Here is a 94052-nt window from a genome sequence, read left to right as displayed (position 1 = left end):
TCGGAGAGTTGCCGCTGGGTGCTGACCTGGGGGTTGGAGCGGGGCGCGGCCTGCAGAGACGACCGACCCCGAATACGACTCGGCCCTGTGCGGTAGCTACCGCACAGGGCCGAGTCGCAGTTCGGATCAGGCCACGGCGACCAAGCGGGCCGCATTGGCCGACTCGTCGTCGGCGGCCTTATTGGCCGCCAGCTCGGCCTCGACCCGCTCGCGATAGCGGGTGACTTCGCGGTCGGTGGTCGCGGCGTCCCAACCGAGTCGGGCGCCGATGAGGTAGGCCACCGCGGGGGCCGCGGTCAGACCGCGGTCCGCGGTTTCGATGGAGATGCGGGTGCGGCGGGTCAGCACATCATCGAGATGCAGTGCGCCCTCGTGCGTTACCGCGTAGACGACCTCGGCACCGAGGTACTCGTCGGCACCCGGGAGCGGTTCGGCCAACTCCGGTTCGGCGGTGATCAGATCGAAAAGTTCGGAGACACCCGAACCGTAGCGGCCGAGCAGATGTTCGACGGTCGCGACGGGCAGGCCCGCGCGCTGCGCGACGCTGTGCACATCGGCGGCCAGTTCCTGATAGCCGACGGCGCCGAGCAGCGGCAGATGTTCGGTCACCGACGGGGCGGCGGCGCGGCCGAGGCCCTTGACGGCGGCATCAACCACATCGGCGGCCATCACCCGGTAGGTGGTGTACTTGCCGCCCGCGATCACGAACAGACCCGGAACCGGTTCCGCGACAGCGTGTTCGCGCGACAGCGATGCGGTATCGCTGGACGCACCCGACAGCAGCGGCCGCAGACCCGCGTAGGTGCCGACAATATCGTTGCGGGTCAACGGCTCTCGCAGCACCGCGTTCATATGGTCGAGGATGTACTGCACATCGGCGTCGCTGGCGACGGGATGGTTCTTGTCCAGCGCCCAGTCGGTGTCGGTGGTGCCGATGATCCAGTGCCGAGCCCACGGGATCACGAACAGCACACTCTTCTCGGTGCGCATGATCAGACCGGTATCCAGATCGAGCCGTTCACGCGGGACCAGAATGTGCACGCCCTTGGACATGCGCACGTGGAACGGGAATTTCACGCCGGTCATCTCGTTCATCTCATCGGTCCAGACACCGGTCGCGCTGATCACCCGGCGGGCGCGCACGGTGTATTCGCGACCGGTCTCCAGATCGGTGACGTGCGCGCCGATGACGCGCTCGCCGTCACGCAGCAGTCCGGTGACCTTGGTGCGGGTGAGTACCGTCGCGCCGTGCTGTGCTGCGGTGCGCGCGATGGTCATGGTGTGGCGGGCGTCGTCGACCTGCGCGTCGAAGTAGCGGATCGCGCCGATCATCGAGTCGTCACGCAGCGCCGGCGCCAATTCCATTGCACGCGTGTGCGATAGGTGCCGGTGCATGGGCAGCGCCCTGGCTCCGCCGATGGTGTCGTACAGCGCGACGCCAGCGCCGATGTAGGCGCGCTCCCATACCCGGTGCTGCAGCGGCAGCAGGAACGACACCGGCCGCACCAGATGCGGTGCGAGCCGGTGCAACAGCAGGCCGCGTTCCTTCAATGCCTCACGTACCAGCCAGAAGTCGAGCTGCTCCAGGTAGCGCAGGCCGCCGTGGATGAGCTTGCTCGAACGGCTCGAGGTGCCCGCGGCGAAGTCCCTGGCCTCGACCATGGTGACGGTCAGGCCGCGCGCTGCCGCGTCGAGGGCGGCACCGGCGCCGACCACGCCGCCACCGATGACCAGTACGTCGATTTCATTGTCGCCCAATGTTTTCAGCGCATCGGCGCGGTAGTTCGGGTCCAAACGTGCGGACACGGTACGTCTCCTTGTTTCGGTGCTACTCAGTCTTCGGGTTCGGGCCGAGCTGGTTTTCGAGGGTCATTCGTCCACGTCGATCCAGTCGAGGGTGCGCGCGACGGCCTTTTTCCAACGGGCATAACCGTGTTCGCGCTGCTGTTCGGTCCAGGTCGGGGTCCAGCGCTTGTCCTCGTGCCAGTTCTGCACGAGTTCATCGGTGTCGCTCCAGAATCCGACCGCCAGCCCCGCCGCGTAGGCGGCGCCGAGTGCGGTGGTCTCGGCGACCACCGGCCGCGAGACGGGCACATCGAGGAAGTCGGCCTGCAACTGCATGCACAGTTCGTTGGCGGTGACGCCGCCGTCCACGCGCAGGGTGTCCAGGCGCACACCGGAATCGGCCTCCATGGCCTCGACGACATCGCGGGTCTGGTAGCAGATCGATTCCAGCGTGGCCCGCGCGAGATGGGCATTGGTGCTGTAGCGGGACAGGCCGACGATGACGCCGCGCGCATCCGAACGCCAATACGGTGCGAACAGTCCGGAGAACGCGGGTACGAAGTACACCCCACCGTTGTCCTCGGCCTGCCTGGCCAGCGATTCGCTCTGGGCCGCACCGGAAATGACACCGAGCTGATCGCGCAGCCACTGCACGGCCGAACCGGTGACCGCGATCGAACCCTCCAGCGCGTACACCGGCTTGTCGTCGCCGAACTGGTAGGCGACGGTGGTGAGCAGGCCGTGCTGCGAGCGCACGATCTCGGTTCCGGTATTGAGCAGCAGGAAGTTTCCGGTGCCGTAGGTGTTCTTGGCCTCACCCGGACGGAAGCACACCTGACCGACGGTGGCGGCCTGCTGATCGCCGAGCACACCGGCCAGCGGCACTTCGCCGCCGAACGGGCCGTCGGCCCTGGTCTTGCCGAACAGTTCCGGATTCGACGAGGGTGCGATGGTCGGCAGCATCGCGCGCGGAATCCCGAACAGCGATAGCAGTTCGTCGTCCCAGTCGCAGGTTTCCAGATCCATCAGCATGGTGCGACTGGCATTGGTCGGATCGGTGACATGCACCCCGCCGTCGACGCCGCCGGTGAGATTCCACAGCAGCCAGGTGTCGGTGGTGCCGAAGATCGCCTCGCCCCGCTCGGCGTCGGCGGCGACGCCGGGAACGTTGTCCAGGATCCAGCGCAGTTTGCCGCCGGAGAAATAGGTGGCGGGCGGCAAACCCGCTTTGCGGCGGATGACTTCGCCATGACCCGCGCGTTCCAGGTCGGCGGCGATCTTATCGGTCCTGGTGTCCTGCCAGACGATGGCGTTGCAGTATGGGCGCCCGGTCCGGCGATTCCATACCACCGTGGTTTCGCGCTGGTTGGTGACACCGACCGCGGCGAGATCGCTCGCGACGAGATCGGCCTTGTTGAGCGTGGAGGCGATAACCGAGCGGGTGCGCTCCCAGATCTCGGTCGGATTGTGCTCGACCCACCCCGCGCGCGGCAGGATCTGCTCATGCTCGAGCTGGTGCCGGGCGATCTCGTTGCCGCCATGGTCGAACACCATGAACCGCGTGCTCGTTGTGCCCTGATCGATGGCGCCGACGTACTGGCTCATCGCTGTCCTTTCGAAAGACGCATGGGAAGAAGATTCAGAACAGGAATTGCGCGGCGAGTCCGGCCAGCGCGCCGCCAGCCAGCGGGCCGAGTACCGGCACCCAGGCATAGGACCAGTCGGAGTTGCTGCGACGGGGTTCGGTGGGGTGCTCGGGCAGCTGTTCGGCATATCCCGCACCCGCCGCGACCGGGATTCGCTCGGACTGCGCTGGCGCGGACTTGCCGATCGGCAGCAGCGCGTGCGCGATGCGTGGCCCGAGGTCACGGGCCGGGTTGATGGCGTAACCGGTCGGGCCGCCGAGCGAGGCACCGATGCCGACGACCAGCAGTGCCGCGGCGACCGGACCCAATCCGGTCGGGGTGTGGCCGAACGCCATGATCACCAGAACCAGGACGAATGTGCCGATCACCTCGGTGGCGAGGTTCCACCGCAGGGCACGGATCGCGGGCCCGGTGGCGAAGACCGCCAGCTTCTTGTCCGCATCGGTCTCGGCGTCGAAGTGCCGTTTATAGGCCAGATAGGCCAGATTCGCGCCGAGGAAGGCGCCGACCATTTGCCCGCCGAGATAGGCGATGGTGTTGACGACCGAAATATCGACACCGGGTGCGTACTGGTCCGCACCGCTGAAGAGAATGCCGATAGTGACCGCGGGATTGAGGTGACCGCCCGATTTGTAGGCGACGTACACCCCGGCCATGACGCCGAGACCCCATCCCATATTGATCAGCAACCAGCCGCCGTCGTATCCCTTGGATTTGGTCAGCAACACATTCGCGACCACGCCGACACCGAGTAGCAGCAGGATCCCTGTGCCGAGTGCCTCGCTGACGAATACCGAGCCGAAGTTCACCGTTGAGCCTCCGTCTGAAAATGCCAGCCGCGGTTGCGACTGCTGGCGCAGAGGTTACGACCGCATTGCGATACCGGACATAGCTCGCGTTCGACAATGCCGAACGGTTGTGGTGGCCGTCGCACTGCGCCGCCACTACTGTCCAGCGACCGTGGAGGTCACCATGACGCAGGTCACACCTCATGGCGCGGGTGTTGCTCGGAGGTCCCTACGCATTCGACATTGTCGAACTCGCAGGTTCCAGATAGGTTTCGGCGTATGCCCGGTCCGATCCAATCGATCGAACGAGCGGCGGCCGTCCTACAGCTGCTCGCTCGGGGTTCCGGCCGCCTCGGGGTCGGTGAGATCGCGGGTGCGCTCGATCTGGCCAAGCCGACCGCGCATGGCATTCTGCGTACGCTGCAGGGTGTCGGATTCGTCGAACAGGATCAGGCCAGCGGCAAATACCAGCTCGGTGCGGCCGTCTTGCATCTCGGGACCAGCTATCTCGATAACAACGAGCTGCGCTCGCGGGCGATCAACTGGGCCGATGCCTTGGCCGCGCGCACGGGTGAGTCGGTGCGAATCGGAGCGGCTGCCGAAGGAGATGTGGTGGTCGTGCACCATGTCTTCCGCCCGGACAATACTGAGCAGGCGCTCGAGGTCGGGGAACTACTGCCGATGCACGCGACCGCGCTCGGCAAGGTGCTGCTCGCTTATGACGCCGAGGTGGCCGCCGCCGTCCGCGCCGGTGAGTTGGCGCGGCTCACCCGGCGCACGATCGTCGACCGGGCGGCGCTCAACCGGGCGCTCGTGGCGGTTCGGCAGGCCGGATGGGCCGGAGAGACCGAGGAGTTCCGGTCCGGCGTCGCCGCTATCGCGGCGCCGATCCGCGCGCACGGCGGACTGGTGGTCGGTGCAATCGGGATCAGCGGGCGGGTCGACCGGCTCTGTGATTCGCAGCTGCGGCATCGGCCGACGCTGGTCGGCCTGGTGCGCGATGCCGCGTACGCGGTATCGCGGGATCTCGGTGCCGGGCACTGAGTTCGCTGAACTCGATCCGAATCACGCTCCACCGAACCGAATTTTCATCCGATAGGAAGCAGGCGATGTCGCAACGCTATGTGCTGGCGATCGACCAGGGCACCACCTCGACCAGGTGCATCCTGTTCGATCAGCGTGCCCGCCTGGCCGGTGTCGCCCAGCGCGAACACCAGCAGTATTACCCGCGTCCGGGCTGGGTCGAACAGGACGCGATGGAGATCTGGCGCAATGTCGAGCGGCTCGTCCCGCAGGCATTGCGGGATTCGGGTATCGCCGCCGAACAGGTTGTGGCCCTCGGCATCGCCAATCAGCGCGAAACCACGGTGGTCTGGGATCGGCGCACCGGCGTGCCGATCGGGCGAGCGATCGTCTGGCAGGACATGCGCAGCGATGACCTGGTGCGCGAATTCGACAGTAAGCCGGGTGCGGAACGGATCCGCGAATTATGCGGTCTGCCGCTTGCGGGCTATTTCGCCGCGCCGCGCCTGCGTTGGCTGCTGGATGCCATTCCGGGACTGCGGGATCGGGCCGAGCGCGGCGACGTGCTGTTCGGCACCATGGAGACCTGGCTGATCTGGAATCTGACCGGTGGTGCGGACGGCGGTGTGCATCGCACCGATGTCACCAATGCCAGCCGCACATTGCTGATGAATATCACCACGCTCGCCTGGGATCGGGAACTACTGGAATTCTTCGGAATTCCCGCCGCGATGCTGCCGACCATTCAGCCCTCGACCGCGTCCTACGGGACGACCAGTCGCGTGGTGCCCGGCATCCGGATCGCCGCCGCACTCGGCGACCAGCACGCCGCGCTGTTCGGCCAAACCTGTTTCGCCCGTGGGGAAACCAAATGCACCTATGGGACCGGGGGCTTTCTGATGATGAATACCGGGCGAGAACTGGTGCAGTCGTCACACGGTCTGCTCACCACGATCGGGTATCAGATCGAGCCCGAACCGGTGTACGCGCTGGAGGGGCCGATCGCGGTCGCCGGATCGCTGGTGCAGTGGGTGCGCGACAATATCGGCCTGGTGTCGAGTGCGCCCGAAATCGAAACCCTTGCTCGCACAGTCGAAGACAATGGCGGCTGTTATATCGTGCCCGCCTTCTCCGGTCTGTACGCGCCGCATTGGCGCAGCGATGCGCGGGGTTTGGTCATCGGCCTGACCTCCTATATCAACAAGGGCCACCTCGCCCGTGCCGTACTGGAGGCAACCGCCTGGCAGACCCGCGAAGTCGTCGACGCCATGAACGCCGACTCCGGTCTGCATGCCCGCACCTTGCGCGTCGACGGTGGCATGACCTCCGACAACCTGCTTATGCAGATAGTCGCCGATGTCCTCGATATTCCCGTCATGCGCCCCTTCGTCGCCGAAACCGTCTCCCTCGGAGCCGCTTACGCCGCCGGTCTCGCCGTCGGCTACTGGCCGGACCTGGAAGGTCTGCGCAGCAATTGGCGCCTGGCGGGCCAATGGGTCCCCCGAATGGACCCGATCCACCGCGCCGATGAATACGACAACTGGAAACGCGCAGTAGCCCTCACCTTCGGCTGGGCGCGGTCGAAACGGCAATAGGTACCCCGACCAGCGCCCCTGACGTGGTCGCATGCACCGTGACCGCGAGTTCGTCGGATAGCCCGGTCGGCGCGCCCCGACGCAGTCGGCGCAAACCTGAATCGCGCTTTAGACTTCGGCGGTGCGAACTTCGTTGCGACCGGCCGTCCTAGGTCTGATCAGTGCGATGCTCGTGATGGCCGTCGGGTCGACCCCGGCGGCCATCGCGCAAGCGGTCGACCCGGCGGTCTGCGGCACGCCGCTCTCGCCGGATGAGCTGGACACCATCGCCCGGCTCTCCGACACCGGCACGCTGGCCGGAGATGCGTTGCAGCGGTTGACGATCGCGGTGGCGCGCCATCATGAGATCACCGACATCCTGGTCGCGCATCGGGATCGGCGCGGGCTGTTCCCACTCGGACTCGACGGTGTCGAACAGTTGGCGGTAATGCCCATGCAGCGTGATCCCGCCGCATTTCGGGACCGGGAGTACGCGCATGCGATCAGCCTCGAGCTACTGGGGCGATTCCTGAAAAACCTGCATGCGGCCGTTACCGGCGCGCCCGTCGAGCCACACTGGGCGCGGTATTTCGAGCTGGCCCGGCGGTGTGAGGTGTCGCCCGCCCGCGTCGCGATGGCGGGCTATAACGCGCATTTGACCGTGGATCTCGCGTATTCGGTGGCGTCCGTGGGCAGTAAGCCGGACAACGCGCCCGACTACTTCAAGATTGTCGATGCCATCGCGTCATCCGGTCAGGTGATCGTCGATCGCACCAAGGAGGTCTACAACGGGGATCTCGGTCCGCTGTGGCGGTTCTATTTCCTCGGCGAGGGGCTGGACCTGCTGCTCGGTGCGGGGGTCGCGACCGGTCCGCTCCTGCGGGCCGCGGATCTCGGGTACAACGTGGCGATCTACGGCAATGGGCTGGCGCTGAAGGATCCCGGACTGCACGATGCGACCGTGGCGGAAGTCGGGCTGCTCAGTGCTTCCGTCGATGCTGCACTGGATGTGTTGACGCTGCTCAGAGGTTTGTGAGACACCTAGGCGGTACGGGTCTGGTGGCAGGGCAAGGAGTCGCGGTGGGCACATCACTCGTCAAGGGACAGAACGGCCCGTTGGCGGTGTCGAATGTCGTTGTCTCGGTGCGATCGGCGGCAGCGGTCGATGTTTCGGCGCTATTGGTCAACGATGCGGGCCGGGTGCGTACCGACGCCGACTTCGTCTTCTTCAATCAGCCGAATGCGCCCGGTGTGGAGTTGCGGTCGGGAATGCCTGCGGCGCTGGTCGTTTCCACGGCCGAAGTATCCGCGGAAATCGATCGAATTCGGGTGGTCATCACGCTGGATGATGCCACCGCAACCTTCGGGCAATTCACGCCACCGGTTGCCACCGTCGCCGACGGATCCGGAAACATCCTGTACGAGTACGTGATCGATGGACTCGGCACCGAATCGGTCGTCATCGCAGTGGAACTGTATCGGCGTAATTCCGACTGGAAGATCCGCGCGGTTGGGCAGGGCTATGCGGGTGGGTTCGCCGCCCTGGTCACCGACCACGGGGTGAGCGTCGACGATGAACCCGCACCGGTGTCCGTTGCGCCGGTGGGATTCCCGGCGCCCGCCGCAACGGCAGCGCCTGCGGCACCTGCCGCTGCCCCCGAAGTCCGCACCGTCCCCGGTGAAGCCGCACTCTCCTTCGAGAAGCGCGCCACCCTCGACCTGCGCAAACGCGAGGTCGCCAAGGTCCTGATCACCAAGAACGCCTTCGGGATTCGTGCCCGAGTCGTGCTGGTCATCGATAAAACCCTCAGCATGAGCAGGCAATACAGCAAAGGGGTCGTGCACCGCGTCGTCCAGCGGATGATCCCGGTGGCCACCCAACTCGACGAGGACGGCACCTTGGAGGTCTACCTCTACGCCCTGTCCTTCGCGAAACTGCCTGATATCACCGTCGAACACGGCGATGCATGGGCCCAGACCTTCCTGCACCTCACCGGCATCCACCAGGGCATCGACTACGCCAGAATCGGTGGCCGCAATGACGAACTGCCGATCATGCGCGACATCATCGCCTCATTGCGCCCCGGCGGCACCCCGACCCTGGTGCTGTTCTTCACCGACGGCGGGTTCGCCAAGAAGCGTGAAATCACCGCACTCATGCGCGATGCGTCTCGGCTGCCCGCCTTCTGGCAGTTCGTCGGCCTCGGCAAGGCCAACTACGGCCTGCTGCGGACCCTCGACGAAATGTCGGATCGTGTGGTCGACAATGCGGGTTTCTTCGCCCTCGACGACATCGACCAGGTGGACGACGCGCAGCTCTATGCCCGCCTGCTCGGCGAGTTCCCGGACTGGCTGCGCGCCGCGACCCGGGCGGGCATCCTCGGCTGAGTCATCGGCGAACCGAAAGACGCTCGCGCGTAACCGCCGACGCGAACTCAGCCGATAACCGCGTTCATGATGGTGCCCGCGCTGGTGGCGACCACGCCGCCGATCATGGCTCCGGCCACCATCTTCGGGGATTCCAGGCCGCCGCCGCTCCACTTCTCCCAGGCGAAACGGCCACCGGCGTAGATGATGGCGGTGATGCCAGCGAGCAGCACGAACCAGGTCAGATAGTGGACCATCTGGAGGAATTTGTCGGCTATCGGTGGGGCCTCGGGGGTGGGATTGCCGAGCTGCGCCCAAGTGTCGTAAACGCTGGCCAGGATCATTTCGGATTGCTCATTCTGGATGCGGGACAAGGATGTAATTCGCTCACCGAGGATGGTATCGGGTTCTCGGCGACCACGCAGTCACGTCTTTCCGACCTTGCCAGACCACACCACGATGATCGGCGGCGTCGTCGCCACCAGCGCGGGCACCATCATGAATTCGATTCTCGGCACCGGCTGATCGCGGCACGGCACTGGACCGCCGCTTGCCCGATATATGGCAAATATGTGGCTATACTCCGCCTGATCTCTCGAAGTTGTCCGACCTGATCGGGAAAGTAGGGAGAAGGCCATGACCCAGGTGTCGCGGCGATCTGTGCTGCTGGCCGGTGCCGTCGCGGGCACGGGCCTGGCCGCGTGCGGCAAATCGACGGAATCCGGGAGTGGCGGCGGTCCTCATGGTGAGCCGCCGCGCGATGCGCGTTCGATCGCGACTGACGCCTATATCTTCGGCTATCCGCTGGTGTTGACCGATGTCACGTTGCAGACGAATACCGCTGCCGTTCCCGCGAATAGAATCGCCGCCCTCGGCCCGATCGATTCGACGATGAACTCGGTGGTCATGCCGAATGTCGACACCCTTTATGCGTCAGCCTGGCTCGATCTGCGTGCCGAACCGGTGGTGCTGCAGGTTCCGGAGATGGACGGCGACCGGTACTGGCTGATGCAGATCATGGACGCCTGGACCAATACGACACACAATCCGAGCAGTGTGGCACCCCAGGTGAAGGAGGGGCATACCGCGCCGTACACCTACGTGATCACCGGCCCCGATTGGTCGGGCCCGCTCCCGGACAACCTGACTCCGCTGGCGATGCCCACCGCGACCGCATGGTTGATCGGTCGGGTCGAACTGCGCGATCAGGCCGATCTCGCCGCCGCCGAGGCATTGCAGCATCAGGTGTACATGGCGCCGCTGAGCGCCTGGCAGCGCGGTGAACGACCGACCCCGGAGATCGATCCGAATATGGTGGCCCCGATCTCGGCGCCGCAGCAGGTCGCGCGGATGGACGGACACACCTTCTTCACTCGGCTCTGCGACCTGATGCGCACCAATCCGCCAGCTGCCGCCGACGCCCCTGCCCTGCGGCGCTTTTCGACGATCGGTATCAGGCCCGGCGGCGCGCTGGATGGTGCTCCGGCCGCGGATCTCGATGCCGCCGTCGCGGCCGGCCAATTGCAGATTCCGGACTACGCCAATCCCGAGGCCAGACGCGAGAACGGTTGGGATATCGCGACCAATCTCGGTACCTATGGCACCGACTACGCGTTGCGCGCCTCCACCGCATGGACCGCGCTCGGTGCGAATCTGCCCAAGGATGTCGTCTATCCGGAGATCAGCGCGAATGCGGGGGAGCAGGGCACGCCGCGCCGGTACCGGCTGTACTTCCCAGCCGGGCAGTCGCCGCCCGTACGGGCCTTCTGGTCGCTGACCGCCTATACCGCTCAGCGCTTTCTGGTGCCGAATGCGGCGGGCATCTACTCGGTTGGGCACCAACGTCCCGTCGTACCGCTGCCGGACGGTGCGTTGGAACTCGCCATCCAGGCCGAGGATCCGAGAGGTGAAGTGCCCTATGGCAATTGGCTGCCGATTCCGGAGTCGGGAACGTTTCGGCTCGCGCTGCGCCTCTATGTTCCCGAGGGCGGTGCGCTCGACGGCAGCTGGACACCACCGAGTTTGACCCGAATCGGATGAGCGAGGAGAGCCATGGATAACTGCGGTGCCATCCTTGACCCGGCGCAGATCGCGCGTCGGACGGTCCTCGGGCTCGCCGCGGCCGGTATCGGACTGGCCGCCTGCGGGAAATCCTCGGACAAGTCCGAGTCGACCTCGGCCGCGTCCAGCGATGTCGAGGCCATCGCCAAGGACGCCTATGTCTTCGGCTATCCGCTGGTGTTGATGGACGTCACTCGGGCCGCGGCCGAAGCGATTGCCCCGGTCAATACCTTCCAGCACGCCACCGCGCTGCCGACACCGGAGCGCCGCGATGTGGTGCGAGTGAATCTGGACACCCTGTATTCGACAGCGTGGCTGGATGTTTCGGCGGAGCCGATGGTATTGCAGGTGCCCGCGATCGATCCGAGTCGCTACTGGATGATGCAGGTGCTCGATGCCTGGACGAATACCGTGCACGACCCGAGTAGTAGGCGGCCGCAGGCGAGCTCGGGTGGCCCGCCCTTCACCTACCTCGTCACCGGTCCGAAGTGGACGGGCACGGCGCCCGATGCCATGATCGAGCTGCCGGTGCCGACACCGACTGCGTGGCTGCTCGGGCGGATCCAGGTCAACGGTTCCGCCGACATCGCCGCCGTCACGGCGCTACAGCAACAGCTGAAACTGGTGCCGCTCAGCGCATGGGCCACAAGCAAGGACACGCCGTCGCACTCGACCCCGACGGGCTCCACAGCGGTTCCGCCGCCGAAGCAGGTGCACGATATGGACGCGGCGACCTTCTTCACCCGAATGTGCGCGGTCATGGCGGTGAATCCGCCACCTTCCGACGATGAACCGGCCATGAAACGCTTCGCCGCCATCGGCATTCGGCCGGGCGGCAGCGTCCAAGGCATCTCGAACGACCAGCTGACCGCGGCGGCCGATGCGGCGAAGAAGGAGATTCCGACCTACACCGACCCGACCATGGTGAACGAGAACGGATGGCGCCTCAATCCGGGAGTCGGCACCTACGGCACCGACTACCTGCTGCGGGCCAATGTCGCGTGGGTCGGCTTGGGAGCCAACCTGTCGCGGGACGCGCTCTATCCGGGCATGTTCGCCAAGGCCGACCGCAATGGCACGCCCACCAAATTTCGGCTGCACTTCCCACCGGGACAACTCCCACCGGTCGATGCGTTCTGGTCGCTGACCGCCTACGACGCCGACGGTTATCTGATACCGAATGCGGCGAATATCTACGCGATCGGACATCAGGTTCCGGTGGTGCCCAATCCGGACGGTTCGGTCGATCTCGCTGTGCAGCATGAGGATCCGGATATCAGCGTGCCCGCGGGCAATTGGCTGCCCATTCCGGCAGCGGGCCAGTTCTCGCTCGTCATGCGGCTCTATGCGCCGAAAGATGTTGCCATCAGTGGGCATTGGCAGCCGCCCGTGCTGACGGTCGCGGCGTAGGGGGCGAGACACCATGGGCCGCTTGATTTTTCCGATTTCGGTCGCCGCCGTTGCGGTGCTGGTATTTGCCGCGCCTAGTGCCGCGGCGGATGCGATCGGTGACGACACCCTGGGTGTGCCGTCGCGTACGGCATTCTCGTTCCGCTCGGTGGTTCCGGGTGTCGAGTGGGGCACTGCGAACGAATACGAATCGCGCGCGGGATTGTCGCTGGTCAAGCTCTATATGGTCGATTACGCGCTGCACCACGGTGATCGCAGTGCGGAGGATCTGGCGTTGGCCGAGCGGATGATCCGCTACTCCGACGATTCCGCCGCCGACGCGATGGGCGCCAAGTATCCGCAGGCGATCGACGCCATCGCCGCGGAGTACCACCTGACCGGCACCAAATCGGGTGCGGCCTGGGGCATGTCGTACACCAGCACCGCCGATGTGGCCAGCTTCCTGGCGGCCAAACAGCGCACCGAACCCAGCTCACCGATCTTCGACTGGATGGCCGCCGCGGGCGACCAGGCGGCCGACGGTACCTCCCAGGACTGGGGGACCGCGCGGCTGCCGGGGGTCCTGGGCAGCAAATGGGGCTGGTCCGATAGCGAGCCGCTCGAGGTGGCCTCGGCGTCGTTCGGCAACGGCTTCGCCGTCGCGGCGCATACCCGCGGCACACCCCAGGACCAGACGGCTGATCTCGAGGCTGTGGTGCCGCGGTTGCTGCAGGAGCTGGTCGCGCGCGTGTTCCGGTAGTCAGTCGTCGCCGTCCCAGGTCCAGTGCGGCACCGCGCGGATCGGGTGCAGTTCGTCATCGGACTTGGCGTGCGAATTCTGTTGTGCCACCTGCGCGCCGAATTCGGCATGTTCGCGCACTGCGTCGCGGAAGGCCGGATCATCGAGCAGGCCAGCCTCTTCGAACGCTTCCAGGTACAGCTGGGCGAACCGGTCGCGTTGTTCGTCGGTGATCGCGAGGCCGCGATGCACGGCGATGATGTAGTCGAAGCCGAGGTCGCGGGTGAAACGGTCCGGCCCACCGAAGGATTCGGCGGTGAACCAGGTGAGGTGGTCGACGTGGGTCGGGAGGCGTTCGGTGAACTGGGTTTTCAGCACTGGATCGGCCAGCACCTTGTCGTAGAAGGCTGCTTCGACGCGATGCAATGGCTCGTCGCCACCGGCGTGCTCGTACAGGCTGGGCATGGGAACCTCCGAACAGGGAGTCGAATCGGTCGAGTCCCATTACAGGCCGTCCTCGGTGGCGCGTCCACCGTTTCGCGATAAGCGATCAGGAGGAGAGTCATAGCTGATTGCTATTTATACATCCCGCGAACGGGCGGCAACCGCTGATTCAGTTAACGGGTTTTACTAAACACTGTTCACAAGGCCTGGTTGTGTGGTTTTATCTCCTCAGGAACCTGTTCCACACAACGTTGTGAGGTCTGCAGCCCATGTCAGACCGGTAGGAGATAGCCGTGACCGTGACCACGCCAGCGATTCCCACAGGATTCGACTTCACCGACCCCGATCTGCTCGCCACCCGCCTGCCCATCCGCGAATTCGCCGAGCTGCGCCGGACCGCGCCGGTCTGGTGGTGCGCGCAGTCCGGGCGGGCCAGCGGCTTCGATGACGGCGGCTACTGGGTCGTGTCCAAGCTCGACCACATCAAGGAGATCTCGAAGAATCCTGAGGTCTTCTCCTCGCACGAGAACACCGCGATCATCCGGTTCAACGAGGAAACCACCCGCGAGCAGATCGACATGCTCGGCAATATGCTGCTGCTGAACCAGGATCCGCCGCAGCACACCAAGACCCGCCGCATCATCTCCAAGGGCTTCACCCCGCGCGCGGTGGAGAGCCTGCGCGCGGCGCTCACCGAACGCGCGGCCCGAATTGTGCACGAGGCCAAGCAGACCGGCCGCGGCGACTTCGTCGAACAGGTCGCCTGTGAACTGCCGCTACAGGCCATCGCGGAGCTCATCGGCGTCCCACAGGACGATCGCAAGAAGCTGTTCGACTGGACCAACCAGATGATCTCCTATGACGATCCGGAATTCGACGGCAACCACCATGCCGCGACCGCCGAAGTCATGGGCTACGCCTGGAATATGGCCGAGGAACGGCGCAAATGCCCGGCCGATGACATCGTCACCCAGCTGATCAATGCCGATATCAATGGCGAGAATCTGGGTTCGGACGAATTCGCGTTCTTCGTGATCCTGCTGTCGGTCGCGGGCAACGAGACCACCCGCAACTCGATCACCCACGGCATGAAGGCCTTCGTCGACAACCCCGAGCAGTGGGAGCTCTACAAACAGCAGCGTCCGCGCACCGCACCCGACGAGATCGTGCGCTGGGCCACCCCGGTGACCGCATTCCAGCGCACCGCCACCCAGGACACCGAAATCGGTGGGCAGCAGATCAAGAAGGGGCAGCGGGTCGGCCTGTTCTACAGCTCGGCCAATTTCGACGAGGACGGTTTCGAGGATCCGTTCACCTTCAATGTGCTGCGCAACCCCAACCCGCACGTCGGATTCGGCGGCACCGGTACGCACTACTGCGTGGGCGCCAATCTGGCGCGGCTGCAGATCGATCTGATGTTCAACGCCATCGCCGATGTCATGCCGAACCTGCGGCAGGTCTCCGAACCGGTGCGGTTGCGCTCGGGTTGGTTGAACGGGATCAAGCGCTGGGAAGTCGAATACGCTTGAATCCCCTGATGAACAGCTCGAAGCCGCGGGGGCGGGCGCCGGTGGTATCGGATGCGGATATCCGTCGGGTGGCCCGCGCACTGCTGGTCGACCATGGTCCCGATGCGGTCACGCTGCGGGCCATCGCGCGCGAACTCGGCATTACCGCGCCCGCCCTGTACCGGTACTACAACTCCCGCGAGGACCTGCTGGAGAACCTGCGCCTGGAGTTCTGTGCCGACCTCGCGGCCGAGCTGTCCGAGCAGATCGCGACCCTGCCCGATGACGGTGCGGTGCAGTTCTTCGCCATCTGCAAGGGTTTCCGGCGCTGGGCGCTGGCGCACACCAGGGAATTCACCCTGGTATTCGCCTCGCCCGGCGCGGGCCGGGCGCGCATGCTGCGGCGGTTCAACGAACCGTTCGGGCGGATCTTCCTGGCCGCCACCGGGCGGCTGCTGGCCACCTACGATGTCGTGACGCCGCCGACCGATGTGATTCCGGCGGAGCTGCGTGATGATCTGGTGCTGTTCCAAACCGAGCTGCTGGCAGCGCTTTCGGAGTCCGGGCAGAAATTTCCCGCCGAAAAACTCGATCTCGGCGTGACATATCTGATGATCCAGATCTGGGCCCGGCTCTATGGGCATGTCACCCTGGAGGTCTTCGGGAATTATCCGATTCCGCTGTCGAATCCGGAGATTCTGTTCGATGCGATGCTGGCGGATCTGGGGCGGACCGCCGGATTGATCAGTGAGTGAGCCGGGACAGCCAGTCGGCGTAGCCGATGCCGATCGCCTCGCCGCGCTCGTCCAGGCAGAGGGCGCCGGACCGCAGCGCCCGCCCGATGCGGCCCGGGATGGGCACCGGCAGCGGTAACAGCTTGCGGCCGATGTGGTTTCGGTAGATATCCGCCAGCTCGGTAATGGTGTGCACGGACGGCCCGGCGATATCGGGAATTCGTCCGGCCGGTCCGTTGTCCACCGCATCGGCCAGCCGGGTCGCGACGGCGCTCACATCGATCGGCTGCACCTTCGCCGTCGTGTGCGGAGCGATCCGCCATCGTGCTGGCAGTGCGATGATTTCGGTGACGAGTTCGTGGAATTGGGTGGCGCGCAACAGCGTCCACGGAACCTCGCCCGTGGTGATCACCTGTTCCTGGGCCACCTTCGCCTGGTAGTAGGCGATGGGCACCTGATCGCAGCCGACAATGGAGATTTCGACGTGGTGGCCGATGCCCGCCTGCCGCTCGGCCTCGAGTAGCCGACGCACTCCGTCTACCATGACCGATCGGGTCCGGCGGCGGGCACTCACCGCGTCGACGACGGTATCGCAACCGTTCAATGCGGATTCCAGTCCGGATCCGGTGGCGAGATCGGCGGCTCGATGCTCGGTCACGCCAGTCGCCGGAGCGGTCCGGCTCACCACCCGAACCTCATGTCCGCGCGCACCCAGCTCCCGTACCACCGCGGTTCCCAGCACCCCGGTTCCGCCGACTACCGCAACCCGCATGATCCACTCCCTCCAAACGGCCCTGTTCGGTAAGTCGCACGCTACGGCGACACGGTACGCGGGCTCAACGTGCTTCATCGCATATGCCTGATTCGCCACACCGGTGTTCCGGTGCGCGGATGTGTGCGGTATCGGAGCCGGGGGCGGTCAGATTCGCGCGCCTTTGGCGCGGTTACAGGCGCGGCAGAGGATCTGCAGATTGGTCGCGCTGGTCGCGCCGCCGCGGCTGAGCGGGATGATGTGGTCGAATTCGAGATAGTGGCCGTCGCCGCATTCGACGCATTTGCCGCCGTCGCGCTGCCACACTTCGGCCTTGACCTCCTGGGGGATGCTGCGGGTGTCGCGCTGGCCCGGGGTGAGGATCAGGCGTTTGGCGACCCGCAGCGCGCCCTCCAGGGCGGCCGCGACGTAGTCCGGATCGTCGACATCGAAGGTGGCGCCGCCGCGCGCCGAGGTCGCCGCGATGACCACCGTGCGCTGTTCGACCCGCACCGAAACCACCCGGTTCCACGGCAATTCGGTACCGGTGTCGGTGCCGACGAAGCGCAGCTTCTTATTGCTGGCGATCAGCCTGCCGTCGGTGAGCTTCGGCCCCCTGGCGAGCTGGCGCACGTGTACCGCGGGCAGATCCAAGTGCACCCGCTCCTCCGGATCCAGGTGCAGGCCGGGGGTCCGGACCACCGGTAGATCTCCGCCGCGCAACCTGGACAGGGTGTGGCCGCGATACATTCGCCTGCGCAGATCCTCGACCAGCGGTCCGCTGAGCGCCAGTTCCTCGATTGCGTATTCGAATGCCTCGTATTCGGCCTGCTCGATCTCCCCATCCGCGAATGCGAAGGCGACAAGTCGCTCCACATAGGTGAGCGCGACATCCCGCAGCGCCGCCCGTCCCAGCCCCTCGTCGATCCGCTGATACCGCAGCGACGCCCACAGCTCTGCCCATTCCGCGCCACGCGGCCCGTATGCGGTGAGCACCCGCCAAGCCTGGGTGTGCCAGTGCGTCAGAAACTCCTCGATTTCACTCTCGCAGCGTTCACACGGCGCGATTCCGCCGAACAGCTTGCGCCGTCGGGGATTTCCACACCGTGCACAGTCGCGTGGGCCGGGTTGCGGCCGTGCGCGGATGGCGCTCGTCCATTCGGCTCCGTCCCACCAACGCATACGGGAGGGGTGCTCGGGATCGGAATGCCAGTCCGCGCGTTCGGGATTCGGCGGTGGCGGCAGCGGCGGATCGATCTCGTGGCGTCGGCGATCGAGGTCGACTGCTCTGCTTCGGCCGAGCTGGTCGTCCTGGTCCGAGGGTGCGGGGTGGTGGAGCTGCCGAGGGCGGGTGGCATCGGTCGGTCCGCCCACGGAAACACGTTGTCGCGCTGGCGAGGTGGATGATCGGTGATGCGGAAGGGCCGTCGGGGCCGAGCGTGGTCGGTCGGGGGCCGGCGCTGCGGGATCGTCGACGGTGACCCCGAATTCGGTGACGAGTCCGGAGAGTCCGCTGGCCCAGCCCTGTCCGATCGCGCGAAAGCGCCACTGGCCGTCGCGGCGGTAGAACTCGCCGAACATCATCGCGGCCACCGTATCGGTATCGGTGATATCGAACTGGGCGATCGGCCCATCGGCGGCTTCGATGGTGAGGGTCAAACCCGTGATATCGCCGAAGGTTCCGTCGTCGACCGATCCCGCGACGACGATCCGGGCCACATCCGCTTCGGTGCGCGGTAGTGAGACGCTCAGTCGCGCGGTACCCGGCGCGGGTTCCTGATCGAGCGTCACCGCCTGCGACATATGCCGGGGCGCATTGAAGAACACCAGATCCCGATCGGTGCGCACCGCCCCCGCCTCCGCCAGCAACAACGCATGCGCATCCACCGCATGCTCCGACCGCCATGAAATGACCACGGCTAGAAGGGAAGTCGGTACCGGCGCATTGGCCCCTTTGCTCAGTTTCATCGTGCTCGAACTATGCCACGAAGGTCCGACACGCCGAACCTGCCCATCCCTTGGTTCGGCGATGCGAGCGAATACGCGACTCGGGCGCACCACGGATATCGGCGGGTGTGTCCGCCAGCCGCAGTATCGCGCCGGGCCCGCGCGTACGGCACCCACTGCGCTGCGTCATCCCGACCTGCCCGCTGCCGCGCTGCGGCGACCGGCTCGGACCAGTCGCACACGGACCTGACAGCGACGCGTTCGGGCCGTGCCGCATCGTGTGCTGTGGGGCCGGTCGCACCTGCGGATCAGCAGGGCGGCCTGGGGCGCCGAGGTGGGTTGGGCTGTGCCGGGCTGGTGGTGCGTCGCGGGCTGGTGGTGCGTTGCGCCGGTCGTACGCTGCGGATCAGCTGGGTGGCGTGGGGCGCCGAGGTGGGCTGGGTTGGTGGTGCGTTGCGGGCTGGTGGTGTGTCGCGGCGGTCGTACGCTGCGGATCAGCTGGGTGGCGTGGGGCGCCGAGGTGGGCTGGGTTGGTGGTGCGTTGCGGGCTGGTGGTGTGTCGCGGCGGTCGTACGCTGCGGATCAGCTGGGTGGCGTGGGGCGCCGAGGTGGGCTGGGTTGGTGGTGCGTTGCGGGCTGGTGGTGCGTTGCGCCGGTCGCACGCTGCGGATCAGCCGGGTGTGCTGTGGGCCGGTGGAGACCGCGATGCGGCGGCGGCCCGGTCCGGGTGAGGCCGAGCATCGGGAGCGGATCGGCGGACCGCCGGTGTGTGGTGGGCTGGGCGGCGACACAGACCGGTCGGTTGGGGATTTGCGGTCGGAGCTGGTTCGGGTGCGGCAGAGTGGAGGTATGACTACCCCGAAGGGAGCGGGTCGGAAGGGTTCGATTCCGAAAGTGCCGGGTGGGCGGGTGCCCAGTCCCGGCGACATTCTGGCCGCCGCGCAGTCCGCGGTGGAGGCCGCGCAGTCGGCGGCGGTGCAGGCGTTGGATGCCGCGCAACTGACGGCCGGGCAGGCCCTCGACGCCGCGGTGCGACTGCCACCGGCCTCGGCCCAGCTGGCGGTGCGATTGCCGGATCTGATCGAGAACCTCTCGATCGCCATCGACCGGCTCAATTCCACCATCGACCGCCTCGACCGCACCCTGGCGCTGGCCGACCCGGCCTTGGCCGCCTACGACCGACTGCTGCCCCGCCTAGAGGCGATGATCGGCCTCGGCGAAGACGTCTTGGCCGCCCTCGCCAAGCTCCCCGGCGTCTCCCTCCTCGGCCGCTTCACCGGCAGAACCGCCGAGCCACCGCCCGCCCCCGACCCCCCGAAACGCCGTCGCCGCAGGTAGCCGCCGAACCGTTCTCGGGATTCTGCACGCCCGGAGCGGGCGCGATGCCCGAGCGGGCATGCGGATTCGAGACGCCCGAGCCAGCATAATCGCCGCACCCAACGCAATCGTCCGCGCCGACAACGCCGCCACTGCATCCGGATCCACTGACGGCGCAGGCTCCACAGGCGCGCCCGGGGGCCTGATTCGGCGCCGACTGTCCCGCCGGAGGGAACGGCCTGTCGGACTGCGGCCGCGCGATTGCTCAGCGGGTGGTTGCCCGGTAGGTGGCGGCGGCTTTGAGAAGGGTTTCGTGGTATTCGTCCTCCGGATCCGAATCGAGGACGATGGCGCCGCCCGCACCGATGCGCCAGTGTCCGTCATGGCGGACGGCGGTGCGGATGACGATATTGAGGTCGGCCGTGCCCGCCAGCCCGAGGAAACCGATAGTGCCCGAATAGATTCCGCGCGCTTCGGTCTCCAGTTCGTCGATGATCTCCATGGTCCGCAGCTTCGGTGCCCCGGTCATCGAGCCGCCGGGAAAACACGCACGCAGACAATCGATGACGTCGACATTCGGGCGCAGCGTGCCGCGCACGGTGGAAACCAATTGGTGCATGGTCGTATACGCCTCGGTGGCCATCAATTTCGGCACGTGCACACTGCCGATCTGGCAGACCCGGCCGAGGTCATTGCGCAGCAGATCGACGATCATCAGGTTCTCGGCCCTGGTCTTGGGGCTATCGGCCAGTTCGCGGCGCAGCCGTTCGTCCTCGGCGGGGGTGCGCCCGCGCGGCGCGGTGCCCTTGATCGGTTTGCTCTCCACCGTGCGGGCACGGTCGACCTTGAGGAAGCGTTCCGGTGAGGAGCAGGCGATTTCGAGATCGTCGAATCGCAGATACGCCGCGTACGGCGCGGGATTGCAGCGGCGCAGGGTGCGATAGAAATCGAGGCCGTCGGCTTCGGCCGCCACCATGGACGCTGCGTCGGCAATGGTGATTTCGTAGGACTCGCCCGCGTGCAGCCGCTCCTGACAGATGGCGATATCGGCGAGATACCGCTCCCGTCCACGGGTGAAAAGCGGTGCGACGGGGGCGGTATCGGAGAACACCTCGAGCGGCGGCGGATTCACCCACGTCGGCAGGGATTCCAGGATCTCGCGGGTATCGCGCAACCAATCCGCGCCCGCCCGAAGGGCTTCCGGCACCGGATCGGTGAGCGCGAGCAGATGGGTCCGCCCGGCGACATGGTCGACCACCACGATCCGGTCGGCGAAGATCCACTGCGCATCCGGGGTGGCAGCGCGATGCGCGGCATTCGCCCCGCAATCGGCCTTCACCTCATAACCCAGATACCCGACATACCCGCACGCGAAATCAAAAGGGAGATCTGGCAATTCGGTATGCCGCAGATGCAGCTGCCCGGCCAGATAGTCGAGAATTCCGCCGGGTACGGTCCGCCGATTTCCGTCCGAGGATTCGACCGTCACCATATTCTCGCCGACCCGATAGCGGATCACTTCCGCCAGTGGCCCGCTCGCATCACCGAGAAAGGAGAACCGATCCAGCCCCGGTTCGACATGCTCGCTGTCGAGCCAGAATGCGGTGGGGGAGTTGCCATATAGCCGAACGAATGCGGCCTCGGTATCGATCGCACGCTCGATCACCGAATGTCGCAGCTGCCAGGAGCGCCGCGATTCCCGGTACTCGTGTCTACCGCCCTGCAGCGGTTCGGCATGTTCGAACGGCGCAATAATGCTCGACCGAATGCGCTGGCCCGCAGTGAGTTTCGCGAAGTTGCCGAGTAATGCCGCACCGTACTCGCTGGCTATCGATTCGGGATGGAACTGCACCCCCCACTGCGGTCTGCTCCGATGCCGCACACCCATGATCACGCCATCGGCCGCGACGGCGGTGATCTCGAGACTGTCCGGCAGCGGTCGTTCGGCGGCCAGCGAGTGGTAGCGCACCGCGGTGAAACCCTCGGGGAGCCCGGCGAACAGGTCATTGCCGTCGTGCTCGATGTGATCGAGATATCCGTGTCGCGCGGCGGGCGCGGTGGTCACGATGCCGCCCTCCGCGACGACCAGCGCCTGATGTCCGAGACAGACGCCGAGCAATGGCAGCTCGGTCTCCCGGATCACCGCCGCCGATATGCCGATATCCCGCGTGACGTCCGGGCGGCCCGGACCGGGGGAGATGACGACATTGTCGAAGCGCTCCAGCCGCAGCTGTCCGATATCGCCGACCTCGTCATTGCGCACGACCGTGGGCTCTTCCCCGTTCACCTCGCTGATCAGCTGATACAGGTTGTAGGTGAACGAGTCGTAATTGTCGATCAAGAGCGTGCGCATCGTGTCCAGAACCCTACGCCGCCCCGGTCGAGGCAAACTGTTGTCATCTGCCTTCAGTTCGACGGACGGCGTGGTGCACAATGTGGGACATGTCTATTGCGCAACCGGTGGATGTGGATCGAGACATCGTCGACTTCGCCATCGTCGGTACCTGGATGGATCAGCAGGGTCTGCCCGGTGGCGAATTCGAGAATGTGACCGCACTCGGCGGTGGCACGCAGAACATCATGCTGCGCTTCGCTCGCGGCGGTCGGGACTATGTGCTGCGCCGCGGCCCGAAGCATCTGCGTGCCAAGAGCAATGACGTGATCCGCCGCGAGGCCAGACTGCTCGGCGCGCTCGACGGAACCGGCGTGCGCGCCCCGAAGGTGATCGCGGCCTGCCCGGACGAATCGGTGCTCGGCGCGGTCTTCTATCTGATGGAGCCCATTACCGGATTCAACCCGCAGAACGAATTGCCGCAACTGCATGCGGGCGATCCGGAGATCCGGCGGCAGATGGGCCTGTCCGCGGTGGAGGCCATCGCGCGTCTCGGCGCACTCGATTACCAGACGCTCGGCCTGAACGACTACGGCAAACCCGATGGCTTCCTGGAGCGTCAGGTGCCGCGCTGGCTCGGCGAACTCGAGTCGTATTCGGCCAACGCGGGGTATCCGGGTCCGGAGATTCCCGGCCTACAGCAGGTCGGGGACTGGCTGGATCGCAATCGCCCCGCGCAATGGACCCCCGGCATCCTGCACGGCGACTGTCACCTGGCCAACATGATGTTCTCCTATGACGGTCCGGAAGTGGCCGCGATGGTGGACTGGGAGATGTCGACCATCGGCGACCCGCTCCTCGACCTCGGCTGGCAGATCGCGACCCGCCCGGAACCCGGCACCACCGGCGCGGCGCTGATCGGCAAGCTCGGCGCCGTCGGCGGTCTGCCGACACCGGAGGAGATGATCGCGCACTACGGCAAGTTCTCCGACCGCGACCTGAGCAATGTCACCTGGTACACGGTGCTGGCCTGCTTCAAATTGGGAATCGTCTTGGAGGGCACGCATGCTCGCGCATTCGCGGGGAAGGCGCCCAAGCAGGTCGGTGACTTCCTGCATGCCATCACGCTGGAACTGTTCGAGCGAGCGCATCGTCTGATGGATTGAGTGGACCGGTTCAGGTCCGCTGTCGGAATCTTGTCGATGACTGGCTGGATTTGTGTCGCTGAAAATATCCAGCCAGCCTAAGGTTGCCGCATGCCAATCGTTCCCGATGTGAAGAACTGGACCTGGGTGCTCGAACGGCGCTGTCCCGAATGCGGATTCGACCCGGAGTCCATCACCTATGCGGCCGTGCCCGAGTTGGCCCGCGAATATGTGGGCCGCCTGTCGGCAACCCTCATGCGACCCGACGCCACCGCGCGCCCGGACGATGCGACCTGGTCGGCGCTCGAATACGCCGCCCACGTTCGCGACGTCTGCCGCATCTTCACCTATCGCACGGCCATTGCGGCGCGCACCGAAGCGGTGGATCCGCAGGTCCCGGGTTTCGATGCGAAGGGGCTCGATGCCGCCGAGACCGTCGACGGCATCCCGGTGTTCTCGAACTGGGATCAGGATGTGACGGCCATCGCGGATCGATATGACGAGCAGGATCCGAGCAGGGTTGCCACCGAGCTGACCGACGCGGCCGAGGCCGTCGCGCGCGCCTTCGCATCGGTATCCGCCGCCGACCTCGGCAACCAGGTGCGGCGCAGTGACGGTTCGGTCTTCACCGTCGAATCCCTGGCGTCCTACTTCGTGCACGACGTAATCCACCATGTGCACGACGTGCGGGGCTGAAATCGGGCAATATCGGAACTGAGCAGCGGCGGGATGGGGTAGAACTGGAACCTGTTCGACGGTCCTGCCAATCCCTGTCGACGAATTTCCGATCCGGTACTAGAACGCGTTACAGTTTTCTCGTACTGTGGGTGCAGTCACATAGAAGCCCGTGCATGCGAGAGGTCGACAGGAATGAAGACGAAAGGCGCGATCCTGTGGGGGATCGACCAGGAATGGTCGGTCGAGGAGATCGAGGTCGGCGATCCGGTAGCCGGTGAGGTCCAGATCCGGATGGAAACCGCCGGTATGTGCCACTCGGATCACCACATCGTGACCGGTGCGACACCGATGCCGGCATTCCCCGTTATGGGCGGCCACGAGGGCGCGGGCGTGATCACCAAGCTCGGGCCGAACTGCCCCGCCGATCTGCAGGTCGGCGATCACGTGATCCTGTCGTTCATTCCCGCGTGCGGACGCTGTCCGGCGTGTGTGAGCGGCAATATGGCGCTGTGCGACCTGGGCGCCGGACTGCTGATGGGCCAGGCCATCAGCGACGGCACCTACCGTATCCAGGCGCGTGGCGAGAACGTCATCCCGATGTGTCTGCTGGGCACCTTCGCGCCGTATATGACGGTGCACCACACCTCGGTGGTCAAGATCGACCCGAGCATTCCGTTCGAGGTCGCCTGCCTTGTCGGCTGCGGCGTCCCCACCGGCTTCGGCTCCTCCACCCACGTCGCCGACGTCAAGCCGGGCGAGACCGTGGTGATCGCGGGCATCGGCGGTGTCGGCATGAGCGCGCTGCAGGGCGCGGTGCTCTCCGGCGCGTCCAAGGTGGTCGCCATCGACCCGAACCCGTGGAAGCGCGAGCAGGCGGAGAAGTTCGGCGCGACACATACCTACGAGAGCATGGCCGCCGCGATCATGCCGCTGCTGGAGGCCACCGAGGGCCGGATGGCGCAGAAGGTCATTCTCACCATGGGCGAGATGCACGGCGAGTACATCGAAGAGGGGCTGATCCTCACCGCGAAGGCGGGCACCCTGGTCGTCACCTCCATGGGGCGCATGGACGAGAGCGACGTCAAGCTGAACAGCTTCCTGCTGTCCATGCTGCAGAAGACCGTCAAGGGCTGCATCTTCGGCGGCGGCAATGCCCGCCAGGACGCCCCGCACCTGCTTTCGCTGTACAAGTCGGGTCAGCTGAATCTCGACGATATGGTTACCCGCCAGTACTCCCTGGAGCAGATCAACCAGGGCTACCAGGACATGCTGGACGGCAAGAACATTCGCGGCATCATCAAGTACACCGACGCCGACTGGTAAACCGTCGGGTCACCGCTCGGCGAGCCTGGTCGCGATCTGCGTGATCGGCTACGGAACGGCTTGCCGAGCGGAATTTCAACGTCCCCTTGCCCGCCCGGTGCGCGCCGCAGTTGTCGGTGGGCGCTGCCGGGTCCGGCTACGCCGCGCTGCGGGTGGGCTCGGCCGAACCGACCGCCATCCGCTACGCCACCAACGCCCAGTATCTACTCAGTGGCTCTGTGTGGATCTCTGACGGCGGTGTCCGCAAATTTCGAGGGCGCGGTTGGCCGAGTTGCGTTGAAGGGAGCGGGGTCTGGATTTCCGGGGCGTGATCAGGACGAGGTCTGGTCGGTCTTCCGGTCGTGTGGGGGTGGCAGCCGGAACAGGCCCGTCAGCCTACGCAGAGCCGTGCTGTCTCCGGTTGCTGACGCGTCGCCGATCTCGATCGCATCGGCGAAGGTGAGGCCTTGGCCGGTCAGGCGGAGAAATGCGGCCCTGCTGATGGTGATGGTCGCGTCGGGGTGCTGGGCGGGTCCGTGTAGTGCCTCGATTGTTTTGTCGTGGATGCGGGCGTGGAAGACCTCGTCGTCGATATGGAACTCGTAGACGGCGTGCAATCCGGTGGCGGCGTCGGGGTCGAAGCAGGCCCGTAGGCCGAGCACCGCCCAGCCCGGGTGGAATGTCTCGGTCGCACGGGGTTCGCCCATTGCCCACTTCAGGCCCCACCGGGCGAGCGCGAGGATCGCTGGGCCGAGTTCCTCACCTGCTCGGGTGAGGGCATAGGCGGGCGTGCGGGCAGGCGGCGGGAGGGTGATCTTGTGAGCGAGTCCTTCGTGTTCCAGATGTTTCAGGCGGGCTGCGAGTAGGCCGGTACCGAGGCCGCGCAGGCTGGCCTGCAGGTCGCCGAACCGTTTCGGTCCGGTCAGCAGCTCGCGGATCAACAGCAGCGTCCAGCGCTCGCCCACGAGGTCGAGGGTGCGCGCGGTTGCGCAGTACTGGTTGTAGCTTCGCTGGTCCACTTCATCACTCTAGACTTCGCGCTTCCCGATTTTGAATGAGGAACGGTCTGGTCGCGGGTCGGTAGCAGGTAGCCGATCGCCAGCCTCGCCATGTCATCTCCCTGGTCGTCGTGAGATTCACGAGCTTAGCTATTGACTTCTTATTTTTGAAGTGCGAAGTTCATTTGGCAGTAGCGATGAAGGGAGTTCAGGATAATGAAGGTGCTGTACCGAGCGCAGGCGCACGTGGCCGGAGGCAGGAACGGCCACGCAAGCACGTCCGACGGACAGCTGGATCTGGACCTGCGCCAACCAAAGGAACTAGGCGGGGACGGTGCGGGCGTCAACCCTGAGCAACTCTTCGCGATCGGATACGCCGCCTGCTTCGGAACGACGCTCGCTCTGATCGGCCAGCGCAGCAAGCTCCGGGCCGATAACGCGGAAATCGACTCGTCGGTCTCGCTGATCCCGATCGACGGTGGCCGCTTCCAACTCGGTGTCGAGCTACAGATCTCGCTGCCGTCGGTCTCCGGCGACCAGGCCATCGAACTGGTGACCGCAGCCCATCAGGTCTGCCCCTACTCCAACGCCACGCGCGACAACATCGACGTGACACTGGTAGTCAACGGCAGCCGACTGTGACACCCGCTCCGCTCCCCGCGAGGGGAGCGGAGCTCGACCGCCGGTTGGGCGACGGACAAAGCTGCTCGGCGACGCTCACTCCACCGCCCGGCCGGGTTGCCTGCCAACCAAGTGCCTACCTCGCGAACGAGGCAGGTCCCCGAGAAACGCACGGAAGTCGGCAGCCCGGCCGCCAGCGCGGCGTCAGGCGGCGCAGCGTAGTAGCGCCTCGCGCAGGTTGCGGCTGCGGACGTCGTCGAGGACGGCGAGGCCGAGGCGGTTCATCGCGTAGCCGAAGCCGAATCCGGTTGTCGGATCGGCGAATCCGAAGGAGCCGCCGAGGCCGGTGGTGCCATAGGCGTGCTTGTCCGAGCCGAAGCGGAACGAGCCGCGGGACTTGCGGAAGCCCAGGTGGTAGCGGGATTTGGTGTGCAGCACCAGGTCATCGGCGGGGACATCGTCCGCGGCCGGGGCGGCGAGTTGATCGAGCACGCTGTCGTCGATCGGGAGCGCGCCGGTCCGACCGGCCGCCGCGCCGTACACCTTGGCCAGCGACCGGGCATTGCCGACGCCATTGGAACCCGGCATCTCGACTTCGAGGAGTTCGCGCCGGCTCGCGCGCGCCGGCGCGCCGATGCGCGGATTGGTCAGCGCCGCATGGGAAAGTCCGCGTTTGGCGAAGATCTCGGCACCGATCCGCATCGGAATATCGCGCTCATAGCGCAGGATATCCATGCCCTCGGTGGCGGACAGGGTGGCGATCCGGTCCATGCTCTGCGCGGCGGGCAGTCCGATGAAGAAATCCAGGTCGAGCGGCTGGGCGAACTCCTCGGCGAATATCCGCCCGAGCGTGCGATGTTCGGGATCCACGCGCCGCACCAACTCGCCCTGGTACAGGCCGAGGGTGATGGCGTGATAGCCGTGTCGCGTCCCCGGCCGCCACGCGGGCCGCTGGGCCGCGAGAATCGTTGCGAGACCATCGAGATCGGCGATCTGCGGCAGTCGCACCACGCTGTCGAGGCCCGACAGTCCGGCCTGATGATCGATCAGCTGACGCACCGTGACCGCGCCCTTGCCTGCCGCGGCGAACTCCGGCCAGTACTTCGCGACCGGCTCCTCGTAGTTCAGCAGCCCCTTCGATACCGCGCGGGCGACCACGAAGGCGGCCATGCCCTTGGTCGAGGAGAAGACCGGAACGATTGTGTCGCGCTCCCACGGCAGTGTCGCGCGTCGGTCCCGGTGACCTGCCCACAGATCCACCACGAGGCGGTCGCCCGCGTAAACGGCCACGGCGGCGCCGATTTCACCGTGCTGGGTGAAGTTGCGCCGGAAGGCGTCGGCGACAGGGCCGAATCCGGCCGCCACCTCGCCATGGACGGTGGGCTGTGTGCTCATGATCAGTTGATGGTACCGGCGGTACCGAGTTCACCGCGAGGAAGGTGCGAGGCCGCCCGGTCCCGGCGTCTCGTAGGCTCGATTCGTGGGTGCACTCGAGCAGATCAGGGATTGGCCGGTTCGGCATGTGGCGGCGGGCATCGTCACCCGCGACGGCACGCGGATGGCGGGCGATGTCGAGCGGGTCTTCCCGCTCGCCTCGGTGACCAAGCCGCTGGTCGCCTACGCGGTGCTGGTCGCGGTGGAGGAGGGGGCGATCGAACTCGATCAGCCCGCGGGTCCGCCCGGAGCTACCGTCCGGCATCTGCTGGCGCACACCTCCGGCATCGCCTTCGATACCACCGATATCCTCACCGCACCTGGCACACGGCGGATCTACTCCAGTGCGGGTTTCGAAGTGCTCGCGGCCTTCGTCGCGGAGCAGACGGGTATCGCCTTCCCGGAATACTTGCGGGAGGCGGTATTCGAGCCACTCGATATGAAAGCCTCGGTGTTGACCGGTCCGGCCGGGCATGCGGGCCGGTCCACCGCGGCAGATCTGGCCCGCTTCGCCGCGGAACTGCTGAATCCCCAGCTGATTTCGGCGCCGACACACGCCGCGGCCACCTCGGTCCAGTTTCCCGGGCTCAACGGTGTGCTGCCCGGTTACGGATCGCAGCGTCCCAATGACTGGGGGCTGGGATTCGAGATTCGCGACGGGAAATCCCCGCATTGGACCGGCGGAGCGAATTCCGCAGGTACCTATGGCCATTTCGGGCAGTCCGGAACATTTCTGTGGGTCGATCCCGAATTAGGGGTGGCGAGTATCGCTTTGAGCGACGAGAATTTCGGCGACTGGGCACGGGAGGCTTGGCCCGTCTTCTCCGATGCGGTGATCGCCGAGGTGATCCTCGCTCGGGACTCCGTTCCGAAGTAACGGATCGGACACGCCTCCGAAGTAACACGTGTAACTCGGGACACTCCAGTACACTCGGGCAACGCCAGATTCGACGGGTCGTTGGGGAAGACGTTCCTCGTCGAAGCTGGAGGTGTCAGTCGTGCGTGCATCGGGTCAGTTCGCGGACGCGACGGCGGGTGTGGTCTATATCCACTCATCGCCAGCCGCGCTGTGCCCGCATATCGAATGGGCACTCACCTCGGCACTGGGCTCACCCGCGAAACTGCGCTGGACCGCCCAGCCCGCCGACGGCCAGCTCCGTGCGACCACCGACTGGTTCGGCCCGGTGGGTACCGCATCGCGAATTGCCCAATCCTTGCGGTCCTGGAATGTGCTGCGCTTCGAGGTCACCGAGGACCCCAGCGACGGTGTGGACGGCGAACGCTACAGCTTCGTCCCGACGCTCGGGCTCTGGCACGGCTCCACCTCGGCCAACGGCGATGTGACCATCGGCGAAATGCGCCTGCGCGCCATGCTGCAAGCCAACAACGAACTCGGCAACTACACCGGCTACGACTTGGCAACCGAACTCGACCGCGCCCTCGGTACCGCCTGGGACGAAGATCTCGAAATCTACCGCTACGGAACCGAATCCGGTGCGGAGGTCACCTGGCTGCGCCGCGACGTCGGCTGATCGGCACAGCCCCGCTGATCGCCGAGATGCCCGCGCTCGCCGGAGCGCGGGCATTCTGCTTGTGCGGTGCTGGTACTCGGCCTCGATCAGGCGTCGAGGTCGGTGGCGACGAGTTTCGCCACGAGTTCGAGTGCCTGCGGGTCATCGCTGGTGACGACGACGTCGGTGCCATTGGCGGCGCCGAGGGTCATGATCATGAGCGCCGATCCGGCGTCGACGGGGTCGCCGCCGACGAGTGCCAGCGTCACTTCGGCTCCGGCATCGGTGACCGTGTCGGCGATGATATTGGCGGGGCGGGCGTGCAGTCCGATGGCGGAGGCGACGGTGACGGTGGTGCTGGCCATGAGGGCAGTTCTCCTTGGGGGCTGACGATTTTCGGATCAGGCGGTGGCGAGTACGGTGCGCGGCCTGATGAGCTCCTTGGCCGCGGTGACACAGAGGGCGGCGACGGCGGTACCCGCGGCGAGTGCGGCGAGGAACCAGACGATGTGGCCGACGGCGAAGAAGACGAAGATGCCGCCGTGCGGTGCGCTGAGCGTGGTTCCGGTCGCCATGATCAATGCGCCGGTGACCGCGCCACCGGCCATCATCGAGGGGATCACCCGCAGTGGATCGGCGGCCGCAAAGGGGATCGCGCCTTCGGAAATGAAGGAGGCGCCGAGAAGCCATGCGGCCTTGCCATTTTCGCGTTCGGCGGTGGTGAACAGGCGGGGGCGCAAGGTCGAGGCGAGCGCCATTGCCAGCGGCGGGACCATGCCCGCCGCCATGACGGCGGCCATAATGCGCAGTGAGGCCGGATCGGTGACGGACAGTCCGGCGACGGCGAAGGAATACGCCGCCTTGTTGACCGGGCCGCCGAGGTCGAAACACATCATCAGGCCCAGGATTACGCCGAGTGCGAGGGCGGAGGTGCCGGTCAGGCTATTGAGCCAGTTGGTGAGTCCACTGGTGATCGCGGCGAGCGGCTTGCCGAGCACGATGAACATCAGCGCGCCGACCGTGAGCGAGGCGAACAGCGGGATGACCACCACCGGCATGAGTCCGCGCGCCCAGGGTGGGGCAGGCAGTTTCGCCACCCATAGCGCGGCGAATCCGGCGATCAGACCGCCGACGAGGCCGCCGAGGAATCCGGCGCCGACGAAAACGGCCACCGCACCGGCGGTGAATCCCGGTGCGAGACCGGGACGGTCGGCGATGGCGAAGGCGATATAACCGGCGAGTGCCGGTACCAGGAAGCCGAATGCGAGCGAGCCGAGTTGGAACAGCACCGCGCCGAGATAGGTCGGCAGGCCGCCGTCGGGCAGTGCCGTCAGCGAGTTGTCGAGCACGATTTTCTTGGCGTGATCGGCGATTTCGTAGCCGCCGAACAGGAAGCCGAGCGCGATGAGCAGGCCGCCCGCGGCCACGAATGGGATCATATAGCTGACGCCAGTGAGCAGGATCTGGCGCAGCCGGGTGCCCCAGCCGAGTGCGGCCGGGGCCGAATCGGTCTCGGGGCGAGCCGATCCGGCGACGGTGGCCGCCTTCGGATCGAGCGCGGCGCGCAACGCATCGGCGACCATGATGTCCGGCTCATTGATCGCGCGTTTCACCCCGGACTCGACGACGGGTTTGCCCGCGAATCGTTCCCGGCCGCGCACCCCGACATCGGTGGCGAAGATGACCGCGCTCGCGGCGGCGATTACTTCCGGACGCAGCGGGGTGCTGCCGCTGGAACCCTGCGTTTCGACATGTACGGTGACGCCCGCGCGATCACCGGCCGCGACGAGGGAGTCGGCGGCCATGTAGGTGTGGGCGATGCCGGTGGGGCAGGCGGTGACGGCGACGATCGTTCGCTCGGCCACCGCGTTTATCTCGTCGGCCGAAGCGCTATGGGGCGCAGGTGTTGTCGCTTCGGGTGCTGATGTTTTGGGCGTCATCGCAGGTTTCTGCGCGAGTGCATCGGTAACCAGCGAAACCACCTCATCAGCGCTCGCGGCAGCGCGCAGTGAACCCACGAACTCCGGCCGGACAAGCGCGCGAGCCAGACTCGACAACAACTTCATATGCTCGGCCCCGGCGCCTTCCGGCGCGGCAATGAGAAATACCAGATCCGCAGGCCCGTCAGCGGCACCGAAATCCACTGCGGGCGCCAGCCGGGCGAACCCGAGCGAAGCACTGGTCACGGCCGCATTCCGGCAGTGCGGTATGGCGATCCCACCGGGAAGTCCGGTCGCGGACTGCGATTCGCGTGCCAACGCCGCATCACGCAATGCCGCGGCAGAGGTGGCGCGCCCATTGTCGGTGAGTCGCCGGGCAAGCGCCGCGATCACCGCTTCCTTGGCGGCACCGAGGTCGGTATCGAGGCTGATCAGCTCGGTGGTGATGATCGAATCGGGGGAAGTGGTCGGGTGGGCCATCGCGGTGTCCTTCAGCGACTGTGCAGGGCTTCCAACGTCGTGACGGCCACGGCGCGGGGGTCGGTGTGGTGTGGGCTGGGTAATCCGGTGCCGGGCAGCGCGGCGGCGGCGCTGCCATAGGCGACGGCGCGGCGCAGCCGATCCGGTGCGGCCAGGCCCGCGAGATCGGCGAGCAGATATCCGGCCAGTGCGGAGTCGCCGGCTCCGACGGTGCTGCGCGGGGTGATGGCGGGCGCGGCGGCATGCCAGGCACCGTCCGCGGTGACCAGCACGGCACCGGCCGCGCCGAGCGTCGCCAGCACGGCATCGACGCCGCGTTCGACCAGCGTGCGCGCCGCGCGCGCGGCGGCAACGGGATCCTCCAGTCCGGCCGGGTCGCTTCGGGTGAGCTGCGCCAGCTCGTCGCCATTCGGCTTGAGCAGTTGCGGTGCGGCCGATTCCAGTTCGGCGGCGAGGGCGAGCAGGGGAGCGTCGGAGGTGTCGACGGCGATGCGGGTGCCGCGCAGCCGGTGCAGCAGATACGCGTACCAATCCGTGGGTACCGCGGGTGGCAGAGAACCCGACAGCACGATCCAGCTGGCCCGCGCGGTGAGTTCGTCCAGTTGATCCGCCAGTGCGGCAAGACATTCGGCGGACAGCGCGGCGCCGGGCTCATTGATCTTCGTGGTGGTGCCGTCGTGTTCGGCGACGGTGAGATTGGTGCGCGCGGATGCAGTGCACGCCACCGCACGGTGATCGATGGCGGCATCGGTCAGCATGCGCAGCAAGGGATCACCGTCATTACCGGGCAGCACCGCGACGGTGTCGACCCCGGCGGCGGCGATCACCCTGGACACATTGACGCCCTTGCCGCCCGGCTGCGACAGCACGGTCTCGGCCCGGTGCACGGCGCCGCGCCGCAATGGCTCGGGCAGGCTGACGGTGCGGTCGATGCTCGGATTGGCGGTGAGGGTGACGATCACGCGGCCACCACCTCGATGCCGTATTCGGTGAGTTCATCGCGCACCGACGGGAGCAGTCCGGTATCGGTGACCAGCACATCGAAATCGTGGACCGAGCCGAAGCTGAGCAGATCCTCGCGGCCGACCTTGGTGGCATCGGCGACCACGACGACGCGGTGGGCGCTGGCGACCATGGCGCGCTTGACCGCCGCCTCGTCCGGATCGGGTGTGGACAGTCCGTGGCCGATGGTCAGCGCATTGGTGCCGATAAAGGCCACATCGACCCGGAGTTCGCCGAGCACGCGCAGCGCCTCGGCCCCGACCGCGGCCTGCGTGACCCCACGCACCCGGCCGCCGATCAGATGCAGCCGCACGCCGCCGTGCCCGCTCAGCCGCGCCGCGATGGGGACCGAATTCGTCACGGCGACGAGCTCTCGGTCGCTGGGCAGGGCGGCGGCTATGCGCGCGGTGGTGGTGCCCGCGTCGAAAAGCACGCTGCCGCCGGTCGGGGGCAGAAAGTCCAGGGCCGCCTTGGCGATGCGGTCCTTCTCCGCGGCGTGCGAGTGTTCGCGCTCGGTGGTGCCGAGTTCGATCGCGGTGAGCGCGGCGGCGGGCACCGCACCGCCGTGCACCCGGCGGATCAACCCCATGCGATCGAGCACGGCCAGATCACGGCGCACGGTCTCGGTGGTGACCCCGTACCGCTCTGCGAGATCGGTAACCGATACGCGCCCGCGTTGCCCGACCAGGGCGGCAATGGCCTGCTGGCGCTCCTCTGCGTACATCCGATCCTCCGATGACAATGTTTGTTTATGTTGTTTTATGCCCGTCTATGTTGCTTTGTCAAGAGATTTGAGTAGTCTGGATCACATCGAGCCGAGGTGAGTAATCGGTTTCACTCACTCGACATCGACGTGGAGGAGGAATCGAATGCCCGGATCACCGCAGGCCACAGCCATATCGCAGGAGTCGATGACGCTGCGCGGAACACCGGCGGTGCCCGGAACTGCCGCCGCGCCCACGGTGCGCCCGGCGCTACGGATCCGTCCGGACCTTCGGTTGGAACCCGTCGTCGAGTCCGATCGGGCATCCGAACGCGAAGCTTTCCTGACCGCGACGGCGGCCGTCGCGCATCGTTTGCGCGAGCGTGCCACCCGTGCGAGTGGGGCCGCGGCGGAGGTGCTGGCCGCGAATGCCGCGATGGCCGCAGATCGCGGCTGGCTCGGTGCAGCGGAGAAGTTGATCGCCGCGGGCAGTCCCGCCGCGACGGCGGCGAGCGCCGCCACCGATCAGTTCGCCGAGGTATTCGCCAAGCTCGGTGGGCTGATGGCCGAGCGCGTCACCGATCTGCGCGATGTCTGCGACCGCGTGGTTGCCGAGTTGGCCGGAGCACCCGAACCGGGCATTCCCACACCTGTGCGGCCGTCCATCCTGCTCGCCGACGACCTCGCCCCGGCCGATACCGCCGGGCTCGATCCGAATCTCATTGTCGGCCTCGCCACCTCGCGCGGCGGCCCGACCAGTCATACCGCGATCATCGCCCGTCAACTCGGCATCCCGTGCGTCGTCGCGATCGCCGGGCTCGACGATGTGCCCGCCGGGGTCGAGGTATTGATCGACGGTTCGGCCGGATGCGTCGTCATCGGCCCGGATCCGGAAACCGCCGACCGCGCCGTTGCCGAATATCGTGCGCAGGAGTCGCGCACCGCGGCTTGGACCGGGCCGGGTGCCACCTCGGATGGACACCGGGTCGAAGTCCTCGTCAACGTCCAGGACGCGGCCGGAGCCCGCGCGGCGCGATTGCAGCCTGCCGAGGGAATCGGGCTGTTCCGCACCGAATTGTGTTTCCTCGACCGCGAATCCGAGCCGAGCATCGTCGAGCAGGCGGATATCTATCGCGATGTATTCGACGCCTATGCCGGGTCGAAGGTGGTGATCCGCACCCTCGACGCCGGATCGGACAAGCCACTGCGCTTCGCCGAGCAACCCGACGAGGCGAATCCGGCATTGGGGGTGCGTGGCATCCGCATCGCCGCCCGCGACGCCGGAATCCTGGACCGGCAGCTCGACGCGATCGCCAGAGCCGCCGCGGATCGCATACCGGCACCGTGGGTGATGGCCCCGATGATTTCCACTGCGGCCGAAGCGAAGTCGTTCGCCGCCGAAGTGCGGGCGCGCGGACTGGTACCCGGTGTCATGATCGAGGTACCCGCGGCGGCCCTACTGGCCGAGGCCATTCTGGAACACGTCGATTTCCTCTCGATCGGCACCAATGACCTCGCGCAGTACACCATGGCCGCGGACCGCATGTCTGCCGAACTCGCGGCCCTCACCGATCCCTGGCAGCCCGCGGTGCTCGCGCTGGTCGCGCGTACCGCGGCCGCCGGTGCGAGCGCGGGTAAGCCGGTCGGCGTCTGCGGTGAGGCCGCCGCCGATCCACTATTGGCTTGTGTGCTGGCCGGATTCGGCATTCGCTCGCTATCCGCGGCCGGTGCCGCTGTCGCCGCGGTCGGCGCCGCGCTAGCCGCGGTCACCCTCGACGACTGCCGCCGTGCCGCCGCCGCGGTGTTGGCGACATCCGACCCGGAATCCGCCCGCGCCGCCGCCCGCGCGGCGCTCGAATCCGCCGGATGCTGATCCGCTCACCTTCGTCGAGCAGGACCTATTGCGCCTGACGCAAGGCCACCGCGTCCGGGAACGCGCTCGGCTGGCCGGTGCCGGTGGTGATCAGGCCGCGCAGGCTTTCGTTGATGTAGAAGCCATGATCCTGGATGCTGCGACCCGGGCGACGTAGACGATGTCGGGGCCGTCCAGCACCGATACCGAGCTGGATTCGTGGACGTCGGCACAGAGCTGTTCGAGGTGTGGCTGTGCCACCTCGGGCAGGGACATCGTCGGTACCGCCGGTCGTCATCGTCGTCCACCTCGACAGCGTGCTACAGCGCGGTGTCGTCCCCGAGTTCGGCGAGTACCTGCTGCCCGATCGCGAATGCGGCATTGGCGGCCGGCGCTCCCGCATAGGCGCCGGTGTGCAGCAGTACCTCGGCGATCTCGGCGGCGGTGAGACCGTTGGTGATCGCGGCGCGGACATGTATCGCAATCTCCTCGTGCCGCCCGAGGGCGGTGAGCACCGCCAGGGTGACGCAGCTGCGGGTGCGCCGGTCCAGGCCCTCGCGGGTCCAGATCGAACCCCACACCGCCTCGGTGAGGTAGTCCTGGAACGGCCTGCTGAATTCGGTGGTCCTGGCAATGGCGCGATCGACGTGAGCGTCGCCGAGCACTTCGCGCCGGACCGCCATGCCGCTCTCGGCTCTGTCGTTCATGACCTCTCCTTCGGTCAGTGGGAATCAGATCGTTGATCGCCTCCCGCACCTGCCCCGCTGCCCGCGCTATGAGTGATCTGAAACCGCAAGCGGGAGTGCTGATCTCGGGTGCTTGCGGTAAATATGCCGGGCCGCTTTCGATATCGAATCGGCCCGCATGGTCACAGCTGCGGTTGTGGCGGAAGCGGTTTGGTGGTCAGCTTCTCCGCCGAGCGCTTGTTCATGCCGAACATGCGCAGCACATGGCAGGTCATCTCGTCGGTCAGTGCGCCAGCGTCGGCCTCGGGCCGCGCGTCCAGCAGTTGCAGCAGTCCCAGCAGTGCTCCGCCCGCGGCCATGATCGCCATATCCGGATCCATCGGCTCGAACCGGCCCGCCTCCTGGGCGGCGATGATGTCGCGGCGGGCCCGCGGGGCCAAGCCCTCGTCATGCAGCAGCACCGACATGCCCGAATGCAGAATCACCCGAACGCCTTCGGGGATCTGGCGCTGTAGGCGACCGGTCATCCGGAAGCTCACCGCGAATACCTCGGCCGGATCGTCGTAGAGCGCCACGATATCGTCGCGCATCTCGCTGTAGACCTGCAGTACCGAGCGCACGGCCTCGTCGAACAACTCGTCTTTCGAGCTGAAGTGGTTGTAGAAGGAGCCGAATCCCACATCGGCGGCGTCGGTGATCTCCTGAATGCTCACCGCGGAACGCCCCTCCGACAAGAACTTTCGTGCCGCACCGAGCAGCGCGTTGCGGGTGCGCTCGCGGCGGCGATCGATGCGGTTGCGTGCTACGGGCTCGGCCATCGGCTCCCTCTTTCCGCTCACATTCGTTATCGGAATCGTATCTGAGGAAAGGATCAGAGGCGATTGCGAGTCAGTTTTCAGGCGGCGGTGTCGTGCTGCGGGAGTGCGTCGAGGGGTGGCAGTGGGCGCTGGCAGATCTCGTGGGCCTCATCGGCCGGTAGGCCGAGCATGCGCAGCAGATCCTCGGTGACCTGATCGGTGGCCGCGGCGTCGTCGCGGTCGGCTTGGTCGTGCAGTAGCTGGCCGAGGCAGATGGCGGCGCCCGCGACAATGGTCATCGCCAACTCCACATCTTGAACCTGGAATCGGCCAGTGCGGGTCGCGGCCTCGATATCGCGACTGGCCCGCGGGGCCAGGCCCCGGTCCGAGCGGATCAAGGCCAGTCCATTGCTGAGCAGCACCTTGCTGAGCGTGGGATTGCGGCGGTGCAGCCGACCGGTGAGTCGGAAGCTCTGCGCGAAGACCTGGGCGGGATCATCGAGGTTCTCGCACAACAGATCCAGCGCGGCGCCGTGCCGGTCCAGTGCCTCCTCGATCGCGGCCTGAAACAGCTCCTCCCGGCTCTGGAAGTGGTTGTAGAACGAGCCCATTCCGACATCGGCCGCCTGGGTGATCTCCAGGATCGGCGCGTTCAGTTTCCCGGCCGCGATGAACGACTGCGCGGCGGTGACCAGTGCGGCGCGGGTCCGCGCTTTGCGGCGCTCCAAGCGGTTGGGTTCTTCGCGAGTCTTATCGGCCATCTCTCTCCCCGAATCTGCGGATGACCAGCATAGCTCGTTCAGTCAGTTTTGACGAATTCTTCAGAATGCTTGACTGATGCAATGCTCTTGAGTGACGATATCGTCAGCAGAAGGGAGGGTCCGATGACCGACCAGCACGACCCGCATGCGGGTCTGCACAGCGCGCAGGGCGCTCGGCCCGGTGAGCATCCGGGGCGGGCGCGGAATCCGATCGTCAAAGTGCAGGATCTGGCCTGGTTGGAGTTCGCGAAGCCGGACCTCGACGGTGCCGAAATATTCGCTCGCGCATTCGGATTCACGACATCGCTGCGCACCGCCGAGGAGTTGCAGCTGCGCGGTACCGATGCGGGGGCGCCCTGCGTGCGCATTCGCCGGGGTGCCCGTTCGCGGTTCCTCGGCCCGGCGTTCCGGGCGGGCGATGCCGCCGATCTGGTGCGCTTGGCGGAGGCGGCCGGTGCGAAGGTGCTGCCGCTGACCGACAGTCTGGGCGGACTGGTGGTGGATCTGACCGACCCCAGCGGCCTGCGGGTCCGGGTTGTCGCCGAGACGCGGGTACTCGATGCCCTACCAGCCCAGGAGCCGCACACCTTCAACTTCGGGCACAAGCTGGAGCGGGTGAACGGCACGCAGCGGCCGCCGCGCGAGCCCGCCCTGGTGCAGCGGCTCGGACATGTCGTCGTGCAGACGACCACATATCGGGAAACGCTCGACTGGTATCTGCAGCACCTGGGTTTGCTAGTCAGCGACTTCCTGTACTACTCGGGGCAGCGCGAGCGTGGGCCGGTGATGAGCTTCATCCGCTGTGATCAGGGCACGGTGCCGACTGATCATCACACCCTGGCGCTGACACTCGGTCCGTCGAACCGATATGTCCACTCGGCCTACCAGGTGGCCGATCTGGATGCGCTCGCCGCCGGTGGCGAGTATCTGCGCGAGCGCGGATACCACCGGTCGTGGGGGATCGGCCGCCATATCCAGGGCAGCCAGATCTTCGACTACTGGCGCGATCCGGACGGGTTCATGGTCGAACATTTCAGTGACGGCGACATGTTCGACTGCACCCTCGAGCCGGGGTGGGCGCCGATGAGCGCGTCCGGACTCGCCCAGTGGGGGCCGCCGGTCACCAAGGACTTCCTCGGCATCACGCCCGGCCGGGAATCGGTGCGTGAACTGCGCGCGATCGTCGACGCGCTGCGCGAGGACAACGAATTCGATATCCGCCGCCTGCGCGGCCTGTTGAAAGTAGCCAATTCATGAGTGTTTCCGTACTTCGCACGGTCGACGCCTGGTGGGTGCAGACACCAGGTGGTGCCGCCCGCATCGACACCGCGGCGACCACGACCGGTGCGCTGCTGGCCGACCGACCGGCGATCGCCGCCGCCGACGCGAACTCCGATCTCGTTGCCGTCGAAAGCCTTTCGCTGATTTCGCCGGTCACCGCTCCGTGCCGGGTGGTGGCGCAGATGACGAATTTCGTCTCGCATGTGACCGACTCGGGCATGGACCCGAAGACCGTGCCGCTGGCCTTCTTCCGGAAGGCCTCCGGATCGATCAGCGGCCCGTACGACGACGTGGTACGGCCCGCACATGTGCGGCTGCTGGACTACGAGGTGGAGATCGGGCTCGTCTTCGGCCGTGAGATGCCGGTCGGCACCGAGATCACCCCCGACAACCTCGCCGACTACATTGCCGGACTCGTCGTCACCAACGATGTGTCCGCCCGTGATGTGCAGTTGCCGAAAACCCAGTTCTACGAGGCGAAGTCATATCCGACCTGCACCCCGGTCGGTCCGGCGCTGGTGCTGCTGGACGCCGATGAGCTGAAGCGGTTCACCGATCTGCGGCTGCGGCTGTGGGTCAACGGCCGAGTACGCCAGGATATGACGGTCGCGGACATGATCTACCGGCCGGTGCAAACCCTGCGGGAACTGACCCGATTCCAGCGCATGGACGCGGGCGATCTGCTGCTCACCGGAACCCCGGTCGGCACGGCGATCAGCGCACCGCCCAAGCCGGTGCAGTTCATCGCCAATCTGCTGCCAGCGGCGGTCAAATGGAAGCTGTTCTTCGAGGGACAGGCCAAGAATCCGAAGTATCTGCAGGAGGGTGACGTGGTGGAGGCCGCGATCGCCACCGATGACAGCGCGATCGATCTGGGCCGCCAGCGCACGGTCGTGCGGTACGCCCGATGACCGAGCAGGCGGTGACCGAAAACCCGCTGTGACCACGCTATGAGTCGCCCGGCGACCTGCCCGATATCGAATCCGTACCACTGGCCGAGCGCGGGCTGCCGGAATCGACCTACGCCCTGCTGACGCGGGCCGCGAGTCGGTGGCCGGACCGTATTGCGCTGACGGTGCTGCCCGAGGCCGCGCGATGGCGGGAACCGGTGCGGTGCACCTACTCTCAGCTGCTCGCCGCGGTCCACCGATATGCGAATCTGCTGCACGAACTCGGTGTTCGCCGCGGTTCCGCGGTCGCGCTGATCGCGCCCACCTGTGCCGAGTTGATCCCCGCGACGCTGGCTGCCCAATTGGCCGGTGTCGCCGCGCCGATCAATGGCGGCCTGTCCGGCAAGCACATCGCCGAACTGCTGCGCCGTTCCGGTGCGCGGATCCTGATTGCCGCGCAGGTCTAGGCCATGTCGCCCAACGGGTTCCGTGGCTTGGTTGTCTCGTTTCGGAAGGGTCACGGCCTGCATTCCGGCGGCGGTTCCGGTGTGAGCGTTCGACGTACCAGTGTCAGCCATCGCAATTGCTCCACCTCGGCCGTGGTGTCGGCGGGTGCGGTGGACAAGAGCAGGACCACGTCGTCGGTGGTGATGTCCGGGTAGAGCGAGCCGGTCCCGTGTGCGACGGCGACCAGGTGCTCGACGGCGGCGCGGCCGCGTGCCTGGATTTCCCGTAGGGAATCTTCGGCTACTCCGGCGACGGCGAATCGGATTAGACGTTCCTGTCGCATGTCGATCACTACGCGCCGCAGTAGCGCGACCAGCTCGTCGACGGCCGAGCTCGTGCCGTGCTCGACCCTGGCAAGTGCCGAATCCAGCGACCGGCCGATCGCCTCGGTCAGGCCGGTCACGATGCCCTCGATCAGATCCTGCTTGGCCGGGAAATGCCGGTACAGCGTGCCGACGGCGACACCCGCGGCGGCGGCGATCTCGTCCATGCCGACGTCGGGTCCTTGGGCGACGACGAGTTCACGTGCGGCGGCGACGATCGCCTCGCGGTTGCGCAGCGCGTCGGCGCGTCTGGGTCGGTCCGTCATCTCAGTGACACCTTTCTGGGCTTGCCTTGCCGACAACGTGAACGAATGGTTCACTTTAATGTGAACGCACCGTTCATGTTAGGAGTGATTCCGTGAGCAAGTGGTCCGAAGCCGATATGCCCGACCTGACCGGGCGAGTAGCGGTCGTCACCGGCGCCAACACTGGACTCGGGTTCGAAACGGCGCGTGCGCTGGCTGAGCGCTGCGCCACGGTCGTGCTCGCCTGCCGCAATCTCGGCAAGGCGACGGACGCTGCCGAGCGCATCGCAGTGCGGGTGCCCGGTGCGACGATCGACACGATCACTGTCGACCTGGCGTCCCTCGCGTCGGTCCGTGCCGCAGCCGAGGTCGTCCGCAGCCGCTACGACCGGGTCGATCTGCTGATCAACAACGCCGGCGTCACCGGACTGTCCGGCACCACCGAGGACGGGTTCGAAATCCAGTTCGGGATCAATCATCTCGGCCATTTCGCCTTGACCGGACTTATCCTGGATCGCCTCCTCGCATCCGAGACTGCGCGGGTGGTGACCGTCAGCAGCATCGGCCACCGCTTCGGTCGTATCGACCTCGACGATCCGGCAGCCTGCGTCGGAAACGCCTACGGGAAATCGAAATTGGCGAATCTGATGTTCACCTACGAGCTCGATCGCCACCTCGCCGGAACGTCGGCACATGCTCTGGCCGCACATCCCGGTGGCGCCAGCACGGAGGTATTCCGGTATTCCCCGGCGGCCTTCCGGCTGCCCAACCTGGCCATCGCCCACCTCCTCGGGCGCACCCCCGCCATGGGTGCGCTACCCACCCTCCGTGCCGCGACCGATCCCACGGCGAAGGGCAGCGAATACTATGGGCCCTCAGGTCTTTTCGAGATCCGAGGCTATCCTGATCGGGTGAAATCCAGCTCCCGCTCGATGGACCGCGAGAGACAGCGCCGCCTCTGGGAGGTCTCCGAGAAGCTGACCGGTGTCCACTACTCCGGCTGAGCGGATCAGCGAGAACCCGACCACCCCGCGCCTGCCGCCCCATTCCTTCTCCTGACCCGCTGATTCGTTCGACAGGTAGTCGCCTGTGGTTGCCGCCGCCGATGGTCGGTATCACGTGCTCGCGGTTGCGCAGTGAGAGCTACTGGAGGTGCGGTTACCGAAATCCGAAGGGCGTGCTGTGCCGCAGGTTCGCCACCGATAGTTGAACTTGACGTCAGAATTGAATACGGTGATGAGCCTATGGTGCCGTGGTACACGAGGTGACCTTCGAGATGGACACACGCAATCTGCTGGACGAATGGCTGCGGCTCGGCAGCCGTCAGGTCGCGACGAATGGGATCGAGTTGCGCGTCGTCGACCACGGCGACGGTCCTGCCGTGGTGTTCTGCCATGGCTTTCCCGAACTCGGATTCTCCTGGCGCCACCAGGTTTTCGCACTCGCCGAGGCCGGTTTCCGGACGCTGACCCCGGATATGCGCGGATACGGCGGCAGCTCGCGTCCGGACCGGATCGAGGACTACGACGTCGCCGCGCTGTGTACTGATCTCGTCGGTGTGCTCGACGATGCCGATATCGAGGACGCGATCTTCGTCGGCCATGACTGGGGTGCCTCGGTGGTCTGGCAACTGGCCGTTCGGCATCCGGATCGAGTGCGGGCCGTCGCGGGACTGAGTGTTCCGGCCACGCCGCGATCGGCGGCGCCACCACTGCCGATACTGCGGTCCCGGCTGGGCGAGGACTTCTATATGTGCTGGTTCCAGGAACCGGGCGTCGCCGATGCGGCGCTCGCATCGGACGTGCGCCGCACCCTGCTGCAGGACGACGTCGTCAGCGCCCGGGATCTGCTGAACGGCAACGGTTCGGAGATGCTCGCCCCGGCCTGGCTGAGCGAGGCCGAACTCGGGTACTACATCGAAACGTTCACCACCACCGGATTCACCGGCGGGCTCAACTACTACCGCAACCTCGACCGCAACTGGGAGCTGGCCGCGCATCTGGCCGATGCGAAGATCCACCAGCCGACGCTGTTCATTGCCGGATCGCAAGACGCGGTCATCCGGTTCACCCCGACCAGCAAGATGACCGCCGTGCTTTCCGACCTGCGAACCTCGATTGTCCTGGACGGGGCGGGACACTGGATTCAACAGGAACGCGCGGCCGAAGTCAGCGCGGCACTGATCGACTTCGCCCGCAGCATCGGCTGAATCGTCGAGGCCTACCGCACCTGGGCCTGGATCGCCTGCCGATAGCGCGCCGACAGCGGGGCTGGGAAGCCGAGGTCAGCTTCCATCACCCGGATCGCCAAAGGCGCGGCGAGGGCACGCAGGCGCGCGCATCCCGCTTCGCCGATCGCTTCGTACGGATGGACCGCGAGTTCGTCGGTCCGGCTCTCGATCGCGCTGCGCCGTTCGGCGCCGTACTCGCTCAGCACGAGATCATCGTCGGCCAGCCAACCCCGCACCCGCAGCCGTCGCACACTGGCGGCCCATTCCGCTTCGCTCCAGGATCGGCTCGCGCGCAACACTTCCGGCGATATCTCACCGGTCGCACTGTGCGTGATCAATGCTTCCGTGCCGTCGAGCCCCTCCGTCATCAGCAGGGCGACGTGTCCGTCGCCGCGGTATTCCCGCAGCAATGTCTGCGCATGCCACAGCATCAGATGTGGTTCATCGGGCCACGGCAGCGTCGCGTGCGCCGCGAACAGCGGACGGCCATGTGGGCGTGCACAAGCGCGTTCGGCCGCTTGCCGGGCGAGGTCGGCGGCTTCGCGCACCTCGGGGCCGGTGATGTCGTCGCCCCACGCCTGCCGAAGTGACCGGTCGACAGCACGCAGTCGGGCTCGCAAAATATCTGCGGGCGCGGAGATTTCCCATGCGGCGGGGATGACGGCGCGCACCGCGGCCGGATTGAAGTTGAAAAAGGTGGCAATGGTGACCGTGTCCGGCACCGGGCCGAAGGCCGCGGACCGGGATGCGAAGTACATCATGCGCGGATCGGTGATGCCCAGCTCGCGGTACTCATCCGGGCCATATGGAGTGAAGTAGATCATGCCGTGTACCGGCTCGAGAGCGCGGAACGTCAGGCGGGCGCTGTGTGGGGAGACCGTGGTCAAGGGATCGCTCCGGTATCTCGTTGTGTCCGAGTGGCTGCGTTTCGACGGCCGCACCGAAATCCATGCGGCCGTCGAGTCATCGAATCTGCTTGCGTTCCTGCGTTACTCGGATTGCGCGCCGTTCTCGAAGTAGCGGCGCGGATTGCGCACCAGGATCGCGTCGATATCGTCCTCGGTGAGCCCCCGTTCGAGTAGTGCCGGAAGCACATCCGCACTGATGTGGCGGTAGTTCCACTTGGGCGCCACCTGCGCCTTGGCATCGGGGTCGAACCAGTCGATGTGGCAGGCTGCGTCATGGGCGATAACGATCTTGTCCCGGTAGCCGCGCCGCACCAGTTCGACAATGGTGTCGATCCGATCCTCGAAAGGCAGCAGGACGTCGAGCCCGAATCGGTCCATGCCGAGCAGCGATCCCGCATCGGCGACTTCGGTGAGGTAGTCGACGTCGGTGGTGTCGCCGGAATGGCCGATCACCACCCGGCTCAGATCCGCGCCCTCCTCGGCCAGCACTCGCTGCGCCACCAGGCCGGACCGGGTGTGCGGGTTGGTGTGCACGGTGATCGGCGCACCCGTTTGTGCCGAGGCCTGTCCGACCGCGCGCATGACGCGTTCGACGCCGGGCGTCAGTCCGGGTTCCTCGATGGCGCACTTGAGGAATCCGGCGCGCACACCCGTATCCGCGATGCCCTCGGTGAGGTCCTTGACGAACATTTCCACCATCGGTTCCGGCCGGTCGAACAGCAATCCCGGTCCGGTGTAATGGAATTGGAAGGGGACGTCGTTGTAGGTGTAGATACCGGTGGCGACGATGATCCGCAGATCGGTGCGGGCCGCGATCTGCTGGATGCGCGGGATGTACCGTCCCAGCCCGAGTACGGTCGGGTCGAGGATGGTGTCGATGCCGAGCGACTTCAGCTCGTCGAGCTGTTTCACGGCGTCGTCGATGCGGGCGTCCTCGTCCCAGTCGGCATAGTTCTGCCGGAATTCCTCGCCGAGTATGAAGACGTGCTCGTGGACCAGGACGCGGCCGAGTTCGCTCGAGTCGGCGGTGCCGGTCGCGGTGGGTACTGCTGTCAACGGGATGCCTTGTCTGTGAACAGGTTCGGATCGATAGCGCGCTTGAGAATCTTGCCGGTGGCGCCCTTGGGCAGCTGGTCGGTGAAGGCGAACCGGTGTGGCACCTTGTAGGCCGACAGCCGCTCCTTGGCCCAGGACCGCAGTTGCTCGGGTTCGAGCTCGACGCCGGGTGTGGCGGCAACGACCGCACCGACCTCCTCGCCGTATCGGTCGTCCGCAATGCCGATCACCGCCACTTCGACAATGTCCGGATGCTGGTAGAGGACCTCCTCGACCTCGCGTGGGTACACGTTGTACCCGCCGCGAATGATGAGGTCCTTTGCGCGGTCGACGATGTAGACATAGCCGTCGGCGTCGACGCGGCCCAGATCGCCGGTCTTCAACCAGCCGTCGGACAATTCGGCGGCGGTGGCATCGGGCCGATTCCAGTACCCCTTCATGATGCTCGGGCCGTGCACGAAGATCTCGCCGACGGTATCGGCGGGCACCACCTTTCCATCGAGGTCGCGAACCTCGATCGAGGTCCCCGGCAGGGCGGCACCCACCGATCCCACCCGCTGTTCGCGATCGAGCGGATTGTAGGTGGCCGCGCCGGTGGATTCGGTGAGTCCGTAACCCTCGAGGATGGTGGCGCCGAAGCGGTCCGAGAAGGCCCGGATCACCTCACCGGGCAGTGACGCTCCACCGGAGGCCGCCAGCCGCAGGCTCGCGAAGTCCGCGGGGCCGTAGTCACCGGCGGCGTGCAGCATGGCATTCCACATGGTCGGAACTCCGGCGACATGGGTGAGCTGGCGATCGCGGATCATCTCGATCATGGCCCGTGGTTCGAACGGGGTCACCATGGCGAAGGATGCGCCCGCGTTGAGCGCGGTCACCAGGCATACCGCCTGTCCGAAGACATGGAACAGCGGCAGCCCGGTGCCGAAGCGATCCTCCGGGCCCAGCCGCAGCTGATCGGTGAAGATTCGGGCGGTCTCGTTGAGATTGGCGACGGTGAGCTCGACGCCCTTCGGTTTGCCGGTGGTGCCCGAGGTGTAGAGCAGCACCGCGGTGTCGTCGGCGCCGCGGTGCACCGGTTCGGTCACCGGACTGTTCGGCTCGGCGTGCGCGCCGGGCTCGAGCACCAGTAACGGGAGATTCCGTTCGGTGGCCGCCCGCTGGGCGGCATCGCGTGCGCTGTGCCATGCGATCGCCATCCGCGCGCCGGAATCATCCAGTACGTAACCGATTTCGGGCACGGTGGCCATGGTGTTCATGGTGATGGTGATGGCCCCGATGAGTTGCGCGCCCAGATAAGCGATGACGAATTCGGCCACGGTTGGCGCCACCAGCAGCACCCGGTCGCCGGTGGCGATACCGGCTTCGCGGAGCTGGCCGCCATAGGCCGCGCTGCGGCGGGCCAATTCGCCGTAGGAGATGTGGGCGTCCGCGGTCAGCAGCGCGGTGGCCTCGGGGCGTTCGGTGGCGTGTTGCCAGAAGCGGTCGGCGACATTGGTCACGGTGTCTCCCTGTCGGGTCGTTTCCGCTGATCCGATGCTGTCGGGGCAGCCGGATTCGCAGGCATGGCTTTCTCCCGATCCAGAGGTGGGAGAGGTCTGATGTGACGCAGGCCACGTCAGTGCGTCGGAACGCTACTTGAATTCGGCGTCATGTTCAATAGATGGTGCGTTGCTCCTGGTCGCCCTCCCGTGCCTGCCGTACGTCGTGGGGTTGGGGGAGCGGCGCACGCTGTTACGATCCACGACGTCAGCGAGTCCGACGACAGCGAGTGAGACGGTGAACGCCCAGGAAGCCATCGAGGACCAGTCCGGTCGGGTGCCCCCGCGTAGCAAGCGGGGGATGCGCACCCGGACCGCGCTGGTGACCGCGGCGCGTGAGGTGTTCGAACGGGACGGCTTCCTCGATGCCAGGATCAGTGACATCTCCAAGGAGGCCGGGGTTGCATCCGGATCGTTCTACACCTACTTCGACAGCAAGGAAGAGATCTTCGCCGCGGTCGTCGAGCAGGTGCGCGAGGAGATGTTGCACCCGCATATTCGGGAGCGGGTCGGCATCGATGATCCGCGCGAGCTGATCGCCGCCGCCAATCGCGAGTATCTGCAGTCGTATCGGCGCAATGCGCGGCTGATGGCCGTGCTCGAGCAGGTGTCGAAAATCGACGAGAAATTCCGGGTGCTGCGATTCGAGCGCGCGATGGCATTCGTCGAGCGCAATGCCGAGATGATCCGGAATCTGCAGGAGCGCGGCCTGGTTGATGCCGAGCTGGATGCCGCGATCACCTCGCAGGCGCTGTCGAGCATGGTGAGCCGCATGGCCTATTTCGTATTCGTCGAGGGGCAGAAGATCTCCTTCGAAAAGCTGGTGAAGACGCTGAATCAATTGTGGTTCAACGCCCTTCAGCTGAAGGAAGTTCGCTGAGCCGGCATCGGGCCGGCGCGAGCTGTATTCACTTCGATCATCTCTGTGACCCGGATCACGCGCAATGCGATCGCTCATGAACTTGACGTCGGATTCAAATTCGGTGACGCTGGGGCGGGCACCTCAGCATCAGGAAAGGCTTACGACATGGGTCGTTTCGACGGAAAAACGGCGATCGTCACCGGAGCCAGCCGCGGTATCGGGCTGGCCATCGCGCAGCGGCTGGTGGCCGACGGCGCGCGGGTCTGTGTGACCGCCCGCAAACAGGACGCGCTGGATGCGGTGGTCGCCGAACTCGGCGGACCGGAGCATGCCGTCGCCGTCGCGGGACGAGCCGATGACGTCGATCATCAGCGCGCGGCCATCGACCGCACGCTGGAGGCCTTCGGTTCGGTCGACTTCCTGGTCAACAATGCCGGTATCAATCCGGTGTACGGGCCGATGGTCGAACTCGACCTGGACGCCGCCCGCAAGGTGTTCGAGGTGAACTGCCTGGCCGCCATCTCCTGGGTGCAGCAGGCGCACAAGGCGTGGATGGGTGAGCACGGCGGCGCGGTGGTCAATGTCGCGTCCGTGGCCGGAATCAAGCCTGCGCCCGGCATCGGGTTCTATGGGGCCACCAAGGCGATGCTGGTGCACATCACCCAGGAGTTGGCGGTCGAACTCGGCCCGTCGATCCGGGTGAACGCGATCGCGCCCGCCGTGGTGAAGACCCGCTTCGCCACCGCGCTCTACGACGGCCGCGAGCAGGAGGTCGCCGCGGCGTATCCGCTCAAGCGCCTCGGCGAGCCCGAGGACATCGGCAGCGTCGCCGCCTTCCTGCTCTCCGCCGACGCGGCGTGGTTGACCGGACAGCTGATCGTCGTCGACGGTGGGGTCACCCTCACCGGAGGTGTGGCGTGAAGGCTTGGCAGGTAACGGAACTGGGCGAACCGGCGCAGGTGCTGCGGCCGGTCGAACTGGACGATCCGATGCCGGGGCCCGGCCAGGTGGTGGTGCGGACCCGCGCCGCCGCGGCGAACTTCCCGGATGTGCTGATGTGCCGGGGCGAGTACCAGGTCAAACCGGAACTGCCGTTCACTCCCGGAGTCGAACTGTGCGGGGAGGTGATCGCGATCGGTGCCGGTGTCGACGGCATCGCGGTCGGCGACCGGGTGCTCGGCGGTGCGGCGCTGCCGTGGGGCGGATTCGCGGAACTGGCGGTCATGGACGCCGTCGATGTCTTCCCCGCCCCCGCGTCGCTCGACGATGCCGAGGCCGCCGCATTCTTCATCGGCTACCAGACGGGCTGGTTCGGGCTGCATCGGCGCGCGGGCCTGCGGTCGGGGGAGACGCTGCTGGTGCACGCGGCGGCCGGTGGTGTCGGCAGCGCGGCGGTGCAATTGGGCAAGGCGGCCGGGGCGAAGGTGATCGGGGTGGTCGGCAGTGCGGCCAAGGCCGAAGTGGCGCGGGCACTGGGCGCCGATATCGTGGTGGATCGCAGCGCGCAGGACTTCGTGTCGATCGTCCGGGACGCCACCGACGGTCGCGGCGCGGATGTAGTGTACGACCCGGTCGGTGGTGAGGTGTATCAGCGGTCCACCAAATGCATCGCCTTCGAGGGCCGCATTCTCGTCGTCGGTTTCGCGGGCGGGCAGATCCAGTCCGCCGCGCTCAATCACGCCCTGGTGAAGAACTATTCGATCGTCGGTCTGCACTGGGGTCTGTACCGCGGTAAGGATCCACAGGCGGTGCGCGACTGCCACCGGGAGCTGACCGGGCTGGCCGATCAGGGTCTGGTGAAACCGCTGATCGGCGAGCGGCTGCCGCTCGATGATGTGGCCGCCGGACTGCAGCGCCTCGCCGACGGCAAGACCGTCGGCCGCATAGTTTTCGAACCGTAAACGGTGCCAACCGAATTCGATAAGGGAGAACCGTAATGAGCAGTGAGACAACCCGTACCGCCATTGTGACCGGCGCCGCGCGCGGCATCGGCGCGGCCGCCGCACGGCGGCTGGCGGCCGACGGATTCGCCGTCGCCGTCCTGGATCTCGAGGAAGAGGCGGGCAAAGCCGTTGTCGCCGAGATCGAATCGGCTGGCGGCCGGGCGCTCGCGGTGGGTGCGAACGTCGGCGACGAGCAGGCGGTCGCCGCGGCGGTGGAGCGGGTCGCCGCCGAACTGGGTGCGCCGACCGTCCTGGTGAACAATGCGGGCGTCATTCGCGACAACATGCTGTACAAGATGACCATCGACGATTGGGACACGGTCATGAACGTGCACCTGCGCGGGTCCTTCCTGATGAGCCGCGCGGTGCAGAAGTACATGACCGAGGCGCGCTGGGGTCGCATCGTCAATCTCTCCAGCACCTCCGCGCTCGGCAACCGCGGCCAGGCCAACTACTCCGCGGCCAAGGCCGGATTGCAGGGATTCACCAAGACTCTCGCGATCGAACTCGGCAAATTCGGGGTGACGGTCAACGCCATCGCGCCGGGCTTCATCGAGACCGAGATGACCGCCGCGACCGCCGAGCGCATGGGTGTTTCGTTCGAGGAGTTCAGCAAGACCCTGGTGGCGCGGATTCCGGTGGGACGTGTCGGCAAGCCGGAGGATATCGCGCATACGGTATCGTTCTTCGTCAGCGAGGGCGCGTCGTACGTCACCGGTCAGGTGCTCTACGTCGCCGGTGCGCCGACGGTCTGAGTGTGGGGGCGAATATGAAGGTATTCAATGGAATCGGTGAGCTGGAGCAGGCCGTCGGTACCCATCTCGGCTACAGCGAGTGGCATACCGTGACCCAGGAGCAGATCGATCTGTTCGCCGCGGCGACCGGTGACCACCAGTGGATCCATGTCGATCCGGAGCGGGCCGCGCAGGGCCCGTTCGGCACCACCATTGCACACGGGTACCTGACCCTGTCGCTATTGCCCCTGCTGGTCTCGCAGGTATATCGCGTCGACGGGCTGAAGATGGGTATCAACTACGGCTGCAACAAGGTTCGCTTCCCGTCGCCGGTGCCCTCCGGCAGTCGGGTGCGGGCGGGCGTGGAGCTGGCGGAGATCAAACCGACCAATGCGGGAGTCCAGGTGACGGCCCGGGTGACCATCGAACGCGAGGGTGGCGATAAGCCCGCCTGCATTGCCGAGGCGCTGTCGGTTCTCGTGCCCTGAAGAACTGAAAGAAGTGACCGCCGAGCACTGTGCGTCCGGCGGTCACTTCGTTCGAGCGAGTATGCGAACCAGACTGTCTCCCTGCCGATATGAGCAGGGAGACAGGCAAGTATCGGCTCAGAATCCGGCTTCGGTGGCGACCCGGTCGGCGGTGTCGACGAGTCCGTCGATCAGATCCGTAGTAGGGGTGCCGGCCATGGCACGGTTGCGCGGGTCGTCGAGGGCGCGGCGGAACACACCTTCGGCGATGATCGCGAGTTTCCACAGGCCGAGGGCATGCCAGAAGCCGAGTGCACGGCGGTCCCGTCCGGTGATCGCGAGATACTCCTCGACCAGTTCGGACCGTGACGGAAACCCTGGGAGCGTGCACATTTCGGTACCAGGGATGGCCGCTTCGCCGGGCATCGGCCAATAGGCGAGCAGACTGCCGATATCGGCGAGCGGATCGCCGAGGGTGCACAGCTCCCAGTCGAGTACGGCGGCGATCGCACCCGTATCCGGTGTGGTGATCACATTGCGGAGGTTGTAATCGCCGTGCACGAGCGCGAGTTCGCGCTGTTCGGGAACGGCGGTTCGGAGCCGTTCGGTGAGGCGGTCCACCAGCGACAGGTCCCGGGTTTTCGACTTCTCCCACTGTGCCGACCACCGTTTGAGCTGTCGCTCGGCATACGGTTTGTGACTGGCGAGGTCGATCAGCGCGGTGGCTTCCAGGTCGACGGCATGGATTCGGGCCAGCGTCTGCACCAGTGACAGCCCGGCGCTGCGGCGCAGGTCGGGGGTGAGTCGTTCGGCGGTCTCGACCCCGTCGATGACCAGCCCGTCGACGAATTCCATGAGCACGAGCCGGATATCGCCCTCGGGCCGGACATCGTGCACGCGCGGCACCGGGACATCGGTAGGTGCCAGGGCCGACATGACGCGGGCCTCCCGCGCCACATCGTGCGCGGACGCGAGCAGGTGGCCCAGTGGCGGACGGCGCAATACCCAGCGCCGCCCTTCGGCATCGGTGATCAGGAAGGTCAGATTGGACTGGCCGATGCCGACCCGTTCGGCCCGCACCGGCGTGGTACAGGCCGAACCGAGTCCGGACACCCAGTCCACGAACGCGGCCGCATCGATATCGAAACCGGTCGCGTCCGCGGTGGGCCGAATGAGTTCGCTACTTGTCTGCATTCGTTCCTATCCGTCCTACGCCCCGCCGGCCCTGAACTTACCCAGTTCGGCGTGCGCGATGGTCCGTTTGTGCACTTCGTCCGGGCCGTCGGCGAGACGCAGCGTGCGCAGGTGCGCGTACATGCTGGCGAGCGGGAAGTCGTCGGTGACACCGGCCCCGCCGTGCACCTGGATCGCCCGGTCCACGATCCGCAGCGCCATCTCCGGTGCGGCGATCTTGATCGCGGCGATCTCGGTCCGGGCCGCCTTATTGCCGACCGTATCCATCATCCAGGCGGCCTTGAGGGTCAGCAGCCGGGCCTGTTCGATATCGATGCGGGCCTCGGCGATCCAGTCCTGGATATTGGCGCGCTCACTCAGCTTCTGTCCGAACGTGATTCGCGTTTCGGCGCGGGCGCACATCAGCTCCAGCGCGCGTTCGGCCATGCCGATGGCACGCATGCAGTGGTGGATGCGACCCGGCCCCAGCCGGGCCTGGCTGATGGCGAAACCCTCGCCCTCGCCCTTGAGCACATCGGTGATGGGGACCCGCACATCGGAGAAGTCGATCTCGGCGTGGCCCTCGCGGTCGGCGTAGCCGAAGACCGGAAGATTGCGCATGACCGTGACGCCCGGCGCGTCGATGGGCAGCACCATCATCGACTGCTGCCGGTGCTTGGCCGCGTCCGGATCGGTCTTGCCCATCACGATGAGCACCTTGCAGTTCTTGTGCAAAGCGTTGGAGGCGAACCACTTGCGACCGTTGAGCACGTAGTGGTCGCCGTCGCGCACCATGCTCAGCTGGATATTGGTGGCATCAGAGCTGGCGACGGCGGGCTCGGTCATCGCGAAGGCGGAGCGGATGGTGCCCGCGAGCAGCGGTTCCAGCCAGCGTTCGCGGTGCTCCTGGGTGCCGAAGAGGGTGAGCACCTCCATATTGCCGGTATCGGGGGCGGAGCAGTTGCACGCCTCCGGTGCCAGATGCGCGCTGCGGCCCATGATCTCGGCCAGCGGGGCATACTCCAGGTTGGTCAGGCCCGGACCCCATTCGGGATGCGGATGGAAGAGGTTCCACAGGCCGCGGCCACGGGCCTCGGCCTTGAGTTCCTCGATGATCTGCGGATGGTGGTGCGGGTCGCCGGATGCGGCCATCTGCTTCTCGTACACCGCCTCGGCGGGGTAGACGCATTCGTCCATGAAAGCGAGCAGATCGCGCTGATATTGCCGGGTGCGGTCGGATGTTGTGAACAGATCCATCGAGGCTCCGATCGTCGGTGCGAGCTGTCGAAAGCGACTGCGCCGCAAGGTGGGTGGGTCAGTTGAGGCTTTGCCCCCGCGGCTGCAGCGCGGGCCACAGCCGGGCGGCCGTCGATTCGGCGTCGCGGTGCACAATGCCGCCGAGTCCGAGCAGTTCGGCCGCGGTGATGTTCTGTTCGAGGTCGTCGACCATGATGGTCTGCTCCGGCGCGGCGCCGAGTCGTTCGCAGCCGATGAGATAGGCCCGGCGCGACGGTTTGCGGACGCCGATCTCCGCGGAGATGGTCACCGCGTCGAACATGGTCGGCAGGTCGAAGCCCGAATAGCAGTCGTCGCCGAGCGAATTCGACAGCAGCCCAACGCGATAGCCCGCGGCGCGGACATCGGCGACCAGCCGGATCATCGCCGGGTCGGGATGCAGCCGAGACTGGATGCGATCGACCAGGCCCACGGCCTCGATATCGGCGCCGTGCGCGCGCAGCCGCCGCGCGAACCCCTCCTCGAACGCGCACTGACCGATGCGGCCCTCTTCGTGATCCACCAGCAGCGCACTGCTTTCCGGATCACGGGTGAGCAGCCGCAGCGGCAGCCGAGAATCGCCCAGCTCCGCGCCGAATTCGGCGAATGCGGTGAGCACGGCCGTGGTGAGCACCCCGCCGAAATCGAACAGCACCGCGGTGCGCCCGCTCATGTCAGCGACCTCCGGTAGCGCTGCATGCCCGCGATCCACCGGTCGTGATCGGAAACCTTGCGGTGCAGGAATTCTCGGACCTCCGCATGCGGCAGGATGAGGAACCGCTCGTCCTCGACCGCCTCGATCACCCGATCCGCTACGTCGAGGGGACGCAGTACGGCCCCGGCTCCGGTGACGGCCCGGGTGGCGAGGTCGCCGACGGGTCCGCCATCGGCGCCGAGTCCGGTGAGCATGGCGGTATCGACACCCATCGGGCACAGGCAGCTGACGCGTACCCCGCGGTCCCCGTAGGTCACCGCCAGCCATTCGGCGAATCCGACCGCGCCGTGCTTGGAGACCGTGTAGGTGGCCGAACCGATTTGGGTGAGCAGCCCCGCCGCCGACGCGGTGCTCACGAAGTAGCCGCCGCCGCGCTCCAGCCAATCGGGAACGAGCAACCGCGCCGCCCGCACATGGGCCATGACGTTCACCTGCAACGCCTGCTCCCACTGTGTGTCGCTGGCGTCGAGTCCGGGGCCGCCGCCGACACCGGCATTGGCGAAGAACATGTCCACCGGACCGAATTCGCTGGTGGCCGTATCGATGAGCTTGCGGAGATCGGATTCGGATGCGGCGTCAGCGGCCAGCCCGGACACCGCGCCCGCGAATTCGGCGGTCAGGCGGCGGGTGGTCGCCGCGAGCCGATCGGCGTCGCGGTCGGTGATCAGGACTCGGGCGCCGTGTTCGAGCAGCCGTTGCGCAATCGCCGCGCCGATGCCGCCAGCGGCACCGGTGACGATCGCGACCGCATTGCCGACCTGCATCAGTTCTCCTCAGCAGTCAGTCGGACCAGCATTTTGCCGGTATTGGCGCCGCGTAGCAGGCCGAGGAGGGCGTCGACGGCGGTGTCGATACCTGTCTGCACCGTAGTGGGGACGCGGAGGCTGCCGTCGCGCACCCAGTCCGCTGCGAGTGCCGCGTATTCCGCGGCGAGGTCACTGTGGTCGGTGACGATGAAGCCGCGCAACGACAGTCGGCGCACCACCGCGAGCGCCAGATTCTTCGGGCCGGGCGGCGGGGTTTCGGCGTTGTACCCGGCGACGGCTCCGCACAGGGCGATGCGGCCGAAATTGCGCATCGAGCCGATCGCCGCCTGCAAATGGTCGCTGCCGACATTGTCGAAGTAGACGTCGATGCCGTCCGGGGCCGCCTCGTGCAACCGTTTCCCCAGACTGCCCGCCCGGTAGTCGATCGCGGCGTCGTAACCGAACTCCTCGACCAGCCGCCGCGCCTTCTCCGGACCGCCCGCCGACCCGATGATCCGCGCCGCGCCGAAGTGCTCGGCCACCCGGCGGGCGGCGAGGCCGACGGCGCCCGCCGCGCCCGAAATGAAGACGACATCACCCGGCCGGACCGGCGCGATTTCCTTCAGGCCGACATATGCCGTCAGTCCGGGGATGCCGAGCGGGCCGAGGTAGCTCTCGGCCGGAGCCAGGGTGGTGTCGACGACTCGCGCGTGCCCGGCGTCCAGCAGCGCATACTCCCGCCATCCGAGATCGTGCAGCACGGTCGCACCGACTTCGACGCCGGGCACTCCCGAGGCGACGACCGTACCCACCGCGCCGCCGTCCATGGCGGCGTCGAGCCGGAACGGCGGAATGTAGGACTTCACGTCGTTCATGCGGTTGCGCATATAGGGGTCGACCGACATCCAGTCGTTGCGAACCAGCAGCTGCCCGCTGCCGGGATCGGGGACATCCGTCGTCACGATGCGGAAATCGGATGGTGCTGGTTCCCCGGTGGGGCGGGCCACCAGATGTACCTCTCGGCTCTTCACGGCCAGAAACCTCCATGCTCATGCGCGACGATCAAGGTGTCCGTCGGGAGCGGACCGAGCCCCGGGACGGCTCCGACACTAATTGAAGTTGACGTCGGATTCAATTGTGGTTCCGCCGGCCTGTGAGTTGCCGCTGCGATCGGTGCGGGTCCGCGAACTCGTGCTACTACGCCGGGGACCGGTCTATAGCTGATATTCCGGAGTATTACACCCACCGGGTGACATGGCGGCGTTCGAGCCACTGAGATCGGCCTCCGTGATCAAGGGCGTTCTACCTCGTATCCCGATAGGGCTTTGCGGAGGAACGGACGCGGGATATCGGGGGCCACCGCGGGGTCCGCGCAAAGGGCTTCCAGGATGTGGCGCAGCGGTCGGCCCTCGTCGGCCACGAAGCGGATCAGTCCGTGCTCGGCGCAGCGCGCAAGTGCCGGGGCCGCGGCGGCGATCGCCTCGTCCATCCGTCCCGCCTCGGAAAGGCAGGCCGCCCAGAGGAGTTCGGCTGCCGTAATGTCACGGGGCCGGTTATCGGCGGCGATTTCGCGCGCCAGCGCCTCGGCGCGTGTGCAGGCCTGCTCGGTTGCGGCGGGGGAGTGCGCGCCGAGCAATAGCCGAATCGCGCTGTCCTGCTGGAATTCCGCGGTAAGCGTGTGCAAGGTGTTCGGCAGGCGGCGATACGGCGGCAGTTGGACCAGCGCGTCACGGTCCTGTGGATCGATGGGCAGCCCGATGCGCACGCGTTCGTTCACGATCCGCGCGGCGAGCCGGGGCAGTGCGAGGTTCTTCGCGATCTCGGCGCCCTCGGCCAGTCGGGCCGCGGCTGCGTCCATATCTCCGCGCAGTGATTTGACCCGCGCCCCGATGGCGTAGGTGGCCATCATGATATCAACGAGTGCGAATTCCGGTCCCAGCGCGGCACTTTCGTCGAGCAGCGCCTCGGCCTCGGCGATATCGCCGACGTCGTATCGAATCGCGCCGAGCAGAGCCGAAGCCAGCTGGGCGCCGTAGGAGTGCATTCCGATCGTCTGCGCCAGCGCGAGCCCGGTGCGCAGCTCGGATTCGGCCGCCGCGATATCGAGCTGTTCACTCGCCGCCAGACCGGACAGACAGTAGCCGTATACGATGCCGAAGGGGCCCGTGCGCTTCGGGTGATACGGCGCGGCCCACCGCTGCCACCGGCGCGCCTCGTCGAAATCGAAGTTGTACATCGCGCACATGGACGCGACGTTGGCGCCGATCATGGCAAAGAACGAGTCGATCGCCCCCGCCGAAGCGTCTTGCTGCAGGCGCTGCTGGACCAGCTCCGGCAGGCACTCGAAGTCGTCGGCGAACAATCCCGATGTGGCGCGGATCAGGGCAACCTCGGCCCGCATATCGGCGGTTTCGGTCTCGTCCCGCATGCCCGAATCCAGCATCGCCTCAACCATATCCAGTGCGGTACGGGCGGGCTGGAGGCGTTGCAGCGTCACATCGGACCAGGCCACCAGCAGTTGCACCCGCGGGTTCGTATTCGCATAGGCCGGTGGCAGCTTCGCAACCAGTCCGAGCAGTGTCGCCATCTTCGACCGTTCCAGCAGTTCGAATCCGTGTTCCTCGATAATGCGCGCCGCGCCGGGGGCGTCGTTCGCGGCCAAGGCGTGGTCGACCGCTTCGGGCAACATCCTGTGGTCCGCGAACCAGGTCGATGCGGCCGCGTGCAGCCGTCGCAGCCGCGCCGGGTCCTGACGAGCGAGCCGGTGCCGCATCAGATCCGCGAAGAGCCGGTCGAATCGGAACCATTCCGACTCGTCATCGACGCGACGCAGGAACAGGTCCAGATGCTCGGCCTCCTCGAGCATTTCCTGTCCATATGTCACGTCGGCGAGAGTGTTGGCGAGGTCGCCGCAGATGGTATCGGTCACCGAGGTCGACACCAGGAAGTCGAGCAGGGCGGGGTCCACAGTGTCCAGTACATTCGCCGCGACGTATTCGCTGATGGCGTAGCTGTGCCCGGACAGCCGTCCGATGTATTCGGCGGGATTTTCCTTGCCGCGCAAGGACATCGACGCGAGTTGCAGCGCGGCCGCCCAGCCCGCGGTCGATTCGCGTAGCTGCGTGATATCGGCCGCGGTCAGTGGCAGCTGATTGACATCGCGGAGGAATGAACTGGTCTCCGCATCGTCGAAGCGCAGATCTTCGGAATCGATTTCGACGAGTTCGTCGCGCACGCGCATCCGGCTGATCGGGAGTCCGGCCGGGCTTCGGCTGGTGACGATGAGGCGCAGGTGGTGGCAGGCATTGTCGAGCAGGAATTCCATTGCCGCGAGCGCATCGTGATTGGTGACCTGGTGCCAGTCATCGATGACCACCGCGAATGTTTCCCCACTGGAGTGGATTTCGTTGATCAACGCGGTGATCACATAGCGGGTGGCGTCGGTCGCGCGTTCCTCCAGGATCTGGTTCAGTTCGCGGCCGAGCGTCGGTCGGATCCGGCGGATCGCCTCGACCAGATGCGCCAGGAACCAGACGGCATTGTTGTCATCGCCATCGATGGTGAGCCAGGCGACCTGAACCCCCTCGGATTCCAGGGTGCTCGCCCATTGAGCGGCCAAGGTGCTCTTTCCGAATCCGGCCGGCGCGTGGATCACGGTCAGCCGACGCTGCTGGCCTTCGCGCAGCATGCCCAGCAACCGGGGACGGCCCACGAGCGCACGCGGCGGCGTCGGTGGCCGGAATTTGGTCAGCGCAGCCGGTGGGACCGCAGGTCCTACCGGCTGGGGTAGGACGTACTGCGGCGCCGCCGGTTCGGCGCGGACCGCGCGGGCGGAACCGGCGGCCGGGACGTGGTCGCGCAGTGCGTCCCGCAATAGATGCTGGTAAGCGGCAGCGGATTCCGGGCGGGCCGCCGGATCGATCGCCATGGCCGCTTCGATGGCGGCGACGGCATCGGCCGGAATCGCTGTCCCCTTCAGGTCCGGGATCGGCTCGGTCGTCATGCGTACGAATTGCGCCATTACGCTCTCGCCGGTCCGGCGTTCGAAGGCCGCGTGCCCGGTCAACAGGCAGAACAGCGTCGCGCCGAGACTGTAGATATCCGAAGCCGGGCTCGGTTGCGCACCACCCAGCACCTCGGGTGCGGTGAATGCGGGTGTGCCGGTGATGAGTCCGGTCGCCGTCTCGAAGCCGCCGCCGATGCGGGCGAGGCCGAAGTCGGCCAGTTGCGGTTCGTCGTAGTCGGTGACCAGGATATTGGCGGGTTTCACATCGCGGTGGATGGTTCCCTCGGCATGTGCGGCGGCCAGCGCCCCGGCGATGCGTTCACCGATGGACAGCACCTCGTCCCACGGTATCGGTCCGGTCGTGCGTAGCCGGTTTTCCAGCGAACCTCGGGAGTGGAACGGCATGACGATATAGGGCCGACCGGTTGCGGTGATACCGGCCTGCAGGATCTGCACGATGTTCGGATGCCCCGACAGCCGCCCCAGCGCATGCTGTTCGCGGACGAACCGTTCCCGGTCCTCATCGCGGAATTCCGCGGTGAGGACCTTCACCGCCACGGCGCGGTCCAGCGATCGTTCGAAGCAGCGGTAGACGACGCCGAAACCGCCCCGCCCGATCTCCTGCGCGTCGAAGAATCCGGCCGCGGCCAGTTCGGCAGCGAGACCGACCTGCAGGTCACGCTGGGTTGCGGTGGGGTCGAATTCCGGCATGGCCTATTGCCTCACCGTGCCGAATTCCGGTGATTCGGCATCGGCGGGAGTCGCCGCGTGGCTTCGCACCGGCTGCGGAGGTAGCAAACCATACGATCACCTCACGAGGCAGAACACCGGCCCCGACAATTCGATCATAGCGACCATTACGGTTGCCGCGGCGTCTCATGCGAGAACCTCTGTGTTGCAGGGACTTACGGGCTCAATGTGGCTGTCCGCAGGCGGGAGATGGCGAAGGCCGGGTATCGCGATCGTGGCGGCAGCTTTCCGGGCGGCGTGATCAGCAGCTATCGGCGGCCGCCTGCACTGTGGTGGGTCACTGTATCCGCTGACAAGAGGGCACCGGTGGGCCTCCGCCGTACCGGCCCGCCGTCACGCCCGGGCGTCTACGGCTACGGCAAATCGAGCCTCCGCGTCCTCGACGAACTGTGCCATCACCTGAGACCACAGTTCTCGGACCGTGCCGGTGCGCAGCGCCGCGGCGCCGCGGAGGCGGCCGAACGGTGGTGGCGAAGGTGTCGACGAAGGCCCCGATGGCGTCGCGCCAGCCCTGTTCGGCACACTGTTGCAGCTAAGTTGCTGACCGTTTCTGCATTTATGAGGAAATCATCATATTGCGTGTTATCGTACCGACGTAGTGCGTGCTCGCTCCGTTGCTGTGTCCGTTGGTGTCTCGAGGAGAGGACCCGCGTGTCTCGGTATCTGTTCGCTCTTGGTCGGGTGGTAGTGCGTCGCCGCTGGTGGGTGCTGGCGGTGTGGATCGTGCTGTTGGTCGGCGCGATCTGTTTCGCCGCGGGAACCGGTGGGAAGACGAACGACAATTTCACGGTTCCCGGTACCGAGTCGCAGGATGCCGTGTCATTGCTGCGGCAGCGGATGCCGACGTTCAGTGGTGCGCAGATGCAAGTCGTGTTCGCTACGCCCGGTCTGGCCAAGGTGACCGACCAGCAGGTGCGGACCGAGATCGAACAGACGATGACCGGGTTGCAGGGACTCCCGCAGGTCGCTGTGGTCGTCGACCCGTTCCAGGCCAAGGCGGTGTCGCCGGATCAGCGTGTCGCGCTGGGCACCGTGCAATTCTCGGTGTCGGCCGGTGAGGTCGGCGGGGACACCCTCGACGGGGTGGACCGCCTCGCGGCCCCCGCGCGCGAGGCCGGTCTCGACGTGCAGTTCTCCGGTGCGGTGTATCCGGGCTTCACGGCCGAGATCCCGCACACCCCGGAGCTTCTCGGCATCGTCGCGGCATTCGTCATCCTGCTGATCACCTTCGGTGCGGTGGTCGCCGCGGGGTTGCCCATCATTACGGCGTTGGTGGGTGTCGGTATCGGGCTCACCGGGATTCTGGGAGTGGCCGCCTTCGTCGACGTGCCGTCGGCCGCGACCTCGCTGGCCCTGATGCTCGGTCTGTCCTGTGGCATCGATTACGCGCTGTTCATCCTGTCGCGGCATCGGCATCACATCGTGCTGGGAATGGCTGCGTCGGAGGCGATTCCGCTGGCGGTCGGGACAGCGGGCAGTTCGGTGGTATTCGCGGCGATAACGGTCATCATCGCGCTGTGCGGGCTGACGGTGGCGGGCATACCGTTCCTCACCGTCATGGGTCTGACGGCCGCCGGCGCGGTGCTGGTGGCCATGCTCGTCGCATTGACGCTGCTGCCCGCGCTGCTGGGCTTCGCCGGTGACACCGTCGCCAGGTTCATCTCACCGCCGCTGCATCCGGGCAAGGCGGAGGAGGTGGCGCGCATCGCCGCCTACGAGCCCGAGCGCACGGCCGGGCATGCGTGGGGACGTTTCGTCACCCGATTCCGTATCCCGTTGCTGGTTCTCGGCATAGCGATTCTCGTCGCCGCGGCCATTCCGGCCACCCGCATGGACCTCGGGCTGCCCAGCGGTGCCACCCAGCCGGAGAAGAGCACCGCCCGCAAGGCCTATGACCTGGTCAGCCGGTCCTTCGGTCCCGGTTTCAACGGACCCCTGCTGGTGGTCACCGACCTGTCCAAGGCCACCGGCCCGGACGCCGCGCAAACGCTGATCGGTCGGCTGCAGCAGGAACCCGACGTCGCCGCCGTACAGCTCGCGGCCTCCGGGAACGGGTTGGTGCTGATCCAGGTCGTTCCCAAGACCGGCCCCAACGACTCCGCGACGACCGATCTGGTGAACCGGTTGCGTGACGACCGTGACCGCGTCGAAAGTGGCACCGGCGCAACGTATCTGGTCGGTGGTACCACGGCGGCCAATATCGACACCTCGAAGCGGCTGGCCGGTGCACTGCCCATCTTCCTCGCGGTCGTGGTGGGTCTGGCGCTGCTCTTGCTCACCATCGCCTTCCGTACGATTCTCGTCCCGCTGACCTCGATCGTCGGCTTCATCCTCTCGGTGTTCGCCGCCCTCGGCGCGCAGGTGGCGGTATTCCAATGGGGCTGGGGCGCAAGTCTTTTCGATGTCAACAAGGCGCAGACGCTGAGCTTCCTGCCGATCATCACCTTGGCCATCATCTTCGGCCTGTCCAGCGACTATCAGATCTTCGTCGTCTCGCGGATCAAGGAGGAATACACCCGCACCGCCGATGCGATCGCCTCGGTGCAGAACGGCGTCGCGCACTCCGCGCGCGTCGTCACCGCCGCCGCGCTGATCATGTTCGGGGTGTTCGTCGCGTTCACCACCACCGACAATCCGATCGTCAAACCACTGGCATTCACCCTGGCGATCGGCGTGCTGTTCGATGCCTTCATCGTCCGGCTGACCCTGGTGCCCGCGGTCATGGCCCTGATCGGAAACCGGATGTGGTACCACCCGCGCTGGTTCGCCCGCTACATCCCCGACCTCGATATCGAGGGTGCCGAACTCGAACGCCGATTCGCCCACGATACCGAAGCCGAAGTGCCACAGGGCATTACCGAACCGTCATGACGCTCGTTCGTTAACGGCGACGATGCGGCGATCCCGAATACCACCGCGATCGTGACCGGCGCGTCGGGCGGGTATCGGCGCCGACATAGGCCGATCAACGGGTGGCGAATTGACCCCGGCAGTCGGGCCGGTCGGCCCGGTGCGGGGTAGACCTTCGGCCCTGCCGCGAGGCGGTCCCGAAGACGACGATGTGAAGAACAACAGGGGTCCCGGCCAAGAGTCGGATATCGAGGCTGAGCCGCAGGAACGGAGCGGACGCGGTCTGCCCGACAGCCCAGCGGAGGCGGTGAACGGAATGACGCAGCAAGTGACGACATCGACAGAGCAGATCGACGTGCAGGGCGGCCACCTGGTGGACAGGGTCAAGGAACTGGTCCACGAAGGCAACGTTCGTCGGATCATCATCAAGGACTCCGACGGCAAGACCGTGATGGAGGTCCCCGTGACGGTCGGCGTGGTCGGCTTCCTCCTCGCGCCCACTGTGGCCGCGATCGGAGCGCTCGCCGCGCTCGCCGCGGACTACTCGATCGAAGTCGAACGAGAGACTCCCGACTCGACAGACGCCGGCACCACTGCGCCGGCGTAGAAATGCGGGTGTGCCACGCGCCCACTGGCCGCGCTCTCGGAAAACGCCCACCGGCTTCGGCGGCTACCCCGAGGAGGACGATGCGCTCGCCGATGAGTGGGTGTTCGTTTCGGCACACCCGGTCTTGCTAGGTCGGAACGACCGCACCCGATGTCGATGACGGGAGGAGTTATGGGACATCTGGAACTGCACGCACACATGAAGATCCGTCCAGGTCAACTGGAAGGGTTCAAGGCTCGAGCGGCCGAGATCATGCGGCTGACCCGAGAGCAGGACACGCAGACCCTTCGCTTCGACTGGTTCATCAGCGAGGACGGAACCGAATGCGAGGTCCACGAGGTGTACCCGAGCGGACAAGGGCTGATCGAGCACAACACACACATCATGGACGCGCGGGCGATCCTCTTCGAGAACTACGCCTACGACCACCGCATGACCGCCTTCGGCGAAGTCTCCCAGGAGCTCAGGGAACTCGCATACAAGCACGCCGGAGGAATCACTGTTTACTCGTTCCTCCAAGGCCTCGGAACCGCGGCGGCTGTCTAGGCCACCAGGAAGGGATGTGAGGTCATGGCCGAGATCCGTCTGCTGGAACGGGTGACCGCTTCGGATCTGTTCCTGCTGCTCTGGGACGACTACGGCTGGTCCACCGATATCGGCGGGCTCGCCATCCTCGACGGGACAAGCCTGCTCGACGAGGACGGCGGCGTCCGACTCGACGTGGTCCGGCGACACCTCGAGCCGAGAATGCACCTGGTGCCGCGCTTCCGGCAGCTGCTGTACCGGCCTCGCCTCGGGCTGGGCTGGCCGCTGTGGATCGACGCGCCCGCCTTCGACCTCGCTGAGCACATCCACGTCCATGCGCTCGCCGCGCCCGGCGACCAGGACCAGTTGCTGCAGACATGCCAGCAGCTGGCCCGGCGACCGTTCGATCCCGCCCGGCCGCGGTGGGAGCTGTGGCTGCTGCCCGGTCTGCCGGACCACCGGGTCGGTGCGTTCTTGAAGCTGCATCACGTCCTCGCCGACGGCCCCGCCGCGATGGCGGCCTTCGGGGCGCTGCTCGATCGGACCGCTGACGCGCCTGTCGAGGGTGCACCGCCATGGACGCCGACAGCCACCCCGTCCACCGGTGAGCTGCTCCGCGACAACCTGCGCCGCCGCCGACGGGAACTAGGGCTCGGGTGGTCGGGCCTGGTCCATCCGACCAGAACACTGCGCCTGGCGCGCCGTGCGTTACCGGCCTGGCGGGAGGTGCTCACCGAAAAGCCGGCCCCACGAACCAGCCTCAACCGCCCCGTAGGCCCCGAGCGCCGACTGACCATCGTCCGCGGCCGCCTCGACCCCGTCGTACACGTCGCCCATCTCCATCACGCCACGGTCAACGACGTGGTGCTGACCGCGGTCGCCGGCGGCCTGCGCCAGCTGCTGGCAAGCCGCGGCGAGGATGTCCAAGGGCTCGTCCAGCGCGCGATGGTGACCATCTCCCACCACGAGGCGCGGCCCGGCGAAGCGCAAGGCAACACGCCCGGATGGATGATGGTGCCGCTGCCGGTCGGTGAACCGGACCCGCTGCGCCGGCTCGCGATGATCGCCGCAGAGACAAGCGCACGGAAGCACAGGGCTCGCCCTGAGGCGGGCAGCGGGATCTTCAGATTCGTTGTCGGCCAGCGCATCTGGTACCGGCTGTTTCCGCGGCAGCGGTCAGTGAACCTGGTCGTGAGCAACGTCCCGGGTCCGCCGATGCGGCTGTATCTCGCCGGTGCGCCGCTGCTGGAGGTGTTCCCCCTACTGCCGCCCATGGGCAACCTGACTCTCGTCGTCGCCGCCCTGTCGTACGCCGGTCAGCTCAACCTCACTGCCGCCGCTGACCAGGACAGCTGCCCGGACGTGGAGGTGTTCGCCCGCGGGGTGCGCAGTGCCCTCGACGACCTCGCGCAATCGGTCCCGGGGTCCGAGACCGGCGGGCGGGCCGGTGCCGCGGAGCCGGTACCGACGCCCAACGTGTCGGCTACGTCGCGTCGGTCACCGCGGTGATCGATCCCGGCGCCGCTTTGCCGACGTTGATCATGGTCCGAGGAACAATCGTTCGCACGGCAGGCGCGGCAGCAGCCGACGGTTCTCGACGGCTTCGTGCATCAATTCGATTGTGCACCAGCGCTTTCGTTTCCAATCGTGGACCAAATTGCGTACTGCCGCAGCGGTGGCGGCGTAGTCCAAGCCCCTACCGGCCAGCCAGATCCGCAGGTGCAGATCACCTTCCGGCGGAGTCCATTGTTCGGAATTCACGGCTTATCGTTTCCTCGGGCAACGCAATGACCAGTCGACATTTCCGGATGAGTCCTACTTGTGTGCGGCGCGACAGCGGTCGCCGCCGTACCAGGCCGCCGGATATGGGGGCTGCGAGTCCTGCGTCGCTGCTGCCGCGCACGGATGCCGTGGCGGACGGGTGGGCAGGTCCGATCACGGGCCACCCTGGTCGGCCGCTCCCCTCATAGACGCGGCCGGCCGGGAGCCGATGACGATTAGGTGCTGCTAGGCGACTGTTTCGGTACGCGCGGCGTATCCGTGTGCCTCGGCCACAGACTCGGACGGATTCCGATCTTCATCTGCACTCCTCGTTCTCGGCGGTCAGGTGACGGTGACCCGCCGCACTCTGTAGGGAGTTAGTGTGAAGATTATGCGTACGGTTCGCTATAATCCTGAAGATAATTCTTTGTTCTGTAGGGAATTATCCCCAATCATCGGTTCGACATAGTGGATGGCCTGCTCGGTCGAAGCTTCTTCGGGTCCGGTCGCGTCGGACGGACATCCGGACCGCCGCGGAGTCGCACCGCGCCACATACCCGAATTCATAAGGATCGCCCGCGATGAATGCGCCCGACAGCCGGGCGACCGGGACTCCCCGCGAGCCGGGGAGTGCCGCGGACCTGCCGGCGGGGATCTGATCCCTCTGAAGGCGGGGCGCTGGCGCGAGTAGCCCGGACTTCGATGCTTCCCCACTCGTGACGAGGCCGTCCTGGAGCGCGCGGTCGTCGTACCGGACGAGCGATTGTCCAGGCGGCGCGCGGTCGGAGATGTCCGGGGAGCGATGGGCCGTCCGGCCATGATGGGATCATGACGAGCATCGGCAGGGGTGTGCTGGCCGCAGGGACCGCGCTGGTGCTGGCGATCGGGACCGGATGCGCGCGGGAATCGGGGTCCGCAGGGCTTCGGTTTACGGTTGCCGAGGGCCTGAACAGCAACGAATTCATCCGGGAGGGGCCGGTCGCGGCGCATCTGGTGTTGCGCTCGGGCCGGGACCCGCGGATGGTGGTGGCCTTCCCGGCCGGTGACAGCGGCGTCGGAGTATGGTTCGCGCCGCTGTCCGCCCCGGCCGCCTGGACCGTCACCGGTACGCCACAGCCGCGCCGGGAGAGCGATTCTCGCGGGCGGCCGCTGTACGGTATCGCGTTCGAGGCCACGATCGCGGCCCCGGAACTGGTACTGAACCAGGCGATCCTGTCCAGTGTCCGGGTGCTGCGCGATTTCGATCAGCACGGCACGGTTGCGCCGGAAGTCCTTGTCGCACCTACCGTTTCGGGCAATACGCTCGGCTGGGCGCGAGACCGCCTCGACGGCGCGCCTGGCTACCGCCTGACCATCACCGTGACCGACGGCAGTGTGCGACCGGGCGGCACGGCCCTGGCCGCGGGTGCCGACGGTCGCATCGGCCTGCGGATCTCCTCGCTGACCGGTGACACACCACTGACGCCCTTGCCGGGGAACGATCTGCTCAACGGCACGCAGCGCCGACTCGGCTCCGCGGAGAACACGCTCGCGTACCTGGGCTACCGGGAGAAGTTCCTCGCCGGCTCATGGCATTTCGACACCTACTTCGGCCGGGACACCCTCATCTCGCTAATGCTGCTCATGCCCGCGCTCGCACCCGCGGCAGTGGACGCCGGACTGGATTCGGTCCTGACCCGGCTGAGCCCGGACGGCCGGGTCGCCCACGAGGAGTCGGTATCGGAATACGCCGTCCTCCAGCATCGCCGCCAGGACGGGACCGCCAGTGCCGCACCGATCTACGACTACGCAATGATCGATGAGACCTATCTGCTAGCACCGGTGATCGCCGCCTATCTGCTCGACGACCGTGCCGGTTCGGCGCATGCCCGCGACTACTTCCGAGCCGATCCCCGTCGCGCGACCGATCTGGTCGGGAACCTGCGACGCGTCGTGGCGACGGCGGGCGCGTTCGCGCGGGATCCGCGGTACGCCAATCTGATCGGGCTGCCGCCCGGCCAGGCGGCGGGACAGTGGCGCGACAGCGCCGACGGCCTCGCGGGCGGGTGGTACCCGTACGACGTGAACTGCATACTCGTGCCCGCCGCGCTCGAGGCTGCCGCACGCTTGGCCGGAAGCGGGCTGCTCGATCCCGTACTCGGCGCCGCGGACCGGGCGGCGTTGGTCCAGGCCGCCGCCGACGCGACGATCTGGCGCTCCACGGCGGCCCGTCTGTTCTCGGTGACCATGGGCAATGCCGACGCCGTCCGTGCCGTCACGGCCTATGCCACCGAGGTCGGCGTCCGGCCCGACGACGCGCTCGCCGCGCTCGGCTCGAATCCCTTCTCTTTCAACGCCATTGCCCTGGACGCCGACGGCGGGCCGATCCCCGTAGTGCATTCGGACGAGGTCTTCGACCTGCTGTTCGGCGCACCCGCGCCCGAGGCGCTCGCGCGCGAGATCGCGATCATGGCCGCGCCGTTTCCGCTGGGCCTGACGACCGGTGCGGGCGTGCTCGTCGCGAACCCGGTCTTCGCCGATCCCGATGTGCGGCAGCGGTTCACCGCACACGACTACCACGGGACCGTCGCCTGGTCCTGGGTGCAGGCCGCCTTCGCCGCGGGTCTGAACCGCCAGCTCGCCCGGACGGACCTGCCCGGCGCCGTTCGTGATCAGCTGATCGTCGCGCGAAAAGCCCTGTGGCAGACGATCGATGCCGTCGCACCCATGCGGAATTCGGAACTGTGGAGCTGGATCTACCGCGACGGCGCCTACCAGCCGGTGGCCTTCGGCGCGGAAACCGCCGACGTGACCGAATCTGATGCCGCCCAGCTGTGGAGCACGGCCTACCTCGCCATCGCCCCGCCGTGATCGTCCCGGCACCCGGATGCCATCGGCGGCAAAGTGGTCACCACACGAAGGGATGAGTCGTGCGCGGGTGGCTGCCGTAGTGCTTCTTCAGGCGCTCGAGGTTGGCGGATTCCGTGTCGTCGGCGAGAGCTTATGCTGCGACGCCGAACTTGCGACAGGTTTGTTGGCGGATTTCTGGGCACGATCCGCGCACTCGCACCGCTAGCGGGTCAGTGCCCGGCCGCGTACTTGCCGGGACGAGCATGGCTGGGAAATTCGCGCGCCGACGATAGCGCCGACTCGCAACTGTCTGGCCTGGCTAAATCAACTAGTGTGGGGCTACCCGCTCGCGAGCGGAGGTTGGAATGCAAGCAAGTACATCATTTGCCAGTCGGGTGGTCACGGGACGGCACAATGGATGACATGTCAACGGGTGGCGGGGACGCCACTTGGGTGCCAGCGCAGGCGTTCGGCCGCTATCGGCTGCTGTCGCTGCTGGGGCAGGGCGGCATGGGCCAGGTGTGGCGGGCGCAGGATTCGCTGACCAACCGGGTGGTGGCGCTCAAGCTGTTGCCCGAGCGCTTCGCTGATGACGAGCAGCTGCGCGAGCGGTTCCGCCGGGAGTGCCGCGCGGTCGCGCAGTTGACCGAGCCGCATGTGATCCCCATCCACGACTTCGGCGATATCGATGGTCGGCTCTATCTGAATATGCGCTTGATCGAGGGCACCGACCTGCGCAGGGTGATCACGCGAGAAGGGGCCTTGTCGCCGTGGCGGGCAGTGGCGATCATCACACAGGTGGCCGGCGCGCTGCAGGCGGCCCACGACGCCGGGCTGGTCCACCGCGATGTCAAACCCACCAACATCCTGCTGGGGGCCGATGAGTTCGCCTACCTGATCGACTTCGGGATCGCCCACGCCGCCGACGACCGCACGCTGACCTCGACCGGCGAGACCATCGGCACCGTCGCCTACATGGCGCCGGAGGAGATCGCCGCGGAGGTCAAGGCCGATGCCCGAGTGGACGTGTACGCATTGACGTGCGTGCTGCACGAGTGCCTGACCGGCCACCCGCCGTTTGCGAGCACGTCGGGGATGCAGGGTGTGCTCGCCCATCACCTGCACACCCCGCCCCCGCGTCCGAGCAGTACTACACCCGAGGTACCGACTGCGTTCGATGCGGTCATCGCCAAGGGAATGGCCAAAGACCCCGGCGATCGTTACCAGACCGTGCGCGAGCTGGCCGCGGCGGCCTCGGCCGCGATGGGCGATTCCGCGGTCGGCTCCACCGGGGGCATGGCTGCGCGCCATGGGCGGCGAATCAGATTGTCGCCCAGGGCCGCCGGGCTGCTCGCCGCCGTGGTCGCGGTGGCGGTGGCGGCCGCCGTAGCTTTCTTCATCGGTGTCCAACGGGAATCAGGTGGCGGTGGCAACTCGCCCAAACCTATCGCCCCGGGCTACTCGTCACAGATTCCGCTGCCGTTTACCGGCGTCAGCCTGCCCACCGGTGTGGCGGTCGACAATGCGGGCAACGTATACGTCACCGACATGGGTAGCGATCGGGTGCTGAAATTGGCGGCGGGCGCGTCGACGCCGACCCCGCTGCCGTTCACCGGCCTGAAGAACCCCCAGGATGTGGCGGTCGACAATGCGGGCAACGTATACGTCAGCGACACGAGTAACGATCGGGTGCTGAAATTGGCGGCGGGCACGTCGACGCCGACCCCGCTGCCGTTCACCGGCCTGAAGGATCCCCATGGTGTGGCGGTCGACGGGGCGGGAGACATATACGTCGCCGACCGGGGTAATGATCGGGTGCTGAAATTGGCGCCGGGCGCGGCGGCGCCGACGACGCTGCCGTTGACGGGGCTCCAAGGTCCCGATGGTGTGGCGGTCGACCCGGCGGGCGACGTATACGTCACCGAATTGGGTAGCGAGCATGTGACGAGGCTGGCGGCGGGCGCGGCGGCACCGACCGTGTTGCCGTTTACCGGGCTAAAAGATCCCCAGGGTTTGGCGGTCGACCCGGCGGGAGACGTGTACGTCGTCGACTGGGGTAACAAATGGGTGGTGATGTTGGCGCCGGGCGCGTCGACGCCGACCCCGCTGCCGTTCACCGGCCTGAAGAATCCCCAGGGTGTGGCAGTCGACTCGGCGGGCGACATATACATCACCGATCTCGGCCAAGATCCGGTGGTGAAACTCCCGGCCGGCTGACCCCCGTTCCGCGTAATTCTGGGGTTCCGCAGATTTCTGGCGGCACCGATCAACAGGCGCGGTCAGTCGCGCTGCGCGCCCTCCGGCCAGACCACGGTCACAGGGATATCGCGCTCTCGCGCCACGGCGACCACATCGGCGGTCCCGCCGTAGCCGCGCGCCGGTTTGCCGTCCCACACCGCGAACAGCTCGTCGGCCGCGTCTAGCATCCGCACGCTGCCCGCCTGGTGCGCCTCAGAGGTCGACTCTTCGTAGTCGAGCGTGATCACGTCGAGCGCAGCGGCGAGCAGTTCGTCATAGGTGTGATGGTGGCTGGCGGGGAGACTGTCTCGGTATTGCCGCGCGGGCACAACGACAACAAGAGATCCGCCAGCGTCGAGCACCGCACGGGCGAACATCGTGTCGGCACCGTCAGCGATGCAACTGATTCCGATCAGCTCCGCACTGCCGCGCTCCGCTATCCGCGTCCGTAATGCCTTGTCCACCAATGATGTTGTGGCGTCCAGCAAGCCTCGATGTCCGGTGATCGCAATCCGCGTCATCGCCTGTCCCGTCTGTACAGAGTCACCAGGGCATCATCCAACGGGCGCGCCTCCACCGTGCACGGAGGCAGGCTGGCCCGGAATGATCGCGCGACCCGGGTGATTCGCTCGCTGTGCAACTCCAGACCGACTCGCAACGCCTCGGCCGCCAGCGTGCAACCCGCCTCGATGTCGCCGCTGCCCGCCAGAACATGCGCGTGCTCCACCTGTGCGAGTGCCCGCGATTTCTCCGCGCCGAGTGCAGGCCCAGCAGCCATGAACGCGGCTCGCGCTGCACGGTGATCGCCGAGTCGGCCGAGCGCGCTGGCTTGGTACCGGGCAGCCTTGGCACCGTCGAAGACGAATACCCACGGCCATTGCGCTTCGCCCCTTTGCCGGTTGGCGAGCCGTTCGGCACGCGCGAGCGCGGCAAGTGTGCCCTTGCGGTCGCCGGTAGCGGCGTACGCGACTGCAAGCAGGGATGACATCCACGCGGCTGCGCTATCGGGTGCGTCGTGCCCGAGTTGTGCTGAGGCGGTGTGCAGCAACGACAGTCCGGCGCGGCCGTCGCCAGTCTCGACTGCGTAATGCCCGAGGCTGGCGGTCATGTAGGCCACCAACAGCGGGTGATGGGTGCGCTCGGCGTAGCCGATGGCGTCGCTGTACCGCTGTCGCGCGGTCGCGTCGTCTCCTCGGTCGGCGGCGAGCCATGCAGCGAGCCCGGCCACTTCCGACAGGGTGCGGTAGCCGCTGGCGGTGCGCAACCGATCGTGCACGATGCCTGAGACAAGGCTCAGATGGGCCTCAACGGCTGGCCAGAGGCGATCGGACGGCACCGACGATTCCATGCGGCGATAGTTCGCGGTCGGCCCCGCCATCGTGTCGAGCAGTCCGGATTCGGTCGGTGCAGCATTCGTCAGCACTGCCGCGCCCACGACAAGCGTGCTCGTGAGGAATTGCTTTCGGTTCACGTCCTCGTCATCCACCGACTGCCGATGCCGGGTGAACCCGAGCTCGGCGTCTGTCGCAATGTTCAACACCGCACGCAGTGCAGCCCGGTAATGCTTTCTGGGCCACGTCGTTTCGCCTCGCTCCCATTTGCCGATGTGCCGTTCATCGACTGCGCCGCGCTTGTTCGTCGCACGGAATACGTGATCGTTGACGGCGTCGGCCAGTTCTTGGCGCGTCATCGAACGTCCCGGTGATCCAGGCGACTCCACACGCAACCGGGCCTCGATCAGCAGCTCGTTGCGCTCCGCCACGCCATTGAGCCTCTCTTCTGGACCTGGTCTCACCATAGTGGCTCATCGGTTGCGTACTAGCGCTTTTCCCACTGTCTTCCCATTGTCTTACCAACAGGACGCAGTCGATCACCTGCCCGAATCCGGCGAATGTAGAGCCAGGCCCGGCGCTACCGAAAACCTCTCCCAACAGCGCCAGGCCGCTCCAAACAACGACCCAGGGGGCAACGGATGGCGACAGGAACAGTCGCGCAGGCGGCAGTGCTGGATGTGCTTGAGCCCGGCGGAATGCTGACCGCCAGCCAGATCATGCGACAAACCCAACTCACGAGCTGGAGCACGCGGCGCACAATCGCTCAGCTGTCGGCCCGCGGATTGATCATGCCCACATTGCACCATGCGCGTTGGTCGATCACGCCGCGCGGACGCGCCGAACTGACCGGCACGAAAGAGCAGTGATGCGGGCACAGCCGACAGCATTCGCCTGGATCGATCCCGCTGTGACGACTGCGTCCGACTGGGACCATGCCCAAGTCCGGAGACTAGCGCGGCAACTCGGCTTCGTCCTGGTTTGGCCGCCGGAAATCACGCTGCTGCCGCTGGTCGATCAGGTTCGGGCGGCGGACGTGGATGCGGTGATCTCACCGTCTCCGGAGCACTTGGACGTGATCACGCTCCACGCGGTCATGTGCATCGCCGATGTTGAAACTGCCTGCCCGAGAATATCTTTTGCCCGTTGGGCTGCGATGTTTTCCGGGCGGCTCGGATGAGCAGCTGGACATTGTTCGGGCTGACAGTGGCGGTCGGCCTGCCGCTGGCGGTAATTCTGGGGACGGTGTTCTGGCCCACCCAGATTCCGAAAGACAAGTCGGTGGACGGGATTCGGCAGCGCATCGAGGACGAAGACAGCGACCGAGGTCGCGGCCCCAGCTGAATCGCCACAGAGAAATGGATCTGGTTGTGTTTCCGTTCGCTGTCGAACATCTCGGCCGTAAGCGCGGCATCGTTGGGGCGAGGCTGCCTAAGCGCGGGAAGCCCGACACCTCCAACCTGCTGAACTGTCACCGAAACGTAAGCAAGACAGGGAGATACGAACCATGCCAAAACCGGAAGCCTCCGACGCCCGCACCCGCCGCGCCGACCGATCGACAGGCGCACCGCCGCCGAAGGCACCGTGACCTATGCATTCCAGGTGGACTTAGGGCTCGAGCCGGATGGCAGGCGAGGTCGGCAGCGGTTCACCTATCCGACCAAGAAACAGGCACGCGCCGAATACCGCCGCATCACAACAGAAGTCGCGAACCGACTGTGCAGGAGCGGACCGCGAGGTCAGTTCGAGGTACGGAGATGACCACGTCGTGGCCTTGTCGCTACAAGAAGCGGCACCAGCGCTAATCGAGGCGGTAGCGAGGACCGATGAGCGCTTGTCGAGCGGTGCGTCTAGGTGTGGTATCTCGTGAGGCCGGACTCGAACCGCGGGCACCGCGTGGTGGATGCGCGCTGATCTGCCGATGTGACCCGCCTCGGCGTGTGAGCGCGGTTAAACGCACCGTCTATGCTGGTCCGATCCTCTGCGGCGTCTGTCAGAATGCGTTTCATGTCCCACCTGTCGATGAAGGTGGGTTGAGGGCAATGCATCAACAACAGGACTCCGCCGAGACCGGGCACATTGCGGGAGTGCTGTCCACTGCGATCGAGCACATGTGGAACCAGATCAGGCGACGCCACATCGACATCCGGGAGATGGTGATCACGCTCGCGTCGGGATCGACCGGCACGTACGGCGAAATTCGCGCCGAGCCGGTGGCGTCGAAGTAGCCAGTGGCTTCCCGAGTTGTTCCTCGGCACCGAAACACTGAGTGCCGGACCTCGCCATATGCTCGGTGTACTGCTGCACGAGGCGGCACACAGCCCGGTCTGGAACCGCGGCATCCGCGACACTGGCCGGCGCGCCCACCAATACCACAACAAGCGATACAAGCAGCTCGCCGAAGAACTTGGCCTGACAGTCCGCCGGCATCCGACCTGCGGCTGGTCGATCAGCAGCGTTCCAGACCAGACCGTCAACCGTTACCAGGGTGAAATCGCGGTTCTGGCAGCAGCAATCACAGCGCATCGACAGCTCGAACCCTCGGTCATCCGGCCGGGAGACGAGAACATTCGCCCTCGGCGAGGACAGCGGCAATCGTGACCGCAACGGCCGCCCGCTGATCTGTGGCTGTCTTGCAGCCCGCCGCATCCGTGCCCACAAAACGATCGCGGGCAGACCGATCCTGTGCGGCGTATGCCGAGGGCCGTTCACCTCACCCGGATCACGGCTGATCCTTGGCTGTACGTCGCCACACCGAGGTCATACCGCCGTGTGAACGCGGTCGAGTGGACCGGTGACCCGACCTTCTCGATGAAACCTTCTTTACGCAGCCGCAGAAGCATCGGCCCGAACCGGCGGGGCTCGGACAACTCTGGCCATCCGTTGGCGCGCATCGCGTTGTGCACGTGCGCATTGATGAACTCTGTCTGCACCGGCAACTCGAGGATGAACTTCTCGGCTGCCGCGAGATATTCGTCTGGATCGGACACGGTTGTCGGCTCTGCTTTCTCAGTCATCCCGATACCTCGATCCACTCATACCTCTGCCGCGAAATCGCCAGCAGTCATAGCCGCCCTCAATAACAGTTTGGCGGCCTTCGCGCGTTTTCACGGCGCATTCGATCGTTGACCTGCCACTCCATGTTTGGGCTCGAATCCCGTTGTGAACGGTGAGAATTCGTCGTCGCTAGTGGCGCACTCCGAATCTGCATGTAATGGCCGAAGCTACCTCGTCTTTCAAGCCACGTGTCCACGAGATTGGGGTGTTGCCCTCGTACGGCATCCTGAGCCAGCAGCCATACAGCGTGGTTGAGATGAGACTGGCGCGTGAGTCACGATCTTCGCATGACGTTGACACAGCCATGGGCGACTGTTATCGCAGCCGGGATGGCGGTGATCGCCGCAGTGATTGCGCTGTGTGGTGTGCTGCTTACCCGCCTTCAAAGCGAAAAGCAGTTCAGGCGATCTCATGCACTGGAGCACACTCGGTCGCTGCGCGAGCGCTACACGACTTGCGCCGAGCAGCTCGACGGCGGCCACACAATGATCCAGCAGGCCGGCGCCCGTGCACTCGCCCACCTGGCTGACGACTGGCATGCCTTTGGAAACGACGACGAGCGTCAGATATGTATAGATCTTCTCTGTGGCTGTCTGCGAGAACTCGACAGCCAACAAGCAGCGGCCGAGCCACCGACAGAACCAGCGTCGTCCGAGAGGACGGAGGTGCGGCCCTATCACGGAGTACGTGCGACGATCATCACTATCATCCGGCAGCGCACGCTGCGCGGTAACCGAGATTCGTCGAGTTGGCGCTCCTGCCGATTCGATCTCGCTGGCGTCGACCTGAGCGGCGCGGACCTGAGCGGCGCCGACCTGAGCGGCGCCAACCTCTGCAAAGCGCAGCTCGCCGGTGCAAAGCTCGCCGGTGTAGATCTCACCGGCGCTGACCTCCATAGTGCTGAGCTCCGCGACGCGGACCTCAGTAGCGCTGTATTTCACCAAACGAATCTCTGCAGCGCCAGGCTTGTTGGCGCTGACCTCACCCGCGCCCATCTTGCTGGCGCAATCCTCACCGGGGCCCGGCTGCGCGGCGTGACCCTTACCGGCACCAACCTCCGCAGCGTCGACCTCAGCGGCGCCGTCCTCGTTGGCGCTGACCTCAGTGGCTTCGACCTTCAATCCGCCAAACTCAGGGGGGCCGACCTTAGTAGCGTCGACCTGACTGGCGCCGACCTGAGGCGCGCCGATCTCACCGGCGTAGACCTCACTAGGGCCAACCTCAGCGGCGTCAACCTCATCGCGGCCGATCTCACCGGCGCCGACCTTAGGAACGCGAAGCTCGTAGGCGCGGGCCTCAGTGGCTTCCAACCCACCAAACTCATACGCGCCAACCTCGCCAACGCCGATCTCACCGGCGTCAATCTGTCCTATGTCGATCTCACCGGCGCCAGCCTCCTCCGCGCGACGCTCCGCGAGGCCAAACTCATACGCGCTTGCCTTCACGGCGCCATCCTCACCGGTGCCGAGCTAATCGACGCCGATCTCACCGACGCCGATCTCACCAACGCCAAGTTGGCCAAAGTCCCGCTGAATCACCCGACCCTCGACATTCGCCTCGGCTTCGCCGGCGACCCTGATCTCCCCAATGCCGACCTCACCGGTGCGAAACTCATCCGCGCTTGCCTGCATGGCGCCATCCTCTACGGCGCCCAACTCATCCACGCCGATCTGACCGACGCCGATCTCAGCGGCATCCATTTCACCGATGCAGACTTCACTACCGCCGACGACATTGCACTGGCACCCGAGTAGCGCTGGCCACGGCAGCTGATAGCAGAGGCGCTCAGCCGTCAGGGATGCGAGACCAGGGGCAGATGCCAACTGGTTCCGTGCCAGAAATGCTCGGTTGGGTGGCGCGCCGCGTGCGCCCTCTCAGGAGGGCGGAACGGGGAAAACGGATCTCAACGACCGGTCGAGGCTATCGCGCTCATGCTGTCGGGCCGATGTCGAAGACGACGACCTTGATGTGTTTGTTCGAGAGATGACGCTGCGCTTGCACGCGCAGCTCCTCGGCCAGTGCATCCGGGTCCGGATGCTTCTTGTGCCATGACGAGGGCCTCAGTTCGCAAGCGGTCCAGTAGACGATGTAGATGCCGTGCGTGAGAGCGGCAGGTTCCATGTACCGGCCGACGAGTTGATCATCGATCGCGGTCAGCAGTTCGTCGTTGTTGACCCGCTTGGCTTCAAAGATCACCCGTCCAAGGTCAACGCCTCCGGAAGTGGCCGTGATGTCGATGCGGGTGCCAACGCCAGCGGCTTTGGGGCGGGTCACCTGTATCTCTCGATCGACGACGACGTGAGGCCGGAGCCGCAGGCGAAGCTGCTCCGCCAACCAATCGGAGATGGTGTCCTCGCCCTTCGGCTTGGCGCCCTTGGCGCCGGGTTCGCCGTCCCACAGGCTTCGAAAGGTAGCGCGCCCGCGGACGTCTTGTTGGATCTGATCGAGCTGTTCGAGCAGAACTGTGAGTAATCCGGCGCTGTTGCGGATCAGCCGGGCGTCCCCACGGGCGAGCAACTTCATGAGCGTGTCCGGCTGCAAGGGCCGCCAGTATGCCAGCGCCTCACGCATGCGCGCCTGCTGCAACAAGTGCCGGATCTGCTCGAGGTCTGCTACCGGACGGCCGTGCCCGAGGGCGGCCAGGTGAGAGGTCATGCCGCGACCGGCCATCGACTGCAGTAGACCCGTGCACAGCTGGCGAGCCGCCGGGGTGCGCTTAGTGGAGTCGTCGCTTTGTGCAGGATCCTCAGCGAAGGACAGCTCGTCGAGCAGTATGCCGGTCAGCGCGGCGAGTGAGGTGTCGGACAAACGTTCGGGATCGAGGTTGCCCAGACGCTCCACAGGGCCGAGCCGACCTTGCACGATCCACTCCGCCACCAGTTCGTCCGGTGCTAGCCTCGCAAGCGCGGTGAAGACCGCGGGAGGAATGACGTCTTCGTTCATCGCTGTCCGGGCGACGTCGAGCGCGATGTCAGGAGCGTGCTTGATGAGCACACTGATGGCCTCGTCGCGGCGGGCCACAGAGTTGTCGGCGTCACGCGCCACCTGCTGGACCACGGCCAGCAGGCGGCTGTCAGAGAAGTCGGCGAACGGGTGGTGTGCAAACGACGTGACGGCGGCCTGCTGCACCTGCTCGCGCAGCGCTTCATCGAGCGCGTCGTGCCCTGCCTCCGGCGCTGCGTCGCGGATCCACCGCTGCATTCTGTCCCCGCCCATGAAGGTCGGCATCCAGGTGATCACCTTGGCCCACGAAGCCCACGCAATGGGCTCGACGTCGGCCAGCAGGTCCGGACGGTGTGCAGCCAGGGTCGCGAGCAGGAACACTGCAGCCCAGTCAGGCATCACGTCATCAAGTGGCCACTGGTCCCTGCCCAGCCAGCGACCGAGGTCAGGCTGCCTGGCATGGAGGTAGACCAGCCCGATTCGCAGGAATTCCTCCTGCTCCTCGTAAGGCATCGTGGACCACATCGGCGTGCTCGTCAGGTCCCAGACGGAAAAAATCCCTGGGTGAGGGCTCGTCGGGTCACCGGCGAGCGCGACCACGGCATGCCACCAGTCGTCGACGTCCTCGCGTGCGCAAGCGAGGGCATCGCGCAGCAGTCGTGATTCGAGCGCCGTCGGGAAACGTCTCTTGTTGTTTCTGGTGCGGGCGGCCAGCCAGTGGGGGCGCGAGGAGATCTCTTGATGTCCGTGGAAGGCCGCGAGCACTTCATATGCCGGATGGTCCTCGTCTGTGTCAAGAATGCGCTCGGCCGACTCGGCGTCGGTCACTTTCCAGGCCAGGTGGCTCAACGCCGCTCGAGCAGGCCCGAGCGCCTCGGGTGGGGCGGTGCGTATCCAGTCGATCAGCCACCCGATGTCTTCCGGCGTGAGTATGCGCAGGTCGAGGACCGTGACGAAGGCGTGCTCGTGAGCCGTCAGCGCTGCGGTGGCCATGGCACGGCGTATTGCGGGCTCGTCGTTTGTCTGCCATGGGAGAGCTTCGCCGCGGAACGTCCGCTGCCGCGAGAGTCGCTCGCTGCCCAGCGCTGCGCCGATCACTGCAGCACTCGCCGGATCCCTCATCTTCCATGCGCGCCGCAGAAGCCCGCCGATCAGACGGTCGAAGACGTCGTCACCGCGCTCGGGTCGGCGGCGCAACGCGTCGGCCAACGTAGAGAGGACATCCTCACCGGGAACGAGCGAGGGCAGCTCGCCGAGTAACCGGTAGTAGTCACCGATGTAGTTCGGTGTGCGTCTGGGCCTCAACGCGACTCGGATGGATGCGAAGTCCACGGCGTCAGGCAGCATCGCTCGCAGAGCCGCTGCGAGGATCTCGTCGTCGGGGTCCGCCTCGGAACCCAGATCCAGCAGCGGCGCCAACTCAGCCATCCGGTCTCGCGGCGCGACTTCGGCAAAGGCCTTTATCGCTTCGGCTCGCATAGGGGCGGGCCAGGACGACGAGACGGCGATCTCGAGTAGGTCGTCGGCGGCCTCGATCACGGCGCACTGGCGCGCGATGCGGCAGATCCAGAAGACGACCCAATGATTCGATGCGCCCTCCGCGGCGGCGCGGAGCTGGGTAGCCAGCCCGGGATGGGACAGAACGGAGGTGTCGGCGCGCCACCCCTCGTCGATCGTGCCGGCTGCAGCTCCATACAGCAGTGCGTCGACGACATACTTGCGAACCTGGTCGTCGACCAGTTCCAGTCCAGCCGTGCTCAACAATTGTTTGGCGTTGTCCGCGATCAGCGCGTTAGGAACCGGCGAGCCTGAAGCCAGGAGCCAGCCCAGCACCTCATTCATCGGTCCGGGAACCAGTCCGTTGACGTCGGCGCCCAGAACCGAGACGAGCCGCTGTCCGGCCACGCTACGGCGGGCGAGATACGCCGCCGCAAGGAACTCCGCGTAGGACTGGTGGACAAAGGCCACGGTGCCTTGCCCGGCCGCCGCAAACAGAGCGGTGCCGAGCACCTCGCGAATATCGTCGACGTTTAGCAAGGACCCGGACAGGTCCGGTTCGGTCTGAGTCGGTACCGAGGTCACCGCGAGCACGGACGCGTCGAGGCCACCGCCGGGCGCGGGCTGCGCCCCTGTGGGGCGTGGCGTGACAGGACGGAGCGCGAAGGTACCCACTCCGCAGAACATCGATATCGCCGCCAGCCGCTCGGTGATCAGAAGGCGGCGGTGGTCATCGACCGTTCCGGGTAGACGGGTAGTGCTGGTCTCGGTCAGCATGCCGGTGACGGCATGTCGCATGGCCTCCGATCGGCTCGCAGGCATTTGGCCCGACATGCGCCAGTGATCCAGCAGGTTCAAGGCGTGCAGTGGGTGGGCGAGCAGACGCGTGAGACGGGCGTGCTCGACCGCCGCCAGGAATTGGTCGGTGTCGGTGCCAGCTATCTCCCGGATCTCTGCCAGGCTCAGAGGAAGAAGCTCGAGCTCCTTGAAGCCGGGCAGGGCTGTACGCAACCCGTCTGCCAGGTCGACCGTCCATGAAGCGGGTCTGCAAGCGAACCGCCATGCCATGCGGTTGGATCCGGGACGGCTCAGGAGCTTGACCAGCACGTATCCAATGTTGGAGTCGACCTGGAGCGCCTCATCGACAGCGTCGACGAAAACGGTTCTTCCAGACGGGTCGGACGGCGAGGACTCGCTCGAAGACAGGGTGCCGAGCAACTCGGTGAGAGATCGTTGGCCGTCCAGCCGAAGGTCGATCGAGATACTGCTAGGCTCGCAGCGCTTCAGGTCCTCGACCAGCGTGGTCTTGCCGGCTCCGCCCGGCGCGAGCAATACGTAGGAGTTGCAGGCACCGATTAGATCCTCGGCCCGTCGAGGGAGGACACCTGGGTACCAGTCGCGGCTCAGCGTCGCGGAGTCAAGGAGTCCATGCTCGGTGCGCGGGATATTGCTCTTCACCGGTGCCACCCATCGGGCCACCGTCTGGCGCTGGGGCGGCGGCTCGCCTGTCGCCCCGTCCTGGAGTGGCAAGGGTTCTTCGGGACGCGTCATGACACTTGCAGCATAGGTCTCGGGAGGCGTGCCCCACGTTTGCCCCATGAATCGAACTGCACGAGCCAGGCTGCCCCATGAAAAACAAGGTCTATCTCGGTGTTCTTTGTGGGCGCAGAGGGGTTCGAACCCCCGACCGCTGGTGTGTAAAACCAGAGCTCTACCACTGAGCTATACGCCCGGGATCCGTCGGTGGGTTACCGACGGGCCGGTCTAGGACTCTAGCGCGGCGAGCGCTTTCTCCCAAGCCGCCTGGTCACGGGGCTCGCCGGGGCCGTTCATTTCGGCGAAACGGATGACGCCGTCGCGGTCTACGACGAAAGTGCCGCGGTTGGGGTAGCCGGACTTTTCGTTGAAGACGCCGTAGGACTGGGCGACGGCGCCGTGCGGCCAGAAGTCGGACAGCAGCGGGAAGATGTAGCCCTGTTCGGCGGCCCAGATCTTGTGGGTGGGCGGCGGGCCGACCGAGATGGCGAGTATCTCCGCGTCGTCGTTCTGGAACTTGGGCAGCTCATCGCGCACCTTGCACAGCTCGCCCTGGCAGATCCCGGTGAAGGCGAGCGGATAGAACACAAGCAGCACGTTCTTCTTGCCGCGGTAGTCCGAGAGCGTGACGTCCTGGTTGTTCTGGTCCCTGAGCGTGAAATCCGGCGCGACAGTGCCGATTTCCAGCGGGCCAACCTCGAGTGGCATCACTGATCCTCCATCGTGTCGGGCTGCACCGGGCGGTGGGAACACCGCCCGGCGAAACCATAGCGAAGCGGTCAGCGCTGTTTCGAGGGTGCCTTGGGCTGCACGAGGCGGCTGCCGGACCAGGCACCGAGGCTGATCGCCGACGTTTGCGTCAGACCCGCGGTGGGCGCCGCTTCGGCGATATCGCTCGGATCGACATGACCAGGTTGCCCGGTTTTGGGGGTGAGTACCCAGATGAAGCCTTCGTCGGCCAGCGGGCTGATGACTTCCATCAGCTCATCCGCCAGATCGCCGTCGCCTTCACGCCACCACAGCAGTACGGCGTCGACGACCTCATCGGAGTCTTCGTCGACCATCTCCCCGCCGCTGGCCTCTTCGACGTCGGCTCGCAGGTCGTCGTCGGTGTCCTCGTCCCAGCCCAGCTCCTGGACAACCATGCCGTGTGTAATGCCAAGCTTCTGAGCGTAATTCTGCGCGTCCGCCGCGGCGACCACGGTGGTGTCCTCCTCAACTCCAGACAATAGTTAGTTGCAAGCGAACATGGTTATCGCCTCGAGCGCAAGCTGATCGGAGGAAATACCCACGGAATGTCGCATGACAACCTCGTGCCATCGACCGATTATCGCCACCCGCACTCGGTTCGTGGGATGAATCAGCGTTTCGGGCATGCGTCCTTGACCGCATTGCGTGCGTCGTTGACCCGTTTGCTGGCGTCGTTGAGCGCGCCGACCGGCGCGGTGTAGGTCATTTTGCGGGTTTCGGCGGCCAGCTGCCGGGCGGCGGCGACGTATTCGGTGAATTTCGCCTGCAGGTCGGCCGGTAGCGCGCCGTTGGCGTTGTTCACGCCGGTCTCGACCTTGGTTGCGGCGTCCTCGAGCGTCTTGGCGGCGGTATCGCGCTTGGCGTTGTAGTCCGGCGCGTTCGCATCATGGGCATCTATGAACTCGTTGTACTTCGAGACGCCGACGCCGGTAGTTGTGGGGAATTGACCACAGTTGTCGCTGATCGCCTGTGCCTGTGCCGCGGCCTTGCGCGAGGAGGTGGCCGCCGCGGAGGACGAGGCCGCCTCGGTCTTGTAGGCGGCTAGTTCCGAGGCATTCGGATTGGCAACGCCGTCAACGTGTTTCGCACACCCGGCGACGGTAAGGCCGATCACGACCGCCGCTGCCGCGCACACCGCTCCGAACCCGCGTGGGTCCAGCACCTTCATCGTCCTCCCGGCTCCTCTTTATTGTCGGCGGTACTCGACTCACGTTCCCTGCGGAACCGTACTGTAGATGCCCCTGACATGATGACCTGGGCCACATCTTCCGCAAGGATGGAGGTGCGCCCGAACCTAACGTAGACGGGTGGTCCGCCAACCAAGCGTGCCCATCCGGGGAAACAGACGCCCATCAGCTTGTTCACCCCTGTACGAGGAGCAGATTTGACCGACCTGATCCACTCTTCCGCACCAGCGAAATCCGCTGGTGACAACTCCGCGCCCGGCGATCCGAACGGATCGCACGTGCCGCCGACCGGCGGGCGGGTGCGGGTGATCCGCGAAGGGGTGGCGTCCTACCTACCGGACATCGACCCGGAGGAAACCTCCGAATGGCTCGAATCGTTCGATGACATGCTCGACCGGGAAGGTCCGGGCCGCGCGCGTTACCTCATGCTCCGGCTGTTGGAACGCGCCGGTGAGCGTAGGGTCGCCATTCCATCCCTGACCTCCACCGACTACGTCAACACCATTCCCACCGAGAACGAGCCGTGGTTCCCCGGCGACGAGGAGGTGGAGCGACGCTTCCGGGCCTGGATTCGCTGGAATGCGGCGATCATGGTGCATCGGGCGCAGCGTCCCGGAATCGGTGTCGGCGGTCACATCTCGACGTACGCGTCCTCGGCGGCGCTCTACGAGGTCGGCTTCAACCACTTCTTCCGCGGCAAGGACCACTCCGGTGGCGGCGATTCGATCTTCATCCAGGGGCACGCCTCGCCGGGCATCTATGCCCGCGCGTTCCTCGAGGGCCGGTTGAGCACCGACCGGATGGACGGCTTCCGGCAGGAGTACAGCCACGGCGGTCCGGGGCACGGCCTGCCGTCGTACCCGCATCCGCGGCTGCTGAACGACTTCTGGGAGTTCCCGACGGTGTCCATGGGCCTGGGCCCGATGAATGCCATCTATCAGGCGCGGTTCAACCACTACCTGCACGACCGCGGCATCAAGGACACCTCCGATCAGCACGTCTGGGCCTTCCTCGGCGACGGCGAGATGGACGAGCCGGAGTCGCGTGGACTGATCCAGGTGGCGGCGAACGAGGGTCTGGACAATCTCACCTTCGTCATCAACTGCAACCTGCAGCGTCTCGACGGGCCGGTGCGCGGCAACGGCAAGATCATCCAGGAACTGGAGTCGTTCTTCCGCGGCGCGGGTTGGAACGTCATCAAGGTCATCTGGGGTCGCGAGTGGGACGCGCTGCTCGGCGCCGACCGCGACGGCGCGCTGGTGAATCTGATGAACAGCACCCCCGACGGCGACTACCAGACCTACAAGGCCAATGACGGCGCCTACGTCCGTGACCATTTCTTCGGCCGTGACCCGCGGACCAAGGCGCTGGTGCAGGACCTCTCGGATCAGGACATCTGGAACCTCAAGCGCGGCGGTCACGACTACCGCAAGGTCTACGCCGCCTACGCGGCCGCGATGGCGCACAAGGGTCAGCCGACGGTGATCCTGGCCAAGACCATCAAGGGCTACACCCTCGGCAAGCATTTCGAGGGCCGCAATGCCACGCATCAGATGAAGAAGCTGACCCTGCAGGACCTCAAGGACTTCCGTGACCTGCAGCGGATTCCGATCTCCGACGCCGAACTGGAGAAGGATCCGTATCTGCCCCCGTACTACCACCCGGGTATGCAGGCGCGTGAGATCCAGTACATGCTCGATCGTCGCAAGGCGCTCGGCGGGTTCCTGCCCGAACGGCGCGCGGCGGCTAAGCCGCTGCAACTGCCGGGCGACGAGGCGTACCGGTCGGTGCGCAAGGGTTCCGGCAAGCAGAACGTGGCCACCACCATGGCCCTGGTTCGGCTCATGAAGGAGCTGTTGCGGGACAAGGAGATCGGCAAGCGGATCGTGCCGATCATTCCGGACGAGGCCCGCACCTTCGGTATGGACTCGTGGTTCCCTTCGTTGAAGATCTACAACCGCAACGGGCAGTTGTACACCTCCGTCGACGCGGAATTGATGCTTGCCTACAAAGAGAGTGCTGTCGGGCAGATTCTGCACGAGGGCATCAACGAGGCCGGTTCGACCGCGTCGTTCACCGCGGCGGGCACTTCCTACGCCACTCATGGCGAGCCGATGATCCCGCTGTACATCTTCTACTCGATGTTCGGCTTCCAGCGCACCGGCGATGGATTGTGGGCTGCCGCGGATCAATTGGCGCGCGGTTTCGTACTCGGCGCAACCGCCGGGCGAACCACGCTGACCGGTGAGGGTCTGCAGCACAACGACGGCCACTCGCTGCTGCTCGCCTCCACCAATCCGGCCGTGGTCACCTACGATCCCGCGTTCTCCTTCGAGATCGCGCACATCGTGCGGGACGGCCTGCGCCGGATGTACGGCGGCGGCACCCCGCAGCCCGGTCCCGGCGCACTGCCCGGTACGCATCCGCACGGGTCCGCGGGCGAGTTCGGCGGCGAGGACATCTTCTACTACATCACCCTCTACAACGAGCCGTATGTACAGCCCGCCGAGCCCGACGATCTCGATATCGCCGGACTGCTCAAGGGCATCTACCTGTACAAGCGCGGCGGCGAGGGCAGTGTGCGCGCGCAGATCCTGGTCTCGGGCGTCACGGTGCCCGACGGCGTGCGGGCCCAGGCGCTGCTCGCCGAGGAGTGGGGCGTGCAGGCCGATGTCTGGTCGGTGACCTCATGGGGTGAGCTCCGCAAGGAGGCCCTCGACAAGGAGATCGCCCAGCTGCGCAATCCGGGCACCGACGCCGGGGTCCCGTATGTCACCCAGGCACTGGCCGGGGTCGATGGTCCGTACGTGGCCGCGACGGACTGGATGCGTGGGGTGCCGGACCAGGTCCGCAAGTGGGTTCCCGGCGACTTCACCACGCTCGGCACGGACGGTTTCGGTTTCTCCGATACCCGTCCCGCCGCGCGCCGGGTCTACAACGTCGATGCGCAATCGATCGTGGTCGCCGCGCTGGCCGCACTGGCACGGACCGGCAAGATCGATCCCGCGAAGGCCACCGAGGCCGCGGTCAAGTACCGCATCGATGATGTCGACGCCGCGCCGAAGTCGGCTCCCGGCACCGAAGATGAACTCGCATAGCGGACGATTGGATGGTGGAACGTAAACCGCCGCGGCCGCGTCGGATCTCCGAAGGCTCCTCCGAGCACGAGGTGTATCTGCCGACGGGCGCACTCTCACCGAACCGGCAAACCCGTGACCCGCTTCCGGACACGCTGCTCAAACGCGTGAAGCAGTTTTCCGGACGCCTCTCCACCGAGGCGGTCGGGTCCATGCAGGATCGGTTGCCGTTCTTCGCCGATCTGGACGCCGCGCAGCGCGCTGGCGTGCAGATGCTGGTGCAGACCGCGGTGGTGAACTTCCTGGAATGGCTGCAGGACCCGGAAAGCGATATCCGGTTCAGCCTGGATGCCTTCCAAGTGATTCCGCAGGATCTGGCGCGGCGGCTGACGCTGCGCCAGACCGTGGATATGGTCCGCGTGGCCATGGAGTTCTTCGAACAATGGCTGCCCGCGCTCGCGCGCAATGACCGGCAGCTGGTCGCGCTCACCGAGGCGGTGCTGCGATACGGGCGTGAGCTCGGCTTCGCGGCCGCCTCGGTGTACGCGAGCGCTGCGGAATCGCGTGGCGCGTGGGATACCAGACTGGAGGCGCTCGTCGTCGATGCCGTGGTGCGCGGCGATTCCGGTCCGGACATGCTCTCGCGGGCCGCGACATTGAACTGGGACGCCACCGCACCGGCGACGGTGCTGGTCGGCACCCCGCCGGGGGATCAGGGCGTATCGATGGTCGGTTCGGTGCACACCATCGCGGCGCGGCACGGCCGCGCGGCGCTGGCCGTCGTCCAGGGCTCGCGACTGGTCATGGTGGTCAGCGGAAATCTCGGCGATACCTCTTATGCCTCACCATTTCTCGCGGATCTGCTGGCCGAGGTGTTCTCCGACGGTCCGGTGGTGATCGGCCCGACCATGCGGACTCTCGGCGCGGCACATGCCAGCGCGGTGGAGGCGCTGGCCGGAATGGAGGCGGTGGTCGGCTGGCGCGGGGCCCCGCGGCCGGTGCATGCGGCGGAATTGCTGCCCGAGCGCGCACTGCTGGGCGATCGAGCTGCGATCGACGCGTTGAACGAGTATCTTGTCCTTCCGTTGGCCGCCGCGGGTTCCTCGCTGGCGGACACACTCGAGGCCTATCTGGACGGCGGTGGCGCTGTCGAGACGTGTGCCCGGCAGCTGTACGTTCATCCAAATACGGTCCGCTATCGCCTCAAACGGATAGCCGAGATCACGGGCCGCGATCCGATGAATCCGAGGGATGCGTATGTACTCCGGATCGCTGCAACAGTGGGTCGTTTGACACGAACCCGTAACGAACCGTCAACACCTGTCCCAGAAGTCACTCAATACTCGACGGGTAACGAAGGGCTGTAACGGATTCGGCGAACCGGTCGATCGGGACACGCCACATGGGATTTTGTGGGACCCCCACAAAAGCGAGCAAAAAGGTTCATTCGCGTCGACATCTCGTGCGGCGCACCTCACAGTGTTCTCTTAGAGGTGTGATCGCGTTGTTCGCCCCTGGACAGGGGTCCCAGACACCCGGCATGCTCGCGCCTTGGCTCGACCTTCCAGGCGCGCCCGATCGCCTCGCCATCTGGTCCAAGGCCTCCGGCCTGGATCTGCTCCGTCTCGGCACCACCGCGACGGCTGAGGAGATCACCGACACCGCCGTGACCCAACCACTCGTCGTGGCCGCGGCCCTGCTGGCCTATGCCGAAATCGAGCCGGAGTCGCTTCCGGCGGCTACCATCGTTGCCGGACATTCGGTCGGTGAGCTCGCCGCCGCCGCGGTCGCCGGAGTCATCTCCGCCGACGAAGCGGTGACCTTGGCCGCCATCCGCGGTGCGGAAATGGCCAAGGCGTGCGCGCTGGAACCGACCGGCATGTCAGCGGTGCTCGGTGGCGATGAGGCCGCCGTGCTCGCGCGGCTCGAAGAACTCGACCTGGTCCCGGCCAACCGCAACGCAGCGGGGCAGATCGTGGCCGCCGGACGTTTGACCGCCCTGGCGGAACTCGCCGCTGACCCGCCCGAGAAGGCGCGGGTGCGTGCGCTGCCCGTCGCGGGGGCGTTTCACACCGCGTTCATGGCCCCGGCTCAGGACGCTGTGACGGATGCCATAGCCAAGATCACGCCGAACGAGCCGACCCGGACCCTGCTTTCGAACTTCGATGGCAAGCCGGTCGCCTCGGGTGCCGATGCGGTCGCTAAGCTCGCGGCGCAGGTCACCCGGCCCGTCCGGTGGGATCTGTGCACCGAAACCGTGCGACAGGCGGCGGTTTCAGCCGTGGCGGAGCTGCCACCGGCGGGCACGCTCGTCGGTATCGCAAAACGGGAGATGAAGGGCACGCCAACCATGGCCCTGAAGACCCCCGAAGACCTCCCCGCGTTGGCCGGGCTCAGTACTTCCGGCTAGCTTTCCCCCGGCGATTGTGTAACCAAATGCACGATCGTGACCGAGCAGGCGGTAACCATCGGCCCGCTCGATTCGAAAAACAACAGTGAAGCCCTACAAAGTAGATAAGAAGGGAGCCACGAAGTGGCCGCTCTGACCCAGGAACAAATCGTCGAGGAACTCGGCAAGATCATCGAAGAGGTGACCGGTATCGAGCCCTCCGAAGTGACGATCGAGAAGTCCTTCGTCGATGACCTGGACATCGACTCGCTGTCCATGGTCGAGATCGCGGTTCAGACCGAGGACAAGTACGGCGTAAAGATCCCGGACGAGGATCTGGCCAGCCTGAAGACGGTCGGCGACGCTGTCGCCTACATCCAGAAGCTCGAGGCCGAGAACGCTGACGCGGCCGCGGAGCTCAAGGCCAAGTTCGACGCCGAGTAGGGCCGACACTGTGACCACTCCTTCCACCTTGAACGGGAACTTCCCCAACGTCGTCGTTACAAGCCTGGCGGCGACCACGTCGATCGCTGGTGATGTCGATGCGACGTGGAAGGGACTCCTCAACGGCGAGAGCGGCATCGACGTTCTCGAGGATTCCTTCGTCGAGGAGTACGACCTTCCGGTCCGCATCGGCGGTCACCTGAAGGTTCGACCCGACACCCTGCTGAGCCGTGTCGAATGTCGGCGCATGGCCTACGTCGAGCAGCTCGCGACCGTTCTCGGTCGTGAGGTCTGGCAGAACGCGGGCAGCCCCGAGGTCGACCCGGAGCGTCTGGGTGTGGCGATCGGTACCGGACTCGGTGGCGGTGATGCGCTCATCGACTCGGTCGACAAGCTGAAGAACGGTGGCTATCGCAAGATTTCGCCGCTGGCAGTTCAGATGGTCATGCCGAATGGTCCGTCGGCCGTCGTCGGCCTCGAATTGAAGGCCAGGGCAGGAGTGGTCACTCCGGTCTCGGCATGCTCATCGGGCTCCGAGGCCATCGCCAATGCATGGCGAATGATCGTCATGGGTGACGCCGATATGGTCGTCACCGGTGGCGTGGAGGGTTTCATCGATGCGGTGCCGATCGCGGCATTCACCATGATGCGCGCGATGAGCACCCGCAATGATGATCCGAAGGGGGCCTCGCGTCCGTTCGACAAGGATCGCGACGGTTTCGTCTTCGGTGAGGCCGGTGCGCTGATGGTCATCGAGACCGAGGAGCACGCCAAGGCACGTGGTGCGACGATCCACGCGCGGCTGCTCGGCGCCGGCATCACCTCCGACGGCTTCCACTTGGTCGCACCGGACCCCACGGGCGACGGTGCCGCACGGGCGATGACCAGGGCGATGCAGACCGCGGGTCTGACGCCGAAGGACATCACCCACATCAATGCCCACGCGACCGCGACTCCGATCGGCGACACCGCCGAGGCGAACGCGATCAACAAGGCCGTGGGCAACCACGCTTCGGTGTACGCGCCGAAGTCGGCACTCGGGCACTCGATCGGCGCCGTCGGTGCGCTCGAATCGGTGCTCACCGTGCTCAGCATCCGGGACGGCCTCGTGCCGCCGACGCTGAACCTGGAAAACCAGGATCCGGAGATCGATCTGGATGTGGTGCACGGCGAGGCTCGCCGCCAGGAGATCGAGTACGCGATCAACAACTCGTTCGGTTTCGGTGGGCACAATGTCGCGCTCGCCTTCGGTCGGGCATAGCCGCTCGGTAACCGATTCAGTCTGTGCGGAGCCCCGACATGGTTGCGCAAGCTGCCGCCTCCGGGGCTTGACCGCACAGACTGGCTGACTGCACAACGATCCCGGTGGGGTCGACCAACGCCAAAGTCGGTCGACCCCACCGGTGTTCGACATACGCAGCCGCGGTAGCGGCGCACTGCCTTGAGGTGAGGAGAAAACGCGATGACAATTGTGGCTCCCGCGTTTCGACCAGAAACTGCGACCGATCCGCGTGATCCGCTCGGTCGGCTCCAACGCTTCTTCGACCCAGGAACCGTTCTGCCGCTGCACCCGCGCGACAAGTCCGGCGTGCTGGCCGCGATCGGCGAGGTGGATGGTGTCCGCACCGTTGCCTACTGCTCCGATGCCACCGTCATGGGCGGCGCGATGGGCGTGGAGGGCTGCAAGCACATTGTCGACGCGATCGATACCGCCATCGACTCCGGCATTCCGGTAGTCGGCATCTGGCATTCCGGCGGCGCTCGCCTGGCCGAGGGTGTCGAGGCGCTGCACGCGGTCGGGCTGGTCTTCGAGGCCATGGTCCGCGCGTCGGGTCTGGTACCGCAGATTTCGGTGGTGCTCGGCTTCGCGGCCGGTGGCGCCGCCTACGGTCCGGCGCTGACCGACATCGTGATCATGGCGCCGGAGGGGCGGGTCTTCGTGACCGGTCCCGATGTGGTGCGCAGTGTGACCGGTGAGCAGGTCGATATGGCGACCCTCGGTGGTCCGGAGACGCACGGCAAGAAGTCCGGTGTCACCCACATCGTGGCCAATGACGAGGCCGATGCGCTGCACCGCGGTCGTCGCCTGGTATCGATGTTCGCCGAGCAGGGCGAATTCGATCTGATCGCCGCCGCACACGGTGACGTCGACCTGAAGGCGATGATGCCGGAGTCGGCCAAGCGCGCCTACGACGTGAAGCCGATCGTCCACGAGCTGCTCGACAACGTCGACGGTGAGTCCTCGTTCGAGGAGCTGCAGGGTGGTTACGCGCGCAGCATTGTCACCGGTCTCGGACGGCTCGGCGGGCGCACCGTGGGTGTGCTGGCCAATAACCCGATTCGCCTCGGTGGCTGTCTGAACTCCGAAAGTGCCGAGAAGGCCGCGCGTTTCGTGCGGTTGTGCGACGCGTTCGGTATTCCGCTGGTGGTGCTTACCGATGTGCCCGGGTACCTGCCGGGTGTCAGCATGGAGTGGGAGGGTGTGGTGCGCCGCGGTGCCAAGCTGCTGCACGCGTTCGCCGAGGCCCGCGTCCCACGCGTCACGCTGGTGACCCGCAAGATCTACGGTGGCGCCTACATTGCGATGAATGCCCGGTCGCTGGGCGCGACCGCGGTGTACGCCTGGCCCGGCTCCGAGGTCGCCGTCATGGGTGCCAAGGCCGCGGTCGGCATCCTGCACAAGAAGGCACTTGCGGCCGCGCCGGAGGACGAGCGTGCGGCGCTGCACGAGCGTCTGACGGTCGAGCACGAGCGCATCGCCGGTGGTGTCGAGCGGGCGATCGCGATCGGTGTGGTGGACGAGGTCATCGACCCGGCCAAGACCCGCAGCACCATTGCCGCGGCATTGGCGGCGGCGCCGGTGCGCAAGAGCCACCACAAGAACATTCCGCTGTAAATCCAGTAGCGGAAGCGGGTCTCGGGATTTTCCCGGGGCCCGCTTTTCGTTCGTAATGTTCTCCGCGTCCGACCTGGGGTGACGGGCATATATCGATCGGGTTTCCGCTCAGCAATATTGTTGAAACTTTGGTGATACGCATCGCTCGTACGTTGCGCGCATGAGCGTGACGATCGAATCCGCCGCATCGACAGACCCGGTGCGCAAACCGCCTTGGTACCGTTCGCTTTTCCTGCAGCTGCTGGTGGCGATCGTGGCCGGAATTCTGGTCGGCAAGCTGTGGCCCGACTTCGGTGCGGATCTCAAACCGCTGGCCGATGGGTTCATCAAGCTGATCAAGATGGTGATCGCGCCGATCATCTTCTGCACGGTGGTACTCGGCATCGCCCATGTGGGAGATATGAAGGCGGTGGGGCGGATCGGGGTGAAGGCCCTGGTCTACTTCGAAGTGATCACGACCTTCGCGCTGCTGTTCGGTCTGGTGGTGGGCAATCTCGTAGAACCGGGGGCGGGATTTCATGTCGACGCGCAGACGTTGGTGACCGGTGCGGAGAAGATCGCGAAGACCACCAAGAACGGCGAGCTGCCGCATACCGTCGACTTTTTGCTGAATATTATTCCGGCGTCGGTGATTTCGGCATTTGCGGAGAATGCGCTGCTGCAGGTGTTGTTCTTCGCGGTGCTGTTCGGGTTGGCGTTGGCCAAGTTCGGGGAGCGCTCGGGGATGGCGGCCGACGCAGTCGGCGGGGTGGGCAAGCAAGTGCCGCCGGTGATTCTGGAGGCTGTGGATCATATCGGGAAGATTTTCTTCACGATCATCGGCTGGATCATGAAATTGGCGCCGATCGGTGCGTTCGGGGCGATGGCCTATATCGTTGGGCAGTACGGACTTTCCGCGCTGAGCAGTTACGGCAAGCTGATCGCCTGTTGTTACGGGGCGGCGGTGCTTTTCCTACTGGTGCTCGCGGTGGTGGTGCGGGTTTTCGCGGGTGTGAGCCTGTGGAAGCTCATCAAATACATCAAGGATGAGCTGTTCCTCGCGCTCGGCACCGCGTCGACCGAGGTGGTGCTGCCGCGGATCATGATCAAGCTGACCGAGGCCGGATGTTCGCGGGCCACTACCGGGCTGGTGATACCGACCGGGTACTCGTTCAATCTCGATGGTGCGACGCTATATCTGTCCATCTGCGTGCTGTTCCTGGCGCAGGCGCTCGGTGTGGATCTGAGTCTCGGGGAGCAGATCACGGCGGTCGGCGTGTTGATGTTGACTTCGAAAGGTATGGCGGGGGTTCCGGGGTCGTCATTCCTTGCGCTCTCGGCGACGATCACCGCCATCGGGCACGGGTCGATTCCGGTGGCGGCGGTCGCACTGTTGCTCGGGGCCGATCGGCTGATGGATTCGATGCGGGTCACGGTGAATCTGCTCGGCAATTGCGTTGCGACGTTTGTGGTGGCGAAGTGGGAGGGGCAATTGGATTCGGAGCGAATGCGCAAGGTGCTGGATGGAGAACAGGTGCCGCCGTTGCAGGACGCTGATCCGATGGTCGCGTATTCGGCGGAGGCGGGCTGAGGAGCGGCGGGGAAAGCCGCCGCCGGGCAACGACCGATCGGTAGCATCGACAGGTGCGCTACGAGGAACTTGCCGATGAGCCGTGTTCGATCACGCGGCCCCTGGTGATCCTGGGCGACCGCTGGACCTTGGTGATCCTGAAGTACGCGTTCGCGGGCGTGCGGCGCTTCAACGCGTTCCAGAGCGCGCTCGGTATCTCTCGGAGTCGGCTACAGGATCGCCTCGACCGGCTGATCGAACACGGAATCCTGGTCAAGCAGAAGGCGGCCGTCGGCGCGCACGAGGAGTACCGGCTGACGCCCAAGGGCCACGATATCTACCCGATCCTGATGGCGATCCGGGACTGGGGTGATACATACATGGCCCCCGACGGGCCGCCGGTCGCATACCGGCACCGCGGGTGCACCGGCGAGGCGCATGTCTCCCTCCAATGCGATTGCTGCGGCGCCGAACTCACCGCTCGGGATATCACACCGGAACCCGGCCCCGGAATGGCGGAGACGCCCGGACGTCAGGCGGGTTGACCGCCTCGGATTTGGCTCGCGCATACCGAATGAGCGCCTCGCAGGTTGTGCCCTGTGCGAGGAGCTCATTCGGTATG

Annotated in this window: 82 protein-coding genes, 1 tRNA gene and 2 pseudogenes; 48 read left to right on the top strand and 37 right to left on the bottom strand. The window is 66.1% G+C overall.

Annotated elements, in window-relative coordinates; all coding sequences use genetic code 11:
* Positions 1–126: 126 nt before the first annotated feature.
* From glpD to ACWEO2_RS22810, 3 genes are all read right to left on the bottom strand, one after another.
* The gene (glpD, locus tag ACWEO2_RS22820) at positions 127–1806 is read right to left on the bottom strand and encodes a glycerol-3-phosphate dehydrogenase (protein ID WP_452407155.1); all 1680 of its coding nucleotides are present in this window, start codon (positions 1804–1806) and stop codon (positions 127–129) included.
* 63 nt (positions 1807–1869) lie between these two features.
* Positions 1870–3390: a glycerol kinase GlpK gene (gene glpK, locus ACWEO2_RS22815; protein WP_452407154.1), complete on the bottom strand. Its 1521-nt coding sequence runs from the start codon at positions 3388–3390 to the stop codon at positions 1870–1872.
* A gap of 34 nt (positions 3391–3424) precedes the next feature.
* Complete coding sequence (locus tag ACWEO2_RS22810) at positions 3425–4240, bottom strand: MIP/aquaporin family protein (protein WP_452407153.1); 816 nt, start codon at positions 4238–4240, stop codon at positions 3425–3427.
* Between the two features lie 258 nt (positions 4241–4498).
* Between ACWEO2_RS22810 and ACWEO2_RS22805 the strand changes: the two genes are divergently transcribed.
* The 4 genes from ACWEO2_RS22805 to ACWEO2_RS22790 all read left to right on the top strand — a co-directional run bounded on the left by ACWEO2_RS22805 (position 4499) and on the right by ACWEO2_RS22790 (position 9204).
* Positions 4499–5263 carry an IclR family transcriptional regulator gene (locus ACWEO2_RS22805; RefSeq protein ID WP_452407152.1) on the top strand — a complete coding sequence of 255 codons (765 nt, stop codon included), beginning with the start codon at positions 4499–4501 and terminating at the stop codon, positions 5261–5263.
* A gap of 65 nt (positions 5264–5328) precedes the next feature.
* Positions 5329–6837: a glycerol kinase GlpK gene (gene glpK / locus ACWEO2_RS22800; RefSeq protein WP_452407151.1), complete on the top strand. Its 1509-nt coding sequence runs from the start codon at positions 5329–5331 to the stop codon at positions 6835–6837.
* Positions 6838–6958: 121 nt separating this feature from the next.
* Complete coding sequence (locus tag ACWEO2_RS22795) at positions 6959–7852, top strand: DUF5995 family protein (protein ID WP_452407150.1); 894 nt, start codon at positions 6959–6961, stop codon at positions 7850–7852.
* A 44-nt stretch (positions 7853–7896) separates the two neighbouring features.
* Positions 7897–9204 (top strand): vWA domain-containing protein, encoded by a 1308-nt coding sequence (locus ACWEO2_RS22790; RefSeq protein WP_452407149.1) that lies wholly within the window; start codon positions 7897–7899, stop codon positions 9202–9204.
* A gap of 47 nt (positions 9205–9251) precedes the next feature.
* Here the strand turns inward: ACWEO2_RS22790 and ACWEO2_RS22785 are convergent, their stop codons facing one another.
* Entirely contained in the window at positions 9252–9527 is a 276-nt protein-coding gene (locus tag ACWEO2_RS22785; protein WP_452407160.1) for a hypothetical protein, read from the bottom strand.
* A 292-nt stretch (positions 9528–9819) separates the two neighbouring features.
* On the opposite strand from ACWEO2_RS22785, the gene ACWEO2_RS22780 reads away from it, so the two are divergent.
* From ACWEO2_RS22780 to ACWEO2_RS22770, 3 genes are read left to right on the top strand one after another with little or no spacing between them, the layout of a single operon-like run.
* A complete protein-coding gene (locus ACWEO2_RS22780; RefSeq protein WP_452407148.1) occupies positions 9820–11223 on the top strand; it encodes a DUF1254 domain-containing protein in 1404 nt (467 codons plus the stop codon).
* A gap of 12 nt (positions 11224–11235) precedes the next feature.
* Positions 11236–12654 carry a DUF1254 domain-containing protein gene (locus tag ACWEO2_RS22775; protein ID WP_452407147.1) on the top strand — a complete coding sequence of 473 codons (1419 nt, stop codon included), beginning with the start codon at positions 11236–11238 and terminating at the stop codon, positions 12652–12654.
* A gap of 13 nt (positions 12655–12667) precedes the next feature.
* Positions 12668–13393: a hypothetical protein gene (locus ACWEO2_RS22770; RefSeq protein ID WP_452407146.1), complete on the top strand. Its 726-nt coding sequence runs from the start codon at positions 12668–12670 to the stop codon at positions 13391–13393.
* On the opposite strand, the gene ACWEO2_RS22765 is transcribed toward ACWEO2_RS22770, so the two are convergent.
* A complete protein-coding gene (locus tag ACWEO2_RS22765) occupies positions 13394–13837 on the bottom strand; it encodes a group II truncated hemoglobin (RefSeq protein WP_355185682.1) in 444 nt (147 codons plus the stop codon).
* A gap of 278 nt (positions 13838–14115) precedes the next feature.
* On the opposite strand from ACWEO2_RS22765, the gene ACWEO2_RS22760 reads away from it, so the two are divergent.
* Both ACWEO2_RS22760 and ACWEO2_RS22755 read left to right on the top strand, forming a co-directional pair.
* Positions 14116–15345 carry a cytochrome P450 gene (locus ACWEO2_RS22760; RefSeq protein ID WP_452407159.1) on the top strand — a complete coding sequence of 410 codons (1230 nt, stop codon included), beginning with the start codon at positions 14116–14118 and terminating at the stop codon, positions 15343–15345.
* An 8-nt stretch (positions 15346–15353) separates the two neighbouring features.
* Positions 15354–16079: a TetR/AcrR family transcriptional regulator gene (locus tag ACWEO2_RS22755; RefSeq protein WP_452407145.1), complete on the top strand. Its 726-nt coding sequence runs from the start codon at positions 15354–15356 to the stop codon at positions 16077–16079.
* Here ACWEO2_RS22755 and ACWEO2_RS22750 read toward each other — a convergent pair.
* Both ACWEO2_RS22750 and ACWEO2_RS22745 read right to left on the bottom strand, forming a co-directional pair.
* On the bottom strand, positions 16069–16830 hold the full coding sequence (locus ACWEO2_RS22750) for an SDR family oxidoreductase (protein WP_452407144.1): 762 nt from the start codon (positions 16828–16830) through the stop codon (positions 16069–16071). The two genes, ACWEO2_RS22755 and ACWEO2_RS22750, sit on opposite strands and share 11 nt — an antisense overlap.
* A gap of 147 nt (positions 16831–16977) precedes the next feature.
* Complete coding sequence (locus ACWEO2_RS22745) at positions 16978–18726, bottom strand: TerD family protein (RefSeq protein ID WP_452407143.1); 1749 nt, start codon at positions 18724–18726, stop codon at positions 16978–16980.
* Between the two features lie 560 nt (positions 18727–19286).
* Here ACWEO2_RS22745 and ACWEO2_RS22740 point away from each other — a divergent pair.
* Together ACWEO2_RS22740 and ACWEO2_RS22735 are read left to right on the top strand one after the other, a co-directional pair.
* Positions 19287–19487: a hypothetical protein gene (locus ACWEO2_RS22740; protein WP_452407142.1), complete on the top strand. Its 201-nt coding sequence runs from the start codon at positions 19287–19289 to the stop codon at positions 19485–19487.
* Positions 19488–19605: 118 nt separating this feature from the next.
* Complete coding sequence (locus ACWEO2_RS22735; RefSeq protein ID WP_452407141.1) at positions 19606–20094, top strand: hypothetical protein; 489 nt, start codon at positions 19606–19608, stop codon at positions 20092–20094.
* A gap of 244 nt (positions 20095–20338) precedes the next feature.
* Here the strand turns inward: ACWEO2_RS22735 and pabB are convergent, their stop codons facing one another.
* A complete protein-coding gene (gene pabB / locus ACWEO2_RS22730; RefSeq protein ID WP_452407140.1) occupies positions 20339–22426 on the bottom strand; it encodes an aminodeoxychorismate synthase component I in 2088 nt (695 codons plus the stop codon).
* 89 nt (positions 22427–22515) lie between these two features.
* On the opposite strand from pabB, the gene ACWEO2_RS22725 reads away from it, so the two are divergent.
* From ACWEO2_RS22725 to ACWEO2_RS22715, 3 genes are all read left to right on the top strand, one after another.
* Positions 22516–23571, top strand: coding sequence for a phosphotransferase family protein (locus tag ACWEO2_RS22725; RefSeq protein ID WP_452407139.1), 1056 nt, complete (start codon positions 22516–22518; stop codon positions 23569–23571).
* 90 nt (positions 23572–23661) lie between these two features.
* A complete protein-coding gene (locus tag ACWEO2_RS22720; protein WP_452407138.1) occupies positions 23662–24246 on the top strand; it encodes a DinB family protein in 585 nt (194 codons plus the stop codon).
* Between the two features lie 174 nt (positions 24247–24420).
* Complete coding sequence (locus tag ACWEO2_RS22715; protein ID WP_452407137.1) at positions 24421–25551, top strand: NDMA-dependent alcohol dehydrogenase; 1131 nt, start codon at positions 24421–24423, stop codon at positions 25549–25551.
* A gap of 311 nt (positions 25552–25862) precedes the next feature.
* Here the strand turns inward: ACWEO2_RS22715 and ACWEO2_RS22710 are convergent, their stop codons facing one another.
* Positions 25863–26549, bottom strand: a complete 687-nt coding sequence (locus ACWEO2_RS22710) for a winged helix-turn-helix transcriptional regulator (protein ID WP_452407136.1) — start codon at positions 26547–26549, stop codon at positions 25863–25865.
* Positions 26550–26744: 195 nt separating this feature from the next.
* Here ACWEO2_RS22710 and ACWEO2_RS22705 point away from each other — a divergent pair, with 195 nt between their 5' ends.
* Entirely contained in the window at positions 26745–27170 is a 426-nt protein-coding gene (locus ACWEO2_RS22705; protein WP_452407135.1) for an organic hydroperoxide resistance protein, read from the top strand.
* Between the two features lie 183 nt (positions 27171–27353).
* Here the strand turns inward: ACWEO2_RS22705 and ACWEO2_RS22700 are convergent, their stop codons facing one another.
* The gene (locus ACWEO2_RS22700; RefSeq protein ID WP_452407134.1) at positions 27354–28544 is read right to left on the bottom strand and encodes a serine hydrolase domain-containing protein; all 1191 of its coding nucleotides are present in this window, start codon (positions 28542–28544) and stop codon (positions 27354–27356) included.
* A gap of 85 nt (positions 28545–28629) precedes the next feature.
* Here ACWEO2_RS22700 and ACWEO2_RS22695 point away from each other — a divergent pair, with 85 nt between their 5' ends.
* Entirely contained in the window at positions 28630–29460 is an 831-nt protein-coding gene (locus ACWEO2_RS22695) for a serine hydrolase domain-containing protein (protein ID WP_452407133.1), read from the top strand.
* A gap of 121 nt (positions 29461–29581) precedes the next feature.
* Positions 29582–30115 (top strand): DUF3145 domain-containing protein, encoded by a 534-nt coding sequence (locus ACWEO2_RS22690; RefSeq protein ID WP_452407132.1) that lies wholly within the window; start codon positions 29582–29584, stop codon positions 30113–30115.
* Between the two features lie 86 nt (positions 30116–30201).
* Here the strand turns inward: ACWEO2_RS22690 and ACWEO2_RS22685 are convergent, their stop codons facing one another.
* The 4 genes from ACWEO2_RS22685 to ACWEO2_RS22670 are packed head-to-tail and all read right to left on the bottom strand — an operon-like array spanning position 30202 to position 34240.
* Positions 30202–30459, bottom strand: a complete 258-nt coding sequence (locus tag ACWEO2_RS22685) for an HPr family phosphocarrier protein (protein ID WP_452407131.1) — start codon at positions 30457–30459, stop codon at positions 30202–30204.
* Between the two features lie 36 nt (positions 30460–30495).
* Positions 30496–32514: a PTS fructose transporter subunit IIABC gene (locus tag ACWEO2_RS22680; protein ID WP_452407130.1), complete on the bottom strand. Its 2019-nt coding sequence runs from the start codon at positions 32512–32514 to the stop codon at positions 30496–30498.
* An 11-nt stretch (positions 32515–32525) separates the two neighbouring features.
* Complete coding sequence (gene pfkB / locus ACWEO2_RS22675) at positions 32526–33476, bottom strand: 1-phosphofructokinase (RefSeq protein WP_452407129.1); 951 nt, start codon at positions 33474–33476, stop codon at positions 32526–32528.
* Positions 33473–34240: a DeoR/GlpR family DNA-binding transcription regulator gene (locus tag ACWEO2_RS22670; RefSeq protein WP_452407128.1), complete on the bottom strand. Its 768-nt coding sequence runs from the start codon at positions 34238–34240 to the stop codon at positions 33473–33475. Before ACWEO2_RS22670 ends, pfkB begins: the two co-directional genes overlap by 4 nt.
* A 145-nt stretch (positions 34241–34385) precedes the next feature.
* On the opposite strand from ACWEO2_RS22670, the gene ACWEO2_RS22665 reads away from it, so the two are divergent.
* Positions 34386–36092 (top strand): putative PEP-binding protein, encoded by a 1707-nt coding sequence (locus ACWEO2_RS22665; protein WP_452407127.1) that lies wholly within the window; start codon positions 34386–34388, stop codon positions 36090–36092.
* A gap of 123 nt (positions 36093–36215) precedes the next feature.
* Here ACWEO2_RS22665 and ACWEO2_RS22660 read toward each other — a convergent pair.
* From ACWEO2_RS22660 to ACWEO2_RS22645, 4 genes and pseudogenes are all read right to left on the bottom strand, one after another.
* Positions 36216–36350: pseudogene (locus ACWEO2_RS22660) on the bottom strand (IclR family transcriptional regulator domain-containing protein); the annotation flags it as partial.
* Between the two features lie 41 nt (positions 36351–36391).
* On the bottom strand, positions 36392–36778 hold the full coding sequence (pcaC, locus tag ACWEO2_RS22655; protein WP_452407126.1) for a 4-carboxymuconolactone decarboxylase: 387 nt from the start codon (positions 36776–36778) through the stop codon (positions 36392–36394).
* 161 nt (positions 36779–36939) lie between these two features.
* On the bottom strand, positions 36940–37575 hold the full coding sequence (locus tag ACWEO2_RS22650) for a TetR/AcrR family transcriptional regulator (RefSeq protein ID WP_354953642.1): 636 nt from the start codon (positions 37573–37575) through the stop codon (positions 36940–36942).
* A 77-nt stretch (positions 37576–37652) separates the two neighbouring features.
* Positions 37653–38315, bottom strand: a complete 663-nt coding sequence (locus ACWEO2_RS22645; RefSeq protein ID WP_452407125.1) for a TetR/AcrR family transcriptional regulator — start codon at positions 38313–38315, stop codon at positions 37653–37655.
* Between the two features lie 123 nt (positions 38316–38438).
* Here ACWEO2_RS22645 and ACWEO2_RS22640 point away from each other — a divergent pair, with 123 nt between their 5' ends.
* From ACWEO2_RS22640 to ACWEO2_RS22630, 3 genes and pseudogenes are all read left to right on the top strand, one after another.
* The gene (locus tag ACWEO2_RS22640; RefSeq protein WP_452407124.1) at positions 38439–39572 is read left to right on the top strand and encodes a VOC family protein; all 1134 of its coding nucleotides are present in this window, start codon (positions 38439–38441) and stop codon (positions 39570–39572) included.
* Entirely contained in the window at positions 39569–40507 is a 939-nt protein-coding gene (locus ACWEO2_RS22635; RefSeq protein ID WP_452407123.1) for a fumarylacetoacetate hydrolase family protein, read from the top strand. Before ACWEO2_RS22640 ends, ACWEO2_RS22635 begins: the two co-directional genes overlap by 4 nt.
* 56 nt (positions 40508–40563) lie before the next feature.
* A pseudogene (locus tag ACWEO2_RS22630) lies at positions 40564–40944 on the top strand (AMP-binding protein); the annotation flags it as partial.
* Positions 40945–41003: 59 nt separating this feature from the next.
* On the opposite strand, the gene ACWEO2_RS22625 reads toward ACWEO2_RS22630, so the two are convergent.
* Positions 41004–41582 (bottom strand): TetR/AcrR family transcriptional regulator, encoded by a 579-nt coding sequence (locus ACWEO2_RS22625; RefSeq protein WP_452407122.1) that lies wholly within the window; start codon positions 41580–41582, stop codon positions 41004–41006.
* 92 nt (positions 41583–41674) lie between these two features.
* On the opposite strand from ACWEO2_RS22625, the gene ACWEO2_RS22620 reads away from it, so the two are divergent.
* Positions 41675–42565 (top strand): oxidoreductase, encoded by an 891-nt coding sequence (locus ACWEO2_RS22620; protein WP_452407121.1) that lies wholly within the window; start codon positions 41675–41677, stop codon positions 42563–42565.
* A 272-nt stretch (positions 42566–42837) separates the two neighbouring features.
* Positions 42838–43770, top strand: a complete 933-nt coding sequence (locus ACWEO2_RS22615; RefSeq protein WP_452407120.1) for an alpha/beta fold hydrolase — start codon at positions 42838–42840, stop codon at positions 43768–43770.
* Between the two features lie 11 nt (positions 43771–43781).
* Here ACWEO2_RS22615 and ACWEO2_RS22610 read toward each other — a convergent pair whose 3' ends face one another.
* From ACWEO2_RS22610 to ACWEO2_RS22600, 3 genes are all read right to left on the bottom strand, one after another.
* Entirely contained in the window at positions 43782–44678 is an 897-nt protein-coding gene (locus ACWEO2_RS22610; RefSeq protein ID WP_452407119.1) for an SCO6745 family protein, read from the bottom strand.
* Positions 44679–44780: 102 nt separating this feature from the next.
* Entirely contained in the window at positions 44781–45755 is a 975-nt protein-coding gene (locus ACWEO2_RS22605; protein ID WP_452407118.1) for a phosphotriesterase family protein, read from the bottom strand.
* Positions 45752–47254: a long-chain-fatty-acid--CoA ligase gene (locus ACWEO2_RS22600; RefSeq protein WP_452407117.1), complete on the bottom strand. Its 1503-nt coding sequence runs from the start codon at positions 47252–47254 to the stop codon at positions 45752–45754. The genes ACWEO2_RS22605 and ACWEO2_RS22600 overlap by 4 nt, the downstream gene beginning before the upstream one ends.
* 277 nt (positions 47255–47531) lie before the next feature.
* Between ACWEO2_RS22600 and ACWEO2_RS22595 the strand changes: the two genes are divergently transcribed.
* The 5 genes from ACWEO2_RS22595 (at position 47532) to ACWEO2_RS22575 (ending at position 51320) form a co-directional block, all read left to right on the top strand.
* A complete protein-coding gene (locus ACWEO2_RS22595) occupies positions 47532–48173 on the top strand; it encodes a TetR/AcrR family transcriptional regulator (RefSeq protein WP_452407116.1) in 642 nt (213 codons plus the stop codon).
* Between the two features lie 147 nt (positions 48174–48320).
* On the top strand, positions 48321–49076 hold the full coding sequence (locus tag ACWEO2_RS22590; RefSeq protein ID WP_354953626.1) for an SDR family oxidoreductase: 756 nt from the start codon (positions 48321–48323) through the stop codon (positions 49074–49076).
* Entirely contained in the window at positions 49073–50056 is a 984-nt protein-coding gene (locus tag ACWEO2_RS22585; RefSeq protein ID WP_452407115.1) for an NADPH:quinone oxidoreductase family protein, read from the top strand. The genes ACWEO2_RS22590 and ACWEO2_RS22585 overlap by 4 nt, the downstream gene beginning before the upstream one ends.
* 35 nt (positions 50057–50091) lie before the next feature.
* On the top strand, positions 50092–50853 hold the full coding sequence (fabG, locus tag ACWEO2_RS22580) for a 3-oxoacyl-ACP reductase FabG (RefSeq protein WP_452407114.1): 762 nt from the start codon (positions 50092–50094) through the stop codon (positions 50851–50853).
* Positions 50854–50867: 14 nt separating this feature from the next.
* Entirely contained in the window at positions 50868–51320 is a 453-nt protein-coding gene (locus ACWEO2_RS22575; RefSeq protein WP_452407113.1) for a MaoC family dehydratase, read from the top strand.
* A 117-nt stretch (positions 51321–51437) separates the two neighbouring features.
* Here the strand turns inward: ACWEO2_RS22575 and ACWEO2_RS22570 are convergent, their stop codons facing one another.
* The 6 genes from ACWEO2_RS22570 to ACWEO2_RS22545 all read right to left on the bottom strand — a co-directional run bounded on the left by ACWEO2_RS22570 (position 51438) and on the right by ACWEO2_RS22545 (position 59925).
* Complete coding sequence (locus ACWEO2_RS22570) at positions 51438–52493, bottom strand: phosphotransferase family protein (protein ID WP_452407112.1); 1056 nt, start codon at positions 52491–52493, stop codon at positions 51438–51440.
* A 15-nt stretch (positions 52494–52508) separates the two neighbouring features.
* Positions 52509–53729 (bottom strand): acyl-CoA dehydrogenase family protein, encoded by a 1221-nt coding sequence (locus ACWEO2_RS22565; RefSeq protein WP_452407111.1) that lies wholly within the window; start codon positions 53727–53729, stop codon positions 52509–52511.
* Positions 53730–53787: 58 nt separating this feature from the next.
* Positions 53788–54420, bottom strand: a complete 633-nt coding sequence (locus tag ACWEO2_RS22560; protein ID WP_452407110.1) for an HAD family hydrolase — start codon at positions 54418–54420, stop codon at positions 53788–53790.
* On the bottom strand, positions 54417–55226 hold the full coding sequence (locus tag ACWEO2_RS22555; protein WP_355185746.1) for an SDR family oxidoreductase: 810 nt from the start codon (positions 55224–55226) through the stop codon (positions 54417–54419). The genes ACWEO2_RS22560 and ACWEO2_RS22555 overlap by 4 nt, the downstream gene beginning before the upstream one ends.
* A complete protein-coding gene (locus tag ACWEO2_RS22550) occupies positions 55226–56239 on the bottom strand; it encodes an NADP-dependent oxidoreductase (protein ID WP_452407109.1) in 1014 nt (337 codons plus the stop codon). The genes ACWEO2_RS22555 and ACWEO2_RS22550 overlap by 1 nt, the downstream gene beginning before the upstream one ends.
* A 260-nt stretch (positions 56240–56499) precedes the next feature.
* Positions 56500–59925: a protein kinase domain-containing protein gene (locus ACWEO2_RS22545; protein WP_452407108.1), complete on the bottom strand. Its 3426-nt coding sequence runs from the start codon at positions 59923–59925 to the stop codon at positions 56500–56502.
* 690 nt (positions 59926–60615) lie between these two features.
* Between ACWEO2_RS22545 and ACWEO2_RS22540 the strand changes: the two genes are divergently transcribed.
* The 4 genes from ACWEO2_RS22540 (at position 60616) to ACWEO2_RS22525 (ending at position 65455) form a co-directional block, all read left to right on the top strand.
* A complete protein-coding gene (locus tag ACWEO2_RS22540; protein WP_452407107.1) occupies positions 60616–62835 on the top strand; it encodes an MMPL family transporter in 2220 nt (739 codons plus the stop codon).
* Positions 62836–63025: 190 nt separating this feature from the next.
* Complete coding sequence (locus ACWEO2_RS22535; protein WP_452407106.1) at positions 63026–63421, top strand: DUF4342 domain-containing protein; 396 nt, start codon at positions 63026–63028, stop codon at positions 63419–63421.
* 156 nt (positions 63422–63577) lie between these two features.
* Positions 63578–63967, top strand: a complete 390-nt coding sequence (locus ACWEO2_RS22530) for a putative quinol monooxygenase (RefSeq protein ID WP_452407105.1) — start codon at positions 63578–63580, stop codon at positions 63965–63967.
* A 24-nt stretch (positions 63968–63991) separates the two neighbouring features.
* On the top strand, positions 63992–65455 hold the full coding sequence (locus ACWEO2_RS22525) for a wax ester/triacylglycerol synthase family O-acyltransferase (protein ID WP_452407104.1): 1464 nt from the start codon (positions 63992–63994) through the stop codon (positions 65453–65455).
* Positions 65456–65485: 30 nt separating this feature from the next.
* Here the strand turns inward: ACWEO2_RS22525 and ACWEO2_RS22520 are convergent, their stop codons facing one another.
* Complete coding sequence (locus ACWEO2_RS22520; RefSeq protein WP_452407103.1) at positions 65486–65707, bottom strand: hypothetical protein; 222 nt, start codon at positions 65705–65707, stop codon at positions 65486–65488.
* An 828-nt stretch (positions 65708–66535) separates the two neighbouring features.
* Between ACWEO2_RS22520 and ACWEO2_RS22515 the strand changes: the two genes are divergently transcribed.
* Both ACWEO2_RS22515 and ACWEO2_RS22510 read left to right on the top strand, forming a co-directional pair.
* Entirely contained in the window at positions 66536–68557 is a 2022-nt protein-coding gene (locus ACWEO2_RS22515; protein ID WP_452407102.1) for a hypothetical protein, read from the top strand.
* A 402-nt stretch (positions 68558–68959) separates the two neighbouring features.
* Positions 68960–70753, top strand: coding sequence for a serine/threonine-protein kinase PknD (locus ACWEO2_RS22510; RefSeq protein ID WP_452407101.1), 1794 nt, complete (start codon positions 68960–68962; stop codon positions 70751–70753).
* Positions 70754–70815: 62 nt separating this feature from the next.
* On the opposite strand, the gene ACWEO2_RS22505 is transcribed toward ACWEO2_RS22510, so the two are convergent.
* A complete protein-coding gene (locus ACWEO2_RS22505) occupies positions 70816–71295 on the bottom strand; it encodes a hypothetical protein (protein WP_452407100.1) in 480 nt (159 codons plus the stop codon).
* Positions 71292–72536 carry a hypothetical protein gene (locus ACWEO2_RS22500; RefSeq protein WP_452407099.1) on the bottom strand — a complete coding sequence of 415 codons (1245 nt, stop codon included), beginning with the start codon at positions 72534–72536 and terminating at the stop codon, positions 71292–71294. The genes ACWEO2_RS22505 and ACWEO2_RS22500 overlap by 4 nt, the downstream gene beginning before the upstream one ends.
* A 210-nt stretch (positions 72537–72746) precedes the next feature.
* Here ACWEO2_RS22500 and ACWEO2_RS22495 point away from each other — a divergent pair, with 210 nt between their 5' ends.
* The 5 genes from ACWEO2_RS22495 to ACWEO2_RS22475 all read left to right on the top strand — a co-directional run bounded on the left by ACWEO2_RS22495 (position 72747) and on the right by ACWEO2_RS22475 (position 74706).
* Positions 72747–72974, top strand: coding sequence for a hypothetical protein (locus ACWEO2_RS22495; protein ID WP_452407098.1), 228 nt, complete (start codon positions 72747–72749; stop codon positions 72972–72974).
* Positions 72974–73285, top strand: a complete 312-nt coding sequence (locus ACWEO2_RS22490) for a hypothetical protein (RefSeq protein ID WP_452407097.1) — start codon at positions 72974–72976, stop codon at positions 73283–73285. The genes ACWEO2_RS22495 and ACWEO2_RS22490 overlap by 1 nt, the downstream gene beginning before the upstream one ends.
* A complete protein-coding gene (locus tag ACWEO2_RS22485) occupies positions 73282–73449 on the top strand; it encodes a hypothetical protein (protein WP_452407096.1) in 168 nt (55 codons plus the stop codon). The genes ACWEO2_RS22490 and ACWEO2_RS22485 overlap by 4 nt, the downstream gene beginning before the upstream one ends.
* A gap of 596 nt (positions 73450–74045) precedes the next feature.
* Positions 74046–74333, top strand: a complete 288-nt coding sequence (locus ACWEO2_RS22480) for a hypothetical protein (protein WP_452407095.1) — start codon at positions 74046–74048, stop codon at positions 74331–74333.
* 58 nt (positions 74334–74391) lie between these two features.
* Positions 74392–74706: a hypothetical protein gene (locus ACWEO2_RS22475; protein ID WP_452407094.1), complete on the top strand. Its 315-nt coding sequence runs from the start codon at positions 74392–74394 to the stop codon at positions 74704–74706.
* A gap of 107 nt (positions 74707–74813) precedes the next feature.
* Here ACWEO2_RS22475 and ACWEO2_RS22470 read toward each other — a convergent pair whose 3' ends face one another.
* Positions 74814–75140: a hypothetical protein gene (locus ACWEO2_RS22470; protein WP_452407093.1), complete on the bottom strand. Its 327-nt coding sequence runs from the start codon at positions 75138–75140 to the stop codon at positions 74814–74816.
* Between the two features lie 309 nt (positions 75141–75449).
* On the opposite strand from ACWEO2_RS22470, the gene ACWEO2_RS22465 reads away from it, so the two are divergent.
* Positions 75450–76916 (top strand): pentapeptide repeat-containing protein, encoded by a 1467-nt coding sequence (locus ACWEO2_RS22465; RefSeq protein WP_452407092.1) that lies wholly within the window; start codon positions 75450–75452, stop codon positions 76914–76916.
* A gap of 175 nt (positions 76917–77091) precedes the next feature.
* Here the strand turns inward: ACWEO2_RS22465 and ACWEO2_RS22460 are convergent, their stop codons facing one another.
* The 5 genes from ACWEO2_RS22460 to ACWEO2_RS22440 all read right to left on the bottom strand — a co-directional run bounded on the left by ACWEO2_RS22460 (position 77092) and on the right by ACWEO2_RS22440 (position 83056).
* Positions 77092–81060, bottom strand: coding sequence for an NACHT domain-containing protein (locus ACWEO2_RS22460; protein WP_452407091.1), 3969 nt, complete (start codon positions 81058–81060; stop codon positions 77092–77094).
* A gap of 202 nt (positions 81061–81262) precedes the next feature.
* A tRNA-Val gene (locus tag ACWEO2_RS22455) sits at positions 81263–81334 on the bottom strand.
* Between the two features lie 32 nt (positions 81335–81366).
* Positions 81367–81846, bottom strand: coding sequence for a peroxiredoxin (locus ACWEO2_RS22450; RefSeq protein WP_452407090.1), 480 nt, complete (start codon positions 81844–81846; stop codon positions 81367–81369).
* Between the two features lie 71 nt (positions 81847–81917).
* Positions 81918–82340 carry a DUF3052 domain-containing protein gene (locus ACWEO2_RS22445; protein WP_040688342.1) on the bottom strand — a complete coding sequence of 141 codons (423 nt, stop codon included), beginning with the start codon at positions 82338–82340 and terminating at the stop codon, positions 81918–81920.
* Positions 82341–82498: 158 nt separating this feature from the next.
* Positions 82499–83056, bottom strand: a complete 558-nt coding sequence (locus ACWEO2_RS22440; RefSeq protein ID WP_452407089.1) for a hypothetical protein — start codon at positions 83054–83056, stop codon at positions 82499–82501.
* A gap of 297 nt (positions 83057–83353) precedes the next feature.
* Between ACWEO2_RS22440 and aceE the strand changes: the two genes are divergently transcribed.
* The 8 genes from aceE (at position 83354) to ACWEO2_RS22400 (ending at position 93975) form a co-directional block, all read left to right on the top strand.
* Entirely contained in the window at positions 83354–86173 is a 2820-nt protein-coding gene (gene aceE / locus ACWEO2_RS22435) for a pyruvate dehydrogenase (acetyl-transferring), homodimeric type (RefSeq protein WP_452407158.1), read from the top strand.
* Positions 86174–86184: 11 nt separating this feature from the next.
* Positions 86185–87519, top strand: a complete 1335-nt coding sequence (locus tag ACWEO2_RS22430) for a PucR family transcriptional regulator (RefSeq protein ID WP_354959743.1) — start codon at positions 86185–86187, stop codon at positions 87517–87519.
* 128 nt (positions 87520–87647) lie between these two features.
* Positions 87648–88562, top strand: a complete 915-nt coding sequence (locus tag ACWEO2_RS22425; RefSeq protein WP_452407088.1) for an ACP S-malonyltransferase — start codon at positions 87648–87650, stop codon at positions 88560–88562.
* Between the two features lie 123 nt (positions 88563–88685).
* Positions 88686–88985, top strand: a complete 300-nt coding sequence (gene acpM, locus ACWEO2_RS22420; protein WP_014982996.1) for a meromycolate extension acyl carrier protein AcpM — start codon at positions 88686–88688, stop codon at positions 88983–88985.
* Between the two features lie 10 nt (positions 88986–88995).
* Positions 88996–90246, top strand: coding sequence for a KasA/KasB family beta-ketoacyl-ACP synthase (locus ACWEO2_RS22415; protein WP_354959745.1), 1251 nt, complete (start codon positions 88996–88998; stop codon positions 90244–90246).
* 201 nt (positions 90247–90447) lie between these two features.
* Entirely contained in the window at positions 90448–91881 is a 1434-nt protein-coding gene (locus tag ACWEO2_RS22410) for an acyl-CoA carboxylase subunit beta (RefSeq protein ID WP_355185776.1), read from the top strand.
* Between the two features lie 160 nt (positions 91882–92041).
* Positions 92042–93451 (top strand): C4-dicarboxylate transporter DctA, encoded by a 1410-nt coding sequence (gene dctA, locus ACWEO2_RS22405; protein WP_452407087.1) that lies wholly within the window; start codon positions 92042–92044, stop codon positions 93449–93451.
* 53 nt (positions 93452–93504) lie between these two features.
* On the top strand, positions 93505–93975 hold the full coding sequence (locus ACWEO2_RS22400) for a winged helix-turn-helix transcriptional regulator (protein ID WP_452407086.1): 471 nt from the start codon (positions 93505–93507) through the stop codon (positions 93973–93975).
* Positions 93976–94052: the final 77 nt, after the last annotated feature.

The organism is Nocardia sp. NPDC004278, from assembly GCF_053602975.1.
Note: the sequence above shows the minus strand (reverse complement) of the source record. Positions and strands in the feature narration are given on the sequence as shown.

Coding starts and splice junctions, on each gene's coding strand:
- ACWEO2_RS22565 (WP_452407111.1), bottom strand. CDS start 53,729: ATGGATCTGTTCACAACATCCGACCGCACCCGGCAATATCAGCGCGAT.
- ACWEO2_RS22545 (WP_452407108.1), bottom strand. CDS start 59,925: ATGCCGGAATTCGACCCCACCGCAACCCAGCGTGACCTGCAGGTCGGT.
- ACWEO2_RS22465 (WP_452407092.1), top strand. CDS start 75,450: ATGACGTTGACACAGCCATGGGCGACTGTTATCGCAGCCGGGATGGCG.
- ACWEO2_RS22665 (WP_452407127.1), top strand. CDS start 34,386: ATGCCCGGATCACCGCAGGCCACAGCCATATCGCAGGAGTCGATGACG.
- ACWEO2_RS22570 (WP_452407112.1), bottom strand. CDS start 52,493: ATGCAGACAAGTAGCGAACTCATTCGGCCCACCGCGGACGCGACCGGT.
- ACWEO2_RS22440 (WP_452407089.1), bottom strand. CDS start 83,056: ATGAAGGTGCTGGACCCACGCGGGTTCGGAGCGGTGTGCGCGGCAGCG.
- dctA (WP_452407087.1), top strand. CDS start 92,042: ATGAGCGTGACGATCGAATCCGCCGCATCGACAGACCCGGTGCGCAAA.
- ACWEO2_RS22680 (WP_452407130.1), bottom strand. CDS start 32,514: ATGGCCCACCCGACCACTTCCCCCGATTCGATCATCACCACCGAGCTG.
- ACWEO2_RS22725 (WP_452407139.1), top strand. CDS start 22,516: ATGTCTATTGCGCAACCGGTGGATGTGGATCGAGACATCGTCGACTTC.
- pabB (WP_452407140.1), bottom strand. CDS start 22,426: ATGCGCACGCTCTTGATCGACAATTACGACTCGTTCACCTACAACCTG.
- ACWEO2_RS22645 (WP_452407125.1), bottom strand. CDS start 38,315: ATGGCCGATAAGACTCGCGAAGAACCCAACCGCTTGGAGCGCCGCAAA.
- ACWEO2_RS22805 (WP_452407152.1), top strand. CDS start 4,499: ATGCCCGGTCCGATCCAATCGATCGAACGAGCGGCGGCCGTCCTACAG.
- ACWEO2_RS22750 (WP_452407144.1), bottom strand. CDS start 16,830: ATGCGGGTTGCGGTAGTCGGCGGAACCGGGGTGCTGGGAACCGCGGTG.
- ACWEO2_RS22700 (WP_452407134.1), bottom strand. CDS start 28,544: ATGAGCACACAGCCCACCGTCCATGGCGAGGTGGCGGCCGGATTCGGC.
- ACWEO2_RS22410 (WP_355185776.1), top strand. CDS start 90,448: ATGACAATTGTGGCTCCCGCGTTTCGACCAGAAACTGCGACCGATCCG.
- ACWEO2_RS22555 (WP_355185746.1), bottom strand. CDS start 55,226: ATGCAGGTCGGCAATGCGGTCGCGATCGTCACCGGTGCCGCTGGCGGC.
- fabG (WP_452407114.1), top strand. CDS start 50,092: ATGAGCAGTGAGACAACCCGTACCGCCATTGTGACCGGCGCCGCGCGC.
- ACWEO2_RS22530 (WP_452407105.1), top strand. CDS start 63,578: ATGACGGGAGGAGTTATGGGACATCTGGAACTGCACGCACACATGAAG.
- pcaC (WP_452407126.1), bottom strand. CDS start 36,778: ATGAACGACAGAGCCGAGAGCGGCATGGCGGTCCGGCGCGAAGTGCTC.
- ACWEO2_RS22780 (WP_452407148.1), top strand. CDS start 9,820: ATGACCCAGGTGTCGCGGCGATCTGTGCTGCTGGCCGGTGCCGTCGCG.
- ACWEO2_RS22560 (WP_452407110.1), bottom strand. CDS start 54,420: ATGAGCGGGCGCACCGCGGTGCTGTTCGATTTCGGCGGGGTGCTCACC.
- ACWEO2_RS22615 (WP_452407120.1), top strand. CDS start 42,838: ATGGACACACGCAATCTGCTGGACGAATGGCTGCGGCTCGGCAGCCGT.
- ACWEO2_RS22670 (WP_452407128.1), bottom strand. CDS start 34,240: ATGTACGCAGAGGAGCGCCAGCAGGCCATTGCCGCCCTGGTCGGGCAA.
- ACWEO2_RS22640 (WP_452407124.1), top strand. CDS start 38,439: ATGACCGACCAGCACGACCCGCATGCGGGTCTGCACAGCGCGCAGGGC.
- ACWEO2_RS22735 (WP_452407141.1), top strand. CDS start 19,606: ATGACTACCCCGAAGGGAGCGGGTCGGAAGGGTTCGATTCCGAAAGTG.
- glpK (WP_452407151.1), top strand. CDS start 5,329: ATGTCGCAACGCTATGTGCTGGCGATCGACCAGGGCACCACCTCGACC.
- ACWEO2_RS22635 (WP_452407123.1), top strand. CDS start 39,569: ATGAGTGTTTCCGTACTTCGCACGGTCGACGCCTGGTGGGTGCAGACA.
- ACWEO2_RS22430 (WP_354959743.1), top strand. CDS start 86,185: ATGGTGGAACGTAAACCGCCGCGGCCGCGTCGGATCTCCGAAGGCTCC.
- ACWEO2_RS22625 (WP_452407122.1), bottom strand. CDS start 41,582: ATGACGGACCGACCCAGACGCGCCGACGCGCTGCGCAACCGCGAGGCG.
- ACWEO2_RS22475 (WP_452407094.1), top strand. CDS start 74,392: ATGCTCGGTGTACTGCTGCACGAGGCGGCACACAGCCCGGTCTGGAAC.
- glpK (WP_452407154.1), bottom strand. CDS start 3,390: ATGAGCCAGTACGTCGGCGCCATCGATCAGGGCACAACGAGCACGCGG.
- ACWEO2_RS22490 (WP_452407097.1), top strand. CDS start 72,974: ATGCGGGCACAGCCGACAGCATTCGCCTGGATCGATCCCGCTGTGACG.
- ACWEO2_RS22775 (WP_452407147.1), top strand. CDS start 11,236: ATGGATAACTGCGGTGCCATCCTTGACCCGGCGCAGATCGCGCGTCGG.
- ACWEO2_RS22650 (WP_354953642.1), bottom strand. CDS start 37,575: ATGGCCGAGCCCGTAGCACGCAACCGCATCGATCGCCGCCGCGAGCGC.
- ACWEO2_RS22485 (WP_452407096.1), top strand. CDS start 73,282: ATGAGCAGCTGGACATTGTTCGGGCTGACAGTGGCGGTCGGCCTGCCG.
- ACWEO2_RS22715 (WP_452407137.1), top strand. CDS start 24,421: ATGAAGACGAAAGGCGCGATCCTGTGGGGGATCGACCAGGAATGGTCG.
- ACWEO2_RS22575 (WP_452407113.1), top strand. CDS start 50,868: ATGAAGGTATTCAATGGAATCGGTGAGCTGGAGCAGGCCGTCGGTACC.
- ACWEO2_RS22770 (WP_452407146.1), top strand. CDS start 12,668: ATGGGCCGCTTGATTTTTCCGATTTCGGTCGCCGCCGTTGCGGTGCTG.
- ACWEO2_RS22765 (WP_355185682.1), bottom strand. CDS start 13,837: ATGCCCAGCCTGTACGAGCACGCCGGTGGCGACGAGCCATTGCATCGC.
- ACWEO2_RS22785 (WP_452407160.1), bottom strand. CDS start 9,527: ATGATCCTGGCCAGCGTTTACGACACTTGGGCGCAGCTCGGCAATCCC.
- ACWEO2_RS22720 (WP_452407138.1), top strand. CDS start 23,662: ATGCCAATCGTTCCCGATGTGAAGAACTGGACCTGGGTGCTCGAACGG.
- ACWEO2_RS22525 (WP_452407104.1), top strand. CDS start 63,992: ATGGCCGAGATCCGTCTGCTGGAACGGGTGACCGCTTCGGATCTGTTC.
- ACWEO2_RS22505 (WP_452407100.1), bottom strand. CDS start 71,295: ATGACGCGGATTGCGATCACCGGACATCGAGGCTTGCTGGACGCCACA.
- ACWEO2_RS22495 (WP_452407098.1), top strand. CDS start 72,747: ATGGCGACAGGAACAGTCGCGCAGGCGGCAGTGCTGGATGTGCTTGAG.
- ACWEO2_RS22590 (WP_354953626.1), top strand. CDS start 48,321: ATGGGTCGTTTCGACGGAAAAACGGCGATCGTCACCGGAGCCAGCCGC.
- ACWEO2_RS22510 (WP_452407101.1), top strand. CDS start 68,960: ATGTCAACGGGTGGCGGGGACGCCACTTGGGTGCCAGCGCAGGCGTTC.
- ACWEO2_RS22755 (WP_452407145.1), top strand. CDS start 15,354: ATGAACAGCTCGAAGCCGCGGGGGCGGGCGCCGGTGGTATCGGATGCG.
- ACWEO2_RS22450 (WP_452407090.1), bottom strand. CDS start 81,846: ATGCCACTCGAGGTTGGCCCGCTGGAAATCGGCACTGTCGCGCCGGAT.
- ACWEO2_RS22705 (WP_452407135.1), top strand. CDS start 26,745: ATGAAGGTGCTGTACCGAGCGCAGGCGCACGTGGCCGGAGGCAGGAAC.
- ACWEO2_RS22515 (WP_452407102.1), top strand. CDS start 66,536: ATGACGAGCATCGGCAGGGGTGTGCTGGCCGCAGGGACCGCGCTGGTG.
- ACWEO2_RS22685 (WP_452407131.1), bottom strand. CDS start 30,459: ATGGCCAGCACCACCGTCACCGTCGCCTCCGCCATCGGACTGCACGCC.